General features: G+C 69.8%; 100 protein-coding genes, 3 tRNA genes and 1 pseudogene (1 of these 104 running past the window's edge). 43 read left to right on the forward strand and 61 right to left on the reverse strand.

The annotated features are described in order from the left end of the window. Positions 1–439 precede the first annotated feature (439 nt). The gene (locus ACFQSB_RS18075) at positions 440–1933 is read left to right on the forward strand and encodes an MFS transporter (protein WP_380827776.1); all 1494 of its coding nucleotides are present in this window, start codon (positions 440–442) and stop codon (positions 1931–1933) included. 14 nt (positions 1934–1947) lie between these two features. On the opposite strand, the gene ACFQSB_RS18080 is transcribed toward ACFQSB_RS18075, so the two are convergent. Beyond that, the gene (locus ACFQSB_RS18080) at positions 1948–2355 is read right to left on the reverse strand and encodes a DUF5997 family protein (RefSeq protein ID WP_380827779.1); all 408 of its coding nucleotides are present in this window, start codon (positions 2353–2355) and stop codon (positions 1948–1950) included. A gap of 55 nt (positions 2356–2410) precedes the next feature. Between ACFQSB_RS18080 and ACFQSB_RS18085 the strand changes: the two genes are divergently transcribed. Both ACFQSB_RS18085 and ACFQSB_RS18090 read left to right on the forward strand, forming a co-directional pair. Further along, entirely contained in the window at positions 2411–3226 is an 816-nt protein-coding gene (locus ACFQSB_RS18085) for a LysR family substrate-binding domain-containing protein (protein WP_380827781.1), read from the forward strand. A 135-nt stretch (positions 3227–3361) separates the two neighbouring features. After that, complete coding sequence (locus ACFQSB_RS18090; RefSeq protein WP_380827784.1) at positions 3362–4108, forward strand: VOC family protein; 747 nt, start codon at positions 3362–3364, stop codon at positions 4106–4108. Here ACFQSB_RS18090 and ACFQSB_RS18095 read toward each other — a convergent pair whose 3' ends face one another. Together ACFQSB_RS18095 and ACFQSB_RS18100 are read right to left on the reverse strand one after the other, a co-directional pair. Continuing rightward, positions 4109–4885 carry an SDR family oxidoreductase gene (locus ACFQSB_RS18095; RefSeq protein ID WP_380827786.1) on the reverse strand — a complete coding sequence of 259 codons (777 nt, stop codon included), beginning with the start codon at positions 4883–4885 and terminating at the stop codon, positions 4109–4111. It abuts the gene before it with no gap. Positions 4886–5161: 276 nt separating this feature from the next. After that, complete coding sequence (locus tag ACFQSB_RS18100) at positions 5162–5674, reverse strand: hypothetical protein (RefSeq protein ID WP_380827788.1); 513 nt, start codon at positions 5672–5674, stop codon at positions 5162–5164. Positions 5675–5966: 292 nt separating this feature from the next. Here ACFQSB_RS18100 and ACFQSB_RS18105 point away from each other — a divergent pair, with 292 nt between their 5' ends. Beyond that, positions 5967–6410 (forward strand): VOC family protein, encoded by a 444-nt coding sequence (locus tag ACFQSB_RS18105; protein WP_380827790.1) that lies wholly within the window; start codon positions 5967–5969, stop codon positions 6408–6410. Positions 6411–6419: 9 nt separating this feature from the next. Beyond that, the gene (locus tag ACFQSB_RS18110; protein WP_380827792.1) at positions 6420–6758 is read left to right on the forward strand and encodes a YciI family protein; all 339 of its coding nucleotides are present in this window, start codon (positions 6420–6422) and stop codon (positions 6756–6758) included. Between the two features lie 127 nt (positions 6759–6885). Here the strand turns inward: ACFQSB_RS18110 and ACFQSB_RS18115 are convergent, their stop codons facing one another. Then, the gene (locus tag ACFQSB_RS18115; RefSeq protein WP_380827794.1) at positions 6886–7434 is read right to left on the reverse strand and encodes a MerR family transcriptional regulator; all 549 of its coding nucleotides are present in this window, start codon (positions 7432–7434) and stop codon (positions 6886–6888) included. Positions 7435–7444: 10 nt separating this feature from the next. Then, positions 7445–8305: an SDR family NAD(P)-dependent oxidoreductase gene (locus ACFQSB_RS18120; protein ID WP_380827797.1), complete on the reverse strand. Its 861-nt coding sequence runs from the start codon at positions 8303–8305 to the stop codon at positions 7445–7447. 461 nt (positions 8306–8766) lie between these two features. Between ACFQSB_RS18120 and ACFQSB_RS18125 the strand changes: the two genes are divergently transcribed. Beyond that, positions 8767–9285, forward strand: coding sequence for a transglutaminase domain-containing protein (locus ACFQSB_RS18125; RefSeq protein WP_380828088.1), 519 nt, complete (start codon positions 8767–8769; stop codon positions 9283–9285). Positions 9286–9375: 90 nt separating this feature from the next. Next, positions 9376–9981: a DUF3885 domain-containing protein gene (locus ACFQSB_RS18130; protein ID WP_380827800.1), complete on the forward strand. Its 606-nt coding sequence runs from the start codon at positions 9376–9378 to the stop codon at positions 9979–9981. Between the two features lie 82 nt (positions 9982–10063). Here the strand turns inward: ACFQSB_RS18130 and ACFQSB_RS18135 are convergent. The 7 genes from ACFQSB_RS18135 to galU all read right to left on the reverse strand — a co-directional run bounded on the left by ACFQSB_RS18135 (position 10064) and on the right by galU (position 15536). Next, positions 10064–10137, reverse strand: a tRNA-Ala gene (locus ACFQSB_RS18135). A gap of 67 nt (positions 10138–10204) precedes the next feature. Then, positions 10205–11296 (reverse strand): divisome protein SepX/GlpR, encoded by a 1092-nt coding sequence (gene sepX / locus ACFQSB_RS18140; RefSeq protein WP_380827803.1) that lies wholly within the window; start codon positions 11294–11296, stop codon positions 10205–10207. A 200-nt stretch (positions 11297–11496) separates the two neighbouring features. After that, positions 11497–12129, reverse strand: a complete 633-nt coding sequence (locus ACFQSB_RS18145; protein WP_354845876.1) for a GNAT family N-acetyltransferase — start codon at positions 12127–12129, stop codon at positions 11497–11499. Between the two features lie 189 nt (positions 12130–12318). Next, positions 12319–12801, reverse strand: coding sequence for a MogA/MoaB family molybdenum cofactor biosynthesis protein (locus tag ACFQSB_RS18150; protein WP_380827805.1), 483 nt, complete (start codon positions 12799–12801; stop codon positions 12319–12321). After that, the gene (moaC, locus tag ACFQSB_RS18155) at positions 12798–13268 is read right to left on the reverse strand and encodes a cyclic pyranopterin monophosphate synthase MoaC (RefSeq protein ID WP_354845870.1); all 471 of its coding nucleotides are present in this window, start codon (positions 13266–13268) and stop codon (positions 12798–12800) included. The genes ACFQSB_RS18150 and moaC overlap by 4 nt, the downstream gene beginning before the upstream one ends. A gap of 110 nt (positions 13269–13378) precedes the next feature. After that, entirely contained in the window at positions 13379–14587 is a 1209-nt protein-coding gene (gene glp, locus ACFQSB_RS18160) for a molybdotransferase-like divisome protein Glp (protein ID WP_380827808.1), read from the reverse strand. Positions 14588–14609: 22 nt separating this feature from the next. Further along, positions 14610–15536, reverse strand: coding sequence for a UTP--glucose-1-phosphate uridylyltransferase GalU (gene galU / locus ACFQSB_RS18165; protein ID WP_354845864.1), 927 nt, complete (start codon positions 15534–15536; stop codon positions 14610–14612). A gap of 24 nt (positions 15537–15560) precedes the next feature. Here galU and ACFQSB_RS18170 point away from each other — a divergent pair, with 24 nt between their 5' ends. Further along, positions 15561–16121, forward strand: a complete 561-nt coding sequence (locus ACFQSB_RS18170) for a 5-formyltetrahydrofolate cyclo-ligase (protein ID WP_380827811.1) — start codon at positions 15561–15563, stop codon at positions 16119–16121. 28 nt (positions 16122–16149) lie between these two features. On the opposite strand, the gene ACFQSB_RS18175 is transcribed toward ACFQSB_RS18170, so the two are convergent. Further along, positions 16150–17280, reverse strand: a complete 1131-nt coding sequence (locus tag ACFQSB_RS18175; RefSeq protein ID WP_380827813.1) for an LCP family protein — start codon at positions 17278–17280, stop codon at positions 16150–16152. A gap of 127 nt (positions 17281–17407) precedes the next feature. Between ACFQSB_RS18175 and ACFQSB_RS18180 the strand changes: the two genes are divergently transcribed. From ACFQSB_RS18180 to ACFQSB_RS18195, 4 genes are all read left to right on the forward strand, one after another. Continuing rightward, positions 17408–18910, forward strand: coding sequence for a potassium/proton antiporter (locus ACFQSB_RS18180; RefSeq protein ID WP_380827815.1), 1503 nt, complete (start codon positions 17408–17410; stop codon positions 18908–18910). Positions 18911–19218: 308 nt separating this feature from the next. Continuing rightward, a complete protein-coding gene (locus tag ACFQSB_RS18185) occupies positions 19219–19563 on the forward strand; it encodes an FmdB family zinc ribbon protein (protein WP_380827818.1) in 345 nt (114 codons plus the stop codon). A gap of 200 nt (positions 19564–19763) precedes the next feature. Then, entirely contained in the window at positions 19764–20570 is an 807-nt protein-coding gene (locus ACFQSB_RS18190; RefSeq protein WP_380827820.1) for an S-methyl-5'-thioadenosine phosphorylase, read from the forward strand. Positions 20571–20858: 288 nt separating this feature from the next. Beyond that, on the forward strand, positions 20859–21545 hold the full coding sequence (locus ACFQSB_RS18195; RefSeq protein WP_380827822.1) for an RcpC/CpaB family pilus assembly protein: 687 nt from the start codon (positions 20859–20861) through the stop codon (positions 21543–21545). A gap of 255 nt (positions 21546–21800) precedes the next feature. Here ACFQSB_RS18195 and ACFQSB_RS18200 read toward each other — a convergent pair whose 3' ends face one another. After that, positions 21801–22841 (reverse strand): D-alanyl-D-alanine carboxypeptidase family protein, encoded by a 1041-nt coding sequence (locus ACFQSB_RS18200; RefSeq protein WP_354921489.1) that lies wholly within the window; start codon positions 22839–22841, stop codon positions 21801–21803. Positions 22842–24538: 1697 nt separating this feature from the next. Between ACFQSB_RS18200 and ACFQSB_RS18205 the strand changes: the two genes are divergently transcribed. Next, a tRNA-Arg gene (locus ACFQSB_RS18205) sits at positions 24539–24611 on the forward strand. Between the two features lie 207 nt (positions 24612–24818). Here ACFQSB_RS18205 and ACFQSB_RS18210 read toward each other — a convergent pair. The 8 genes from ACFQSB_RS18210 to ACFQSB_RS18245 all read right to left on the reverse strand — a co-directional run bounded on the left by ACFQSB_RS18210 (position 24819) and on the right by ACFQSB_RS18245 (position 30758). Then, a complete protein-coding gene (locus ACFQSB_RS18210; RefSeq protein ID WP_380827824.1) occupies positions 24819–26183 on the reverse strand; it encodes a tyrosine-type recombinase/integrase in 1365 nt (454 codons plus the stop codon). Continuing rightward, complete coding sequence (locus ACFQSB_RS18215; protein ID WP_380827826.1) at positions 26180–26371, reverse strand: helix-turn-helix transcriptional regulator; 192 nt, start codon at positions 26369–26371, stop codon at positions 26180–26182. Before ACFQSB_RS18215 ends, ACFQSB_RS18210 begins: the two co-directional genes overlap by 4 nt. Then, positions 26368–27750 (reverse strand): replication initiator, encoded by a 1383-nt coding sequence (locus tag ACFQSB_RS18220; protein ID WP_380827827.1) that lies wholly within the window; start codon positions 27748–27750, stop codon positions 26368–26370. The genes ACFQSB_RS18215 and ACFQSB_RS18220 overlap by 4 nt, the downstream gene beginning before the upstream one ends. Before the next feature lie 96 nt (positions 27751–27846). Next, complete coding sequence (locus ACFQSB_RS18225; RefSeq protein WP_380827829.1) at positions 27847–27984, reverse strand: hypothetical protein; 138 nt, start codon at positions 27982–27984, stop codon at positions 27847–27849. After that, the gene (locus ACFQSB_RS18230) at positions 27977–28324 is read right to left on the reverse strand and encodes a hypothetical protein (protein ID WP_380827831.1); all 348 of its coding nucleotides are present in this window, start codon (positions 28322–28324) and stop codon (positions 27977–27979) included. The genes ACFQSB_RS18225 and ACFQSB_RS18230 overlap by 8 nt, the downstream gene beginning before the upstream one ends. Positions 28325–28341: 17 nt before the next feature. After that, a complete protein-coding gene (locus tag ACFQSB_RS18235) occupies positions 28342–29037 on the reverse strand; it encodes a DUF2637 domain-containing protein (protein WP_380827832.1) in 696 nt (231 codons plus the stop codon). Between the two features lie 37 nt (positions 29038–29074). Then, a complete protein-coding gene (locus ACFQSB_RS18240; protein WP_417774568.1) occupies positions 29075–30436 on the reverse strand; it encodes an FtsK/SpoIIIE domain-containing protein in 1362 nt (453 codons plus the stop codon). Next, the gene (locus ACFQSB_RS18245) at positions 30429–30758 is read right to left on the reverse strand and encodes an SCO3933 family regulatory protein (protein ID WP_380827836.1); all 330 of its coding nucleotides are present in this window, start codon (positions 30756–30758) and stop codon (positions 30429–30431) included. Before ACFQSB_RS18245 ends, ACFQSB_RS18240 begins: the two co-directional genes overlap by 8 nt. A gap of 112 nt (positions 30759–30870) precedes the next feature. On the opposite strand from ACFQSB_RS18245, the gene ACFQSB_RS18250 reads away from it, so the two are divergent. Then, positions 30871–31245 carry a GntR family transcriptional regulator gene (locus ACFQSB_RS18250; protein ID WP_380827838.1) on the forward strand — a complete coding sequence of 125 codons (375 nt, stop codon included), beginning with the start codon at positions 30871–30873 and terminating at the stop codon, positions 31243–31245. A 213-nt stretch (positions 31246–31458) separates the two neighbouring features. Here ACFQSB_RS18250 and ACFQSB_RS18255 read toward each other — a convergent pair whose 3' ends face one another. Then, a complete protein-coding gene (locus ACFQSB_RS18255) occupies positions 31459–31737 on the reverse strand; it encodes a hypothetical protein (RefSeq protein WP_380827840.1) in 279 nt (92 codons plus the stop codon). Between the two features lie 151 nt (positions 31738–31888). Between ACFQSB_RS18255 and ACFQSB_RS18260 the strand changes: the two genes are divergently transcribed. Then, positions 31889–32629, forward strand: a complete 741-nt coding sequence (locus ACFQSB_RS18260) for a helix-turn-helix domain-containing protein (RefSeq protein ID WP_380827841.1) — start codon at positions 31889–31891, stop codon at positions 32627–32629. A 2-nt stretch (positions 32630–32631) separates the two neighbouring features. Continuing rightward, positions 32632–33108: an NUDIX hydrolase gene (locus tag ACFQSB_RS18265; RefSeq protein WP_380827842.1), complete on the forward strand. Its 477-nt coding sequence runs from the start codon at positions 32632–32634 to the stop codon at positions 33106–33108. Here ACFQSB_RS18265 and ACFQSB_RS18270 read toward each other — a convergent pair. Genes ACFQSB_RS18270 through ACFQSB_RS18280 form a run of 3 tightly spaced genes read right to left on the reverse strand, consistent with a single transcriptional unit; the run spans position 32992 to position 34554 of the window. Then, the gene (locus ACFQSB_RS18270) at positions 32992–33654 is read right to left on the reverse strand and encodes an HD domain-containing protein (RefSeq protein WP_380827843.1); all 663 of its coding nucleotides are present in this window, start codon (positions 33652–33654) and stop codon (positions 32992–32994) included. The genes ACFQSB_RS18265 and ACFQSB_RS18270 overlap by 117 nt on opposite strands. Before the next feature lie 34 nt (positions 33655–33688). Then, positions 33689–34225, reverse strand: coding sequence for a GntR family transcriptional regulator (locus ACFQSB_RS18275; RefSeq protein ID WP_380827845.1), 537 nt, complete (start codon positions 34223–34225; stop codon positions 33689–33691). Further along, entirely contained in the window at positions 34222–34554 is a 333-nt protein-coding gene (locus ACFQSB_RS18280; protein WP_380827846.1) for a hypothetical protein, read from the reverse strand. The genes ACFQSB_RS18275 and ACFQSB_RS18280 overlap by 4 nt, the downstream gene beginning before the upstream one ends. Before the next feature lie 161 nt (positions 34555–34715). On the opposite strand from ACFQSB_RS18280, the gene ACFQSB_RS18285 reads away from it, so the two are divergent. From ACFQSB_RS18285 to ACFQSB_RS18305, 5 genes are all read left to right on the forward strand, one after another. Beyond that, positions 34716–35480 carry an XRE family transcriptional regulator gene (locus tag ACFQSB_RS18285; RefSeq protein ID WP_380827848.1) on the forward strand — a complete coding sequence of 255 codons (765 nt, stop codon included), beginning with the start codon at positions 34716–34718 and terminating at the stop codon, positions 35478–35480. Positions 35481–35854: 374 nt separating this feature from the next. After that, entirely contained in the window at positions 35855–36241 is a 387-nt protein-coding gene (locus tag ACFQSB_RS18290; protein WP_380828089.1) for a hypothetical protein, read from the forward strand. Between the two features lie 981 nt (positions 36242–37222). Next, a complete protein-coding gene (locus tag ACFQSB_RS18295; protein ID WP_380827849.1) occupies positions 37223–38824 on the forward strand; it encodes a DUF262 domain-containing protein in 1602 nt (533 codons plus the stop codon). Further along, complete coding sequence (locus tag ACFQSB_RS18300) at positions 38824–40062, forward strand: type II toxin-antitoxin system HipA family toxin (RefSeq protein WP_380827851.1); 1239 nt, start codon at positions 38824–38826, stop codon at positions 40060–40062. The genes ACFQSB_RS18295 and ACFQSB_RS18300 overlap by 1 nt, the downstream gene beginning before the upstream one ends. 617 nt (positions 40063–40679) lie before the next feature. Continuing rightward, positions 40680–40742 (forward strand) — tRNA-Ser (locus ACFQSB_RS18305). A gap of 207 nt (positions 40743–40949) precedes the next feature. Here the strand turns inward: ACFQSB_RS18305 and ACFQSB_RS18310 are convergent. Continuing rightward, positions 40950–41741 carry a tyrosine-type recombinase/integrase gene (locus tag ACFQSB_RS18310; RefSeq protein ID WP_380827853.1) on the reverse strand — a complete coding sequence of 264 codons (792 nt, stop codon included), beginning with the start codon at positions 41739–41741 and terminating at the stop codon, positions 40950–40952. Between the two features lie 58 nt (positions 41742–41799). Continuing rightward, entirely contained in the window at positions 41800–42630 is an 831-nt protein-coding gene (locus tag ACFQSB_RS18315) for an alpha/beta fold hydrolase (RefSeq protein WP_354845840.1), read from the reverse strand. A gap of 238 nt (positions 42631–42868) precedes the next feature. Between ACFQSB_RS18315 and ACFQSB_RS18320 the strand changes: the two genes are divergently transcribed. Continuing rightward, a complete protein-coding gene (locus ACFQSB_RS18320) occupies positions 42869–43843 on the forward strand; it encodes a sigma-70 family RNA polymerase sigma factor (protein WP_380827855.1) in 975 nt (324 codons plus the stop codon). On the opposite strand, the gene ACFQSB_RS18325 is transcribed toward ACFQSB_RS18320, so the two are convergent. Then, positions 43757–44230, reverse strand: a complete 474-nt coding sequence (locus ACFQSB_RS18325; protein WP_380827857.1) for an STAS domain-containing protein — start codon at positions 44228–44230, stop codon at positions 43757–43759. The two genes, ACFQSB_RS18320 and ACFQSB_RS18325, sit on opposite strands and share 87 nt — an antisense overlap. Before the next feature lie 1074 nt (positions 44231–45304). Between ACFQSB_RS18325 and ACFQSB_RS18330 the strand changes: the two genes are divergently transcribed. Next, positions 45305–47386 (forward strand): PQQ-dependent sugar dehydrogenase, encoded by a 2082-nt coding sequence (locus ACFQSB_RS18330; protein WP_380827859.1) that lies wholly within the window; start codon positions 45305–45307, stop codon positions 47384–47386. Positions 47387–47448: 62 nt separating this feature from the next. Here ACFQSB_RS18330 and ACFQSB_RS18335 read toward each other — a convergent pair. Further along, positions 47449–47965: pseudogene (locus tag ACFQSB_RS18335) on the reverse strand (IS5 family transposase); the annotation flags it as partial. A gap of 330 nt (positions 47966–48295) precedes the next feature. Here ACFQSB_RS18335 and ACFQSB_RS18340 point away from each other — a divergent pair. After that, entirely contained in the window at positions 48296–48814 is a 519-nt protein-coding gene (locus ACFQSB_RS18340; RefSeq protein WP_380827860.1) for a hypothetical protein, read from the forward strand. Between the two features lie 496 nt (positions 48815–49310). On the opposite strand, the gene ACFQSB_RS18345 is transcribed toward ACFQSB_RS18340, so the two are convergent. After that, positions 49311–49892 carry a dihydrofolate reductase family protein gene (locus ACFQSB_RS18345; RefSeq protein ID WP_380827862.1) on the reverse strand — a complete coding sequence of 194 codons (582 nt, stop codon included), beginning with the start codon at positions 49890–49892 and terminating at the stop codon, positions 49311–49313. A gap of 65 nt (positions 49893–49957) precedes the next feature. Further along, a complete protein-coding gene (locus ACFQSB_RS18350) occupies positions 49958–50797 on the reverse strand; it encodes a helix-turn-helix domain-containing protein (RefSeq protein ID WP_380827863.1) in 840 nt (279 codons plus the stop codon). A 649-nt stretch (positions 50798–51446) separates the two neighbouring features. On the opposite strand from ACFQSB_RS18350, the gene ACFQSB_RS18355 reads away from it, so the two are divergent. After that, positions 51447–53201: a glycoside hydrolase family 6 protein gene (locus ACFQSB_RS18355; protein WP_380827865.1), complete on the forward strand. Its 1755-nt coding sequence runs from the start codon at positions 51447–51449 to the stop codon at positions 53199–53201. Between the two features lie 164 nt (positions 53202–53365). Further along, entirely contained in the window at positions 53366–53956 is a 591-nt protein-coding gene (locus ACFQSB_RS18360) for a helix-turn-helix transcriptional regulator (RefSeq protein WP_380827867.1), read from the forward strand. Positions 53957–54223: 267 nt separating this feature from the next. On the opposite strand, the gene ACFQSB_RS18365 is transcribed toward ACFQSB_RS18360, so the two are convergent. The 4 genes from ACFQSB_RS18365 to ACFQSB_RS18380 all read right to left on the reverse strand — a co-directional run bounded on the left by ACFQSB_RS18365 (position 54224) and on the right by ACFQSB_RS18380 (position 60467). Next, positions 54224–55051 (reverse strand): alpha/beta fold hydrolase, encoded by an 828-nt coding sequence (locus ACFQSB_RS18365; protein ID WP_380827868.1) that lies wholly within the window; start codon positions 55049–55051, stop codon positions 54224–54226. A gap of 198 nt (positions 55052–55249) precedes the next feature. Then, positions 55250–57946, reverse strand: a complete 2697-nt coding sequence (locus ACFQSB_RS18370) for an RICIN domain-containing protein (RefSeq protein ID WP_380827870.1) — start codon at positions 57944–57946, stop codon at positions 55250–55252. 736 nt (positions 57947–58682) lie between these two features. Beyond that, complete coding sequence (locus ACFQSB_RS18375; protein WP_380827872.1) at positions 58683–59780, reverse strand: aldo/keto reductase; 1098 nt, start codon at positions 59778–59780, stop codon at positions 58683–58685. Positions 59781–59816: 36 nt separating this feature from the next. Continuing rightward, positions 59817–60467, reverse strand: a complete 651-nt coding sequence (locus ACFQSB_RS18380; protein WP_354921563.1) for a ScbR family autoregulator-binding transcription factor — start codon at positions 60465–60467, stop codon at positions 59817–59819. A gap of 205 nt (positions 60468–60672) precedes the next feature. Here ACFQSB_RS18380 and ACFQSB_RS18385 point away from each other — a divergent pair, with 205 nt between their 5' ends. Both ACFQSB_RS18385 and ACFQSB_RS18390 read left to right on the forward strand, forming a co-directional pair. Continuing rightward, on the forward strand, positions 60673–61773 hold the full coding sequence (locus ACFQSB_RS18385; protein WP_380827874.1) for a ScbA/BarX family gamma-butyrolactone biosynthesis protein: 1101 nt from the start codon (positions 60673–60675) through the stop codon (positions 61771–61773). Next, positions 61770–62870, forward strand: a complete 1101-nt coding sequence (locus tag ACFQSB_RS18390; RefSeq protein ID WP_380827876.1) for an acyl-CoA dehydrogenase family protein — start codon at positions 61770–61772, stop codon at positions 62868–62870. The genes ACFQSB_RS18385 and ACFQSB_RS18390 overlap by 4 nt, the downstream gene beginning before the upstream one ends. Here ACFQSB_RS18390 and ACFQSB_RS18395 read toward each other — a convergent pair whose 3' ends face one another. After that, the gene (locus tag ACFQSB_RS18395; protein WP_380827877.1) at positions 62871–63458 is read right to left on the reverse strand and encodes a TetR family transcriptional regulator; all 588 of its coding nucleotides are present in this window, start codon (positions 63456–63458) and stop codon (positions 62871–62873) included. It lies immediately after the preceding gene. 76 nt (positions 63459–63534) lie between these two features. Here ACFQSB_RS18395 and ACFQSB_RS18400 point away from each other — a divergent pair, with 76 nt between their 5' ends. Further along, positions 63535–64188, forward strand: coding sequence for an HAD family hydrolase (locus ACFQSB_RS18400; RefSeq protein WP_380827878.1), 654 nt, complete (start codon positions 63535–63537; stop codon positions 64186–64188). Here ACFQSB_RS18400 and car read toward each other — a convergent pair. Next, positions 64185–67655: a carboxylic acid reductase gene (car, locus tag ACFQSB_RS18405; RefSeq protein ID WP_380827880.1), complete on the reverse strand. Its 3471-nt coding sequence runs from the start codon at positions 67653–67655 to the stop codon at positions 64185–64187. The two genes, ACFQSB_RS18400 and car, sit on opposite strands and share 4 nt — an antisense overlap. Positions 67656–67893: 238 nt before the next feature. Here car and ACFQSB_RS18410 point away from each other — a divergent pair, with 238 nt between their 5' ends. The 9 genes from ACFQSB_RS18410 (at position 67894) to ACFQSB_RS18450 (ending at position 79331) form a co-directional block, all read left to right on the forward strand. Next, the gene (locus ACFQSB_RS18410; protein WP_354845785.1) at positions 67894–68910 is read left to right on the forward strand and encodes a ParB N-terminal domain-containing protein; all 1017 of its coding nucleotides are present in this window, start codon (positions 67894–67896) and stop codon (positions 68908–68910) included. Between the two features lie 29 nt (positions 68911–68939). Next, entirely contained in the window at positions 68940–69776 is an 837-nt protein-coding gene (locus ACFQSB_RS18415) for a 2-amino-3,7-dideoxy-D-threo-hept-6-ulosonate synthase (protein ID WP_354845782.1), read from the forward strand. Between the two features lie 31 nt (positions 69777–69807). Continuing rightward, positions 69808–70920 (forward strand): 3-dehydroquinate synthase II family protein, encoded by a 1113-nt coding sequence (locus tag ACFQSB_RS18420; protein ID WP_354921580.1) that lies wholly within the window; start codon positions 69808–69810, stop codon positions 70918–70920. 39 nt (positions 70921–70959) lie between these two features. After that, positions 70960–72309, forward strand: coding sequence for an aspartate kinase (locus ACFQSB_RS18425; RefSeq protein ID WP_380827882.1), 1350 nt, complete (start codon positions 70960–70962; stop codon positions 72307–72309). A gap of 85 nt (positions 72310–72394) precedes the next feature. Beyond that, positions 72395–73633: a cytochrome P450 gene (locus ACFQSB_RS18430; protein WP_380827883.1), complete on the forward strand. Its 1239-nt coding sequence runs from the start codon at positions 72395–72397 to the stop codon at positions 73631–73633. Then, positions 73630–74838: an MFS transporter gene (locus ACFQSB_RS18435; RefSeq protein WP_380827884.1), complete on the forward strand. Its 1209-nt coding sequence runs from the start codon at positions 73630–73632 to the stop codon at positions 74836–74838. Before ACFQSB_RS18430 ends, ACFQSB_RS18435 begins: the two co-directional genes overlap by 4 nt. 24 nt (positions 74839–74862) lie before the next feature. Further along, entirely contained in the window at positions 74863–76395 is a 1533-nt protein-coding gene (locus tag ACFQSB_RS18440; RefSeq protein ID WP_380827886.1) for a GMC family oxidoreductase, read from the forward strand. Next, positions 76392–77900, forward strand: coding sequence for an aldehyde dehydrogenase family protein (locus ACFQSB_RS18445; RefSeq protein ID WP_380827889.1), 1509 nt, complete (start codon positions 76392–76394; stop codon positions 77898–77900). Before ACFQSB_RS18440 ends, ACFQSB_RS18445 begins: the two co-directional genes overlap by 4 nt. 126 nt (positions 77901–78026) lie before the next feature. Then, a complete protein-coding gene (locus ACFQSB_RS18450) occupies positions 78027–79331 on the forward strand; it encodes a flavin-containing monooxygenase (protein ID WP_380827890.1) in 1305 nt (434 codons plus the stop codon). 476 nt (positions 79332–79807) lie between these two features. Here ACFQSB_RS18450 and ACFQSB_RS18455 read toward each other — a convergent pair whose 3' ends face one another. From ACFQSB_RS18455 to ACFQSB_RS18515, 13 genes are all read right to left on the reverse strand, one after another. After that, positions 79808–81040, reverse strand: coding sequence for a cytochrome P450 family protein (locus tag ACFQSB_RS18455; protein WP_380827891.1), 1233 nt, complete (start codon positions 81038–81040; stop codon positions 79808–79810). Positions 81041–81104: 64 nt separating this feature from the next. After that, the gene (locus tag ACFQSB_RS18460; protein ID WP_380827892.1) at positions 81105–82478 is read right to left on the reverse strand and encodes an MFS transporter; all 1374 of its coding nucleotides are present in this window, start codon (positions 82476–82478) and stop codon (positions 81105–81107) included. A gap of 133 nt (positions 82479–82611) precedes the next feature. Next, positions 82612–84315, reverse strand: a complete 1704-nt coding sequence (locus ACFQSB_RS18465; RefSeq protein WP_380827894.1) for an AMP-binding protein — start codon at positions 84313–84315, stop codon at positions 82612–82614. A 5-nt stretch (positions 84316–84320) separates the two neighbouring features. Beyond that, complete coding sequence (locus ACFQSB_RS18470; protein WP_380827896.1) at positions 84321–85121, reverse strand: enoyl-CoA hydratase/isomerase family protein; 801 nt, start codon at positions 85119–85121, stop codon at positions 84321–84323. Next, positions 85118–85858 (reverse strand): SDR family NAD(P)-dependent oxidoreductase, encoded by a 741-nt coding sequence (locus ACFQSB_RS18475; protein ID WP_380827898.1) that lies wholly within the window; start codon positions 85856–85858, stop codon positions 85118–85120. The genes ACFQSB_RS18470 and ACFQSB_RS18475 overlap by 4 nt, the downstream gene beginning before the upstream one ends. Next, on the reverse strand, positions 85855–86478 hold the full coding sequence (locus ACFQSB_RS18480) for an iron-sulfur cluster assembly protein (protein ID WP_380827899.1): 624 nt from the start codon (positions 86476–86478) through the stop codon (positions 85855–85857). The genes ACFQSB_RS18475 and ACFQSB_RS18480 overlap by 4 nt, the downstream gene beginning before the upstream one ends. Continuing rightward, the gene (locus ACFQSB_RS18485) at positions 86475–87677 is read right to left on the reverse strand and encodes a Phenylacetic acid catabolic protein (RefSeq protein ID WP_380827900.1); all 1203 of its coding nucleotides are present in this window, start codon (positions 87675–87677) and stop codon (positions 86475–86477) included. The genes ACFQSB_RS18480 and ACFQSB_RS18485 overlap by 4 nt, the downstream gene beginning before the upstream one ends. Continuing rightward, on the reverse strand, positions 87677–88564 hold the full coding sequence (locus ACFQSB_RS18490) for a Phenylacetic acid catabolic protein (protein ID WP_380827902.1): 888 nt from the start codon (positions 88562–88564) through the stop codon (positions 87677–87679). Before ACFQSB_RS18490 ends, ACFQSB_RS18485 begins: the two co-directional genes overlap by 1 nt. A 94-nt stretch (positions 88565–88658) precedes the next feature. Next, a complete protein-coding gene (locus ACFQSB_RS18495) occupies positions 88659–89651 on the reverse strand; it encodes a 3-oxoacyl-ACP synthase III family protein (RefSeq protein WP_380827903.1) in 993 nt (330 codons plus the stop codon). After that, positions 89651–90709 (reverse strand): beta-ketoacyl-[acyl-carrier-protein] synthase family protein, encoded by a 1059-nt coding sequence (locus ACFQSB_RS18500; protein WP_380827905.1) that lies wholly within the window; start codon positions 90707–90709, stop codon positions 89651–89653. The genes ACFQSB_RS18495 and ACFQSB_RS18500 overlap by 1 nt, the downstream gene beginning before the upstream one ends. Positions 90710–91435: 726 nt before the next feature. Continuing rightward, entirely contained in the window at positions 91436–92956 is a 1521-nt protein-coding gene (locus tag ACFQSB_RS18505) for an MFS transporter (protein ID WP_380827906.1), read from the reverse strand. Positions 92957–93034: 78 nt separating this feature from the next. Then, complete coding sequence (locus ACFQSB_RS18510) at positions 93035–93712, reverse strand: TetR/AcrR family transcriptional regulator (RefSeq protein WP_380827908.1); 678 nt, start codon at positions 93710–93712, stop codon at positions 93035–93037. Between the two features lie 214 nt (positions 93713–93926). After that, positions 93927–94367, reverse strand: coding sequence for a hypothetical protein (locus ACFQSB_RS18515; RefSeq protein WP_380827909.1), 441 nt, complete (start codon positions 94365–94367; stop codon positions 93927–93929). 444 nt (positions 94368–94811) lie between these two features. On the opposite strand from ACFQSB_RS18515, the gene ACFQSB_RS18520 reads away from it, so the two are divergent. Continuing rightward, positions 94812–95855: a cupin domain-containing protein gene (locus ACFQSB_RS18520; protein WP_380827910.1), complete on the forward strand. Its 1044-nt coding sequence runs from the start codon at positions 94812–94814 to the stop codon at positions 95853–95855. A 19-nt stretch (positions 95856–95874) separates the two neighbouring features. Here ACFQSB_RS18520 and ACFQSB_RS18525 read toward each other — a convergent pair whose 3' ends face one another. From ACFQSB_RS18525 to ACFQSB_RS18535, 3 genes are all read right to left on the reverse strand, one after another. Beyond that, positions 95875–97215, reverse strand: coding sequence for an Nramp family divalent metal transporter (locus ACFQSB_RS18525; protein WP_380827911.1), 1341 nt, complete (start codon positions 97213–97215; stop codon positions 95875–95877). 200 nt (positions 97216–97415) lie between these two features. Continuing rightward, positions 97416–98780: a sensor histidine kinase gene (locus ACFQSB_RS18530; RefSeq protein ID WP_380827912.1), complete on the reverse strand. Its 1365-nt coding sequence runs from the start codon at positions 98778–98780 to the stop codon at positions 97416–97418. Next, positions 98777–100006 (reverse strand): sensor histidine kinase, encoded by a 1230-nt coding sequence (locus ACFQSB_RS18535; protein ID WP_380827914.1) that lies wholly within the window; start codon positions 100004–100006, stop codon positions 98777–98779. The genes ACFQSB_RS18530 and ACFQSB_RS18535 overlap by 4 nt, the downstream gene beginning before the upstream one ends. Before the next feature lie 552 nt (positions 100007–100558). Here ACFQSB_RS18535 and ACFQSB_RS18540 point away from each other — a divergent pair. After that, positions 100559–103438, forward strand: a complete 2880-nt coding sequence (locus ACFQSB_RS18540; RefSeq protein WP_380827915.1) for a helix-turn-helix transcriptional regulator — start codon at positions 100559–100561, stop codon at positions 103436–103438. A 44-nt stretch (positions 103439–103482) separates the two neighbouring features. On the opposite strand, the gene ACFQSB_RS18545 is transcribed toward ACFQSB_RS18540, so the two are convergent. The 3 genes from ACFQSB_RS18545 to ACFQSB_RS18555 form a co-directional block, all read right to left on the reverse strand. Beyond that, positions 103483–104937 carry a pectate lyase family protein gene (locus ACFQSB_RS18545; protein WP_380827917.1) on the reverse strand — a complete coding sequence of 485 codons (1455 nt, stop codon included), beginning with the start codon at positions 104935–104937 and terminating at the stop codon, positions 103483–103485. A gap of 378 nt (positions 104938–105315) precedes the next feature. Beyond that, positions 105316–106917: a glycosyltransferase family 39 protein gene (locus ACFQSB_RS18550; RefSeq protein ID WP_380827919.1), complete on the reverse strand. Its 1602-nt coding sequence runs from the start codon at positions 106915–106917 to the stop codon at positions 105316–105318. Between the two features lie 380 nt (positions 106918–107297). Beyond that, positions 107298–108851 (reverse strand): class I adenylate-forming enzyme family protein, encoded by a 1554-nt coding sequence (locus ACFQSB_RS18555; RefSeq protein ID WP_380827920.1) that lies wholly within the window; start codon positions 108849–108851, stop codon positions 107298–107300. Positions 108852–109344: 493 nt separating this feature from the next. On the opposite strand from ACFQSB_RS18555, the gene ACFQSB_RS18560 reads away from it, so the two are divergent. Next, positions 109345–110490: a sensor histidine kinase gene (locus ACFQSB_RS18560; RefSeq protein WP_380827921.1), complete on the forward strand. Its 1146-nt coding sequence runs from the start codon at positions 109345–109347 to the stop codon at positions 110488–110490. After that, positions 110487–111161 (forward strand): response regulator transcription factor, encoded by a 675-nt coding sequence (locus tag ACFQSB_RS18565; RefSeq protein ID WP_354921658.1) that lies wholly within the window; start codon positions 110487–110489, stop codon positions 111159–111161. The genes ACFQSB_RS18560 and ACFQSB_RS18565 overlap by 4 nt, the downstream gene beginning before the upstream one ends. A gap of 160 nt (positions 111162–111321) precedes the next feature. On the opposite strand, the gene ACFQSB_RS18570 is transcribed toward ACFQSB_RS18565, so the two are convergent. The 4 genes from ACFQSB_RS18570 to ACFQSB_RS18585 form a co-directional block, all read right to left on the reverse strand. Next, entirely contained in the window at positions 111322–112497 is a 1176-nt protein-coding gene (locus ACFQSB_RS18570) for an RNA polymerase sigma factor (protein ID WP_380827922.1), read from the reverse strand. A 61-nt stretch (positions 112498–112558) separates the two neighbouring features. After that, entirely contained in the window at positions 112559–112897 is a 339-nt protein-coding gene (locus ACFQSB_RS18575; protein ID WP_380827923.1) for a YciI family protein, read from the reverse strand. A gap of 66 nt (positions 112898–112963) precedes the next feature. After that, positions 112964–113533: a dihydrofolate reductase family protein gene (locus ACFQSB_RS18580; RefSeq protein WP_380827925.1), complete on the reverse strand. Its 570-nt coding sequence runs from the start codon at positions 113531–113533 to the stop codon at positions 112964–112966. Positions 113534–113742: 209 nt separating this feature from the next. Further along, entirely contained in the window at positions 113743–114141 is a 399-nt protein-coding gene (locus ACFQSB_RS18585; protein WP_354845709.1) for a hypothetical protein, read from the reverse strand. Positions 114142–114308: 167 nt separating this feature from the next. Between ACFQSB_RS18585 and ACFQSB_RS18590 the strand changes: the two genes are divergently transcribed. Continuing rightward, positions 114309–115343: the 5' portion of a medium chain dehydrogenase/reductase family protein gene (locus ACFQSB_RS18590; protein WP_380827926.1), read on the forward strand. It continues 9 nt past the right edge of the window; 1035 of the gene's 1044 nt are visible here — the first part of the coding sequence; it begins with the start codon at positions 114309–114311; its stop codon lies off the right edge, out of view.

Consider the following 115343-nt stretch of genomic DNA (forward strand, 5'->3'; position numbering starts at 1 on the left):
CGCTGTGCCTCAACGTCGAGGTGCTCTCCAGCGACGGCATGTCCATCGAGATGCGCGACACCGACGAGGACGTCTTCCGCGCGGCGGAGGAGCTCGGCATCGACCTGTCCCGGCGCGAGCCGAGCAGCGTGGAAGAGGTCTGAGCTTCTCGCCTGCCGCTTCCGCACCACGTCGCCGTCCGGGGCGGCGCCGTCCAGGGCGCCGTCCGGGGCTGCGTCCCTGGGCGGCGTCCCTGGGCTGCGTCCCTGGGCGGCGTCCCTGGGCGGCGTCCCCGAGGCGCCGCCTCCCGCTGCCGCCGTCCCGCCGGTTCGCCACCGGCCGGGACGGCCCGGCGGCCCCGCCCGATCTTTTTCACGATGATTTTTTCCGTCCCGATGTCAAGAAGCTCTCGTCTGCTCCGACCACCCGGTGAATCGTCGAGAGAACAGAGAGCTTGGACATGCGAACAACCCGGGCGTGGCTGGGAGCGGCCCTCCTCATGCTGCCGACACTGATCGTCGCGATGGACACGACGGCACTGCTCCTCGCGCTCCCACGGCTGAGCGCCGACCTGGGCGCCGGCAGTGTGCAACAGTTGTGGATCAGCGACGGCTACGGATTCATGGTGGCCGGCATGGTCATCACGATGGGCACGCTCGGCGACCGCATCGGCCGCCGACGGCTGCTGATCACGGGCGCCGCGGCGTTCGCGGTGCTGTCGGTCGTGGCCGCCTTCGCGGCCGACCCGCTGACGCTGATCGTCGTGCGCGCGCTGCTCGGCGTCGCCGGCGCGACCCTGGCGCCGTCCACCCTTGCCCTGCTCACCGCCATGTTCCCCGATGCGCGGCGGCGCGGTAAGGCCATCGCGGTCTGGGCGACCTGCCAGTTCACCGGCGGCGCGCTCGGGCCCGTGCTCGCCGGGGTGCTGCTCCAGCACTTCTGGTGGGGATCGGTGTTCCTGGCCGCCGTGCCGGCCATGGTGCTGCTGGTGCTCGCCGGGCCGGTCCTGCTGCCGGAGTTCCGCAGCGACCACGCCGGCCGGCTGGACCCGGCCAGTGTCGGACTGTCGCTCGCGGCGGTGCTGCTGATCGTCTACGGCATCAAGCGACTGACCGTCGAGGGCCTGTCGGTCGTGCCGGCGGTGGTCCTGATCGTCGGCGCGGCCCTCGGGTGGCTGTTCGTCCGCCGCCAACTGCGGCTGGACACGCCGCTGCTGGACCTGCGGCTGTTCCGCAACCGTCCCTTCGCGGCGGTGATCATCGCCCTGGTCCTCGCCGGGATCGCCATGGCCGGCACGGGGCTGCAGGTGACGCAGTACCTGCAGAGCGTGCTGGGCTTCTCCCCGTTCGCCTCGGCGGTGCTGTTCGCACCCATGGGCCTGGGCGTGGCGGTGGGCACCATGGCCGCGCCGGCGCTGGCCCGGCGGATGAAGCAGACGACCGCGATCGCCGGCGGACTGGTGGGGTCGGCACTGGGCGGCCTGCTGCTCGTCGGCGTCGACGGTCCGGGCACCCTGCCCCTGGCGATGATCGGCATCGCCGTCCTGGCGCTGGGGACCGGCCCGCTGTTCGCGCTGGGCACCGGGCTGGTCGTCGGGTCCGTACCGCCGGAGCGCGCCGGCTCGGCGGCGTCGATGTCGGAGACCGGCAACTACTTGGGCGGCTCGCTCGGCTTCGCACTGCTCGGTGTGGCCGCCGCGGTGGTCTACCGCGACCGGATGGGCGGAACCTCGGACTCGCTGGCCGGCGCGATCGCCGCCGGCCGGCACCTTCCCTCAGGTCAGGCCACGGAACTGCTGCACAGCGCGCGAGAGGCGTTCCTCGCCGGCCTGCACGTCACCGGCGTCGTCGCCGCGGTCATCTTCGTCGGAACGGCCATACTGATCCAAACCATGCGCCCGGCGACCCGCACCACCCCGCCCGCGCTCCCCGACTACGAGGCGGCGCGCTCATGACATGGTCCCCGGTCTCATCGGCCGGGGGCGCCGGAGGCGTGCGGGGGCTCGGCCGCCCGGCGCTCCTTGAGGCGGAGTGCCTCTTTGCGGGCCTCGGCGTAGACGGTGCGCTCGCGCTCCAGCCACTCCGGGTTCTCCGCCTTGAGCGCGTCGATCTCAGCGGTGGTGAGCGGTCCGGTGATCCCGCCTCTGGCCAGGCCGGAGGTGGAGACCTTGAGCTTCGCGGCGATGACCTGCTTGGGGTGCGGGCCGTTGCGGCGCAGCTCGACCAGCCAGGCGGGGGGCGTCGACTGCAACTCGTTCAGCTCGTCCCTGGAGACGACACCCTCCTGGAACTCGGCGGGCGTGGCCGAGAGGAGGACACCCAGCTTCTTGGCCGCGGTCGCGGGCTTCATCGTCTGGGTGGTCTTCGATTTGGGCATGGCGCCAAGAGTAGCCAGTGGGAACGGGTTCCCCTGACATCGCTACGCTGAGGAAGTGACCGAGGAAGAGACCGGCGAGGTGTTCCGGCTGGCGTACGTGCCCGGAGTGACCCCCGCGAAATGGGTCAACGTCTGGACCGAGAGGCTGCCCGACGTGCCGATCACCCTGGTCGCGGTTCCCGCCGCCGAGGCGGTGAGCCTGCTGCGGAGCGGCGGCGCCGACGCCGCGTTCGTCAGACTGCCGGTCGACCGGGACGGGCTCAGCGTGATCCCTCTCTACGTGGAGACCACGGTGGTCGTGGTGCCCAAGGACCACGCGGTGGCCGCCGCCGACGAGGTGGCCACCGCCGAACTCGCCGACGACGAGGTGCTCCATCCTGTGGACGACACCATCGAGTGGACGGTCCGGCCCGGGCAGCCCGCGTTCACCCGACCGGCCACGACGGCGGAGGCGGTGGAACTGGTGGCGGCCGGCGCCGGGATCCTCCTGGTCCCGCAGTCGCTGGCCCGCCTCCACCACCGCAGAGATCTCACCTACCGGCCGGTGCCGGACGCGCCGCAGTCTCAGGTCGCGCTGACCTGGCCCACGGACGCGACCACCGACCTGGTGGAGGACTTCATCGGCATCGTCCGAGGGCGGACGGCGAACAGCTCACGGGGCCGTGCCCCGGCCCCGTCCGCGCAGAAACCGGCGCAGGGGAAGACCCGGAAACCCGCACAGGGCTCCGGTCGCCGCGCCGTGCCGACCGGCGGCACAGAGACCGGCCGTAAAGAAGCGGGCCGTAAAGAGGCCGGCCGCAAAGAGACGGGCCGTAAAGAGACGGGCCGTAAAGAGGCCGGCCGTAAAGGGAAGGGCAAGCGGCCTCGGTGATCCGCGGCTCCGCCGAGCCGTGACCCCACCCGCTTGGATCCTGGGCGTTCGCCCCTCTTCTTCGTCGCCGCAGACCGCCTTCGGCCCGCGAATGCCGGCGCGGTCCCTAGCCCGCTCGGGCCTATGATCGGCGGCATGGCGCTGCGACTCGTTCAGGTGAACTTCAAGGCTCGAGACGACTCGGCCCTCGGCCGGTTCTGGGCGGAGGCGCTCGGCTGGGGTCTTTCCAGCGAGGGCCCCGGCGTGACCAACCTCGAGCCCGAGGGCGTTGTCTGGCCGGACCCCGCCGGCTTCTACATCGACTTCGTCATCGTGCCGGACCCCGAGACGGTGAAGTACCGCGTGCACCTCGAACTCGCCACCACCTCCGCGGCCCATCACACGGAGTTCGTCGCGCGCCTGAAGGAACTCGGCGCGACGCCCGCCGACGCGGGCCAGGGCGAGGTCCCGTGGACGGCTCTGGCCGACCCGGAGGGCAACGTGTTCCGCGTCCTGGAGCCTCGGGAGACCTACCGGGACACCGGACCGATCGCCGCGGTGGTGGTCGCCTGCGCCGACCCGCAGGCCATGGCCCGGTTCTGGGACCAGGCGCTGGAATGGACGCTGCACGAGGTGACCGACGATCACGCGGTCATGCGTTCGGCCAAGGGTGTCGGGCCGTACCTGGAGTTCCGCCGGGAGTCCGGCGGCACGACCGGGTGGAGCCGCGTCCATCTCGACCTGCTGCCGTACCCCTTCGACGACAAGGAGTCGGAGGTGGCCCGGCTGCGCGCCCTCGGCGCCACCGACGTCGACCTCGGCCAGGGCCAGGTGCCATGGACGGTCCTGGCCGACCCGGAGGGCAACGAGTTCTGCGTCCTCGGCCGGGCCGACGGCGCCTGATCAGGTGGCCTGGCCGGTGGGCATGATCGTGACCTGCTGAAGGTTGACGCGTGCCGGCTGGGAGGCGAGGAAGCCGATGGTGTGGGCGATGTCCTCCGCCGTCAGCCACTCCATCGTCTCCTTGGACCCGGCCAGCCACTCCAGCGCCCCGGGGTCGGTGACGTGGTCCTGCAGCTCCGTACCGACGATGCCCGGCTCGATCGCGGAGACTCGTACCTTCTTCGGCCCCAGCTCCGTCCGCAGGTGCCGGGACAGGTGCGTGACGTAGGCCTTGGTCGCCGAGTACACCGCGAAGTTCGGGAAGATGTTCTGCGCGGCGATCGACGACATGTTGATCAGGTCGCCCACGCCACGCTCGGCGGCGGCCTGGACCATCTGCGGAACGAACGCGCCGATGACGTTCATCAGGCCGGTGACGTTCAGGTCGATCTGGCGCTGCCACTGGTCGACGGCCAGTTCCTCGATCGGGGCCGGGAGCATCACGCCCGCGTTGTTGAACAGCAGGTCCGCGCCGCCGAGGTCGTTCTCGACCCGGTCGGCGGCAGCGCGCACGGCCGGCACGTCGGTCACGTCCGCGGCGATCGCCAGTGCGGTGCCGCCGTTCTTCTGGATACGCGAGACCAGCTCGGCGAGCCGGTCCTCACGCCGGGCCAGCACGGCGACCTTCGCTCCCAGCGCTGCCAGGTGTTCGGCGGTCGCTTCACCGATACCGCTGGAGGCGCCGGTGACGACGGCGACCCGCCCGGCCAGTGGGGTGGTAGAAGACTGCGAGGTCATTGGAAGGGACCTTTCCTGGATTCTGCTCAAGGGCGGTCCGCGCATCCGGGCCGCTGATCCAGCGCACCATGGCCGGACCGCCCGTAAAGGACGCTCTTCGCACCCTGCCAGGGCTAGCACCAACAGGGCTACCCAAACCGGACATATCACGCACAAGAGACGTCACACTGAAGGTATGGACAGCCGAAGGGAGCTCGCCGACCTCCTGCGCACCCGGCGTAGCCGCCTGACGCCTGACCCCGCGGGACTCCCCGGGACCGGAACAAGCTTGTGGGGTCACGAGGGAAGCCATGACGGCCACCACGGGAGCACACAGTCGCCCGGGGTGCCCTCCGTGGCCACGTCGTACAGGGTCATCGCCACCGGCCCGGCGACGGAACCGGCGACGGTGAGAGCCAGCAGGACGAGGCCCGGCCATGTGCGACGGGCCAGCCAGGGCAGCCTGGCCAGCAGATGGAATGACATAGCGACAAGCGCTGACAAGACCGACACGATCGGAAAGATCACGAAGCGGCTCAGGGACCACAAGGTGCCGGCGAGGTTCTCTCCCGCATTCAGGTGCCCCAGGCAGTAGACCTGTGCATGAGCCACCAGGTAGACATCGAACAGGGTTCCGAACGTGGCGCACGCCACGGTGATGATCGCAGAGAGTCCGCATCCGAAGGTCCAGTAGACCTCGCGCCCTTCCGGAACTCCCCACTTGATCACGGCGCCATCAAAGCAGACACGTATGCGGGCGATGCGCAGCACGTGTGAGGATCTGGTGCAGAGCTCGTCCATCGAACCCATCACCGCCGCTCATCAAGGAACGGCCGGCAGACTCCCGCGCCGACTGCGATCATGTCGGCGTTCCGCCGACGACGTCCTCCCAGGCCGGGTTCGGCCTGATGACCAAAGGTCGTGACGCCGGCTTCCCCATCGTGATCTTCCATCGGGGCCCGTTCACGCACGGAGAGAAGCAGGTCGACGGCGCACCGAGCACGGTCACCCATCTGGCAGCGACCTGGCGAGTGGGGTTCCCTTACGGAATCCAGAGTGCTACCTTTCTCGGCATCTCTTAAGGAGACCCAGAAAGGATCCGATGACATTCATAAGGCGCTTCGACCACGTCGGCATCACCGTCGCCGACCTCGATGCCGTGACGGCGTTCTTCGTCGGCCTCGGACTGGAGGCCGATCCGAAGATGGCCGTCGAAGGCGAGTTCCTGGACACGGTGATCGGCATGACCGGCGCCCGCACCGAGATCGTCATGCTGCGAGCGCCCGGCGGAGGTACGACGCTGGAGCTGTCGAGCTTCACGCGGCCGGACCACCTCCCGGGTTCGCCCGCCGCTCCGGCCAACGAGCTGGGCCTGCGCAACGTCGCCTTCGAGGTGCACGACCTCCAAGCCGCGGTCGATTACGCCGCAGCCGACGGCTACGGCCTGGTCGGAGGCATCGGCGAATACGAAGGCGTGTGGCGGATGGCCTACGTCCGCGGGCCCGAAGGAATCATCGTCTCGTTGGCCGAGCGCGTCGAGAAGTAAGGAGACATCATGAGCACGACCGTGACCGACGAACAGATTCGGGCCCTGGCCGCGACCGCGAAGCCCTACAGCCTGGCGCTTCTTCAGTGGGGGCCGGAGCGGACCATGGACGGCGCGGACGCGATCGAACTCGAACACCAGCGACGCATGGTATCGCTGCGCGCCGAGGGGGTGATCGCGATCCTGTGCCCGGTCGTCTCCGACACCGTGGCCGGCGTCGTGATCATGACCGTGCCGGCCGAAGAAGCCGCGGAGATCATGGCCGGAGACCCCTGCGTTCGAGCCGGCATGATCCGCTGCGAGATCCACCCCTGCCACGGCTTCCCCGGAGACACCCTCCCCGCATAAGCGACCCCGGCCACGGCGATCAGCGTCTATCCGACCCCGGCGTACATGTCGCGGCAGTCGACCCTTCGAGTGCCAGGACGCCAAGGTGCCGGTCTCTGTACGGAGGCCCGGCGAGCGTCGGCGTCCCTCACTCTGCCGGGAGTGCCCGTCGCAGCGGCTCGTCCGGGAGCGCCGTGGGGTCGGTACCGGTGGTGGTGTCGAGGGCCTGAACGTCCGGCCCGGCCGAGCCCCCGTACGTGGCGATCTTGTATTCGACCGCCGTGAGGGAAAGGGTCAGCTCACGGATCCGGCGGCGGATGGTGTCGCGATGTTCGACCAGCACATCGAGCCGCTCCGGCACTGTGTGCCCTCCGGCATCGACGAGCGAGATGTAGTGCTGCAGGTCACGCATCGGCATACCGGACAGCCGCATCCGGGTGAGGAACACCAGGCGCCGAACCGCTTCGGCGTCGTAGACGCGATGACCATTACCGTCGCGGGCCACCTCGACCAGCCCGGCCCGCTCGTAATAGCGCAGCGTGTGGGGCGAGATGTCGAGGAGCTCGGCAACCTCGGCGATCGTCATCGTCTCGGGCAGATCGGCCAGGTCGGCGAGGCGGTGGATCGCCTCGACCGACAGCGGACCGTCGTCCCCGAGCACTTCGAGCGCCCTGGTCATCAGATCGTCGGTGGCCATGACCACGAGCCTAGATTGGCCGTACCGATGCGGAGACACCCTCGAAATCGGCGCTGCGGGCGGTCTCGGCCCACTTCTCGAGCTCGTCCAGGCCGCGCCGGTAGGCACGCGAGATACGCTCGACCGCCTCGCGCCCGAGCGGCAGCCGCAGCGGCACCTCGTCGCCGTGCGCGAGGGACACGATGATCTCGGCCGCCCGCGCCGGGTCACCTTCCTGGCGGCCGTCGGTCCCGGCCATGTCCGCACGGACGTTGGCGAGCAAGTCACGGTAGGTCGCGGACGGGTCGGCGAACTCGAGCACATCGCCCCCGTTGAAGCCAGTCCTGAACCGGCTGGGCTCGACGAGCATCACCCGGATCCCGAACGGCGCGACTTCCCCGGCCAGGGCCTCGGACCAGCCTTCGAGGGCGAACTTCGACGCGGAGTACGCCGACACGCCAGGGAACGACGTCCGCCCGCCCTGGCTGCTCATCTGCACGATCGTCCCGGTGCCCCGCTCACGCATCGTGGGCAGCGCCGCCCGGACGAGCGCGGCGGGGCCGAACAGGTGCAGATCCATCAACTCGCGCAACTGCGCGTCGCTGACCTCCTCGACCGCTCCGACCACGGCCCGGCCCGCGTTGTTGACCAGCACATCGAGCTGACCGAAGCGGTCGAGGGTGTCGCGCACGAGGTCCGCGGCCGCGGCGATGTCCCGGGCATCGAACTTCGCGATCAGGCAGTTGTCCGGGTACTTGGCCTCCAGATCGGCCACACTCTCGGGCCGGCGCACCGCCGCCACCACGTGGTCGCCCGCCGCGAGCGCCGACTCCGCCAGTGCGCGCCCGAACCCGCGGGACGCGCCAGTGATGATCCAGGTCTGTGTCGTCATGGCGGGGACGCTATGCCTTCGAGCGCGCTCGAACGCAAGACCGACGTGAGGCCATGGACCGGATCTTCAAGGGACGGCCGGAGGCTTGGTCACTCAGTTGGTCACCCGGAAGACCAAAAGGCCGTTTCCGATCTACGGAAACGGCCTTAGACCTGGGTGGGGTGTTCACGAGTGTGATTGAGCTGGGATGAGGCCGGGGTGGCGAAAATCGCTTCCCAGGTTCTCTCTGATCGTTTCCCGGACGAAGATATGATGATTCAGTGAAGCTGGCGTGCTTACGATCACGGGAAGGTGGTGCGGCCGTTTCTCCACGGACAGCAGTCGCTGGAAGTTCGGCAGCCACACCGATCCTCGACTGGCGGCATCCTCGGGTGCTGGCGTTGTTGACCGAAGCCCGGGACGTTCGTCCTGAGGCAGAGCGAGCATTCCTGATCACGGCCCACCAACTAATCGCAGCCCGCGTGCGCCCGGTATACGCCATGAACGAAAGGCAGCCCGTCTCTACCACCTTGGGTCTGGGACGCGGTTCGTGCAGCCAGAGATTGGCGCTGCTTGAGGCCGTGGCACGCAGCTGCGGGATCGTCACTCGAGTCAGAGGCTTGCTGCTCGATGGGCGTTTTTGGTATCCGCGGTTCCCGCGGCTGCGTGCGTTGATCCCCCGGCACGTGGTGCTGGCCTGGCCGGAGTTCCTCCTCGATGGTCAGTGGGTGGCCGTGTCCGAACTCTATGGTGATCTGGGCACGCTGCGGGCGGGCGGCCGATTCGCTAACACAGGTGGCGTGACACTTTTCGACGCGATTGCGCACACTGCCGTGGACTGGGACGGCAGCACCTGCTCCTCATGTGACCTGTCAGGACACGTCCTGGCCGATCTGGGCTATTTCGACTCCCGGGACGACCTGTTCAAACAGCACGGTCAAACGTTGTGCCTGCCGGTTCGCATTCCTGCAGACCTCATCATGAGTCGTCGGGCGGCTTGAGCTCGTGAGGCTGCCTGGCCGGTGGCCCGCGAAATGCTTTCGCGTCCAGATTGGCCGTCTCTCTACGCCGACCTCATGACGTGGCGTTGCGTGCTGGATGAGCGGCCTGAACTGAGTGAGCGGTGGCAGGCGAACTGGCTGGATTGTCCGCCTGTCGGCCATGAGCTGAAGCGGTTCCACGGCTCACGCTGGGTTCGCTTCCACAGCCTTCCCGAGTCCAAGCGGTATGCGGATACGCCGGCCGAGTACGAGATCCTGCCGCGTCGGCACAACACCGTGTTGTCTGAGCTGTTCGAGGGCCAAGAGGTGTTCCGCTATGGATGGGGTGTGACCCTCGGCGCGGAAACCTCGGCAACGATCACCGGCTACCGGCCGCATCAGGTCCCGCCGGAATGGAAACAAATTGCCGGGCACGTGCGGATGCTGGTCGCCGCCAGCGCCGACCGCTCCCCCTACCGCGTGGAACGGCTGCTCACACAGCCCGCCACCAGCCGACCGCCGGCCTGCCCGCCCTGTCGGTGCGCCGACTGCGCTCCTCCTGGATCCTCGAACTGCAGCACCCAGCCCGGCGTCGGCTTCGCCATGCCCAGCGACGCGAACGTGAACCTCGACCAGCGGCCTGTCACCACCCGGGCCTCCCCAGGGACCTGCTCTGCGGCTCCCAAACCAGCACGAACCCGATTCGGAAACCCCTGAAACAACAAGATCCCTCCTGATCGCGATGATCAGACGGGATCTCGTCAACCGCTCCCGAGCTAACTCAAGAACGGCCCTTAGGTGGAGCTGAGGGGATTCGAACCCCTGACCCCTTCGATGCGAACGAAGTGCGCTACCGGACTGCGCTACAGCCCCAAGGACTGGACCAGATTAGCAAACTTTGGGGACCGCCCGCGCCACCCGGGTGCGCGCGAGCCGGAACTCAGTCACCGACGGCGCGGCGGGAGCGGTCGGCGTACTGGTCGAAGGGCTCGGCGGGCTTGCGGAACTCGATGACCTCGGCCTCGGCCTGCTCGGCCGCCAGTTCGAGCGCGCGGCGCCGCTCTTGCGCCTTGCGAAGTTGCTCGGCGTGAGCCTTCGCCGCGGCGGCGCGGCGCTCGGCGTCCACGGCGACGGCCACCCGCAGGACGGCCAGGTAGGCGAGCAGCACGACCGCGGAGGGCGCGACGCTCCACCACGGGGCCACGCCGACGCCCGCCGTCACCACCGAGGCGATGTGGAGCAGCACGCTGAACAGCAGCCATCGGCGGCGACGGGCCACGACACCGGCCCGGCGACGGCGTTCGGCGAGGATGTCGTCACGCCCGGGGGCGTACTCGCCCGCCGTGTCCTCGTCGGAGGTCTCGTCCGGGCCGGCGGAGAGGGCGGGGGTGGCCGGAGAGTCGGCCGCGCGGGTGACCGGGGCGCCGACCGGGGTCCTGGTGTCCGGGACGGCGGATCCGAAGGCGTGCCCGGCTCCGGAGAGCGTGGAGGAGCCCGTGCCGGAGACCGCCCTGGGAGCCGGGGACGAGGGCGCTTCGTTGGCGCCGTCGCGGCGGGAGGCGTCGCCGTCGCGGGAGGTGTCGTCACGGCGGGAGGCACGGGGGTCGCCGGGCGCATTGTCGTGGCGGGAGGCGCCGGGGTGGTGTGAGGCGCCGGGGTGGTGGGACGGGTTGTCGCGGCGGGGGCCGGAGGGGTCGAGTTCCATGGTGATCTCGTCGTCGGCCGGGTCGGCGGCGTGGGCCCTGACGCCGGAAACCCGCGAGACCCGGGAGACGCCGGAGACGCCGGAGGTGTCCGAGATCCCGGAGACGCGGGATACCGGGTGGTCGGCGAGGGTGTCGCCCTCCGGCTCCTCGCACTCCTCGGAGTCGTCGGACTCCTCGCACTCCGCGGACTCGCGGGAGTCGTCGTCCTCGCCGTCGGCGTACAACTCGGCGATGTCCACGGTGTGACGGTCGCGGCGCAGCCACATCGGGACCAGGACGCACAGCCACATGACCACGATGCCGAGGTAGAGGAAGGCACTGCTCACGCGCCCACCCCCAGCGCGATGAATGGAAGGGCCACCGCGCGGGCAGCATGAACACAGCACGGGGTGTGGGCCGTCGCAAATGTGTTCACGTCACGCACCGTAGGACCGCGTGTCACTGATTGACGAGCATTCGGTGCGGTGTGTCGCGAGATCGTCAACCTGTTTATCCCCAGGCCTACGTCAAGGATTTTTGCCGTCGCTCACGACGAACCGTCATGGGCGGTTTTCTGCCTCGTCTGGCGCCACTGCGCGAGAAGCCCGCGCGGGACGTCCTCCAGGGTGAGGGCGTAGCAGATGTGGTCGCGCCAGGCGCCGTCGATGTGGAGCTGCCTGCGGCGCACGCCCTCCTCGCGGAAGCCGAGCTTCTCGACGACGCGGCGGCTGGCGTGGTTCTCGGGCCGGATGTTGGCCTCCAGGCGGTGCAGGCCCACGGTGAAGAAGCAGTGGTCGACGGCCATCGCGAGCGCTGTGGGGATGATGCCGCGTCCGGCGAGGGTGCCGCTGACCCAGTACCCGACCTGCGCCGACCGGGCCGAGCCCCACACAATGGCGCCGACGGTGAGCTGCCCGGCGAACGCCCCCCGGTAGGTCACCACCCAGGGAAGCGCCAGCCCCTGCCGCGCCTCGCGCCGCAGGGTGCCGACCATGGAGATGTAGGGACCGAGGCCGGTGCGGAACAGAGGGGTCTCGGGGTTGCTGGGCTCCCATGGGCGCAGCCAGTCGGCGTTGCGCAACCGCGTCTCACGCCAGGCGTTGACATCACGCAGCCGCAGCGGCCGGAGTCCCACCGGTCCCTCTGTCAGGGTCACCGGCCAGCCGCGAAGTCGATCCACGGCACAATCATCCCCTGTCCGACCCTGAATCCGCCATGGCGGCCGCCCGCCCCTCTCTTGACACCGCATGTCGATCAGGCAATCCGCGCATCCACCGTCCCGGGCTGCGGGCAAGACCGGCCGCCGTCCCGAGTCGCGGGCGGGACCGGCCGCCGCCCCGTGCCCGTTCACACATGCGCGGCCCCGGGGTTACGACGGGCGGGGGTGGTCGCCGCCTCGGATCTGGTCGACGGCGTGCCGGAGGATGGGGGCGAGGATCGCCATGCCGTCGCGTACGCCGCCGGACGACCCCGGGAGGTTGACGATCAGGGTGTTGCCCGCCTGTCCGGCCAGCCCGCGCGACAGGATGGAGGTGGGCACCTTCTCCCGGTTGACCTGGCGCACCGCCTCGGCGATGCCGGATACCTCCCGTTCGATGACCCGCCGCGTCATCTCGGGGGTGAGATCCTGCGGGGTGAGGCCGGTCCCCCCGGTGGTGACGATCACGTCGTACCCGGCGCGTACCCCCTCGCGCAGCGCCGCCTCGACGGGCTCGCCGTCGGGGACGACCCGCGGGCCGTCCACCTGATCGCATCCGGCCTCGGCGAGCAGCTCGGCCAGCAATCGTCCCGACTTGTCGGGATACACGCCCGCGGCGGCCCGGTTGGAGGCCGTCACGACGAGCGCTCTCACGGCCGGGTCCAGACACCGGTCTTGCCGCCGGTCTTCTCCTCCACCCGCACATCGGTGATCACCGCCGCGGGGTCCACCGCCTTGATCATGTCGATCATCGCCAGGCCGGCCACCGAGACGGCGGTGAGCGCCTCCATCTCGACTCCGGTGCGGTCGGCGGTCTTCACCCTCGCGGTGATCTCGACGCCGGAGTCGACCACCACGATCTCCACCTTGACGCCGTGCAGGGCGATCGGATGGCACAACGGGATCAGGTCCGGGGTGCGCTTGGCGCCCTGGATGCCCGCGATGCGCGCCACGCCGATGGCGTCTCCCTTGGGCACCTCTCCCGATCGCAGGATGCGCACGGCCTCCGGCGACAGCAGCACCCGGCCGGTGGCGCACGCCGTCCGGACACCGACCTCCTTCGCGGACACGTCCACCATGCGCGCCGCGCCCGACTCGTCGATGTGCGTCAGTTCACTCATAGCGCGATCACCTCGCTCGCGGCGGTCAGGTCGTTCACAGCGCGATCACCTCGCTCGCGGCGGTCGGCTCGTTCACAGCGGGATCACCTCGCCCGCGGCGGTCAGGTCGTTCACAGCGGGATCACCTCCACATCGGCTCCCTCCGGCAGTTCGGTGACGTCCTCGGGGACGACGATCAGTGCGTTCGCCCCGGCGAGCGCGGCGAGCTGGTGGGAACCCTGCCCGTGGACCGGCGTCACCGACGCGGCGCCGTCCCGACTGGTCAGGACGCCGCGCAGGAACGAGCGCCGGCCGGCCGGTGAGCGCAGCGCCGCGGTGGTCGTCGCGGTGATGGTGACCGGAGGGCCGGCGGGCAGGCCGCGCATCCGGGCCAGCGCCGGCTTCACGTAAAGCATGAACGACACGTAGGACGACACCGGATTGCCGGGCAGCGTGAAGATCGGCACCTGCCGGTCGCCCAGCAGCCCGAAGCCCTGCGGCATCCCCGGCTGCATGGCGACCTTCTCGAACCGGACGGTGCCCAGCGGCGACAGCGCCTCCTTGACCGGCTCGTAGGCGCCCATGGAGATGCCGCCGCTGGTGATCACGGCGTCGGCCTCGCCGAGCAGGGCGTCGAGGGTCGCCGAGAACGCCGCGGGATCGTCGCCGACCGCGCCGCGCCGGGACGCCTCGCCGCCCGCCTGCCGGACGGCCGCGACGAGGGTGAAGCTGTTGGACTCCCAGATCTGCCCGTGCCCGAGCGGCGTCCCCGGCTCGACCAGCTCGGCGCCGGTGGACAGCACCACCACGCGGGGACGCGGATGGGCGAGCACTGTGCGCCGTCCCACTCCGGCGAGGATGCCGAGCTGGGCCGGCCCGATGACCGTGCCCGCGGGCAGCACGACGTCGCCCGCCCGCACGTCCTCGCCGGACCTGCGGATCGCGTTGCCCGGCGGCGGCGTGCGGCGGATCGCGACCTTCACCGTGCCGCCGTCGGTCCACTCGACCGGCACCACCGCGTCGGCGCCCTCGGGCACCGGCGCGCCGGTCATGATGCGCGTGACGAACCCGCGCTCGACCGCGCGCCGCGCGGTGTCCCCCGCGGCCACGTCCAGCGTCACGGGCAGCACCACGGGCGCGTCCTCGCCGGCCCCCGCGACGTCCTCGGCCCGGACGGCGTACCCGTCCATGGCCGAGTTGTCGAACGGCGGCAGCGCGACGGGCGAGGCGACGTCCTCGGCCAGGGTGGCGCCGAGCGCCGAGTCCAGATCGACCTGAACGGGGTCGAGCGGGCGCACGGCGCCGAGGATCTCGGCCAGATGGGCGTCAACCGTCTTCATCGCATCCACCCGGAGTGAAGCCTCACTCGGAGGCGTCGGTCAGGGACTCGGGGGCGTCGTTGAGGAACTCGCGCAGCCAGGACATGAACTCGGGCGCGAGGTCGGGGCGCTCGGCGGCGAACTGCACGACGGTGCGCAGGTAGTCGAGCTTGTTGCCCGTGTCGTAGCGGCGCCCGCGGAACAGCACGCCGTGGACGGGGCCGCCCTCCTCGGTGGAACGGCCGGCGAGCTCCAGCAGGGCGTCGGTGAGCTGGATCTCCCCGCCGCGTCCCGGCGCGGTGTTCTCCAGCACTTCGAAGACGGCGGGGTCGATCACGTAGCGTCCGATGACGGCCCAGTTGGACGGCGCCTCGTCCGCCGGCGGCTTCTCCACCAGCCCGGTGACGCGGACGACGTCGTCCTCCGAGGTGGGGGCGATCTCGGCGCAGCCGTACAGGGAGACCTGCTCGCGCGGCACCTCCATCAGTGCCACCACGCTGCCGCCGTAGGTGTTGCGCACCTCGATCATGCGCTTGAGCAGGTGGTCACGGTGGTCGATCAGGTCGTCGCCGAGGAGACAGGCGAACGGGTGGCCCCCGACGTGCTGCTTGGCGCACAGCACCGCGTGGCCGAGCCCCTTCGGCTCGCCCTGGCGCACGTAGTGGAACGTCGCGATCTCGACGGGCTCGAGGACCTGGTTGAGCCGCTCGGAGTCGCCCTTGGCGGCGAGCACCTCCTCGAGCTCGTACGCTCGGTCGAAGTGGTCCTCGATGGAGCGCTTGTTCCGGCCTGTCACCATGAGGAGGTCGAGGAGCCCGGCGGACACCGCCTCTTCGACGACATACTGGATGGCCGGCTTGTCGACGATCGGCAGCATCTCTTTCGGGGTCGCCTTGGTCGCCGGGAGGAATCGCGTGCCCAGACCGGCGGCGGGGATGACAACTTTCGTCACTGGATCGAAGTCAGCCATGAATGCACCTTAATGGAGGGCCGTGTGGACAAAGCGGAGCTGCGCCGGAGGATCGTCGCCGCACGTGCAGGGCTGTCCGATCCGCGCGGCCCGGCCACCGCGATCAGGGAAACGCTACTCGACCGACCCTGGGTTCAGATGGCCGGGCTGGTCGCCTGTTATTGGTCCGCGGGCACGGAACCGGCCACGCACGGCCTCATCTTCGCCCTGTGGAAACACGGCACGACGATCATCCTGCCCGTCCTCCTGCCCGACAACGACCTCGACTGGGCGGTCTACGACGGCCCCGACTCACTGGCGCCCGGGCCGCGCGGCCTGATGGAACCGGTGGACACCCGGCGCGGCGTGGACGCCATCCGCACGGCCGGGCTGGTGATCGTGCCCGCACTGGCGGTCGACGCCACCACCGGCGTCCGGCTCGGGCGCGGCGGCGGTTCCTACGACCGCGCGCTGGCGCGGGTCGGCCCGAACGTGCCGACGGTCGCGCTTCTGCACGAGGGGGAGCTGATCGACGGCGTGCCGGCCGAGCCGCACGACCTTCCCGTCTCGATGGCCGCCCTCCCGTCCGGCATCGTCACCTTCTGAGCCCTCTGCCCCTCTGCGTTTGGGGGGCTCAGGGAAGGATCTGCAGGTCGTTGAGGCCGCCGTTCTCGCCGAAGTACTCCTCCAGGTCGTCGTTCCTGACCGCGTCGAAGAACCGCCGTCCCGCCTTCCTGTCCAGGCGGACGATGCTGGCGCCCTTGACCATGGCGGTGCCGAGCGTCGGCACGGTGGCGGAGTCGACGGTATCCGGCCGGATGTCGCGCAGTTCCAGCGCCAGGTCGCGCAGCGTGCCGAGCGTCACGGCGGAGTCGACGCTGACCGCGCGCGTGAGCGCCTCCAGGAAGTCGTTCAGCTTGAGCGGGTCGGTCAGCATGTCCCGGCTTGTGATCTTGTGTCCGAGGGCTCCGACGAACGCCTGCTGGCGCTTGATCCGGTCGAAGTCGCCGCCCGGCAGGTTGTACCGCTGACGGACGAACAGCAGTGCCTTCTCACCCTCCAGGTGCACCAGGCCCTGCGGCCAGGTGACCTTGTTCGCCGGGTCGTACACCTTGCGCGCGACGTAGACGTCGACACCGCCGATGACCTGCGTCATCGCGACGAACCCCTTGAAGTCCAGGGCCGCGAAATGGTCGATGCGGACCTTGGTCAGGTCCTCGACGGTCTTGATCAGCAGCTTCGGGCCCCCGAAGGCGTACGCGGCGTTGATCTTGTTGTTTCCCCGGCCGGGGATACGGACATAAGAGTCGCGGGGGATACCGATGAGAGTGAGCCGCTTCCGGTCCGCGGGCACGTGAACGATCATGATGGTGTCGGCCCGCTGGCTGCCCGACTCCCCCGGCCGCTTGTCCGACCCGATGAGCAACCAGTTCTGCGCGTCCCCCACGGCCTTGGCCGGTCGGCCCGCGTCCTCGGGGAACGCTCCAGGGATACGCTGGATGTTGCCGTTGAGCGTGATCTGACGTTCCATCACCAACGCGAACGCCGCCGCGACCACCATGGCCAGAACCAGCCCGGTCGCGATCGTCAGCCGGCGTAACAACCGCCGCTTCCTGCGCGGCTTGACGGTCCCGGGTGGCTGCGGCGGCTCGGACGTTCGGGACGCATCGGATATATCGGGTTCCCTCAGGGGGACGACCTCGTCGCCGTCGACGAAATGGTCCTTCCTCGCGCTCTCCAGGACCGGGGAAGTGTCGTCGGCCAATTTCGTCCCCTGCAAACCCGTTGTTCCTCTTCGTCTGTGTCGCGAGTGACGGTAGCCCATAGCAGTTGCTCGTGGTAGTGGCCTATACGAATACGACACAATGGACGCAAACGCGGGAGGGGGGCCGGTGAATCTTGATCTCTGGCTGCTCCTCGCGTCCATCGTCGTGATCGCCGCCATCGCCTCCGTGCGCGTCGCCCACCGCACCGGGCTGCCCAGCCTCCTGATCTACCTCGCCATCGGACTCCTCCTCGGCGAAGCCGGCCTGGGACTGCAGTTCGAGAACGCGAAGGTCGCCCAGCAGATCGGCCTGGCGGCGCTGGCGGTGATCCTCGCCGAAGGCGGCTTGACCACAAGCTGGGAGCACGTACGCCGGGCCGTCCCTCCCGCGGTGGTCCTCGCCACGGTCGGCGTCGCGGTGAGCATCGTCGCGCTGGCCGCGGCGGTGCACTGGCTGCTCGGCATGGACTGGCGCACCGCCCTGCTCCTTGGAGCGGTCCTCGCCTCGACCGACGCGGCCGCCGTGTTCTCCGTCCTGCGCCGCCTGCCCCTTCCCGAACGCCTCTCGGGCATCCTGGAGGCCGAGTCGGGTTTCAACGACGCGCCGACCGTCATCGTCGTCGTCATGCTGAGCCAGATCAGCACACCGATGCCGAGCGTGGGGCACGTCGTGCTGGACGCGGTGTTCGAGCTGGCCATCGGAAGCGCCGTCGGCCTCGCGGTCGGCCCGCTCGGCGGCTACGCCCTGCGGCGGGTCGCCCTGCCCGCCTCCGGCCTGTACCCCATCGCCGTGCTCGCCCTCGCCTTCGTCGCCTACAGCGGCGCGACGCTGCTGCACGGCAGCGGTTTCCTCGCCGTCTACCTGGCCACGCTGGTACTGGGCAACATGCGCCTGCCCCACCGTGTGCCGACCCGGGGCTTCGCCGAAGGAGCCGCGTGGCTCGCCCAGATCGGCCTTTTCGTCATGCTCGGCGTCCTCGCCAGCCCGTTCGAACTCCCGCAGATGGTCGTGCCCGGACTGATCATCGGGCTGGTGCTGCTGCTGTTCGCGCGCCCGCTGTCGGTGGTCGTCTCCGCCCTGGCCGTACGCGTGACCCGCACCGACCGGCTGTCCTGGCGGGAGCAGGCGTTCCTGTCATGGGCCGGACTGCGCGGCGCGGTGCCCATCGTGCTCGCCACCATCCCCTGGGCCGCCGGCATCACCGGGGCCAAGGGGGTGTTCAACGAGGTCTTCGTCATCGTCATCGTGTTCACCATGGTGCAGGGACCGACACTGCCGTTCCTCGCCCGCGTCCTGCAGGTCAGCGCCCCGGCCGAGGCACGCGACCTCGGGGTCGAGGCGGCGCCGCTGGAGGAGCTCAACGCCGACCTGCTGCAGGTCAGCATCCCTCCGGGGTCCGGGCTGCACGGCGTCGAGATCTTCGAGCTCCGCCTGCCGTCGGACGCCGCCGTCACCATGGTCGTACGCGAGGGCCGCTCGTTCGTCCCCGAGGGCACCACGCGGCTGCGAGCCGAGGACCAGTTGCTCGTCGTCACCACGGCCGCCTGCCGCAAGGTCGTCGAACGCCGGCTGCGCGCCGTCAGCCGCCGCGGCAAACTCGCCGGCTGGTACGGCGAACGCGGCGAATGACCCCCTTCACCCCGCGCCAACCCCGCACGACAGTCCCGCCGGCTTCGGCAACCGGCCTCCCAAGAGAACTCCGTACCCCGACCCCCGACGCGGTCCGCGACTCATCCGGGCTGTGGGGCTCATCGGTCCTCAGAACGGCCGGGGACCCCCGCGACGTCCACCCCACCCGACCCCCGCGGTGAGCCTCACGACAGGGATTAGAACCCGTCCGGGTGGCGTTTAGCCTAATCGGCTGCGTACCATTAGCAGTCGCAGCGGTAGAGTGCCAATCTGCGTTGAGCCACACTGAGCCATATGAGGAGGAGCGCGTGCCCACCTACCAGTACGCCTGTACCGCTTGCGGTGAAGGGCTCGAGGTCGTCCAGCGTTTCACCGATGACCCGCTGACCACCTGCCCGAACTGCCAGGGTCAGCTGCGCAAGGTGTTCTCGGCCGTCGGCATCGTGTTCAAGGGTTCGGGCTTCTACCGGACGGACAACCGCTCCTCCGGTTCCTCGACCTCCTCCACGACGTCCACCGGCTCCGGCTCCGGCGGTTCCTCGACCTCCAACGGTTCGTCGGACTCCGGTGGCTCGTCGGACTCCGGCTCCAGCACGCCGGCGAAGAAGGAGCCCGCCTCCGCCAGCGCCACCCCGAGCAGCTCCGCCGCCTGACGCCTCCTCGGGTTGTACGGCCGTCCGCCGTACAACCCGATTCGCATCCTTGGCGCCCCGGCGTCGGCCGGGTGTGATGACCAGCGCCGGCCTCGTGTGCGTTGACGGTCGTCCACAGGCTGAGTGGCGGCACCGACGGTTGTCCACAGCCTTGCCCTCCACCCTCACCGCCCCACGTCCGTGCCGCTAATCTCGAGCCCATGGTCATGACAGCTGACATCGGGGTCATCGGCGGTTCCGGGTTCTACTCCCTCCTCGACGACGCCGAGGAGATCGAGATCACCACGCCCTACGGGGCTCCCAGCGACATCATCACGGTCGGCCGCATCGGCGGGCGCACGGTGGCGTTCGTGCCCCGTCACGGCCGAGATCACCGGTTCCCGCCCCACCGCATCCCCTACCAGGCGAACCTCTGGGCGCTGCGTTCTCTCGGCGTGCGCCAGGTCATCGCCCCGAGCGCGGTCGGCTCCCTGCGCGCCGAGTACGGGCCGGGCACGCTGGTGATCCCCGACCAACTGGTCGACCGCACCTCCGGCCGGGCGCAGACCTACTATGACGCCGGTGGCGCGGTGCACGTCCCGTTCGCCGATCCTTACTGCCCGGTCGGCAGGGCCCTCGCCTACTCCCGGGCCGAGGCCGAGGGGTGGAACGCCGTGGACGGCGGCACCCTGGTCATCATCGAGGGTCCCCGCTTCTCCACCCGAGCCGAGTCACGCTGGTTCACCTCCAACGGCTGGTCGATCGTCGGCATGACCGGCCACCCCGAGGCGGTCCTCGCCCGCGAGCTGGCCCTCTGCTACACCTCGCTGTCGCTCGTCACCGACCACGACGCCGGCGTGGACACCGGCGAGGGCGTGACGCAGGAGGAGGTCTTCGCCTTCTTCGCCGCCAACAGCGAGCGCATGCGCACCCTCGTCGGCTCGGTCGTCGCCGAACTCCCCCTTGACCGCGCCTGCCCCTGCGGCGAAGCCCTGAACGGCATCAAGCTCCCCTTCGAACTCCCCTGACCACCGTCCTCCAGCACTCTCCGCCCCACCTCCCCCTGGTCCATCAGCTCACCCAGCATCCGCGAGCCGTACCGTGTTGCGACCGACCTCATGGCCGACGGTCGCGACGCGGGCGCGCGTGCGCATAGCTGACGGTCGTGGCAAGAGCCGCGCGTGCGCGGCCATCCCGGGCCGCGACTCCTTCCCGGGGCCGCGACCCACGAGCCGACAGCTTGTGGCCGGGCACTCTCACCCCTTCGACAGGAGCCAGGCATCATGCAGGCCGCCGCACCTATGCGCGTCATCCGGATGCTCAGCCGACGTCGGCGGCTCGTGGCCGTCGCACTCGCCGCGCTGGGGACCGCGTGCGTCGGCCTGGCCGTCCGCCCGGCTCCTTCCGTCGCGGTCCTGGCCGCCGCGCACGACCTCGGGGGCGGAGCGCTGGCCGTGTCCGACGTGACCGTCGTTCACCTGCCCGAGGAGGCCGTCCCCGACGGCGCCCTCCGCCCGGGATCCCGGGTGGCCGGACGCGTTCTCACCGCCCCCGCCCGGCGCGGCGAGCCGATCACCGACCTGCGCCTGCTCGGTCCGGCCCTCATCGACGCCTACGGCCCTGGCCTGCTCGCCACCCCGGTGCGGGTCACGGACGCCGCTTCGGCCCGGTTGCTCCGGCCCGGTGACGTCATCGACGTCATCGCCTCATCATCCGCCTGGGACGACCTCGCCCCGCCTCCTGCGGCCGACCCGGCCACAAGCGCACCGCCGGACCACGGCGACGCGCCCAGTGCCACACCTGCCCGCACCTCTACGGCGGCGCAGGCCGTCACCGTCATCGCCGTACCCAGCGGGCCTCGCTGGAGCGGCGCTTCCACCGGCGACATGGCCGAGACCGGCGCCCTGGTCGTCCTGGCCACCACACCGGGCCAGGCCGCGCGCCTCGCCCAGGCCGGCACGGGCTCCCGCCTCTCGATCACCATCCACGGCCACACTCATTAACGGCCCACCGCACCCACACCCCCACGTCCACCGGTCAGCGAGCACGCCACACTGAGCCCACGAACCTGGCATCGCGAGACCCCGAGCTGAGCCACAGGCGGTTGACCGAACGGGCACGACTTCGACGAGAGACGAGAAGGGGTCCGCACTGGCTCTGAAGGTGGACGTCGAGGCACCCACGGGCGTCGTCCGCCGCCGGTCCAAGGGAAGCCGAGCCCCAGTCCCGGCCAGGACGTCCATCAGACCGAGCCAGTCCTACAACAACGACCCCAGCTTCGGGTCGTACTCCCAGTGCCAAGGCTCGAACGGACTGTGATAGGCCCAGTCGGGATGGATCCAGCCGAACCGCTTGCCGTTCGACTCGAGCCAGTTGAACTGCACCGAGCGGAAGGTCTGGACGCCGCCGCACAGGTCCACCGCCAGGCCGAGCCCGTGGTTGCTGCGCCCCGGCACCGCGGCGAACCCCGGCCGCCGATAGAAGATCGACTGCTGTTGCGCCAGGTTGCGGTAGCTGTCGGTCACGCAGATCGGCGTACCGAACTGCTTGCGGTAAGCCTCGCTGAGCGCGACGAACGCGATCGCCGCGTCGGCCCGCAACTCACGCCCCCGCTGCTGGAGTGGGCACAGCACGTCCGCCGGCAACAGCCCGTTCGGATACTGGGCCGCCGAACTCACCCGGGTCGGGTCACAGGCCGCGCCCGAGCGGCCGCCCTGGTTGACGCGCACGCCGAGCTTCACCAGCGTCTGCGACAGCGACTTCACAACGGTCGCGGACCGCTTCCTCAACGTGTCGATCTCCACGCTGAGCTGGGCCTCCACCAGCAGCTTGGTCGCCCGCAGATCCTGCGCCTCGCCGGCCAGTCTCTGCTGTTGCTGGTACAGCCGCCCGGCGTCCGCGAGTATCTCGTCCCGCCCGGACACCAGGTAGGTCATGTCGCTCAGCGCCCGCAGGCTCGCGTCGTCGCTGCCGTTGAGAAACGGGGCCATGTCACCGCCCGAAGGCTCCTGGTACAGCGACTGAACCAGGTCCGACAGCGGCTGTCGCATCTTGCCCAGTTGGAGGTTCGCCGTGCGCAACTGCTCCAACTTGCCCTTGAGCTCTTTGTCGGCCTTCGCCAGCGTCGTCTGGCGCTGCTCCAGCGCCTTGGTGGCGTCCGCGAGCGCTTGGGACGACTTCTCGGCCTCACGCCGCAGCTCTGTCAGGTTGGTCGGATCGGGTTTCCGGTCAGCCGTCTCGTGCGTGGCCGATCGCGCGTGCGCCGTACCGGGCGACGTCATACTGATGATGGAAATCATCGCCATAAGGACCGCGACCAGGCCCGCCGATCGAGGAGATGGCACGTTAAGACCCCTCCATTTGCGAACTTGTGACCTGCGCCCGCACGCACGTTACTACAGCGGACTGAGTGTCCGGGCCGGAGTCGCAAGAGCCGTTATGTACGGATCACGCCTTTTATGCCATCACCGCCCCACCACCCCACACACCGAACACCGTCACTTCAGCCCTCCCGTCACCCCCTGCACCCTCCCGTCACCACATCACTCGTAGTCCCCCGCCCTCGAGGCGTCGACCCGGCCCTTGTCCACGGCGACGTCACCTCCCCATCACCGACCAGCCAGCACCACTCCCCGACCGCCCCCCACCAGCGATTCCACCGACCTCGCGGATCTCGTCACCCACGTCCTCCCGTCACCTCACCTCCTCCCATCACCCTCGAATCGTCGGACCCAAGGTCCTCCGATCACCATCAGCGCCCCTGCGGCCTCCAGCCACGCCCGCCCCATCACCACATAGGCTGCGCCATCCCGGCCTCGCCGCCTCACCGCACAAGTCACCACGGCCTCCGGCCCCGCCGTCCTTCCCCATCACCCCACGGCGGCGCCCGTCACACCCCGGCCTCCGCCTCCCGCTGATCCCGGACCTCATCCGTTCTCCCGAAGACGGTCCTCCCAGAGATCGTCCTCCCGGGGACCGTCCGCCGTGGCGCTTCACAGGGTTCTTCACCCTTCGCATGCGCCTTCACGGCGTCGCCCGCTCCACTCCCACCCTCCGAATGGCGCTTGCCCCTCCATACCTCCAGCGCCCGCGCACTCCTCCCTGCCTGCGCACTCTGCTCTGCCTCCGGCCCGCGCGCTACCATCCGCGCATCCACGCCGCTTTCACCGCTCCCGCCGCTCCCGCCGCTTTCGCCGCTCCGCACGTCCGAGGAGCGCACCCCCGTGGGTTGCCTCGGCACCTGCGGGCCATCTAACGCCTGACGCGCCCGCCCTTCTGACAGATGCCGCAGCCGTCCGCCCTCCCACACCCGAGAAGAGCGCCCACCGTCCCCAGGCTGCCGACCACCGGCCGCAGCCCTCACATTCATCTCCGGCCGCGTCCCCAGCAGGACCGCCCGGCCATCCCTCTCCCCTGTACGCCGCAGCTCGTCCCCTCCTGGTTGACGGCCCCCGCGCCCAGCGTCACCACACCAACCCGCGCGCCCGCTCACCACCTGCCACACCACAGGACGCTGCCGGCCACCCCTCGTACACGCAGACTCTCGGCCTTGACTCTTCCCGCGCCTGACCGGCGGCGGTACGGCGCCCTCGTATACGAACTCAGCGTGCGGTGGCGCCGGCACCGGCGTGACGAAGTACGTGCCGGGAGCCTCCCGCAACCGCTCTACAGCCCTGACCTTCACCGAATGCCGGGTCCCGCCCCGCGCCTGCTGCTCGTACCCCGTCAACTCCGCCACGAGAAGTCCCACCGCGAGCATCGCCGGCGCCAACATGGCGAACACGAGCACCCCAGGCCGAACCCCGTGGCCCCTCTTCAGACTCTTACGTCGTCGCCCAGTCACGTTCCGTGACCATAGTCACAGACAGCTACGTCCCGTTGGCGGCATGTCAGCCCTTTACCCCCGCACATCGCATACATGAGAGACCACCCGCAAAGCCGAGCCCCGCCACGGCCCACACGGTGCTCGCCTTTCGGTACGCTTACACCACATCCCGCCTCCGTAGCTCAGGGGATAGAGCACCGCTCTCCTAAAGCGGGTGCCGCAGGTTCGAATCCTGCCGGGGGCACCGAGCTGACCTTGCATTTCATGACCTGACCTGCGGATTCTCACTCTCGGCGACATGTGCCCTCGTGCAGCCGTAGGCCATGGACAGCAGCCCTGAATCACCGTTCGCGGAATATGCACGGGATGATCTTGCATGCGTTAGGCCAGGTCAGCCCCGGGAATGCAGAAGGCCCCGGACGTTGCCGGGGCCTCGCGGGAGTGACGCCGATCATGTCTCCAGTGCCTTGCTGATCTGACCGTTGACCTGAGCACGCTGCCCGTCGATGCACTTTGCGTAGACGCGTAGGAGTACGTCAACGCCGTGACCGGCGCGCTGAGCTACCTCAGTCGGCGGTACACCGGCGTTCAGCCACAGGGAGACCGCGGCGTGCCGCAGGTCATACGGACGGGCCGCCAGTGGGGAGGCGACCTGTTCGGCGGTGAACGTCAGCCTCCTGGCCTCGCGCCAGACGGCGGAGTACGCCGAGGAGGAGAACGGCCGGCCCTTGCTCGTCCGGAAGAGCCTGCCGTCTTTCGCCGTGTCGTGGCTATCGATGTGCTGACGCAGAACGGCGACCAGCACCGGAGGGATCGGGATCTCCCGCGTGTCGTCCTTGGCTCGGTGCTTGAGACCACGTTCGTCGTGTGTCTCCCCTGAGTCCGTCCACCGCTTGTTCGCCTGTGGGCGCGCCCTCTCAAGGGTGATCAGGCCCCACCCATCGGCCGGTAGGTCGCAGTTCTGCCGACGCAGCCCCGCGGCTTCCTCCGGCCGCAGCGCCGCGTAGTACATACAGGCGAACATGGCCGTCATCCGCGCGCCGCGCGTCCGGCCCACCAGCTTCACAGCATCGAGCAAGGCCCGCGCCTGAGCCGGGCTGATCACCGTACGAGGATCGACGGCACCGACAGCCTTCGGAGGCTTCCACTTCACCGCGTGCAGTGGATTGGCGGACAGCTTCTTGAGCTCCACCGCGGATTCCATCATGTGATGGAGCACCGCCCGCTTACGCCGCACGGTGTTGGCCGCCGCAGGTTCGCCATCGAAGCGTAGAGCGATCGCATCGAGGGCCATCCGGATAACGGCAGGTTCCGCCAGGTCACCGAGAGGCAATGAGGCCGCTTCAAGCCAGCCGGACGCCACCTTGTGTTCCGGCCGCAATTCCCCGCGCCGTTTGCCGGGGAGAAAGGCGTACTCGCGCAGGACCGCGCGAAGATCCTCGTCGTCAGGCCTGCCCGGGACGTCCCTGACGAGCGCCGGCACCAGGGACAGCAGTGCGTAGGTCATCGTCTCGCGCGTCCGCGCCGCCGTGTGGACCCAGCGGGAAGCCATGTAGGACTGGGCGAACTCGAAGAAGGTCGGCCCCGTATCGGCAGCCATGGCCATCGACTCGGGAAGACCCGTCCCCAGGTCGAATGCCTCACCCCGCTTGGCCGCTTGCCGCAGGTCCGAAACGAAGTTCTCGGCGAGGGCTTTCGTGCGGAAGGTCTTGGACTTTTCCTTAGGACCGACCTTCCAGCGGGTCACATACGAAGGGGTCTTGCTTGAGGCGTTGCGGCGGATGTCCCAGAACTTCACGTCGTAGGAGGTATTCACGCAGCCTCCCGGAGGGATTCGAGCCAGACGACGAGGTCGCTTCGCCACACGCGGAGTTCACCGTTCGGGAGCTTGACGCACTTGGGCGCGTGACGCAGCTCCCGCCAGCGGTAAAAGGTCCGGCGAGAGACCCCGCCCAGTTCTTCGAGGACCTGGGGAAGGGTCAGCAGCTCGTCTCGGCGATTCATCGGGCACCTGCCGAACCGCCGCCGGACGCAGGGGACGTTAGAGCAGCGGCGAGAAGCTGTTCGTCGGCGGCAAGGCCGCGGCCGGCATAGGTCCAACGAGCGATGATGACCGGCTTATCCTCCGCGAGGATCGGCAGGCGCCCGGTGCTGATCTCCTCCTGCCGCGCATGGTGGGCCCGTAGTGAGCGGAGGTCACCGATGGTGAGGGAGTAGCGGCGGCTTCTGGTGGAGAAGTGGCCGCGGTAGCCCAGCATGTGAGCCCAATGGTCAAGGCGGTGCTCGGCCAGGTGGGACAAGGCCCCGAGGCGGAAGCATTCGGCGATCAGCCGCCGGGGGTGGTCACGAAGCCCGAGGGTGGACAGGTCTTCCAGCGAATAGATGCGCCGGTCAAGGGTGCCGACGCATTCGGCCGCCTTGGTGGCGTACTTGGCGACGTAGGCGGCAACGGCCTGTTCGGTCAGGTCCCCGCCGGAAGTGATCGGCCGGATGTCGAGTTGCCGGCCCCAGCGCAGGACCCGTACCGGCTCGTCCGAGGTGGTGGAGATCCTGGCGGAGACGGCCGGAGTGGCACCCTGAACGGCGGCCGTCAGTACGTCGGTGGTGGCCCAGGCCGGAGGCGGAGACGTCGGCCCGTCGGGTCCGTCGAGGCGGATGACAGCGTGCAGGTGGACGACGCCGCGGCGCTGGTATTCGGCGACCTTAGCGAAGGACAGGACCAGGTGCCCTCGTAGTTCGCGAAGGCTGAGCCCGCCGGCCGTCGCGAGCCTGCGGCGCAGGGCGTCGGCGAATCGCACCCACAGCAGGGGAGCCACGGCGTTGAACAGCACTGAGCCGGTGTAGTCGTAACAGTCCGGGCACAGCGGTTCGCCGAGGACCTCATCGGTGGCGCGATGCCGTGCCGTGCAGGAGATCATTCGCCCGTGTGGACAGGGGGTGGCGTCCCGTCGGGGGTGGCAGGGCAGGACCTTGCCGTTGTTCTCTCGCCGGGTGTGTACCTGTCCGAACGAGGGTGCGGTGAGGGTGACGAACAGGCACGGGTGATCGCTGACCGAGGCCGGGACGCCCTTGCCGCCGATCAGGCCGGCGCGGATGAGCTGGTAGGTGTCGCCGCGGTAGGTTTTGGCGCACGCGGGGCAACGGGTTGCGCGCCGGGTCTTGCAGGGCAGGCGGAGCACGCCGCCGGGTTCGTTGTGGGTGGTGTAGGTGTGCAGGCGCCGGCCGGTGGCGGGGTCGACGTGCAGGACGGTGCCACGCATGTTGATGGGCTGTCGGCAGCCGCCGGTCCGGCGGATCTGGGCGGCCCACCGGTCGTAGTCGGAACTGTCGAGACGGGCGACCATGCCGGCGATCGCGTGCGGATCAATGGTCGATGCGGGCAAGATGGAGTCCTCCTTTCGCTCGTACGGGTGGAGGGATGGCCCCCGACCTGGCAGGCGTCTTGGCGGATGTACGGCCAGGCCGGGGGCAGCCTGGGGCTATGCCCCGAGGTTGTCGATGCCGCTGCCGAAGCAGTCGGCGCAGGTGGCGCCGAGGCTGTCGATCCCGGTGCCGTTGCAGGTGCAGCAGCGGTAACGGATGACCATCACCTCGTCTGCTGTGTCGGTCTCAGACATGCTCGTAAAGAGGGTCGTCGTCGGGGATGACGCAGCCCACGTAGCTGGATTCGGCCTTGTATCGGGCGCTACGTTCAGCCAGCACCGCCACCGCCCGGTACGCGACCGGGCCGAACATGATCGAAGTACCGTAGTGACCGCTGTGGAGGTGATCGGCCTCGATCTCGCTGCCGAGGTAGGCGGCGACTTTGTCGATGTCGGCGCACATCTGGGAGTCGGCGGTGCGGCGGGGGAAGTAGTAGGCGGTCACCTCGTAGGACGGGGTGGGGATGTCGGGGTTGGTGTCGAGGAAGTCGGCCAGGTCTCGAAGGCCGGAGATCAACACGGTCCGGTCGATCATGATGAGTTCTCCCTTCCCTAGGTGGGTTCCGATGCGGTGCGCAGGTGGCGCAGTAGGTCGGAGGCGAGTTGGTTGGACACGCCCAGGCGGGCGCGGAGCGTGTCGCGGTTGATCGGTTTGTGGTGTTGGGCGTGGTAGTCGGTGGCGAGCTTGCGGGCGTAGTCGAGGAGTTCCGGGGACGGTCCTGACCGGTCGTCCTTGTCGTCCTGGTGACCGGGGACGAGTTCGGGGACCGTCGAGGACGACGGGACGGGTTCCGGTGAGGACGGGGACGAGGGGCATATGGCCGAGGACGGGAGCAGGGACGACTCTGGGGACGGCGCCGGGCGCGGCCCGGTGGAGCGGCGTTCGAGCATGGAGACCGCGACGAGGAACGCGCCGGCCGGGGTGGCCGCGACCAGCCAGCCCCATGCGGATGGTTGGGCTTGGTGGAGGTTGGCGGCCAGGGACAGGACGACGCCGCCGGTCAGGACGAGGGTCGGCCAGGAGACCCAGCCCGTATGGGCGCGTCCGGTCTTCTTGTCGCGTTGGCGTTCGCGGGCGGCCATGACGCAGGTGAAGTCGACGCAGACGGCGATGGCCCAGGCCATCCAGCCGTGTTGGCCGTGGGCGATGGCGGTGTCGCGGATGTGGGTGAACGATCCGGCGCCGGCGATGGCCGCCAGGATGATGACCGGTCCGGAGTCGGCCAGCCAACCGGCGAAGCGTCGCATCGTCTCCCCCTTTCTGATCAGCAGCAGCGGGTACGGGTCAGTGGTCCAGCAGGACGGGGATGTCGGTCTCGGTCACCTCCCCGCGGTACTCAGGCGCGGCGAGGTCGTCCCACGAGGGGGTCAGGTGCGCGTAGGTGCGGGCGGTGTGTTCGGCGATGTGCTCGGCCACGTAGAACGAGCGAGCCCGGTACCACTGGCCGTCTTGGGAGGCGACGATGGCGACGCCGGGTGTCTCGGCCGGGATGGCGCGGGCGGAGACCAGCGCGGCGGGGTCGAGGTCTCCGAGGGTCATGGTCGCGGTTTCGGGGTCGTTGACCCGATGGCAGATCCGCCCTGAGCACTGCGCCCGGAGAGCGGTGACGCCGGGGCCGAGGTCGGAGCCGATCCGCTGTCCGCACAGGAACAGGTAGATGCCGAAGGCCCGTCCGAGCTGGGCGATGCGCAGCAGTGCCGTCGAGGTCTTGGCGATCTCGTCTTTCTCGGACTTGTCGGCCATCAGGTACAGCTCGGCCAGTTCATCGACCAGGACGACGACCGGCACCGGCCGTAGCGCCGCCGGGAGCTGCCAGATGTTGCGGGCGCCGCCAGCGCGGCACAGGCCCATCCGATCGAGCATCAGGGCGGCCAGGTCACCGAGAAGCGCGACCGACTCCGGGCGGTTGGTGGCCAGCGCCGACAGGCGAGGAGCGTACGGGGCGAACTCGACGCCGCCCTTGAGGTCGAAGCCGACCAGGGCGACCGGTTGCGGGGCCAGCCCGACGATCAGCGCGTTGGCGAGGTTCGACTTACCGGACTGGGTGGCGCCCGCGTTCAGCCAGTGCGGGACGGTGCGGAAGTCGAGCGTCCATGGCCCGCCGGTCTCCAGTTTGCCGACGATGACCGTCAGCAGTTCCCCGGAGGCCGGCAGGGTGTCGAGGCGGACCAGCGGGTCACGGATCGTCACGGCGAGCACGATCCGTCCGGGGCGTGGGGAGGAGACTCGGACGGCGTGCACGCCCCAGGAGTGCGCGAGCCGTTCGGCGGCTTGGCTGTAATCGGCCGGGATCTGCCCTTCCAGGAGGCGGACGGTGACGCGCCAGCCGTGCCGCGTGGGTAACGGCAGCCACATCCACGGCTTGACGTCGACGGCCACCCGCTGGAAGCGCCGGCGAACCTTGACGATGCCGGTCGAGGCGACTGCGCGAGGAACGACGGTGAACCACCAGCGCTGTTGTTTCTTGGTCAAGCCGCAGCCGAGGGCGACCTTGCGCCAGGTGGCGCGCACGCTGATCGCGGTGAGGGTGTAGCCGACGAGCAGCCAGTACGACCGGTAATGCCAGCGCCGCCAGGTCCACAGCGCGGTGAGCAGCGCGGCCAGGTAGGCGAGCGTCCCGAAGAGCAGGTGCGGCAGGTCAGGCACGGGCACCCACTCCGGCGGGGGTGAAGGAAGTGGCGCGGTAGGAGATGCCCCACCGCTGGCCCATCTCCCAGACGTAGCCGACCAGGCCGACCGGGATCACCTCGTCCCCTGGGGAGACCGAGGAGTCGCCGGACAAGCCGACCTTGACCAGCTCGATCCGGCCGGTCTCGTCCTCCACCAGTAGGACGACCTCGTGAACGATCTGGCCGTCCTTGTCCTTCTTGATCTCGCCAGTGTCCTGGTTGACCAGGCGGGGCCGGGGCGCCTTCACGCAGGTGAAGCTCAGCCTGTTGGTGTCGACGGGGATCGGGATGTTGCGCATGGGATGGACCTCCTTCTCTCGGTTACCTAGGCCAACATAGTTAACCTAGTTGGCTCGGTTGTCAATGACATCGTGGTTGGCTTGGTCGCCGGTGGTGTGCTGAACTTGGGGAATGGTCAAGAAGACCGGCCGCCCCGGGTACCTGCAGATCGCCGATGAACTGCGCGAGCAGATCCGCCGCGGGACGTTGGCGCCGGGCGATCCGCTGCCCTCGACGGCCCGGCTTTCCGAGGACTACGACGCGTCGCTGTCGGTGGTGAAGATGGCGGTCGGCATCCTGCGCAACGAAGGGCTGGTCATCGGCCAGCAGGGCAAAGGCGTGTACGTCCGCGAGATCGACACCACCGTCGGCCACACCCCTGCCGCCACCGCCGACGAGCTGACCGAGATCCGCGCGTCCATCAAAGAGCTGACCGAGCGGCTGGAACGGGTGGAATCGGCGCTGTCGCAGCAGTCCGGCAAGCCCCGCCGCTCATCGCGAAGCTGACCTTCGCCCCACCCGCCTCGTCGCCGCCGCATTCCGGCCGGTTGTCGCGGACGTGGACGCCCATGACTCGCCGGGCGAACGCCGAGGAGTGCGACGCCGGCTTGACCGGCAGGTGCATCCGCCGCTCCTCCTGGCGGACGCCGACCAGCACGACCAGGAAGGCGACCATTCCGGCGACGCCCAGCCCAATCACGGCCAGCGGGAACAGCGTGTTCATGACCAGATCACCCCAGCGCCGTGCGAGGCCACGGCCAGGCCGATGATGGTCGCCATCAGCACGACGGCCGCCGCGGCGCCGGGGCCGGTGGTGCCGGGACGGCGGGGGCGACCGGCCGGGCGGGTGCTGCCGCCGCGGCCCTTGCGCCGCTTGGCCTGACGGCGCTGCCACCGGAGAACGGCCGTGCACTTACGGCAGGCGCCGGCCCCCTCGGGCATCCGGGCGCCGCACGCGCACGGTGGGGTCTCGTCCAGGGGAGGGATTTCGTCGGTCATCTGCGTTTTCTCCTCTCGTCTCACGGTCGGTTTCGTGGTGCGAGATGAGGATGCGACGCAACGTAGGGACGAGATCACTACACGACTGGACGTGTGCAAGACGTCCCGACTAGGGTTTTGGCGTCCCTGGACGTCCTTACGGGCAGGTGAGATGGCCAACGAGCGGTTGCGCGCGGCGCTTTTAGAACGTGGCGTCACGATCGGCGACCTGGCCACGGTGACCGAGGTTGACCCCAAAACCGTCGAACGGTGGGTCACCCAGGCACGTCGCCCCTATCGCAAACACCGCTACGCGATCGCCACGTTTCTCCAGGTAGACGAGTCCTACCTATGGCCAGACGCGCTCACCCCCGAGCAGGTCACCGCGGCCGGCGAAAGCGAGATCATCCACGTCTACCCGCACCGCTGGGCCGTCCCCCGAGACATCTGGGGACGTCTGTTCACCGAGGCCAAGCGAGAGATCGGCGTCCTGGTCTACAGCGGCATGTTCCTGGCTGACGACGCGGGCATGATCAAGCTTCTCGGCGACAAGGCCGCCGGTGGCGTGCAGGTGCGAATTCTGCTGGGCGATCCCGACTCCCCCGAGGTCGCGAGGCGTGGTGCTGATGAGGGCATCGACGACGCCATGGCGGCCAAGGTGCGCAACGCCCTGGTGCTCTACCGGCCGATCCGCGACATCGAAGGCGTGGAGATCCGACTGCACGGCACGACCCTCTACAACTCGATCTACCGCACTGACGACCAGTTCCTCGTCAACCCGCACGTGTACGGCCAGCCCGCCGCCAACGCCCCAGTCCTGCACCTGAAGAAGGTGATCGGCGGGGACATGGTCGCCACCTACGCGGCCAGCTTCGAACAGGTGTGGGAGCAGGCCCGCCCGGTAGAGTCCTGATCATGGCCCGCCGCATCGACTTCTACGACGCCCCTGACGCTCCCAAGGCCAACAGCCTGGTCCCCTCGGTCAACGTCGTGGTTACCAACGAGGCCGGCGACATCTTGATGATCCGCCGCTCCGACAACGACAACTGGGCCGTCCCCGGCGGAGCCATCGACCTCGGCGAGTCCATCCCGCAGGCCGCGGTACGCGAAACCCGCGAGGAAACCGGCATCGAATGCGAGATCACCGGCATCGTCGGCACCTACAGCGACCCCAAGCACGTGATCCTCTATACCAGCAACGGCGAGGCCCGGCAGGAGTTCTCCATCGTGCTCACCGCGCGCGCCGTCAGTGGCGAGCCGACGGCGAGTGATGAGTCACGCGAGGTGCGCTGGGTAAGCCGTGATCAGATAGAACGGCTTGGCATGGATCGCTCGATGCGGCTGCGTATCGGCCACTATCTCAGCGGTGCCGGCGGACCGTACATCGGCTGACGCCATCCGGTCCTCGATCGCGCGCACGGCCGACATGATGCACGGGGTCGCCTTGGCGATGGTGGCGGTGACCAGGTCTTCCGGGCCGTAGCGCTCACGGATCTCGGCCAGCCGGTCAACAGCCTTGATCGGCACCCCATCGGGGCTGGTGGTCATGTCGCAGTAGGTGATCGCCTCGACCAGATCCGGCCGCTGTTTGGGGAACTCCCCCTGCAGGATGTCCAGCAGGCCGCGGTCACCGGCCTCGATCTCCGCACACGTATGGTGCGCGACCAGCTTGCACAGCAGCTCATCGGCGCCGTGGACATCCCGCAGATAGCGCGCCCCATCGATGGGATGAAAGCCGACATCCACCAAGTCCGGGGCGTAACCGATGTCGTGCAGATAGGCCGCCATCGCCAGCAGTTCGGCGTCCTTGCCCAGGATCGGGGCGAGCTGTTCAGCCCGCCGGCCGACCCCGAGCGAGTGCTCCCACCGACGCGGGAGCACGTCTTGCAGCGTCTTTCGTGCCAGCTCACGAGCCCAGGCGATGTTGATGTCCCTCATGTGGCTTACCATCGCAGGCACCTTCCGCCCCGAGCTAGGGATCTGACTTAGACGTCTTGAGACGTCCTTCCCAGTCGGGACGGACGAAACGGCCCTTGCCGTGAACCGCGACGATCAGCCCCTCGCTCTCCAGTACCCCGAGCGCCTGACGGACCGTAGTACGCGAGGCCGCGTAGTGCCGGCGCAGGTCCCGTTCACTGGACACTTTGCCCGCCAACGGCAACCGACCACACTCGATCTGCGCGCGCAGCTCTGCCGCGATCGCCTGATATAGGTACTCCCGATCCAGGTGGCGGATCTCCTCGCGCAGCACCAGGTAGCCCTTGGAGCGGATGGTGACCAGGAGGTTCTCCTCCACCAGGACGCCCAGCGCACGCCGGACCGTGTTGCGGGCAACCCCGTACTCCTTGCTCAGTGCCGTTTCCGACGGCAGGTAGGTGCCGACCGGATACGCGCCGGAGGTGATCCGTTCGCGTAGCCGATCGGCGAGCTGCGAGTACACCCGCCACCCGGTCAGCCACCGACCGACCGCACCGCCGCCCACCGGTTGGCCGGCCTCTAAGTCGGTCACGACTGGTAGGCGTCGAGGATCTTGTGCAGGTCCGTCTGTTCCCCCTCATGCCACCCCGCCTGTGTGGCAGCGGCGATGACCTCGGCCGCGCCGTCCAGGTCGTGGCAGGACGTCCGCTCGTCGTTGCGCGACCCCCAGAAGAACCACAGGAAGGCCAGGTGCGCATACACCCGGCGCGGACGAAGGTGAATGTCGAACACCTCCAGACACGGCCGGTCGTCCTGATCGGACAGGTGATGGACCTCCACACCACGCCATACGAGCCTGTCCCTGAGTCCCAGCAGGTGCCGGTCCATGACCGGCCGTTCCCGCTCGTCGAACTTGCCCATCGGCATCCCTTCCGCTCTCGCGCCCCGCTCTTGTCGCGGTCACGCTGGGTGCCAATGAGCCTGCTCTCGACCAGGGAACTTCTACACCGCTCTTAGGGACGTCTAGGGACGTCTTGTGTTAGCTTCGCGATGCCGGTGCATCCGTTAAGGAGGGGACCCGCATGAACGACAACCTCCGTCACGCCCTCGCCCAAGCCCGCATGCGCACCATCGACGTCGCCGCGAGCCTCGCCGTGGACCCCAAGACCGTCGACCGATGGTTGAAGGGACGCATCCCCCACCCCCGCCACCGCTGGGCCGTCGCCGACCTCCTCAACTTGGACGAGTCCGACCTGTGGCCCGAGGCCGCCAACCCGCACCGCCCCATCGCCCCCGACGTCAAAGCCGTCTACCCCCACCGCTGGGCCGTCCCCCAAGCCCTCTGGCGCCAACTCTTCGCCACCGCCCGCCAGCAGATCGACATCCTCGTCTACAGCGGCCTGTTCCTCGCCGAAAACGCCGGCATCCTCCACCTCATCGCCGAACGAGCCCAAGCCGGCGCCCGCGTCCGCATCATGCTCGGAGACCCCACCAGCCCCCACGTCGCCGCCCGCGGCACCGACGAAGGCATCGGCCCCGACGTCATGATCGCCCGCATCAAGAACGCCGCCAAGCTCTACGGACCACTACAAGCCATCGACGGAGCAGAAATCCGCCTCCACCGCACGGTGCTCTACAACTCCATCTACCGCGCAGACGACGACCTACTCGTCAACCTCCACACCTACGGCACCCCCGCCGCCCAAGCCCCCGTCATGCACATCCACGCCCAAGACGACACCAGCACGGCAACCACGTATCTGACCAGCATCGAACGCACATGGAGCGAGGCCACCGCACCCGGCCACCTGCTCACAGCAGCCAGCACCACCAAGATCGAAAAGTAACTTATCTGTACGTCTATTAAAGGCGGCCCGCTACGCGGCCCGCCGGGCGCGTGGGTCGGTCTGCGTGCCCGGCTGCGGCTCTTCGGCCGGTCCGGGCACGCACCGCCCACGCGCCCGTAAGGCGGGCAAGAGAGTAGCCACCCAAGGCCGTGACGATCGCTCACTTTGGATCTCATCGCACTGGCTAGGGTGATCGCTGCCGCACGGCTTCCGGTGCTAATGACGATAGGCTGGCAAGCACTGGCGCTCCTGGCCGTTCTCGACGCCGCCTGCCAAGCCGCAGCCGACCTTTACCAGGCCACCATCGCGACCACGACATCGTCACCAGCTTCCCCGGCCTGGGGGAGCTCACCGCGGCCCGACTGTTCGCCGAGATCGGCGACGATCGCACCCGTTTCGCCGCCGCCCGCGCGCTCAAAACCGACGCTGGAGCCGCCCCGATCACCCGCGCCAGCGGACGTAGCCGAGCCGTCGTCCACAGTCAGGTCAAGAATCACCGTCTGGATGCCGTCGGCTACATCTGGGCCTGCGCCAGCCTGACCGCCTCACCCGGCGCCCCGCACCCGCTACGACCGGCGCAAAGAGCACGGCGACCGGCCCTCCGCCGCACCGCGCAACCTCTACAACCGCTTCCTCGGCTTCCGTTCCACTGCCTGGCCACCCGCCAGACCTACAGCGAACACCTCGCCTTTCCCGTCACCGCTCCTGGGGGCTCCACCGCCCCCAGACCCCCGCGAACCGCGGCAGCCGTCGACGCCTGATCTCATTGATCGCAGCCCGCCGCAGCGTCGCCGGCCACCACGGACCGAGCACGCTTGACACCGCCGCCGATCGGATGTGTCGGGCTTGGCGGCCCTGCGCTCCGGTTCCGCTTGCCATCGGGACTACCCGGGTGCATTCCTGAAATCAGAATCGTCAGCGTCACCGACGTGCTGATATTGCCGGCCTTGCTTCCACGTGCACGCATCGGCCTTATCCTGTACGACCTATAATGCTAGTACTTTAGCGTGTCGAGAGGGCTTAGTATGGTCAGAGAGCCGACGAATTCAATGAATATGTGATATCGATGCCGCTATCTTCGAGCCAGGCCGCTTTTCCCTATGGACAGGGACGCCAGCCAGGAGCAGTGTGGTGGTGTGGATGTGGCGAAGGTCGTGGAGCCGGGCGTGCGGGAGCGGTTCCGTGGGCTTGGGTCCGCTGGCCGGGTTGTTGTAGCGGCAGATCATGGTGGCGATGAGCGAGCTGACCGTGTCCGGATACACCGGTTCACCCCAGCCGGTCGTAGACACGTGATCCTTTGCCCCATTCCACTCGGCCCCGATCACCAGCTTGTCTGCGGCCTGCTTGGCGTGCTGGGCCTTGAGGACCTTGCCCGTCCCGTCATCGAGGCTGACGATGCGCTTCCAGCCGCTCTTGATGGTCCCTCGATCCTCTCCCCATCGATGAAGGAGTATCTGTACGAGAGCAAGGGCGCCCCGCAAGCGTGGCGCCGGCCGGCCGTGCCCGGCTCTGCGAGTCGGACATGTGGCCTGTTCCGTCCGGCCCTGTATCGCAGCCCGGTCAGCACGTCCGGCAGTGCGGGCGCTGAGAAAGCTGAGCGCTTGCACTCGAGACGCCACGGCCGTCGATCGGCAGCTGGGGCTGGCACACGGCTGGTCCGTGTATGCCCAAATCGGAGCGCCTGGATGAGGACCTGTATAAGGTGGGGTTACCACCACTCTTAAGATACGGGAGGATCACAAGTGACAATTACTCCGCTTGAGAAGTCGGGATCGTCCAGCTTTTCCATTCCCGATATTGTAGCGGCTGCCGAAATAGGGCGAATTCGAGTTCCAACCTTCCAGCGGCAATTCATATGGAACGCTGGGGATGTTCGCGACTTGTTTGACAGCTTGTACAGAGGTTTTCCTGTTGGGACGATGCTCCTATGGAGTCGCATCTCACCTGCAGGTCGAGTTCAGCTGGGGCCTATCCAATTCGATGCAGAGGAAAGAAGTGACGCCCTCTGGGTAGTGGATGGCCAGCAAAGAATAATTAGCCTGTTCGCATCCCTAACCAAAAAGTTTGAGATAGATGATGCGCGCTTCCAGGTAAGTTTCGATCTCAAGACGCAAAAGTTCGTTACGCCTCGAAAAGGAGTCGTAATTCCCCACCAGATCCCCGTCAGAGAAGCTATAGAAACCCGCACGCTTCAAGCCTGGCTGCGAAACAATTGGGATGAGCTGACCCCTGACGATTACGATACTGCAGATCAACTTGTTGGTCAGCTCCGAGATTATCGGATCCCAGCGTACATCGTCAGCGAAAATGATCAGGACCTCCTCCGCGAAGTATTCGATCGAGTGAATTCGGCCGGAAAGCCAATTAGCAGAGCGCAAGTTTTTCATGCCCTGTTCGGCGGCGAAGAAGATCTGGCAAGTCCCGCGTCCGTTGTTTCAGAACTCGAGCGGCTCAATTTCGGGAAGCTTGAAGAGAACCGAATCGTCCAGAGTGTTCTCGCTCTGCGAGGCGGTGACGTGGCTCGTGATATTCATGACGAGTTCAGAGGTGGAGAAGACCCGGCTGATTGGTTCGACAAGACTGAGGAAGCCCTGCGTCTAACCATCGCATTCCTTCGTTCAGAGGGTGTGCCGCATATTCGCGCAATGCCAAACACATTCCCATTGCCAGTCCTGGCTGTATTTTTCCATCTCCATCCAAATCCCGAACCGTGGATTGTCCGTCTCCTGAGCCGATGGCTTTGGCGCGGATGGGTACATGGGTTCGGCCAAGAAAGCGGGCAAACACCGACTCTTCGACGCGCGATTCGCTCAGTCAATCCCGATTATCGGGAACCAGAGAACGCTCCGAGTGCCTTCGATGCCGTAAAATCTCTGCTTGAAGTCACACCTGATCGTGAAGTGCCAAATCTCGACATGAGATCCTTCAACACAAAGTCGGCGAATAGTCGTCTAATCGCTCTTGCTCTCGCTTCTCTAAAGCCCCTCGATGACCTAGGTCGCGAGATCAACCTCGCAAGCGAGTTGGAGAGCAAAGGGCTCGACGCAGTTACTGAATTTACGCGCAATAATCGATCGCGTGCTGGTGCTCGCGGTTTCTGGCTGAGTTCATCACCATCAATCACAACAGTCACCGACGAGTCAATTCTCGCCTCTCACGCTGTTACCCCGACCGCGCTGGAGTTGCTGCGTACTGGTAATAGGGAAGGATTTGTGAGCTCAAGGGAGGAGGATATAAAAAACCTAGTTATTGGCTTCATCGGCAACCTCATTGAACCAAGTTCTCCTATCCGCCCCCCGCTAACGGAACTAATATCATTGGCGACAGCGGAGGATGAGTCCTAATGTCATCGGATGCAGCTTTGGCAATTCAGCTTCAGCGTCCGGATGGTAGTTGGGTCGATGTTGGCTGGCTTGAGAGACGCGACCAAACGAATTGGTTCTCTTTCTCAGAGCAATATTGGCGAGTTAGAGATCGGCCAGTTCTGGGCCAAGCATTTGAGGAGTCTGGCTTCCGTTGGAAAAGCCAGTCTACAGTGGCTCTTCCCAGGTGGTTCTCCCATCTGTTGCCGGAAGGGCGCTTGCGTGAAGCTGTAGCGAAAGCAGCGCAGGTAAACGTGGCGCGAGAGTTCGAATTGATTTCAAGACTGGGTTTGAGTGATCTTCCTGGTGGCATCCGTGCCTTTGCTGTCCAGGATAGGGAAGTAACGATCGTACCTTCGAAGGATGAGGGCGACGAAGGTGCCAGCAACCCTCTCCTGAAATTCAGCTTGGACGGTGCACAACTTAAATTCTCCTTGTACGGAAACAAGAAGGGGCTTACTGTCCCCGTTAAGGGGCAGGCCGGAAACTTTATTGTTAAGTTTCCCGACAATCGGCCCGGATTCGACGGCGTTCCTGAGACGGAGGCGGCGAGCCTTTGTCTTGCCAAAGCGATCGGGATTTCAACTCCGGAATTCTTTCTGATTGATCCCAGCACCATTGATGGGCTGGAGGAGTGGGCTCCAAAGGGGGGCGCAGGGCAGGCGCTAGCCGTTAGAAGGTTCGATCGGCTGACGGAACAGCGAAGAGTTCACATGGAAGAACTTGCGCAAGTTCTAGATATTCCTACTGCCAATCATAACGCAAAGTACGATAAAGCAAACTTCGAAGTCGTCGCAGTTGTCATTGGAGGAATCGTCGAAGTTAGTGCAGTCGGCGAAGTTGTCGACAGGATCGTGTTGAACGTTCTACTCGGGAACGGAGATGCACATCTAAAGAATTGGGCTTTTATTTATCCGGACGGCAGGAACCCAAAGCTTAGCCCCGTCTATGACATTTTGCCAACCGTTCTATTCTTTCCTGCAGACGATTTGGGTATGAATCTAGGAAAGACTAAGAAGTTTTCGCTTATCACTCCTTCTCACTTTGAAGAATTGGGTCGACGGTCCGGATTTGGCGCGTCCGAGGCATCCGACAGGGCGAGATTGGCCGTCGAGAAGATCATGGCCCACTGGTCAATCATGAAAGAGTATCTCCCCAAGGATCGCTTTTATGCGCTCGATAAACGTTTGAAACAACTTTCGCTGGTCAGATTTAAATAGGTCAAATCCGAACTGCGCAGCCTTAGTGTTGGACATTCGCCAGCTTTCCCACGCTCTGTCGCGCATCGGCACTGTGAACCCTGCCCGGTGATCTGCCCGGTTGGGTGCCGCTCAGCGGTCATCACCTCGACGCCGTGGACGTATCCCGGGTAGGGCCGCAATGTGATGTCCAGCCGCGCTTGGCGAATCGCCTCATCCCTGCTCCTGGCAGGGCACGCAGCGCGTCGAGCAGTCGCTCCCGGGCAACGGTGAGCATGTTGGTGACGCCGTATGCCCCGCGAGTACCGTCACCGCTGTCGACGCGCCGGTGCGACACGTCCACAGCGGCTCCTCTGTATCGAACTGGGTGTGGCTGGTCATGACTGCCGGCACCTGCGGGGACGGGCCTGTTCCAAGTTCCATGAGTGCCAGGATGGGAAACCGAATGGGACGGAGGAACTTCGTCAAGGACGGATAGAGGACGTCCTACGTGACAGACAAGCGTCCCGCGACAGAACGCGCGTCCGTTCAACAGGCCAGGCCGAGATCATCCAATCTGCTGTCTGCGAAGCATATGCGAAATGATCAAGAACGTCTTAAGCTTGGTATCAGCCATAACCGCAGATCAGCAGACCTATGCGTCCGTGATCACAACCGCTCTCCTAAAGCGGGTGCCGCAGGTTCGAATCCTGCCGGGGGCACTCACCTGACCAGTCACTATGTCCCCCACCAGGGCATCCCTTGATCGATACCGGTTAACCCAAAAGCAGCCGTAGGCCGCCATATGCAGCCGTAGGTCAATGATCGCGAACCATGTGCGAACCACTCCCGGCAATGTTCGCCCAGGTCGCGCCGGGAACGCGAAAGGCCCCGGAATGGTCCGGGGCCATGGTACGCAGAGTTGTGGGTCATTCGTTGAGCGCATCAGAGATCTTGCCGTTGGCCCGCGCCTGCTGCCCCTCGATGCACTTGGCGTAGACGCGTAGCAGCACGTCAACGCTGTGGCCAGCCCGCTCGGCTACCTCGGTAGCTGGTACCCCGGCGTTCAGCCACAGCGAGACGGCGGCATGCCGCAGGTCGTACGGCCGAGCCGCCAGCGGTGAGGCCGCCTGCTCCGCCGTGAAGGCCACTCGGCGTGCCTGCTGCCAGACGCCCGAGTACGCAGATGAGGAGAACGGGCGCCCCTTGGCGGTGCGGAACAGACGACCGTCGGGAGCGACACCGTAGCGATCAATGTGCTCCCGCAGAATCGTGACCAGGACGGGAGGGACGGAAACCAGGCGGGTTTCATCCTTGGCCCGGTGCTTAAGGCCCCGGGAGTCGTGGGTCTCCCCCGAGTTGGTCCATCTCTTGTTGGCCTGCGGCCGGGCCTTCTCGACCGTCAGCAGCCCCCAGCCCTGTTCGGGAAGGTCGCAGTTCTGGCGGCGCAAGCCCGCGGCTTCCTCAGGACGAAGCGCCGCGTAGTACATGCAGGCGAACATGCCGTGCAGCCGCCGACCCCGGGTCCGACCGATACCAGGGACCGCCGCCAGCAGCGCACGGGCCTGTTCGGGATTGACGACGGTACGGGGGTCGACGGCGCCAGCGGTCTTGGGGGGAGTCCACTTGATCGCGTGCAGCGGGTGCCTTGCGGTACGGGTCGGCTTGCCACCGAATGACATGGCGACCTGGTCGGGGCCCTCTCTGACCAGGCTGTCCACGGCTACCCAATACGGCCCGACGGCCGATCCGAAAGGCCGCCGAGCAGGGCGAATTGGCTCAGCTCTCCTGGTCGAGGAAGGCGAGGGTGACTGCTGCGAAGAGCGGGGACAGGAAGATGTCGTAGTGCGTGAGACCGGGCAGGATCGCCAGTGCGTGTCCGCCCTTGGGCCGGGACTCGCCCTGCCAGCCACCGTCGCGCAGGCCGCCGTCGAGGAGTTTGAAGACCTCGGCGTAGTGGCTCGGCGGTGCCATGTCGGCATCGGCGGCGACTACGAGCGTCGGCATCTGCAGGCCGCGCACTTCTTCGGTGAAGTCGAAGTCCTTCGCCAGAGCCTCGCCGATCTTGTCGAGCAGCTTCGGGAAGTCCTCGGGACGGGGTGCCACCCGCTGGTAGAGCTCGTACATCGGGGTGTCCTTCATGAATTCGGCGGCCGCCCCGCTCACCTGGACCTGCTGCTGGAGGATCTCCGGATAGATTGCGTCGCGGCTGATGTTCGCCGACGCCGTCACCAGGCGGCCCACCTTCTCCGGGTACTTGATCGCGACCTGGAGCGCCACCCCGCCGCCGAGGGAGTAGCCGACCACGTCCGGCTTCTGCAGGCCGAGGTGGTCGATGAGCGCGGCGATGTCATCGGCCATCAGCCGGATGTCGAGCGGTCGGTCGATGTCGGCGGTCCGGCCGTGCCCCTGTAGGTCGACAGCGACGACCTGGTGGTGGTCGGCCAGGGTGGGAAGGATCGGCTCGAACATCTCCCCCGAGCCGAGGCCTCCGTGCAGCAGGATCATCGGGCGTCCCGCCCCGTGCGTCTCGTAGTACAGGTTGATTCCGTTTACCTCGGCGTACTGACCCGAGCCGGCGCTTTCAGCGGTCCATTCCGTGGCGGTCATGATTGCTCCTCGCGTGCTTCCCGTCGACTTGACGCCGATGTAGACCGGGCGGGCGCCGGAAATTCATCGCTGATGGCGGGGCGATTTTTCCGGCATGCTCGTAAGCATCCACGTCGTGAGCACCCGCCGCGGTGCGGCCGCCGGCGGAGTGAGCGCCCTGACAGGCGTGATCGCCCCCGACCCAGTGCCGGGGTAGGGCACCCCCGAAAAGTCGTAGTCGCCCGCTAGGTTCGTCAGGGTGAGCGATGTGACGACCAGTGCACCGATCGAGTCACAGCTGGAGGCGTACCGGCCTGAGCTGACCGGCTACTGCTACCGGATGTTGGGGTCCGTCTTCGAGGCTGAAGACGCCGTGCAGGACACCTTGGTTCGCGCCTGGCGCGGTTTCGACCGGTTCGAAGGGCGCTCGGCGCTGCGGTCCTGGCTGTACCGGATCGCCACGAACGTCTGCCTGAATATGCTCGCCAGCGCTCAACTGCGGGCCCGTCCTATGGATCTCGGCCCGGCCGGGTCCGGCCGCGCTACCGACCCGGGCGAGCCGCGTCCCGACCAGATCTGGGTGGGCCCGGTACCGGACAGCCGGGTGCTGCCCGAGGCTGCTGATCCGGCGAACGTGGTCGCCCAACGCGAGTCGATCCGGCTGGCGTTCGTCGCCGCGCTGCAGCACCTGCCGCCGCGGCAGCGGGCCGTGCTGATCCTGCGGGAGGTACTGGCCTGGTCAGCCCAGGAGGTGGCCGACCTGCTCGACACCTCGGCACCCAGCGTCAACAGCGCCCTCCAACGGGCCCGGGCCGCCATCACCACTGCCGACACCGCCGACGTCCAAGCGCCGTTGGACGCCGAGCAGAAGGCGCTGCTGACGCGTTATGTGAAAGCGTTTGAAGACTACGACCTTGAGGCGCTGACGACGCTGCTGCACGACGATGCGACGCTGTCGATGCCGCCGTTTCCGCTGTGGCTGCGCGGTCACGACGACATCGTCGCCTGGATGGCCGGTACGGGCAGCGGCTGCCGCGGCTCGCGCCTGGTGCCTGTGGTGGCCAACGGCATGCCGGCGTTCGGGCAGTACCGGCCCAGCCTCAGTGGCTCCGGCCACGACCCGTGGGCGCTGATCGTGCTGGAGATCTCAGCGGGGCGAATCGCGGCGGTCAACAACTTCCTCGACACCATCCGCCTCTTCCCGCTGTTCGGACTGCCGGCCCGCCTCGAGTAACGCGTCGGTCAATCCAAGCAGGCGCACAAGCTCGACCAGGTTCGGACCGGCGCCGGTGACCATCAGACTCCAGCCATGCCGCCGTGCGGTCAAGCGCAACCGGGCCAGCGCCTCGACCGTTACCACGTCGGGATGGGCCACGTCGACCACGTCACAGACCACGACACCGCCACCTCGGCCGCGCACCAGCTCGGCGAGGTCGGCGCACAGGACAGGGATGTCCGCACGCGTGACCGTCGCACCGATGGCGAAGGAGGTCGTGGAGGCCGCCATGTGGATAGGACCGCCGGCAGTGTGGAAACTCATCGCCTCAGCGCCGAAAACTTCGGCACCGTCGGCCGGTTCCACCGGCGTGACCTTCCAAGTAGACACCGCGTATGTCAGCACCCGCTGCGACTACGTGCTAACTGGCAGCACGACCTCATCCGCCGTCGGATCCCCGAGCCCATTACCGTCTGGGAGGCGAAATAGAGCATCCGGTGGGATGAAGACGCCGCGCCGCTTCCGCCCTTCGGGTCTTGTGGCCTGTAGTACGGGTCGGCTTGCCATCGAATGACCCCGGTGAGATTCGGCGTGAGTGGGACATGCACGGGATGATCTTGCATGTGGCGTGAGCTGCGCATGGCGTTCGCGCAGCTCACAGCATAAATGTCACCCATACGGCCACCGCACTTTTAAAGCGGGTGCCGCAGGTTCGAATCCTGCCGGGGGCACTCTCCTGACCTTGCCATCCACCACCTGACCTGAAGATCCTCCCCGGGGCGACATGCACTCTTGTGCAGCCCCATGCCACTGAACGCAGTCCTGTTTCACTGGCCACGGCCTATCCACGGGATGATCTTGTCCGCATACCGAGTTAGAGGCTGCGCTCAGTAGCCGGTCCGGTGTGACTGCGTGTTCCCGCCCTCGTGCACCCGCTCCCTTCGCCGACCGCAGCGCGTGGATCATGTCCCTCGCGGTCTGGTCTGGTCTGGTTCGGGCAAAGGGGTTCGGGGAGCGGGCGGGCGGTGAATGTTTCATCTCGGGATCGATGATCTTCAGGTGGCGTCCCATGTGACGCAGAGGCACCACCCGCGGCCAAGCCCCACGTCAAGGCGCGGTCACCCGCGCGAGGCGCCCTCGTCGCCGGACCTGGCGTGCCGCCCGCCATCGGACGGCTTCGGTGAGCGGGCAATCCGATATGCCACATTCGTCGGGAGTCGTGACAATATTTCTGACAGCATTGTCAGAGAGATGCTGTTCATTCTTGATGGACTCTGTCGCATTTTGCTGGATCTGGCAGCGAACGGACCTCACGGGGTGCGGTCGGCGGCGCCGTACCCCGAGCCCGGGCCGCGCCGTCGCCGCAATGCGCCGGCCGGCTTCTCGGTGGTGACCGCGCACCGCGGTCCCGCCGGCGCCGCGCGAGACCCCTCCCCTGGCAACCCCACCCTCGAACGACCCCGGTAAGGACTGATACGAATGTTCGCCTTAACCACCCGCGGACGGCCGTGGCCGCGCGCTCTGGCCGCCTTCGTGGCCGCGCTCGCCTCGGTGGCCGCCATGATCGTGGCGAGCTCGACGCCCGCGTCGGCGGCCACCTCGACCGTGGTCGGCGTGGCGTCCGGCCGCTGCCTGACCGTGGCCGGCAACTCCACAACGCCAGGCGCCCGCGTCACCATCTACGACTGCAACGGGCAGGCGAGCCAGACGTGGACCTCCACCACGGCGGGAGAGCTCCGGGTGTACAGCTCCCCGAGGTGCCTGGACGTGGTCGGCCAGGACACCACGCCCCCGGCCACGCTGCAGATCTCCACCTGCACCGGGGCGGCCAGCCAGAAGTGGCGGATCAACTCCGACGGCAGCATCGTCGGCGTGCAGTCCGGCATGTGCCTGGACGTGAGCGGAGGCCGGACCACCAACAACACCCCGGTGCAGTTGTGGACGTGTAACGGGCAGAGCAGCCAGAAGTGGACGACGTCCACCGGAAGCGCCGACACCCAGCCTCCGACGGTGCCGGGCAACCCGCGGGTGAGCGGCCTGGTGTGCGACTCGGTCACGTTCGCGTGGAGCGCCTCCACCGACAACGTCGGAGTGGCGTTCTACGACGTCTACCACGACGGCCAGCTGATGAAGTCGGTGAGCGGAACCACCCTGTCCACCACCCTCACCGTGGTCCCCGGTTCGACGTGGGGTCTGTACGTCAACGCGCGCGACGCGGCGGGCAACGTCTCCCAGGCGAGCGCGACGGTCACGATCACGCCACCGCAGTGCCAGTCCGACACCCAGGCGCCCACCGCCCCGAGCCAGCTCACCGGCTCCGCGTCCGGCACCACGGTGACGTTGCAGTGGACCGCGGCCACCGACAACGTCGGGGTCCGCGCCTACCTCGTCTACCGCGGCGGTGCGCTGGTGGGCACGGTCACCGGCAACCCGCCGGCCACCACCTTCATCGACAGCGGGCTGTCGGCGAACACGAGCTACCAGTACTACGTGGTGGCCCGCGACGCGCAGTCCAACGTCTCGTCGCGCAGCAACACCGCGACCGTGACCACCGGCGGGGGGTGCGCCGACTCGGTGTGCGGGGTGACGCAGATCGCGACCGAGACCGACCTCCCGTGGGGTCTGCTCACGCTGCCCGACGGCACGATCCTCTACAGCCGCAGGGACGTCCACGACATCATCCACCTCGACCCGGCCACCGGGGCGAAGACCAACATCGGCACGGTGCCGAACGTCGACGACACCGACGGCGAGGGCGGCCTCATGGGGCTGGCCATCGCCCCCACCTTCGCCAGCGACCACTGGCTGTACATGATGCACACGACGTCGACCGACAACCGGATCGTCCGCATCAAGCTGGAGAACGACCAGCTCACCCTCAGTTCTGAGCAGATCCTGCTCACCGGGATCCTGCGCAACAAGTACCACAACGGCGGCCGCCTGCGGTTCGGCCCGGACGGCAAGCTGTACGCCAGCACCGGCGACGCCCAGAACGGCGACAACGCGCAGAACCTGAACGGCCTCAACGGCAAGGTCCTGCGGCTCAACCCGGACGGCACCGTGCCGTCGGACAACCCGTTCGGCACCTACGTGTGGAGCTACGGGCACCGCAACCCGCAGGGGCTGGCGTTCGACTCGCAGGGTCGGCTGTGGGAGCAGGAGTTCGGCAACTCCATCATGGACGAGACCAACCTGATCACCAAGGGCGGCAACTACGGCTGGCCGGCGTGTGAGGGGACGACGGGCACCTGCGGCACCGCCGGGTACATCGCGCCCAAGCGCACCTACCCCGTGGCGGAGGGCTCCTGCTCCGGCATCGCCATCGTGAGCGACGTGATCTACATCGCCTGCGAGCGCGCCACCCGGCTGTACCGCGTGCCGATCAGCGGGAGCAGCCTGCCCAGCGCGCAGGTGTTCTTCAACGGCACCTACGGCCGGCTGCGCACTGTGGAGCCCGCTCCCGACGGCGGCCTGTGGCTGACCACCAGCACCCAGGGCGACAAGGACGGCATCCCGAACAACGGAAACGAGAAGATCTTCCACGTCACGCTCGGCTCCTAGCCGGCACGACGGCGCGGCCGGTGGTCTTCGCGGACACGCGGACCACCGGCCGTCCGGCAGGCGCGGTCGGCATACAGCGTCTTGGGACGTCGGCGGGGCTTGCCGACCTTGCCGCGGACCGGCGGAATCGCCTCAATGAGAGGTATGAGCTGCAGAATGTCGTTGCGGTTGCCGCCGCCGAGGCTGACCGCCAGCGGGATGCCGTTCCCATCGGTGATCACATGGTGTTTCGAGCCGGTTTTGCCTCGATCGACCGGACTCGGGCCGGTTTTGGGCCCCCCTTGAGTGCTCGTACATGGGAGCCGTCGACCACCGCCTTGGACCAATCTAGGCGGTCAGCGGCATGCAACTCGGCCAGCAGTAGCTCATGGAGCTGGTTCCAGACGCCGGCCTGGTGCCAGTCGCGCAGCCGTCTCCAGCAGGTCATGCCCGAGCCGAAGTCCAGTTCCTGGGGCAAAACTCCCACGGGATCGCGGTGTAGAGCACGAAGAGAATCCCGCACAACGCCTTGCGGTCATCGATCCGCTTGCGCCCGGGATTGCGGTAGCGGCGTTCGATCGTCGGTAGCAACGGCTCGATGCGTTGCCAGACTCGTTCAAAGCGTCAGCGATCTTCCCGTTCGCCTGGAACCCTGACCTTCGACGTGGCGTAGACGTGCTGGAGTACTTCCACGCTATGGCCGGCGCGCTGAGCAATCTCGGTTGCCGGAACGCCTGCGTTGAGCCACGGCGAGACGGCCGCGTGCCGCAGGTCGTACGGCCGGAGCTGCCAACCGGGACGCCACCTGTTCCGGCGTGAACGCCAACTCCCTAGCCTGCTGCCACACGCGGGAGATCGCCGAAGCCGCGAACGGGCCGCCCTTGCTCGTGGGGAACAGCGGCCATCAGCAGCAACGCCGTACCGGTCTTCATGGAGGTCCACGGCTGGAGCGGCGCCAAGGCCAAGGTCACCCAGTCGTACGGCGTGGATCACCAACTGGGCATCGGCTTCAAGAACACCGTGGGACAGTGGTCGGGAGGCGGGTCGCGCAAGGTGGACCTCAACGCCGGCGCGGAGCGCGGCAACCTCATCAGCGTCTGGGCGTACAACAGGATCAACTACCGCGACTTCACCCGGGTGTGCGACAACGTGACCGGGCCGACCGAACGTCGACCGTACAGCGTGCACAGCCTGCTCACGAAGTTCACGAAGGCGAAAGCGGTGACCGAGCAGGACGGCCCGCTCACGGAACTCGGCCTCCAGTACGGGAAAAGCGGTGACGCCTCCGCACACGCCGAAGGCATCCGCCTCACCTACACCTCGGCGGGTCGGCAACGCACCGTCGACTTCGCCTTGGACGTCCGCCTGTGCGCGCCCGGTGACATGAGCACAAAGCAGTGTGCGGACATGTACGACGAAGTCGAGAAGCAACGCAAGTTGAAGGAATAGCCCACCGGGCGGCACGCGGCCGGATTCTCCCTGGGACGCCTGCCACGCTGACTTTCCCGCTCCAGTTCCGGTCGGCCGCTCCCTGACCTGAGCCGGCTCCCGAATGGCCGAATCACTGCGGCTGTTGAGCAGAGGGCAGGTCGCAACGGGTTACCGACAAATCGTCATCACGCCGGGTCCGTAACCATCACCGATGTCGCCGGATGCACTCAGCAGGCGCCGCGCGGAAAGCTCCACCGCAACTGACCTCGCATGTTGATCTGCCCGGTGGCGTGCCGCTCAACGGTCATCACTCAGGCCAAGTCCGTTCGGGGGTCGACCAAGATATGACGGAAACCGGCAACCAGTGATCTTGAGTTGAACTTGCCGCAGGTGAGGTGCTGGGGCGGATCAGCGTCGGCTGCGTGACCAGGGACAGCTATGCGCGAACGCAGCCGGAGGCCCGGTCTTGTGTCACCGGTCGCAGTGGACTTCTTCGCGTACCCGCTCAAATTGGTCAACGGTGCACCCGATAGCGCAGGTGAAGCACCCGGTTGCCCTGAATCGCCACGTCAGGATCCTCCAGCAGGTGCTGCGCGTGGACCGACCCGAAGTAGCGCTTGCCGGACCCGAACACGACGGGTACGACGTCCATGCGCACCTCGTCGATCAGGCCCGCGGCAAGCACCTGGCCACCGACGTCGCCGGCGGCGACCTCGACCATGCGGTCACCCGCGAGCTCCTGCGCCTTGGCCACGGCCGCCTCGACGCCGTCGACGAAGTGAAACGGCGCCTCGGGGTCCCAGCCCTCGGGCATCAGCCGGTGCGACACGACGACCACGTGGTCGATGCCGCTCGGCGGCTTGCCGCCCCAGCCGTCCGTGAGGTCGAAGACGTGGCGGCCGACGATCGTGACTGCGATCTGGTCCCAGTACGCCCGGGTGTAGTCGTAGGACGTCTGCGACACCTTCAGCTCGCCGCTCTCGTCCAACGGGACGTCACCGCTGGACAACCAGTCGAACAGCGGTCCGGGCTGGTCATTCTCGTCCGCGACGAAGCCGTCCACCGACACCGAGCTGTACATGACCACCTTGCCCACGGGGCTCTCCTCTGCTTCGGGGTGCCCCAAATTAGCGTGTCGTGAGCTGTCGCTCTTGTAAGAAATCAATCGGCCGGCAGCGGCCAGCCGTCCAACGCGTGGCCGGGATGTTCGCGCAGGAACCGCCGCCGGACTTCGACGTACCGGGTCGGCGTGAGCCCGGTGAACGCCCGGAACTCGTGGCCGAAGTGGGCCTGGTCGAAGTAGCCTGCGCCACCGGCGAGGTCGCCCCAGTCGATCGGTCCGGCGGGGTTGATCGCGAATACGGTGGCGGTGAAGCGGTAGGTGCGGGCCAGCCGTTTCGGCGTGACGCCGATGAGCTCCTTGAACCGCTGCGCCAGATGAGTGCTGCTGACACCGGCTGCCACGCTCAGGTCACCGATCGCCACCGCCCCGCTGGTCGCCGCGATGACGCTGCTCGTATGGCGGACCAGCCCCAGGCCGGTGGTCTCGCACAGCCGTCGCATCAGCTCCTCCTCGAGCAGCGTCAGCATCTCGTGCGGTCCGTCCGCCGTGGCCAGCCGGTCTCGCAGCTCAGCGATGGCGGGCCGGCCCCAAACCTGCTCTACCGTCACCGGCCGGTCACACAGCTCGGCCGCGGGCATCGGCAGGAACGGCGCCAGCCCCCACGGCTTGAAGTGCACGCCGACTGACCGGGTATGGAGTGGGTAGCCGAACTCGAACGCGCGGGTGGGCATGGTGACCACGCAGCCGTCGGCGTATTCGGCCGTCTCGATGTCCATGCCGGCGCGGATGCGGAACGGCGCCCCGAGGTTGACGATGAGCAACGCCGCCGGCATCGGCGGCAGCGTCAGCCGGGCGTACGGCGGCGCACCCTCCAGGTAGTAAAGGTCGTCGATCAGCCCGTCCAGCGGCGGACGCGGCACTCTGGACACGTACTCCACGCCCACACTATCGCCGACGCCCCGCCGGCATCGAGCGCCGGGATGGCCGCAGCCGGGGTCCGGCTGGAGATGCGGGAGGTCGGGGGCTGTTCGGCCTGCCGTAGCGCCGTCCCGCTGATTCGCCGGATCCGGTCCCGGGCCGGTGGCTCGATCCGCTCTTCCCGCAGATGCGCCGGCAGCTCGGCGCGAACCCCGGTCGACCTGCCGCTCCTTCTCGCACACCTCCGCGGCAAGCCACGCCGCGGCCTTGTCGGAATCTGGCCGCGCGTGGGGAGTGCCCGAGGAACCTGATGCGGTTCCTGGAAGACGCGCACCGGGTGGGGCTGCTCCGCGTGGTCGGCCCGGTCTGCGAGTTCCGCCATGCCGACCTGCGGGATCACCTCGCCGGTCGGTCGAAGGGGTGAAGCTTTCAGGAGGGCAGGTGGGTGGCGGAGCCGGTAACGGTGTCCTTACCGAGCTAGGAGGGCTGATCGCGGCCGGGTGACTGGTCGCGGGGGCTTAGCGGGCGGGTGTGCGGTGTACAGGCGTGCGGGATGGGCGAATCGTGGTGGTCGCCCCCCTCTCTGCCTTGGGGGTTTTCCGTGGCCCGGCCTTGAGGAGGCACAACGTGGTGGTGCGGTGGAGGACGCGGTACCGAGGGACCTTGGCGATGGTCGCGGGAATGGTGGCGTGCGCGGTGGTGGCGGTGGCCATGCCCGCGCTGGCGGCGATGCCGCCGGCCACGTGCCGGGTGACGTATGCGAAGACCTGGGACAGCAGCGGACGGTTCGGGGCGAGCGTCACCATCGAGAACATGGCTTCGCGGATCACTTCGTGGCGGCTGACGTTCACCTGGCCGGGGGAACAGCGGGTGGACAACGGGTGGTACGCGACGTGGAGCCAGTCGGGCAGGAACGTGACGGCGGTGAATCTGCCGTACAACGGGACGCTGGACCAGGGGCAGCGGATCACGCTGGGCTTCAACGGGTCGTACACCGGCACGAACCCGCCGCCCGCGCTGTTCCTGCTGAACGGCGTCGGCTGCCTCGGCCCCAACCCGCCGGTGACCCCGACGCCCACCCCGACCCCGACGCCCACACCCACACCGACGCCCACGCCCAGTCCCACCCCGACGCCCACGCCCACGCCCACACCGGATCCCGCGCGGGTCGACAACCCGTACGCCGGGGCCGACGGGTACGTCGACCCCACGTGGTCCGCCGCGGCGGCGGGTGAGCCCGGCGGGGCGGCGGTGGCGCGGACCTCGACCGGTGTGTGGCTGGACCGGGTGTCCCGCATCGCGGGCACCTCCTCGGCACCTGGACTACGGGCGCACCTCGACGAGGCGGTGCGGCAGGACGCCGCGAACGGCGCGACGCCGCTCACCATCCAGATCGTGCTGAACGACCTGCCGGACCGCAACTGCCTGCGGTACGCCAGCACCGGCGACTTCACCATCGCGGCGGACGGCCTCAACCTGTACCGCGCCAGGTACGTCGACCCGATCGCCTCGATCCTCGCCGATCCGGCCTACCGGCGGTTGCGCATCGTCGCGGTGGTCGAGCCGGACTTCCTGCCGGGCCTGGTGCTGCCCACCGGCACCATGTACACCATCAACTGCGAACCGGTCCGCGCCAGCGGCGTCTATCCGACAGCCGTGCGGTACGCCTTGAACCGCCTGTACGGCATCCCCAACGTGTACACCTACCTCGACGCGTCCACCCACGGGAGGATCGGCTGGGCGGACGACTTCGGCGCGGCCGCCGAACTGCTGGCGAGCATCGGCAATGCCACCGGCGACGGCCTGCCGCTCGTGCACGGCTTCACGGTGAACACCGCCGACTGGGCCGCGCTCACCGAGCCGTTCTTCACCCCCTCCACGGTGATCTTCGGGACGCCGGTGAAGTGGACGCGCTGGGTGGACTGGAACGACTACGTGGACGAGCTGTCGTTCGCCCAGGCGTTCCGGAACCGGCTGATCGCCGCCGGATTCCCGCCCACCATCGGCATGGTGATCGACACCTCCCGCAACGGCTGGGGCGGCCCGGCCCGCCCGACGGCGCCGAGCACCTCCACCGACGTGAACACGTTCGTCGATCAGTCCCGGATGGACCGCCGTGTCTCCCCCGCCAACTGGTGCAATCAGACCGGCACCGGGCTCGGCGAGCGGCCGCGGGCCGATCCCGCGCCCGGCATCGACGCCTATGCCTGGATCAAGCCGCCCGGTGTCTCCGACGGGGCCAGCGCGGCGAACGTCGTGCCCAACCCGGAGAACATCCCGTTCGACCAGCGGTGCAACCCGCTGTTCTCGGAGCCGCGCGGCGCGTACGTGCCGGGCCAGGCGCTGCCGAACGCCCCGGTGGAGGGGCAGTGGTTCCCCGCGTTGTTCCGGCAGCTCCTGGTCAACGCCTACCCGCCGCTGTAGCGGTCAGACCGGCGCGGTCGTCCTCGCCCTCTGGCGGGAGAGCAGCCACCAGAGGGCGAGCTGCACCACGGCGAGCGTGAGGGCGAACGGCATCGGCGTCCACACGCCGACGCCCCTAGGCGATCGCGCCGGCCACCCACGGGAACGGCAACCGCATTGCACGCGTGGTCGGCTTCCACCACAAACGTCATCATGAGGAGATGGAGGAGTGGGCGAAGCTGATCGAGGCGATCGCGCAGTTGCTAGGTGCGGTCGTCTGGCCGGTGGCGATCGTGCTTGGTGTACGCATGATCATGCGTCGTCATCGGGACGCCTTCGAGCGCCTTATTGACCGCGTGCGCAGCTTGAGCTATCCCGGGGGCCAAGTCGACCTCGCGGACCTGACCGTCGAACAAGAGCGGCAGGTCGAGCACCTTGTCGAGCGGGCCGGCGTGGAGTCACTCAGCCACGAGGAACGTGAGGGGATCGTACGGCAGCTCATGCTGGAGGCCGAGCGGCTTGGTGGCCTGCGCCTGCTGTCCGAGGCCGATCTCACCCCGTTGGAGCGCGAGGTGCTGGACCTGCGGACGAGCGGCCTGAGCCGCGACGAGATAGCGGCGCGGCTCCGCCTGAGCAAGGCCCGGGTATCGGAGGTGCTGCGCACGAGTCGGGTGCAATTCGGCATGAGCAGCGAGCTTGATCTACTGCACTACTTGCGCCGCAGGAACGTCCCCTCAACGTCTGCCACGGATCTGGAAACCCCGTCTCGGGAGTAGCCCGCTTGGTTGATCACGGCAAGGGCCAGGCCAGTGCGGGCGGGCGGCATCGCGCGAGCAAGTGATGCAGTGGCCGACGGTCCGGCGCAGCACTCCCATGGGGGGTTCTGCGCCCCGTCGGATCGGACCCGGTACCGGCGGCGTCGGACGGCTCAGCAATGCCGCGCGGGCCAAGGGGAACGCCCATAGGGCGACACGGTTGCCGATCGTCGTGGATGTCGCGTCGTGCCGCCCGGCTACGTCACATGCGGATGCGCGGTCGGTCGGTTAGCCGGCGAGGAAAGCCTCGATCGTCTGGGTGAAGGTATTCGGGGCGGTGACCCAGGGGTAGTGGGCGCCGGGGAGGACGGTGCTGGTTCCTTGGGGGAAGATCGCGGCTAGTTCGGCCGCGTGTGTGGGGGTTGGTCCTGGGTCGTGCTCGCCGGCGATCACCAGGACCGGTGTGGTGAGCTTCGCCAGGTTCGCTCGGGTCCGCTCGGCGGAGGGCATGTCGGTGTGGAAGCGCTTCGCCGCCTCGGCCGAGCGGTCGGCGAACCGTGTGGCGTGCGCTTCGGCGGCCTCGTTCCAGGGACTGTAGAAGAACGGCTGCGCCCTCAGGCGCCGGCTCTCGTCGCCGGCGTCCCACGCTTTGAGGTCCGGCAGTCTGCTCTCGTACCAGCTCTCGTCGGCTCGGGCCTCGATCTGGGCGGACCACTGCTCATCGGTGATCTCGATCCCCACCGGGTGCACGGTCGGTGTGACCAGCACCAGGTGTCCTATGCGTTCGGGATGCCGGGCCGCGTACAGCAGCGCCAGCCCTCCGGCCGCCGAATGCCCGAGCAGGTCCATCCGCTCGAGTCCCAGACGCACACGCAGCGCCTCGACGTCCGCGACCATGCGGTCCATCGCGTAGGTGTCCGGGTCGCGTGGCGCCGCCGATTCGCCGGTTCCCCGGTTGTCCAGCAGGAACAGCCGACGCCGCGCCGACAGGCCGCCGAGGTCTCCCAGGTATCGCGAGGACCGCCCCGGTCCGCCCGGCAGGCAGACCAGCGCCGGTCCTTCTCCCCGTTCATGACAGACGAGCACGGTCCCGTCGTATGACGCGAATCTGATCATCCCGCCATCCTCGCATCGCAGCCTGTTCGTCGCGGTCGGCGAAAGGGGGCCCGGTGGCACGGGGCGCCCGCCCCTCGCCCCCGGACGGCCGCTGTCGGGTGACCTCGGGAACGCTGAAGGCCCCGGGCGTTGCCGGGGCCTTCAGGAGGGGCCTTCAGGAGGGGCCTTCAGGAGGGGCCTTCAGGAGGGGCCTTCAGGTCAGCTGCGCAGGGTCCACTGCTGGTTCGTGCCGCTGTTGCAGGCCCACAGGATGAGCTTGGTGCCGTTGGCGGTGGCGCCGCCGTTGGCGTCAAGGCACAGGCCGGACTGGACGCCGGTGATGGTGCCGTTGGAGTTGACGTTCCACTGCTGGTTGGTCTGGTTGTTGCAGTCCCAGATGATCACCTGGGTGCCGTTCGAGGTGCCCTGGTTGTTGGCGTCCAGGCACTTGCTGCCGAACACCTGCAACTGCTTGCCCGAGGTGTAGGTCCACTTCTGGTTGGTGGCGCCGTTGCAGTCGTACAGCTGGGCCTGGGCGCCGTTGGTCGCCGAGGCGCCGGTGACGTCCACGCATCGGCCCGACTGGGTACCCACGATCGAGCCGCTCTGCTGGCCGGTCCCGCCGCCGTTTCCCTGCCTGACGAGCGACTTGGACTCGGCCGATCGGTTCCCCTGGGCGTCCACGACGTAGAGCCGGTACTCACCGTTCGTGGTCGGGACGGCGATGGAGGTCGCGGTCCCGCCCGCCCTGGTCATCGTGGCGCCCGCGGTGAAGGTCGTCGTGCCCGAGGGGGCCAGCCACACCGACTTGCTCGCGTCGCCGGCGCTGCGGATCGGGATCGAGGTCACCCCGGCGGCGACGAACGTGCTGGCGGGCAGGACGTAGTCCGACTGGGAGACGCTGCTCTGCGGGATGACGTTCTTGTACGCCTCCTCCGGTCCGGAGTTCACGGCGATGCCGTAGGCCTGCGACGGCCAGACGTAGTCGGAGGACACCAGGATGTCCTGGACCGTGCTGTTCGGCAGGTTCTTGTTGGAGACCTTGTTCACCGGGCCGTAGGTCTGCGTGATGCTCAGGTCGTGCTTACGGCCGAAGTCGTCGGAGTTGATGAGCCAGGTGACGTTCTTGTCCACGCTGAGGACGTTGTCGCGGAAGGTGATGTACGCCGAGCCCTCGTCCGGGTGGAGTCCGTACTTGTGGCCGGACGGGACGCCCTGCAGGTAGTTGTTGGTGATCGTGGTTCCCGGCTGGCCGCCCAGCGTGTAGATGGGGGCCGTGTCGCCGAGGCGCTGCACCGTGTCGATGATGTGGTTGTAGCTGATGTTGTTGTTCTTCGCCGTGCTGGTCGGCCGGTTCGGCGCGATGGAGCCTGACGATCCGTCGAAGTTCCACCACCCCCAGCCGAGCGTGATGCCGGACCACGAGGTCTTCTCGATGCGGTTGTGCTGGATGGTCAGGCCGTCGGCGAAGTACGCCGAGATGGGGCTGTGCCCGTTGAACAGCACGGCGCTGTCGTAGATGTAGTTGTTCTTGATCGCGATGTTCTTGGGCGCGCCTTCGGCCTGCGCGGTGTACTTCTCGTGGTTGGTCGAGGTGTAGTCCCCGATGTAGACGTGCTGGGGGTGTCCCACGGTGATCGCCGATCCGGCGATGTCGTTGGTGTAGTTGCCGATCAACTGCGTGTTCACCACGTCGTTGACCATGTTGATCCCGTCGACGCCGGTGTGCTGGACCCGGTTGTTCTGCAGGATGAGCCCGTCGGTGTTCTCGACCTGGATGGCGCCGGGCGCCACATCGACGTTGCGGTAGTAGTAGGCGTGGAAGTTCTGCTTGGCGTAGACCTGCGCACCGAGGTTGCCCTGCTGGGCCTGCTTGAACACCGAGCCGGCCACGTTGAACAGGTTCCAGTCGGAGTGCTGCACCGTCAGGCCGGAGATGGTGATGTTACGGGCGCGACTGCTCGTGGAGGTGCCGGCGACCTTGATCAGGGTGGACACGTTGTTCGGCGCCCAGACCGACGCGGTGGTCATGTCCTCCGAGCTCGCCTTGTAGTAGTACAGCGTCCGGCTGGTCTTGTCGAAGTAGAACTCGCCGGGCGAGTCGAGGAACTCGTAGGCGTTCATGACCTTGTGGGTGCCGCCGACCTGGGCGTTGCCGTTGAAGGCGCCCTGGGCGATGGCCGCTCCCGGCTGCTGGAACAGGGCCACGCGGTTCGAGCCGTCGGTGGTGACCTGCCGGACTCCCACGATGGCCGTGGTCCAGGTCGTCGCGGTCTCTATTTCGATGTCGTCCTGGTTGGCGGCGATGGCGGGAAAGTCGCTCTGGCTGTACTTCGAGCCGGCGCACTGCGAACCCGATTCCCACGCCCAGGACGCCTGGCCCGCCGTGACGTTGTAGGTTCCGTAGCACCCGGCCGAGTTGATCGTCTTGGAGGCCATGTACGCCCGCTTGTCGTTGACATAGAGCGCGCGGAGCTTGTTGCCGCGGTTCAGCGGGGCTTTCCAGATGTTGCCGCTGTGCTGGCTCCAACCGGTCACCTGGACGCCTCCGGTGAGGACCGGCGTCTCGTTCTGGTAGGCGGCGTAGATGACCCGGTAGCCGTTGGTGCCGGAGTCGGCCGCCGTGAGGTCGATCGTGCTGCTGACCGAATACGTGCCCCCGCGGACATATACGTAGATGTCGCCCGTCATGTTGGCGTTCACCGTACGGACGACGTCCCTCGCGTGCTGCAGGGTCCTGAACGGCTGCGTGATCGTTCCAGGGTCGCCGTCGTTGCCGTCCGTGGCGACGTAGTAGGTCGCCTGGGTCGCCGCGGAGGCCGCGGTACTACCTGCGAAGGTCGGCAGCAACACGGCGGCGACGAACACCGCGAGCGCTGCTAACGCCTTCCCCGTGGTGGACAGGGCTGACTTCACGCTCTGTTCCTTTCGCTGGTTCCGAGCAGATGTGTTCGCCGCGCGAGCACCCCGCCGTAGCAGAATTCATCTGGATGTGCGGTTCTCTCCGGTCGTGCGCACCGGGCGTTCGCCTCAGGCGGCTCATGGGCCTCACGTACGCGAAGGACGGGCTCGCCGGTGCCGCAGGAGCCCTGGTCGTCCGCCCCGACGCCCCGCTGACGAGGGTCACCGCCGCCCGGGGGCGAAAGGTCTCCTCATAACACGCCCCAAGAATCCGCGACGGACGTGGATTACCATCGTGTGACCCCGTAACGTATAACGTATGCCGAGTGACGTCTGGGAGTAATGTCGCATTAACCCGGGTGTCTGGCAACAGGTGTGGGAGTGGACAAAGCGCACCTTCGTCCACCCGAATGCCACGACGCCGGGTGCTCTTCCGCGCCACGGTGGATTCCCCGTGAGTCGCGGTGGCACCCCGCCCGACACGCCTACGGCGCGACCTGACGGCTCGGGATCCTGATCTGCCAGGTCATGGCCGGTGTCTTCATCGCGGCGCCGGTCGCCGGCGGCCCGGCGCGAGCCTCCACGCGGTGCCCGCGCCGCACCGGATCCCTGCCGGACCGGCCCGCGTTCCGGGCGGAACGAGGGAGAAAATCGCTGACGTCAGCGGTGGTGAACCACGTACGCTGATGTAACTTTCAGCAACGCGAGTGATCACGTTCGACGGGGACATGCGGCAGGTGTGCGCCCGGTGTCATTCGCGGGCGGTCGCCGTGGAGGTCATGTCCGCGTACCGGGCGCCGGCGACCTTGGCCGCCAGAGGTTCGAGTGCGGTGAGCTCGCCGTCGGACAGGGTCAGGGTGGCGGCTTCGACGTTCTGGCGGAGGCGGCCGGGGGAGCGCGTGCCGGGGATGGGGATGACGGTCAGACCGTGGACGCGGGAGCGCTGGTGCACCCAGGCGAGGGCGACCTGTGCGGGGGTGACGTCGCGGCGCGCGGCGATGTCGCGGACGGGTTCGAGGAGCGCGGCGTTCGCGTCGGCGTGCTCGCCGGTGAACCGTGGCATCGTCAGCCGGACGTCGCCCGCGCTCAGCCGCTGAGCCCCGGCGCTCAGCCCTTGAGCACCAGCGCTCAGCCCTTGCACGCCGGCGCTCAGCCCTTGAGCCCCGGCACTCAGCCCTTGGGCGCCGGTGAACGATCCGGTGAGAAAGCCCCGGCCGAGGGGTGAGTAGGCGACGAGAGCCACGCCGAGCTCCGCCGCCGCCGGGACCACGGAGGTTTCGATGTCGCGGGTGAACAGCGACCATTCGGACTGCAGGGCGGCGATCGGGTGCACGCCGTGTGCCGCGCGCAGTTCGGGCCCGGTCATCTCGGACAGGCCGAGGTACCGCACCTTGCCCTCCTGCACCAGCTCGGCCATGGCGCCGACCGTCTCCTCGATGGGGACGGACGTGTCGCGGCGATGTGCGTAGTAGAGGTCGATCTGGTCGATGCCGAGGCGCTTCAGGCTCGCCTCGGCGCTCTGGCGTACGTACGCGCGGTCGCCGCGGACCCGGCTCCAGGACTTCTCGCCCGCTCGCCGGACGATGCCGAACTTGGTGGCGAGGAAGACCCGGTCGCGGTGGGCGCGGACGAACGGGCCGAGGAAACCCTCGTTGTCGCCGTCGCCGTAGAGGTCGGCGGTGTCGAACATGGTGACGCCCAGGTCAAGGGCGATCTGCAGGGTTCTCCGCGCCTCGTCGGGCGCCGTCGGTCCGTAGAACTCGCTGAAGCCCATGCAGCCGAGCCCCTGGGCCCCGACCAGCGGGCCGCCGGTGCCGAGGGGAACTGCCGGGAGGATCGAAGCAGACATTGCGGAGGTCTCCTTGAGTGGCTCCCGGCGGATGTCCTACTGCGGGGAGGCGGCGATGGAGGGGTAGAGCAGGCGGCTCATCTCCGCCCAGCGGCGGGGCAGGTCGGCGCGCCGGTTGAGGACGTCGCACAGGTGCTGCAGACCGAAGAACGCCGACACCAGGATGTAGGCGGCGGATTCGGGGTCCATGCCCTCGCGGAGCTGGCCGGCGCCGCTCGCCTTCGCCAGCAGCGTCGAGAGCGTGGAGATCCACTCGACGTACGGCTCGGGCAGGGTCGTGTCGGACAGCGAGCGCTCGGCCTGGATCCTGGCTCCGGCCTTGACGATGTCGTCCTCGAAGAACTTGTCGGCGGCATTGGCCAGTAACGCCTGAACGGTCTCCATCGGGGGCAGTCCCATGGCATGCGCCTCGTCGATGCGTATGCGCCAACGGTTGTACAGCTCGCGAACGATCTCGGCGGCGATGTCCTGCTTGTCGCGGAAGTGGAAGTACACCGCGCCCTTGGTCATGCCGACCTGTCTGGCGATGTGGTCGATAGAGGTGTGCGGGTATCCACGGTCGGCGAACAACTCGGCCGCCGCGGCGAGGATCTGGGCCCTGGTCTGAGCGGCCCGCGCCTGCTGAGGCGCGTTGCGGGGCGGCGCCTGGTGGGCGATGGTGGCTCTGGTAGTGCCATTCCTACTCACGGGCGTGATCCGTTCTGTGCGACTCCCGTCCAGCATACCGCCTTCCCGGTATGTTCTGCCTCTACCCCTAGTGTACATCGCCAGTTCATGGGCATACTCGCCCAGGCATTACAAAATATACCTTCACGGATGTATATTTCACTTGTTGGCCTTCGACCACTCTCCACCCGCGACTGCGCAAGATCCTGATCAAAGGGGGTAGGAAATGAATGCTCAACTGACGGCGGAACAGGTCCGGCCGCCGACCTCCCAGCAGTCGTCGTCCCCGAACACCCGGGGCCGGGACGACATGCCTGAACCCGACCGCGACGTGCACTTACCCGGCCCGCAGTTACCCGGTCCCCACTTACCCGACGCGCACTTACCCGGCCAGCGCTTCGTCTCACGCGAACTGGTCCACAAGGCCGCGGCCGAGCACGTGCTGCTCACCGACGGCGTCCGGCATGCGCCGGACACTTTCCTCATCGCCGCCACGCTACCGCGCGACCACTGCCTCTACGAGCAGGACGACTGCGGCCGGATCGATCCGATGCTGCCGATTGAGGCGTTCCGGCAGGCCGCCTACTACGTCCAGCACCGCTTCTACGAGGTGCCCGAGACGCACAAGTTCATCCTCGGCGGGGTCACCCTCGACATCGGCGAAGCGACGCTGCCCACCGGTACCTCGCGGCTCCCGCTCGGCCTGCGGGTCACCTGCACCCCCACCGCCAAGTCGACCCGCCGCCGGCTGTGCATGCGGCTGGACGTCGAGCTCAGCGTGGCCGGAGAGGTCTGCGGGCGCGGCAGCCTTCTCTCCCAGGCGGTGGATCCGCGCATGTACCAGGCGATTCGCGGCCGCAAGCCGGCGCCGGCGCCGGCGCCGACCACATCCCACCCCTTCATCGGGTACCCGCTCTTCCCCGGCGAGGTCGGCCGCCGCCGCAAGGAGGACGTGCTGCTGGCCGACGACGGCGACCCCGGCGGCCGGCTGCTGCAGCTCGACCAGAGCAACACCGAGATGGTCGACCACGCGGTGGACCACGTGCAGGGCATGGTGGTGCTGGAGGCGTTCCGGCAGGCCGCGCTCGCCGCGACCCGGCCGCTCACCGGTCGCCGGGCCTCGCTCACCGGTCTGCGCGCCGAGTTCGCACGGTTCTGCGAACTCGACGCCCCGGTCCGGATCGCCGCCACGCCGCAGGCCGGCCGTCCCGGTGCGGACCGGATGGCGGTCCGCGTCCTGGCCGAGCAGGACGGCGAGGAGGTCGCCGCCGGCACGATGGAGCTCCGGCTGGGCCCTGACACCACCAGTGGACAGGACCGCCGATGACGCTGACCCCGACCTCTCCGGACCACCGTCTGGACGTGACCGAACTCGTGGACCGCGCGGCCCGGCACGCTGCCGAGGTGGACGGTTCCCGCCGGCTTCGCCGCGAGTCGGTGGCCGCGCTGGTGGAAGCGGGATTCCCCCGGCACTTCGTCCCCAGCCGGTGGGGCGGGACGGCCGGAGGCTTCGCGCCGCTGGTGGAGGCGGCGATCGCGGTGGGCGAGAGCTGCCCGGCGACCGCGTGGTGCGCGACCCTGTTCGCCGCCCACGGACGAATCGCCGCCTATCTGCCCGAGCAGGCCCGGGAGGAGATATGGGGCCGGGGCCCGGACACCCTGATCGCCGCCTCCGTCATGCCGCCGTCGGGTCAGGCCACGCCCGTGCCGGGCGGCTGGCTGCTGCGGGGCGAGTGGGGCCGGGCCAGCGGGGTGGACTTCGCCGACTGGGTGCTGCTCGCCGGCACGGTGCGGGACGGCGGCGGGGAGACGGTACGGATCTTCGCCGTCCCGGCCGGGGACTGCCTGGTCAAGGACACCTGGCGGGCCGACGGCCTGCGGGGGACGGGGACCAACACGGTGGTCCTGACCGGCACGTTCGTCCCCGGGCACCGCTCGGTCGCGTTGCCGGAACTGCTCGGTACCGGGCGCGCCGGGCAGGCGCCCTGCCACAACGTCCCCTACACGCTGGTCGCGTCGGTGATGTTCGCCGGCCCGCTGGTCGGAGCCGCCCTGGGTGCGGTGGCGGACTGCGTCTCCACCGCGGGCGCGCGCCTGCCGTCGGATCCGGACGCCCGGCAGGCGCTCGCGCGGTCCTCGCCGGAGGCGTCCGCCGCCCGCCTGCTGCTCCATGAGGCCGCCGGCCGCGCCGACCGGGGCATGGTCGACGCGCGGACCGTCGCGCAGAACCGGTGCGACGCGGCGGTCGCCGCGGAGCTCTGCGTCAGCGCCGTCGACCGGCTGTTCGCCGCGCGCGGCGGCCACGAGCTGTCCGAGGATGATCCGGTGCAGCGCCGGTGGCGGGACGTCCACACCGGCGCCGGTCACGGCGCGCTGCGCCTCGCCCCGGCCGCCGACGCGTACGCGAAGGCCGTCCTCGGCTGACTAGGCCGTGTCCGGGCCGCCGCCCCGCGGCCCGGACGCCGCCTCCCACAGGTCGTCGAACCGGCGGGCGGCATCGGCGTCGTTGCGCGGAGCGGGATGGGGGATCTCGAAGAACACCGTCATCAGCAGCCGGGCGACGGCTTCGGGGGGGAACCTGCTCGTCACCCGGTTCTCCGCGTGCGCCCGCGCCACGGCGCGGGTCAGCGACAAGGAGATCCGTTCGACCAGCCCGAGGGCGCGCCGGTCCAGCTGCGGAGCCTCCACCGCGAGCCGCAGGGCGGACCTGGCCAGCGGGTCCCGGCGCAGGTGCCGGGTGAGATCGAGCATCGTCTCCCGCAGTGACAGCAGCGCCGCCGTGCCCTCCAGGCGCCGTTCCGCACGCGCGATCAGCTCGTCCCCGGCCTCCTCGATGAGGGCGGCCGCCAGCTCTTCCTTGGAGGAGAAATGACCGTACAGTGCACCTTTGGTCATACTGGTGCGTTCGACCACGTTGAGCAGCGTTGTGCCGTTGTAGCCGTGTGCGGCGAACTCCTCCGCCGCCGCGGCGAGCACAAGCGCCCGGGTCCGGACTGCGCGCTTCTGAGTCACTGCGTCCTCTCTTGGGGCAGATGAGGAGAAAAAAACCTTTGCGAAGGTATGTTTTGGGGAGCCAAAAATGAACCGGGTGCGGATTCCTCTTCGGGTGGCCTTCTTCGATGTGGACGAGACGCTGCTGACCGCCAAGAGCATGGTCGAGTTCCTGCGGTACTGGCTGGGCCGTGACGACGCGAGGTTCCGTGCCGTCGTGGCCGAGCTGGGAGCGGTGGCCGAGCGGGAGGGCAGGGCCGCCGCGAATCGCGCATACTACCGGCTTTTCGCCGGCGTATCGAGTGCGGCGTTGACGCAGGCGGGCCGTCGCTGGTACGCGCGGCACCGTCGCGAGCCGGACGCCTTCGTGGGCTCCACCGCGGCGGCGCTCGCCGGGCACCGCGCGGCCGGAGACCGGGTGGTGCTGGTCTCCGGCTCGTGCCGGGCGGTGCTCGATCCTCTGCTGACGGATGTGGGCGGCGACGATGTGCTGTGCACGGAGCTCGTCGTCGGCGGCGACGGGCGGCTGACCGGCGAGGTGGCCAGGTCGATGATCGGCCCGGCCAAGTCCGATGCCGCCACGGAGCTGCTCCTGCGTCTTGGAGCGAGCCCCGCCGACTGCTTCGCGTACGGCGACCATGCCAGCGACCTGGACCTGTTGACGGCGGTCGGCAGCCCGAGGGTCGTCGGCGGCGACCCGGTGCTGGCCTCGTGGGCGGAGAAGCACGGCTGGCCCGTGCTGCCCGCCTAGAGCAGGCCCAGGTGCCGTAGGTCCGACACGTACTTCTCGATCAGCGTCCGGGACAGATGTGGAATGTCCCCCACGGCCTCCTGGAACCGTCCGGCGGGGAACGCCGAGCCGGCCCGGGGCGTCACGGGCTCCCGCCAGGCGCGCATCAGAGGGAGGAGCGAATGCCTCCGCTGGTTGTCCGGCAGGTCCCGCAGCGCGGCCTCGAACCGTTCGCACCACTCCTGGTGGTCATCGACGCGGCGCAGGACGACTCCGGAGCCGGCCAGCCAGTCGACGACGGTGTCCAGCGAGATGCCGTCGTCGTGCGGGTTGACCACGTTGAACGTGCGGTGTCCGGCCGGGCCGGCGCCAAGGGCGGCGACCGAGGCGGCGACGAAGTCCCCGGGCAGGCCGTCGTAGTGCGCCCGCCCCGCCTCGCCGCGATAGAACGACCCGGGCGCGATTCCGGTGGCGATCAGGCTCAGCACCAGGCGGGTGAAGGTGTCGGGGACGTTGAGCTGCCCGGTGTAGCGGCGATCCGCCAGGATCATGCCCGAGCGGAACACGGTCACCGGCAGCCCGCACAGCTCGTGCGCCTCCCGGAGCAGCACCTCGCCCGCCCACTTGCTGGTGGCGTAGCCGCCGGCGTGGCCGTCGTCGATCGGGCGCACGGGAGCCGCCTCGCGGATGTCCCGGTCCTCGCGCAGGACGCCGGTCGCGTGCGACGCGACGGCCACCGACGACAGGAAGCTCACCGGCGTGCGCCGGGTGGTGAGGGCCAGCCGGATGACCTCGGCCGTGCCGGCGACGTTGGGGCCGAACAGCTGACGGTACGGCAGGACGTGGTTCACCAGCGCGGCCGCGTGCACGATGAGGTCCACCGTTCCGGCCAGCCGCCGCCAGGTCCGCTCGGACAGGCCCAGGTTGGGCGCGCCGATGTCCCCGGCCACCACCTGCAACGCGCCGTGGCCGATCGACTCGGCGAACCGCCGCTTGAGCTCGACGTCCCCGCTGTCCAGCGACTCCTCCAGCCGCTCGCGAGCGGCCGCGTCGTCGGCGCCGCGCACCAGGCAGATCAGGGTGCCGCCGCTCGGTGCCAGCCGCCGCAGCCACTCCAGGCACAGCAGGCGGCCGAGATAGCCGTTGGCCCCGGTGAGCAGCACCGTGGCGGGGGCGCCGGCCGGCAGGGGCAGCGCCGGGGCCGCGGTCAGCGTCTCCTCGTCGATGAACGCGCCGAGCGCGAGGTCGTCGGCACGCACCGCGGTGGCCTCATCACCGTGCACGCCGGCGAAGGTGGCGCGTCGCGCGGACGGCTCACGCAGCCGCTCGATCTGGCCGGCGATCTGGTCGAGGCCGTTGGCCGGGCCGAGCAGCGTCCCGACCGGGACCTCGACGCCGAAGATCTCCTTGAGCAGGTTGGACAGCGACAGCGCCGTCAGCGAGTCTCCGCCCATGTCGGTGAAGCGCGTCGCCGGGCCGGCCTCGCCGGCGGAGGCTCCGAGCAGCGCCCGCACGGCGCGGCGGACGGTCTCCACGACCGGCCGGTCCTCGTCGTGCCGCAGACCGCGCAGGCCGTCGATCTGCTCCTCGGCCAGCTCGGCGTACCGCCGCTCGAGCCGTTCGCCGTAGTGCTCCTTCAACCGCGGGCGCAGTTGCTTGGTGGAGTCGGACAGCAGTCCGTTCTCCTGGCTGAACGGCACGGTCTCGATGAGCAGATCGCGCGGGATCTCGTACGGCTTGAGGTCGGCGCGCTTGGCGATGTGCTGCAGCGACTGGTGGATCGCCGCCTTCAGCGCCGCCTCGTCGGACGCCTGCTCCAGCGCCTCGGGAGTGGGCACCACCACGGCGAGCAGGTACGGGCGGGAGCTGTTGCCGTACAGGAAGACCTGCCGCAGCAGCGGACTGGCCACATAGACGGCCTCCAGCTTAGACAGCGCCACGAACTCGCCCTGGGAGAGCTTGAGCACGTTCTTGCGCCGGTCGACGTAGTACAGCCGGTCGGGCTCGACCTCGGCCATGATGTCGCCGGTGCGGTAGTAGCCGTCGTCGTCGAAGACCTCGGCGGTGACCTCTGGGCGCCGGTAGTAGCCGGGGGTGATCAGCTTGGTCCTCACCAGCAGCTCACCCCGCGGATGCGGCGTGTCGGTGGTGAAGTACCCGAGTTCCGGCACGTCGACGAGCTTGTAGTCGAGCACGAACGCCCGCTGCACGCGGTGGTCCAGCATGACGAGTCCGGTCTCGGTGGTGCCGTAGCTGTCGAAGAACGGAACATCCAGGCAGGACTCCACGAAAGCGGCCAGCTCAGGCGCGAGCGGGGCCGAACCGCAGGGCGTGTGGATGACGCGGCCGCCGAGGACCACGTCACGGAAATGGCGCTGCAGCTCCTCGGCGGGCCCGGCGCCCGGCTGGTCGAGCCGGCTCAGGTAACTCTGGTAGAGCAGTTCGCAGACGCGCGGCACCATGGCGAACTCCGTCGGCCGGATCAGCGCGAGGTCCTCCAGCAGCGTGGACAGATTGCTGTCGGCCACGAAGTACGCGGTGCCGCCCAGCGCCAGCGTCTTGACCACCAGCCGCCTGGCGACGAGGTGGCTCTGCGGCAGGAAGTTCGCGCTGATCATCGGGTGGGGCTGCTCGGGCGGCCGCCACATCAGGGACACGGTGGACTCGGGGAAGATGACGCCCTTCGGAGTGCCCGTGCTGCCAGAGGTGTAGATCAGTGCGGACAGCACCTCCCTGGTGTCGTCGACCGGCGGGGGTTCCGGCGCGGGCGGCGAGGCGCTCCCGCGCTCGATGACCTCCGACAGCGGCTCCAGCGAGACCGGCGAGCCGGTCTCGGCCAGCGACCGGCGCGCCCGCGCCACGCTCTCCCTGTGCTCGGCGAGCTCAGGGCAGTGGTCGAACACGATGAGCCGGACGACGGAGGTGTCCCCGGCCAGCGCTTCGAGCACCGTGCCCAGCCGCTCGGCGCTGGTGGCGAAGACGCGCGGAGCGGTCTCTTCGACCAGGTGGCGGATGTGGGCGACGGTGGCGGTGTTGTGCAGCGGCACGGCGATCGCGCCGACCTGGCCACAGGCCAGGTCCACGGTGGTGTAGTCGGTGCCGGCGAAGCCCAGGATCGCGACGAAGTCGCCGGCGCGCAGCGGGTGCTCGGCGTGGTGGTACCAGTCGGCGGCGACGGCGCTCAGCCGGGACCACAGCTCGCCGTAGGAGACGGTGTCGAACCGGGGCGGCCGCCGCAGCTCGGTGCGTCCGGCCACGGAGACGAACTCCTTGGCGCGCTCGGCGAGCGCGGGCCGGTCGGCGTACGCCGTCAAGGTCCGCTTCACGATCTCCGGCAGCCGCAGGCCGGGCTCGGCGGTGCTGTCGAAGACCTCCTTCAGCGGCATCCGGCCCGCGAGCTCCGGATCGGCCGCCAGCATCTCGACGCGCCGGGTGCGATTGGCCTCGAGCCGGGCGCGGGTGGTGTCGGCTCGCGAGTCGTTCCCCATGGTTACCCCCTCAGGCGACCGGGACCTTCTGGATGCGCGCGCGGCCGGCGTGGCAGCGGGCGTCGTGTGCAACCGGGGAGGCTCCTCGCTTGCACAGGCTGAAACATACCGTACCAAAGGTATGATCATGAGCCGGTTTCGTCCATTGTCGCAGGTAGAAAGCTTTCATCGAAAAATACCTTGTGTAAGGTATGGTTTTAGGTAAGAGTGCTCTCGAAGGGCACGACAGGCTTCGCCGATGACGAGGAGCGCCAACGTGGTGAGCGGGGATGTGATCACAAGCGAACGAGAGACGGGCGTCGGCCCCGAGGTCGGCTGGATCTCGATCACCGAGCTCGTCCTTTCCGACTCACCCCGATCCGCGGGTGAGGACGCCGAGCACGCGCGGGCTCTCGCCGAGGTGGACTCACAGGCGGAGCTGCCGCCGATCGTCGTCCAGCGCGGCACCAACCGGGTCGTCGACGGGATGCACCGGGTGCGCGCCGCGCAGATGCGTGGAGAGCGGGAGATCCAGGCCCGCTTCTTCGACGGCGACGACGCCGGCGCCTTCGTGCTGGCGGTGCGGCTGAACGTTCAGCACGGGCTGCCGCTCTCGCTCGCCGACCGCAAGTCGGCGGCCCGGCGCATCCTGCGCGAGCACCCGGGCTGGTCCAACCGGGCGGTGGCCTCGGTCGCGGGGCTCTCCCCCAAGACCGTCGGCGCGTTGCGCGAGCAGTGCGGAGCGCCGGTGGCCGAGGTCAGGATCGGCCGGGACGGCCGGGTGCGCCCGGTCAGCGCGGCCTCCGGACGCGAGCGCGCCAGGCAGATCCTGCTGCGCGACCCCACCTCCTCGCTGCGCACGGTGAGCGCCGCCGCCGGAGTGTCCCCCGGCACCGTGCGGGCCGTCCGGATGCAGATGACCGGGCAGGCCACCGCGGTGCTCCCCGAGCAGCGGGCCGCCTCGCCCAGGCACAACCCCGATCCACGGCGCGTCAGGGGCGCGGCTCCGCAGGGCGCCGGGCTGGACCGGACGGGCGCGATGCTGCGCGCGCTCCGCTCCGACCCGTCGCTGCGGTTCACCGAGTCCGGCCGGCTGCTGCTGAGCGTTCTGGCGGTGGCCGCCATGGACGGGCACACGCGGGAACGTCTCGTCGACGACCTGCCGGACCACTGCGTGGAATTCGTCGCCGCGCTCGCCGAGGCGAGCGGCCAGGCCTGGCGGGAACTCGCCGAACGCCTGGCGGAGCGACGGTGCGCGGCCGCCGATTCCGAATAGTTCCCGATCTGGAAATGGGGTGTTGACAGATGGCAGAAGCGTACGGCTGGTCCGGGAAGAATCTGCGTACCCAGCGGATTCTGCACTCGGCGTCCGGGACGACGTTCCTGGTCCCGCTCGATCATTCGCTGGCGGACGGCCCGGTGTCGAGCGCCGCCGATTTCGCCGGGCTGGTGGCGGCGATGGCCGCGAACGACGTGGACGGGATCATCGTCCACAAGGGGCGGGTCCGTTTCCTTCCCACCCGGCGGCTCGGCCGGCTGGCGCTGGTCGTGCACCTCAGCGGCAGCACCAGGCACGCGCCGGACGCCGACGCCAAGACCCTGGTCGGCGCCGTGGCCGAGGCCGTGGCGCTCGGCGCGGACGGGGTCAGCGTGCACATCAACCTCGGGTCGAGCAACGAGGCAGAGCAACTGGCCGACTTCGGCGGGGTCTCCGACCAGTGCGCCCGCTGGGGCGTCCCGCTGCTCGCGATGATCTACCCGCGTGGCCCGCGCATCGCCGACCCGGCCGATCCGGCGCTGCTGGCGCACGCGGCGAACATCGCCGCCGACCTCGGCGCCGACATCGTGAAACTCCCGTTCACCGGCTCGCCCGACACGATGCGCGACGTCGTGCGGGCCAGCCCGATCCCGGTGGTGACCGCCGGCGGCGGCGTCATCGGGGACACCGGCAAGTTCCTCGACCAGATCGACTCCACGATGGAGTCCGGCGTGCTCGGAGTCGCGGTCGGGCGCAACATCTTCCGCGCCGCCGACCCCGGCCGGCTGGCCCGGTCGGTCGCCCAGCGCGTCCACGCCCGGCTCGGCTCACGCAACCCCCTGACCGCCCTGGACCTGGCCCTGGCCGGCACGACAGTTGCCTGACGAAACTCAACTCACGACCGAAGGTGCGAACATGAAATCCGCATGGATCGATCTGCGCGGCCTGACCGCCGAACTCGCCACCGCCGTCATCGAAGAGAGCACCCACCTCGGCATCGGCGCCGTCGTGCTGGACGACCCCGAGCTCGCCGCGAAGGTCCCGCCGACCCTGGAGAAGGCCGCCGTCGTCACCGGCGAAACCCCCACCACCCTGATCGACCAGCTCGTCGACGTGGTCGACATCCTGATCGCCGACCACGGCATCGCCGAGAAGTTCGAGGGCGTCCGGCCCGGCCTGCGCAACGGCGTCCTGGTCAAGGTGCTGGGTGAGGAGACGCTGCAGCTCGCCTGCAAGATAGCGAACGAGTCGGAGCTGACCCTGGTCGAGTTCCGCCAGGACCCGAGCAAGATCCCGCTGGAGATCCTGCTGGCCGCCGCCGACAAGGCCAAGGGCCAGATCGTCACCGTCGTCGAGGACGTCGAGGACGCGATGGTCACCATCGGCGTCCTGGAGCGCGGCTCCGACGCGGTGCTGCTCGCCCCCCGGCGGGTCGGCGACGCCTCCGAGCTGGTGCGCGTGTGCCAGGGCGAGGCCGAGACGCTGCAGCTCGAGCCGCTGGAGATCGTCAAGCTCACGCACCTGGGCCTCGGCGACCGGGTGTGCGTGGACACCTGCTCCCACATGCAGCCCAACGAGGGCATCCTGGTCGGCTCGTACTCGACCGGCCTGATGCTGGTCAGCAGCGAGACCCACCCGCTGCCGTACATGCCGACCCGCCCGTTCCGGGTGAACGCCGCCGCCCTCAGCTCCTACACCCTGACGCCCGGCAACCGCACCCGCTACCTGTCCGAGCTGCGCTGCGGCTCGGAGATCCTGGCCGTCAACACCGACGGCGGCGTGCGCCGGGTGATCGTGTGCCGGATCAAGATGGAGACCCGGCCGATGCTGCAGATCGAGGCGCGCACCGCCGGTGGCGACGTGGTGAACATGGTCGGCCAGGACGACTGGCACGTGCGCGCGCTCGGCGCCGGAGGCAGCGTCCACAACTTCACCGAGCTGCGCCCCGGCGACCACATTCTCGGGCACACCATGACCGACCAGCGGCACGTCGGATACGCGATCCGTGAGTTCCTGCACGAGCAGTGAAGGCTCGAGCCGGCTCCGCTCTGAAGGAGAGTGCGCGAGATGGCGCTGATTGTGCAAAAGTACGGCGGAACCTCGGTCGCCACGCCCGAGAAGGTCATCGAGGCGGCGCGGCAGATCCTGGCGGCGCAGGCGGACGGACACCAGGTCGTCGCCGTCGTGTCCGCCATGGGCGGAACCACCGACAGGCTGCTCCACCTGGCATCCTCGGTGTCCGACCAGCCGGATCCCGCCCAGCTCGACGCCCTGCTCAGCACGGGCGAGGCCGTGTCCGCCGCGCTGCTGTCGATGGCGCTGAACCGCCACGGCGCCGCGAGCAGGTCGTTCAGCGGCGCCGAGGCGGGCATCCTCACCGATGACCGCCACGGCCGGGCGACGATCCAGCAGGTGGATCCGCGCCGGCTCATGGAGGACCTCCGCAGGGGGGCGATCCCGGTCGTCGCGGGCTTCCAGGGCGAGGCGGGCGTCGCGGGACCCTGCACGACTCTGGGGCGCGGCGGCTCCGACACCACCGGCGTCGCCCTGGCCGCGGCGCTCGGCGCCGACCACTGCGAGATCGTCACCGACGTCGCGGGGGTCTACACCGCCGACCCGAGGAAGGTCACCGGCGCCCGGCGCCACACCACCCTGCTGTACGAGGAGATGGCCGAGCTCGCGGTGAGCGGGGCCAAGGTGCTTGCCGCGGACTCCGTGGACTACGCGCGGACCCACGGCGTCGACCTGAAGGTGCGCTCCAACCTCACCGCCTGCGGCCCGGAGACCTGGGTCGGATACCGCCGCCGCTGCGCGGCGATGGCGGCCGGCGGCGGCTCCTGGAGGCCCGCCGGGCTCGGCGAGGTCCCCGCGATCGCCGGGGTGGCCACCAGGACCGGTCTCGTGCGCTGCGTGCTGCGCCGGATCGCCGCCGATCACGCGGTGCGGATCCTGCGCGGACTCGCCGAACGCGAGCTGGAGGTCGAACTACGCCGCTACGGCAACCTCGGGACCGAGGACGCAAGCGACCTCGCGATCACCCTGCCCGCGGAGAGCGTCGAGGAGGCGCGCGCGCTGCTGGCCGAGGCCGACCGGGGAGCCCGCCTGGACGAGGTGCACTGGACCTCGAACCTGGCGCGGCTGTCGGTCGTCGGCCTCGGGATAGGCCAGCTTCCCGGCTCGCCGCTGCGACTGCTCGAAGCACTGCGGTCGGTCGGCGCCGCGCGCACCGATCTGCTCGTCACCTCCAACAAGCTCAGCGTGCTGACCGGAGAGAGCGGCCTGGCCGAGGCGACCCAGAGCGTGCACGACACCTTCGTCCACGAACCCGCGGTGCACCGGTTGCCCACCCCTGACCTGTGGGCGACCGATCACAAGGAGCTGGGCGCCAGCGTGCCCGCGCTGGCGGCGGCCGACTGAACCGCGACCCATCACCGTGCCGGCCGGCCCGAGGCCGGTCGGCGCGGTGCCCGCCGGATGAGAAGCCACAAGCGGAGCGACCCCGATGACCAAGCCGACGTTCGATCCCACATCTGACAGCCAACTAGCCGACCCGTACCCGACGTACGCGCGCATGCGCGACCAGTGCCCGGTGTTCCACGACGAGAAGACCGGTCTCTTCGTCGTCACGCGGCACGAGGACGTCGTCCGCGTGGCCCACGATCCGCGGACCTACTCCTCGGAGAGCGCGGTGAAGGCGACCACGGGACCGGAGGCCGACGAGGTCAAGCAGGTCATGGCCGAAGGCTGGTCGCTCACGCCCAACCTCACCGAGAGCGACGGCGAGGAGCACACCCGGCTGCGCGCGGCGGTCAACCGGGTCTTCACGCCGCGGCGGGTGGCCGAGCTCGAACCCTTCATCACGGCGACCGGCGAAGAGCTGATCGACCGGTTCGCCGCCGCCGGTTCGACCGACATCATCGAGAACTACGCCTGGCCGCTGCCGCTGTCGGTCATGGCGCGCATCCTCGGCGTACCGGCCGGCGACGTGCCGCTGCTGCGGCAGTGGAGCCACAGCTGGCTGAAGCTGTCGGTCGGCGGCGGCGAGGTGGCGGAACGGGCGGAATGCGCCCGCGACGTCATCGCCATGCAGAACCACGTGATGGGAATGCTGCGGGACCCGGAAGCGGGCGGCGACGGGCTCATCGCGTCGCTCGCGGCCGACCACGACGAGAACGACCTGGACGACGTCGAGCTCATGCGCATCGTGATGAACCTGATCATCGCGGGGCACGTCACGGTCACCCGGTCCATCGGCAACGGCCTGGTGAGCCTGCTGGAGAATCCGGACCAGCTCGCGGCGCTGCGCGAGGGCGAGGTGCCGCCCGAGGCGATGGTCGAGGAGATCCTGCGGTTCGAGTCCCCGGTCCAGGGGCTGTTCCGCACCGTCACCGCCGAGACCGAGCTCGCCGGCACCCGGCTGCGGCCCGGCGACCGCGTGATGGTGCACTTCGGCGCCGCCAACCGGGACGAGCGCGCGCTCGCCGACCCCGCCGCCTTCGACATCAGGCCGAGGACCGGCCGCAAGATGCTGGCCTTCGGCCGCGGCATCCACACCTGCCTGGGAGCCGGGCTGGCCCGCCTCCAGTTGCGCATCGCCATTCCGCTGCTGTTCGACCGCCTGCCCGGACTGCGTCTGGGTCCCGCGGACGCGCGCGGCCGCGAGCGGCTGCTGATCGCGCGCGGGTTCGACGAGCTCCACCTGCAATGGGACGTTTCACGAGTACAGGAGGCAAGACAGTGACTACGCAGGAACAGCAAGTCGCGCCTGTGGCGGTCGAGAGGAACGCCGCGCTGGTCGGGACCCCGCTTCTGCTGGTGGGCGTCGCCCTGGCGGCGGCGAACCTGCGTCCCGCCATCACCAGCATCGGCCCGCTGCTGGAGGAGGTGCGCAGGTCGCTCGGCGCCTCCCTGCTCTGGGCGAGCGTGCTGACCGCCCTGCCCACCCTCTGCTTCGGCATCGCCGCCGCGGCGGCGCCGCTGGCGGCCCGCAAGCTCGGCCTGGCCCGTGCGGTCGGCGCCGGTCTGGTCGTGCTCACCGCCGGGCTGCTGCTGCGGGTCGTGGGCGGCCCGTGGGTGATGCTGGCCGGCACGTTCGTGGCGGCGGCCGGCATCGCCCTCGGCAACGTGCTCATCCCGGTCGTCGTCAAGCAGGCCTTCCCGCAGCGGATCCCGCTGCTGACCACGGTCTACACCGTGGCCCTGATGGTCGGCGGCGGCGCGGGCGCCGCGGCGACCCCGTGGATGCAGGACCAGCTCGGCGGCTGGCGGGTCACCCTGGCCGCCTGGTCGCTGCTGTCCATCGGCGCGCTGCTGGTCTGGGTCGCCGGGACGCGCCGCACCGAGCAGGGCGGCGCGACCGCGGCCCTGCCGCAGGAGCGCAAGCTGCTGCTGCGCAGCCCGCTCGCCTGGCTGATCACCGGGTTCTTCGGACTGCAGGCGGCGGGCTCCTACGTCCTGATGGGCTGGGCCGCGGCCGTGTTCACCGGCGCGGGCATCAGCAAGAACGAGTCCGGTCTGCTGCTCGGCCTGCTGGTCGCGGCCGCCCTGCCCGTCACGATGGTCGTCGTGCCGTCCGCGATGCGCAGCCGCAGCCAGTCCTGGTGGATCGCCGGGCTCGTGGGCCTGGAGATCGCCGGCACCATCGGCATGCTCGTCGCGCCGACGACGATGCCGTGGCTGTGGTCGCTGCTGTGGGGAGCGGGCATGGGCGTGTTCCCGATCGCGCTCGGCCTGTTCGCGCTGCGCACCCGCACCGCGGCCGACACCGCCGGGATCTCGGCCATGGCGCAGGGCTTCGGCTACCTCATCGCCATCGGAGGGCCGTTCCTGTTCGGCGTGCTGCACGGCAGCACGGGCGGCTGGGCCGTGCCGATGGTCATGCTCGCCGTGGTCTTCGCCGTGGACCTGGTGCTGGGGTTCATCGTCGGCCGGCCCCGGTACGTGTAGGACCGCGACGAGGGAGGAGCGATCATGACCTACGACGTCATCGTGATCGGCGGCGGTTCCGCCGGCTGCGTCCTGGCCAACCGGCTGAGCGCGAACCCGCGGCTGTCGGTCCTGCTCCTTGAGGCCGGGCCCGACTTCGCGACCACCGAGGAGCTGCCGGCGGACGTCGCCGACGCGACGTACGCGCCGTACTCCTACGACTGGGGTTACCGATCGGTTCCGGACGAGTTCGGCAACCGGGTGCCGGTCCCCCGGGGCCGGATCATCGGCGGCTCCTCCTCCGTCAACGTCTGTGTGGCGATGCGCGCCCGGCCGTCCGACCATGACGCGTGGGCGTCCCTGGCCGGGCCCGCGTGGGGCTACCCGGAGATGCTCCCCTTCTACAAGGAGATGGAGCACTACCCCTACGGCGAGGAGAAGTTCCACGGCCTCGACGGGCCGTACCGCATCACCCAGAGCACGGCGGCCGACCTCGGTCCGCACGTCGCGGCGATGAGCGAGGCGTGCGGACGGCTCGGGTACCCGATGGTCGACGACTTCAACGCGCCGGGCGCGCCGGGCTTCGCGCACACCCCGCTCAGCGCGGCCGACGGCGTGCGGCTGAGCACGGCCATCGGCTACCTCAACCCGGTCCGCCACCGGCCGAACCTCACGGTGCGCGGTGACGTGCTGGTCGACCGGGTGCTGTTCCGTGGCGACCGGGCCCGCGGGGTCCGGCTCGCCTCGGGCGAGGAGATCGGCGCCGGGCACGTCGTGCTCAGCGCCGGCGCCTACAACACCCCGGTCATCGCCATGCGTTCCGGCATCGGAGACCGCGCCGAGCTCGCCTCGCACGGGATCGACGTGGTGTCCGAGCTCCCGGGCGTGGGGCGCGGCCTCACCGAACACCCCGCCTTCTGGAACATCCACGTCGCCAGGCCGCCGAAGGAGGGGGCGCGGCAGATGTTCGGCAGCGTGCTCAGCGTCGCCACGGGACCGGGAGAGCCGGACTACGACGTGCAGATCCTGCCCTCCGCGGCGGTGCCGACCGAGAGCCTGCCCGCCATGATCGTTCCGCCGGTCGAGAACCACCCGACCGGCTGGGACATGGTCTTCTTCGTCTCCTGCGTCCAGCCCCGTTCGCGGGGCACCGTGCGGCTCGCCTCACGCGACCCGCAGGACGCGCCGGTCATCGACCTCGGGCTCTACACGGTCGCCGACGACGCCGAACGGGTCGCCGACGCGGTGCGCCTCGCCCGCACGATCGCCCGCACCCGGCCGCTCGCCGACCTGCTGGTGGAGGAGCGGGTGCCCGGACCGGGCGTGAGCGACCAGGAGCTCGCGGAGGCGATACGCCGCGCACCGGCGCACTACAACCACGGCAGTTCCACGATGCGGATGGGCTCGCACCGTGCTCCCGGCTCCGTCGTCGATTCCAACGGCGCCGTGTACGGCGTCCAGGGACTCACCGTCGCGGACGCCTCGGTGTTCCCGGCGATGCCGCGCGTGGCCACCAACGTACCGACCATCGTGATCGCCGAGCGGATCGCCTCGGTGCTGAAAGAGATGATGACATGACCACGACGTTCGACACCGCTCAGTTCGACACCGCCCGGCTCCTGCGCACGCGCTGGTCCTCGCAGGACGAGGCCGACCGGTTCACCGTGCACGACCCGGCGACCGGCAGGCCGCTCGCGGTCGTCCAGGGCGCCGGCGCCGAGCAGGTGGACCAGGCCGTCCGCGCCGCGTACGAGGCGCACTTCGCGTGGAAGGCCCGCACGCCGCGCGAACGCGGCAAGTGGCTGTGGAAGGTCGCCCAGGCCATCCGCGAGAACGCCGACGAGATCGCGGCGCTGGAGTCCAGCGACAACGGCAAGCCCTTCACCCAGGCGCGCAACTTCGACCTCGAAGGCGCGCCCACCATCTTCGAGATGTTCGCCGGCCTCTGCGAGGCGATCCCGAGCCAGGCGCGCGACTCGGGCAGCATGCTCGACATCACGCTGCGCGAGCCCTTCGGCGTCATCGGCGCGATCATCCCGTTCAACTGGCCCCCGCTTCACACCGCCGGCAAGCTCGCCCCCGCGCTGGCGGCCGGCAACGCCGTGGTCATCAAGCCGCCGGAGCAGGCTCCGCTGTCGGTGATGCGGGTCGCCGAGATCGCCCAGTCCATCCTCCCCGACGACGTCGTGCACATCGTGCCCGGCACCGGCGCGGTCGGGGCGCGGCTCGCCGGGCACAAGCTCGTGGGCAAGGTCTCCTTCACCGGCGCGCCCGCCACCGGGCAGGCGGTGATCCGGACGGCCGCGGAGAACCTGACGCCGACCCTGCTGGAGCTCGGCGGCAAGAACGCCCTGGTGATCTTCGAGGACGCCGACCTCGACTCGGCCGTGCCGTGGGCGGTGGAGGGCGGCTACTTCAACCAGGGCGAGGCCTGCACCGCCGCCTCGCGCGTGCTGGTCCACGTCGACCGCTACGAGGAGGTCGTCCGCCGGCTCGCGGCCGCCGTCAAGCGGCTGAAGGTCGGCAACGGCGCGGACGCGGACACCCACGTCGGGCCGCTGGTCACCCCCGAGCAGCGGCAGCGCGTGCAGGACTACCTCGAACTCGGCGTCCGCGAGGGCGCCACGATCGCGGCCCAGGCGGCGACGCCCACCGACCCCGAGCTGGCGGAGGGCTACTTCGTCCCGCCCACGCTGTTCACCGGCGTCACCCCGGACATGCGCATCGCCACGGAGGAGATCTTCGGCCCGGTCGTGTGCGTGATCCCCTTCCGTGACGAGGCCGAGGCGGTCCGCATCGCCAACGGCACCGAGTTCGGCCTGGTCGCCGGGGTGTTCACCCGCGACACCGAGCGCGCCATGCGCTTCAGCCGCGACCTGCGCGTCGGCATCGTCTTCGTCAACCACTACAACCGCTCGTTCACCGGCACCCCCTTCGGCGGCGTGGGCGCCAGCGGATACGGCCGCGAGCACGCCATCGAGACGCTGCAGGAATACAGCTACGCCCGCAGCCTGCGCCTGCCCTCCGGCCGCGGCGAGATCCCGCGCTGGGCGCCGTCGGTCGAGGTCGTCACCGGAGGCTGAACCGAGATGAGCACCACGATGCGCGCGGCGGTCTCGGCGACATCGTCGAGGCGCACCGGCACATGGAGAACGACCAGGCCACCGGGAAGGTCGTCGTGCTGCCCCGGACGAGGAAGGGATGAACGGATGGGAACGCGGTTCGTCGAGACGGTGGTCATAGGCGGCGGCCAGCAGGGATGCTCGGTCGCGGGCGCGCTCGCCCGGCTCGGCTACCGGGCGCTGGTTATCGAGCGCGGCGAGATCGGCCAGGCGTGGGCCAACGAGCGCTGGGACAGCCTGCGCGTCAACACCCCGAACAGGACGGTCGCCTTCCCGGACTGGGCCTACGACGGGGACGATCCGGAAGGGTACATGCCGGCCCGTGAGGTGGCCGAACGGCTGCGTTGCTACGTGGCCGCGATGGGCATCGCGGTCCGCGAGCAAACCAGCGTCCAGATGGTCGAGTCCCCGATCCATGACGCGGTCCACGAGGGCGCGCGCTTCCGCGTCCACCTGGACGACGGCGAGACCGTCGAGGCCCGCAACGTCGTCGCGGCGCTGGGCGGGTACTCCTCGCCGCGCATACCGGAGGTGGCCGCGGGCGTGGACCCTTCGGTCACCCAGATGCACACGCGCTACTACCGCAATCCGGAGTCGCTGCCGAGCGGAGCGGTCCTCGTCGTGGGCGCGGGGAACAGCGGCCAGCAGATCGCCGACGACCTCCGCGACGCCGGCCGGGAGGTGTTCCTCGCGGTCGGCGGGCACAAGACCGCGCCCCGGCGCTACCGCGGCGCGCAGATCCTCGACTGGCTGCAGTTGCTGCTGCCGGAGGGCAACCTGGAGACCGCCTCGGGCGGGCGCGGCGACTCCCCCGTGCTGCCGGGCGTGTCGGTGCTCAGCGGGAAGGACGGCGGCCAGGACCTGAGCCTGCCGATCCTGGCCGCCAAGGGTGTCACGCTGGTCGGCTCGGTCCGCGGCGCGTCGGGCGGCGTGCTGAGGCTGGAGGACAACGTCCGCGCCGTGGCGCGGGCGGCCGCACACAAGGAGAGCGAGCTGCTGAAGGCGATCGACGCGGCGATCGAGCAGCGCGGGCTGGTCGTCCCCGAGGCCGACCCCGCCCCCGTGTACGACCCCTCGCTCATCGCGGACTACGGCGCCACGCTGGATCTGGTCGCCAACGACATCACGACGATCATCTGGGCCACGGGTTTCGTACCCGAGTACGGCATCCTGCCCGCCGGGGCGCTCGACCCGGACGGCATGCCGGTGCACCGCAGGGGAATGGGCGCGCTGCCGGGCCTGTACTACGCCGGCCTGCCCGAGGCCGGGTCGGTGATGCCGCTGCTCATCGCCGCCACGCGCAACCAGGCCGAGCGCGTCGCCCGGCACGTCCAGATGGACAACACCCTGCGCCACCGCTCCCCCATGGCGATCGGCGGTCTGTGGACCTGAACCGACGGCACAGCGTGGCGGAAGGACGAGGCGGCGATCACCCAGATCGCCGCCTCGTCCGCGTTCCTGCCCCAGGCCCCCCACCGGACGGCCCGCGCTCCCACCGGCAATTGCTACCACGTGGACGCCGCACCCCGTGTGCTGTGACAGGAAACGATCATCGGCTTGGCGCCGACGCAGGCGCCGGCATCGCCGTACCACGACCCGCCGACCCGGCGCCGATCACCTCCAGCACATGGCCGGGGGCGAAGAGCCGCGCCCGGTGAACGTACGTGGTCACCCCATTGCCGACCCACCCCGACCGGGCCCGCGGTGAACGTACGTGGTCACCCCACTGCCGACCCACCCTGACCGGGCCCGGGAACTCACCGCACGCCGGTCCCTTCCGCGTGTCTTCGGGGCGACCTGCGTTCCCCACGGACATGACGAGGCCGCCGGAGGCGCGGTGCGCCTCCGGCGGCCGGAGTTCGTTCCGGTCATGCCGGGTGGGGGATGACCTCCAGGCCCACGGGGCCGTTGATGAGGAAGGAGGTCAGGCGGGCGGGCTGGTGTCCGGGGCGGGCGAGGGCGAGATCGGGCAGTTCCGCGAACAGCGTGGTCAGGGCGATCTCCGCCTCCAGGCGGGCGAGGTGCGCGCCCAGGCAGAAGTGGGGACCGTGGCCGAAGGCGAGGTGTTCCTTGCTGGCCCGGGTGGGGTCGAAGCTCTCCGGGCACCGCGGGTGCACCTGCGGGTCGCGTCCGGCGGCGGCGAAACCGATGGTGATCGCGTCGCCCTTGCGGATGACGACGCCCTCACCGAGGTCGATGTCCTCCAGGGCGCACCGCATGGGCATGTGCATGACCGGGCCCTCGAAACGCAGCGTCTCCTCGATGACGTCCTGCCAGGCGATGGCGCCCTCGTTGATCCGGGTGAGGTGCTCGGGGTGGGTGAGCAGGGCCTGGACGGCGCTGGTGATGAGGTTGACGGTGGTCTCGTACCCCGCTCCGATCATGAGGAAGAGCGTGCCGAGCAGCTCGGCCTCCGACATCGGCTCGTCACCGGGCTCGGCCGGCAGCAGCAGGTCGCTGGTCAGGTCGGCGGCCGGGTTCTCCCTCTTGTACCGCAGCAGCTCGCCGAGCCGCTCGTACAGCGTGTCGCTGGCGGCCATCGCCTCCTCTGGGCCGAGCGAGGAGTCCAGGACCCGGTCGATCCCGGTGCCGACCTTCCTGCGCAGGTGCTCGGGGACGCCGAACAGGTCGCAGATGACGGTGATGGTCAGCGGCAGCGCCAGGTCCCGGCGCACGTCGGCGACGGCGCCGGGCGGCAGGGCGGCCAGCTCCTTGACCAGGCGGTCCGCGGTCGCCTTGACCTGCGGGCGCATCCGTTCGACCTGCTTCGGCGAGAACGAGGGGGCGACACGGCGCCGGGACCTGCGGTGCTCCTCGCCGTAGAAGTTGAAGAAGCTGTTCTGCAGGGCCAGGGGGGCGAGCGGCCAGCCCTCGGGCATGTCGGCCAGGCCGGGCCAGTGCCGGCGCGAGTCGCGCGAGACGCGCGGGTCGTTGGTCAGCTTCTGGATGACGCTGTGCCGGGTGACCGCCCAGGCGCGGACGGGCCCGGGAAGCTCCACCAGCACCGCCGGCCCCTCGGCGCGTAACGCGGCGGCCTCGGCGTGGACCGAGGCGCCCGTGGGATCGAGAACGGGACACTTGGGAACGGACAAGGACGTCATGCGGTACTCCCTCACTGGAGATTGCACGGAGACTTCCACCGGTTCGCCTGAGGCTCCGCGCCGGCTAGCTTCCGGCGGTGGTGATGACGGGGGACGTGGCGGTCGCCGGCGGAGCGGCGGCGCGCAGTGCGGCCGTGCCGTCGGCGTGCTGTACGCGGGGCATGCCGTCGACGTGCTGTACGGGCATGCCGCCGGCGTGCTTCGCGGGCGTGCCGTCGTCGGAGCGTTCGCGCAGGAACGCCGAGGCGCCCAGAGCGATCACGCCGGCGGCCGCCATGTAGACGGCGATCGGCGTCCAGCTGTGGAACCTGTCGAGCAGCGACGTGGCGACGATCGGGCCGACGGCGCCGCCGAGCAGGCCGCCCACGTTGTAACTGATGGACATCCCGGAGTACCGCACGGCCGTGGGGAACAGCCGCGGGCAGAACGCCCCCTGCACGCCGTAGTTCGCCGCGAACCCGGCGAACAGCAGCAGGAAACCCAGAGCCATCAGAGGGAACGACCCGGTGCCCAGCAACGAGAACCAGGCGAACGGCGCCACCGTCATGGCGGCGATGCCGCCGACGAAGACCGCCTTGCGGCTGTACCGATCGCCCAGCCAGCCGAAGAACGGCATGGCGACGATCAGGAAGACGCAGGATCCGACGAGCAGCAGCAGCATGACGGACCGGCCGACGCCGATGGTCGCACCGTATTTGAGGGAGAACACCGACCCGAGGTAGAACACCAGGAACGTGGGAAGCGCCGACAGCGACGCGCCCAGGGTCGTCAGGCCGTACCGCGACAGAACCTCCAGCGCCGGCCTCTTCCTGACCGCGCCCTCGGCCTTCGACCGCTGGAACTCGGGAGTCTCCCCCAGCCGCAGCAGGACGTGGAGGGCGACGCCCACCAGCACGGCGCTGAAGACGAACGGCAGCCGCCACCCCCACGCCAGAATCTGCCGCTCCGGCAGCGCGGTGACCAGGAGCAGGACGCCGTTGGCCAGCAGCAGCCCCCAGGCGTTGCCGGTGCCGACGACGGCGGTGAGGAAGCCCCGCCTGTTCGGCTTGGCGCTCTCCAGCGCCATCAGGAACCCGCCGCTCGACTCGCCGCCGAGCGAGCATCCCTGGATGAACCGCAGGATCGTCAGCAATATCGGGGCGGCGACGCCGATCGTGCCGTAGGTGGGAAGCAGGCCGATCGTCACCGTCGCGCCGCCCATCACGGCGAGAGTGGTGATCAGCGTCGCCTTGCGGCCGGCCCGGTCGCCGAAGTGCCCGAACAGGAAGGCGCCGAGCGGTCTTCCCGCGAAGGCGACCGCGAACGTCGACAGCGACAACAGGGTGCCGGTGGTGGGGTCGAACGAGGGGAAGAAGAGCTTGTTGAAGTACAGGGAGGAGAACGAACCGTAGATGAGGAACTCGTAGAACTCGATGCTGTTCCCGATGAGGCTGCTCACTACGGCTCGTCTGCGCTGACCCCTGCTCATGGTGACGGCAGTCATTTCGTCTCCGAGGAGTGGTAGGCCCGGGCGGGCGGGCCGCGCGGGGGGATGTCCGCCGGTCGCGCGACCCGCTCATGTCGCCAGGGGGCTAGTTCTGGAAGTCTTCCTCCCACCATTCCTGCGCCGACCGCGAGAGCCGCTGCTCCTCCCGCTTGCGCAGTTCGGTGCGCTGGGTCTTGCCGGAGATGGTCTTGGGCAGTTCGGCGAACTCGACGCGGCGGACGCGCTTGTAGGAGGCCAGGTGCTCGCGGGAGTGCGCGAGGATGAGCTGTGCGGTCTCGGCCTCCGGCAGGTAGCCGGAGGCGAGCGCCACGTAGGCCTTGGGCACGGCCAGCCGCAGCGGCTCGGGCGAGGGCACCACGGCGGCCTCGGCGACGGCCGGATGCTGCAGCAGCACGCTCTCCAGCTCGAAGGGGGAGATCCGGTAGTCGGAGGCCTTGAAGACGTCGTCGCCCCGCCCCACGTAGCGGAACAGGCCGTCGGCGTCACGGGTGGCGATGTCGCCCGTCCGGTAGTGGCCGCCGCGCATGCAGCGCGCGGTCGCCTCGGGGTCGCCCACGTACCCGCCCATCAGGCCGAGCGGCCGGTCGGCCAGCGGCAGGCAGATCTCGCCCTCCGCGGAGACGTCCCGGACGGGGGCGCCGGTGTGCGGGTCCAGCAGCGCCACCTCGTAGCCGGGCAGCGCCCAGCCCAGTGCCCCCTCGACGCTCGGCATCCCCGGCGGGGTGCCGATCTGGGCGGTGGTCTCGGTCTGCCCGTACCCGTCGCGGACCCTGACCCCCCACGCTTCGCGGACCCGGCGCACCACCTCCGGGTTCAGCGGCTCCCCGGCGGCCAGCGCCTCGCGGAGCACCATCGGCCACCGCGTGAGGTCCTCCTGGATCAGGCTCCGCCAGGCGGTGGGCGGCGCGCAGAAGGTGGTCACCGCGTAGCGCGACATCATCTCCAGCAGCGGACGCGCGGCGAACCGCGGCTGGTTGACGGCCATGACCGTCGCCTGCGCGTTCCAGGGGGCGAACAGGCTGCTCCAGGCGTGCTTTCCCCAGCCGGGCGAGGAGATGTTGAGGTGCACGTCGCCGGGTCGCAGGCCGATCCAGTACATGGTCGACAGGTGGCCGACGGGGTAGCTCACGCTCGTGTGCCCGACCATCTTGGGCCGGGAGGTCGTGCCCGAGGTGAAGTAGATCAGCGACAGCTCCTCGGGCCGTGTCCGCACCGCCTCGCGCAGCGGCTCGGCGGCATAGGCCCCCTGGTAGTCCTGCCAGCCGGGAACCGGGCCTCCGACGGCGATGCGCGTCCACCGGCCGCCCAGGCCGTCCAGCCTGGGGGTGAGGCCGGCCTCGGCGATGACGTGCGCCACCTCGCCGCGTTCCAGCCGGTCGGCCAGGTCGGCGGGGGCGAGCTGGACGGCCGCGGGGATCACCGCGCAGCCCAGCCGGAACGCGGCCAGCAGGCACTCCCACAGTTCGACCCGGTTGCCGAGCATCAGCAGGATGCGGTCCCCGCGCCGCACACCGGCCGACCGCAGCCATCGGGCGACCCGCTGGGAGCGCTCGGCCAGTTCGGCGAAACTCACCGCGGTGTCGGCGAGCAGCGTCCCCTGGCGGTCCAGGTCGAGCACGCGCAGGGCGGTGGCGTGGTTGCCGTCGGCGATGACGTCGAACCAGTCCGCGACCCAGCTGAAACTCTGCCCGACCTCGGGCCTGGGGAAGGCCCGGGCACGCGGCAGGTCACCGTAGGAGGACAGCAGGTGGTCGCGGGCCCGCTGGAACTCGCCGGTCGCTGTGCGCATGGTGACTACCTCCCGCTGAATCGCGCGCGGCCGGGGCCGTCGGTGACGAACCCCCGCATGCCGGTCGAACGGTCCTGGGTGCCGAACAGCCCGGCGAACACCGACCGTTCGATCGCGAGCCCGGCGGCCAGGTCCGTCGCCAGGCCCCCGTCGATCGCGGTCTTCGCGGCGTGCAGGGCCAGCGCCGGGCCCGTCTCGAAGCGCTGCGCCCACTGCACCGCGCTGTCCAGCACCAGGTCGGTCGGCACGACGTAGTCCACCAGGCCCATCTCCAGCGCCTCGGCCGCGCCGACCTGGCGTCCACTGAAGATCAGCTCCTTGGCCTTGGCCGGGCCGATCAGCCGGGGCAGCCGCTGGGTGCCGCCCGCGCCGGGGATGACGCCGAGCAGGACCTCGGGGAGCCCGAGCCGCGCCTCGGTGCCGCAGATGCGCGCGTCGGCGGTCAGCGCCAGCTCGCAGCCGCCGCCGAGAGCGGGCCCGTTGATCGCGGCCACCACCGGCTTGGGGATGGCGGCGACCGCGTCGAAGGCGCCTTGGAGCACGGCCGCGTGCCCGACCATCTCGGCGTGCGACATCGCGGCCATCTCCTTGATGTCGCCCCCCGCCGAGAAGGCCGTGGGCCCGCCGTACACGACGACCGCACGGACCCGCTCGTCGGTCGCGGCCCGCTCGGCGGCCGCGCGCAACGCGCTCTGCGCGGCGCGGTCGAGCACGTTGAGCGGCGGCCGGTCGAGGCGGAGGATGCCCACCGCCCCGTCGATGTCCAGCCATACGGTGGGGTGCCCCACCTCGGGAGCGGTCGTCATGCCCATAACAGACCTCCGTTCACTTCCAGCACGTGGCCGTTGACGTAGCTGGCCTCGGGACCGGCCAGGAAGACCGCGGCGTCGGCGGCCTCGTCGGCGTGGCCGGGCCGGCCGAGCGACAGCCGGGTCTTGTAGCGCGACCAGATCCGGTCGTTGCCGGTGACCTGCTGCCCCATCCCCTCGTCGAGGATTCCGGGGGCCAGGGAGTTGACCAGGATGCCGCGGGGGGCGAGCTCGATCGCGCTGACCTTGGTGAACATCTCCACCGCGGCCTTGGTGGCGCAGTATCCTGCGGCGCCGATCGCGACCCGGGTCGCCATGCTGGAGGAGACGTTGACGATCCGGCCGGCGTCGCTGCGTTCCAAGTAGGGAACCGCGGCCCGGGTGCACAGGAAGACCCCGGTCAGGTTGGTGGTCACCATGTCCTGCCAGTCGGCGACCGGCAGCCGGTCCACCCGCCCGTCCCGGCTCACGCCGGCGTTGGCCACCAGGATGTCGATGCCCCCGAAGCGTCCGGCGGCCTCGGCCATCAGCTCATCGACCGAATCGTCACTGGTGACGTCGACCGGGACGTAGGCGCAGCGACCGGGCGCGAAGTCGATGACCTCCTTGATGTCGTACGGGTTGCGGGCGGCGCAGACGACCTGCGCCCCTTCCTGCAGGTAGCGTTCCGCGATCGCCCGGCCGAGGCCCCGGGAGCCTCCGGTGATGACGGCGGTCTTTCCGATGAGTCTCATGACGATCCTCCTCGCACGGGACCGGGGGTCGGGAGCATGGCGGTGCAGCCGGCCGTGCCGATCACGTCGAAGGTCGAGCCGCAGCCGCGGCAGTCGTAGGGGACCTTGCACACCGCCCCGCCGAAGCGGCCGGCGCGCGCGACGTCGTCGCAGCCGCAGTACGGACATCTGGGGGCGGCGCCCGCCACGCGGTATCCGCCCCTGCGCAGCGCGTCCCGGCCGGCGGCGGTGACCGCCGCCGGTTGCCAGGCGCCGCGATCCCACACGATCTCGACCTCGCGTCCCGGTGCCGCGTCGGCGAGCGTGGACCGCACCCGCCGGGCGATCTCCCCGACGGCGGGGCAGCTGAGCCGGGTGGGGGCCAGGCGGACCCGGACGCGGCCGCCGGTCAGCGACACCGAGCGCAGCACGCCGAGGTCGCGCAGGCCGACGTCGATCTCCGGATCGCGCACACCGGCGACCACGTCGGCGAGCCGGCCGGTGAGCTCGTCCGTGGGCTGGGTCGTGAGCTCGTCCGTGGGCTGAGCTGTGAACTCGTCCGTGGGCTGAGCTGTGAACTCGTCCGTGGGCTGAGCTGTGGGCCGGCCTGGGGGCCGGTCGTGGAGTCGGTCGGCGTTCACCGGAACACCCCCGGGGCGTAGTCGTCCCGCACCATGCGGCCACGGGACAGGCAGTAGGCCAGTGCGCTCCCGCCCATCCCCGCGGTCCGCGTCAGCGGGCGGCCGGGCAGGCGCGATTCGGGGCCGCCGCTGTCGCCGACCAGCGCAGCGAGACGCTCGTGCAGGTTCGCGGCCGGTACCGGAGCGCTGGGCAGTACGCCCGCCGTGACTCCCTGCGGCCCGGCGCCGAACAGGTCGCCGGCGCGCTCGGTCACCTCGGCGTAGGCGCGCGCGAACTCCTCACTGGTCTCGGGCCATGCGGTCAGCGCCCGCGCCCACCGCCGCCAGTGGTCCAGATGGACCCGCTGCTCGTCGCGGATGGCGATGATCGCGGGCGGCCACGCCCCGCCGGGCCCCGCCTCCGCGGCCTGCCCGGTGCGGCCGGGCCCGGCCTCCGCGGTCCGTTCGGCGAGCGCGACGACGGCAGCGGCGATCACCAGACCGCAGGCCACGGTGGACGGCCAGTCGGTGAGCCGTTCGATGGCGCGCGACACCCGCCACCGCGCCTGCGGCCGGTCGAAGAACCACGCGTCGGCGGCGGCCTCGTCGAAACCGCACAGCGACAGGATCGTCCCGGCGTGCGCCAGCGCTTCCTGTCCGATCGAGCCGACCGCCAGCGACTCCTCCAGGTCGATGTAGTCGACGATGCGTTCGCCCAGCCGGTTGCCGAGCACGAACAGGTCGTCGGCGAGCGCGAGCCACAGGTCGCGGAGCTCGGGGTCGGCGGCCCGGGACGCGTCGTCGCGAAGCTCGGAGAGGGCGCCGTCCCTCGGCTCGGCCGGAGAGTCGACGGCCGGCGAGCCGGGAGCGGCCGGCGAATCGGCGACGGCCGGCGAATCGGCAACCAGCGGCGAATCGGCGGCGGGCGGGGAGTCGGAGCGGTCGCGGCGGCGGGCGGTGGGGAAGCCGGGCTGGCGGTGCGGCATCCGGGTCTTGGCTGCGAGCAGGTCGCGGTCGTCCCCGGTGGAGACGATCATGTCGGAGCGGCGGACCACCCAGAGGGTGGCCAGGTCGTCGCGGCGCCCGTAGGTCTCCTTGGCCAGGTGCCAGGCGCCGTCCGGGCGCGGCGAGACGATGGAGCCGACATGGCTGAGCGTCTTGCCGACGCCATTCTGCGTGAAGACCTCATAGACGTCGGGGTCGTTCGGGATGTGCGGCATCACGACACCTCCCGCAGCGCGCGCCGGTACCGCGTGTTGCGGTCCAGGGCGTGGCGCACCCAGTCCAGCCGGCGCTGCGACGCCGGCCCGCCGCCCGCGATCACCTTCTTCACCTCGGCCCAGTCGGGCATCGCGAACTCCCACTCCCCCGAGGGCGCCTGACGGACCAGCGCGGGATCCACGTGCACACCGAGCTTCCGGAAGACCGGGATGATCTTGTTGAGCCATGCCTGGCGCAGCGCGTCGTTGCCGTCCGGCTTCAGGCCGATCTGCCACATGCGGTTGGCGTGCAGGGTGTCGGTGTCGGGCGGACCGAGGTAGGCCAGCACGCGCGGCATCCACAGCTCGAACCCCTCCTGCACCCGCCGGCGCTGCTCGGCGTCACCGTGGGTCAGCACCTCGTGGGTGAGGTCCAGGGCGTGCTGGTAGTGGAAGGACTCCTCGCGCTCGATCTTGCGCAGCGCCCGGGCGTACGGCAGGTACACGCCCTTCATCAGGGACTGGAACTGGACGATCGCCGCCGAGTTCATCAGCAGCAGCCCCGGGCCCAGCTCCTCCCAGGTCCCGAAGGAGTAGTGGAAGATGTTGTGCACCTTCGCGCGGCCCTCGAGGTAGTCGAGCAGGATCCGCTCGCGCGGCATGCCCAGGTCTTCGGCGACGCGCGCGGCCACGTGCCCGTGACCGACCTCGTCCTGGATCTTGGCCATGAGCATCTGCCGCCTGGTGTGGCTGGGCGCGCGGTCCAGCCACTCGGCGAACGGCAGCACGCCCACCAGCTCGTTGAGCGCCTGTACGGTGGCGAACCGCTTGGCGCCCTCCCGTACCTCGTCGGGCATCGGATCCCACAGCTCGTAGCAACGGTGCCCCGCCGCGGTGGCCATCGGCATTTCTGTCTCCTTTTGCAGCGCTTGCCCGGTTTCCAGCGGTCGTCCGGCGTGGTCGGACGTGGTCCGGCGGTGGTCCGGCGTTGGTCCGGCGGGCTCAGTACCAGCGGACGACGACGGCGCCCGCGGTCATGCCGCCGCCCACTCCGGCCAGCACCAGGCGCTCACCCCGCTGGAAGGGCCGGCGTTCGTGCTCCACGCGGAGGGTGAGCGGGATGGAGGCCGCGGCGGTGTTGCCGAAGTGCGGTGCGGTGAGCGGCACCCGGGCGGGGTCGACGCGCAGTTCGCGGACGCACTCCTCGACCATGCGGGTGTTGGCCTGGTGCAGGATGAGGCGGTCCACCTCCTCCAGCCGGAGCCCGGCCGAGGCGAGCGCCTCGTCGATCACCTTGGGGAGGGTGCGCATCGCGTACTCGCGTACGGGGCGGCCCTTCATCCGGAACAGGTGCTCTCCGGCCTCCCACGCCCGGGCGTCCAGCGGCCGGCGGGTGCCGCCGGCGGCCACCTCGACCAGGTCGCGGTACTCGCCGTTGGCCACCAGCCGCCAGCCCAGTACGCCGTACCCCTCGGGCACCGGACCGAGCAGCACCGCCCCGGCCCCGTCGCCGAACAGGCTGACGGTGCGCCGGTCGGTGGAGTCCATCAGCGAGGAGTACACGTCCGCGCCGACCACCAGGGCGTACTCGCCGCCCTGCCCGGACAGCCGCCCCGACATCATCGAGTCGGCGACCGCCAGTGCGTAGAGGAAGCCGGAGCACACGGCGTTGACGTCGAACGCCGGGACACCGGACAGCCCGAGCTTGTCCTGCAGGATGGCTCCGGTGGAGGGCTGCGGCTGGTCGGGCGTCGAGGTGCCCACGATGATCAGCCCGAGCCGGTCGGCCGCCTCGGGCCGCACGGCCAGCGCCTCACGGGCGGCGTGCAGCGCGAGGTCGGAGGTGGCGGTGCCGGGCTCGCGGTACCTGCGTTCCAGGATGCCGGTCCGCTCGACGATCCAGTTCTCCTCCACGCCGGTCCACTCGGCGATCCGCGCGTTGTCGATGACCACCGGCGGCACGTGGCCGCCCAGGCCGAGGAATCCCACGCCCATCAGTCGCTCCTCTCCGCCGCCTGCTCCTGCGGCACCTGGACGACGGCGCAGGTCCAGGTCCAGGCCGCCCCGCCGCCGATCACCAGGGCGATGTCGCCCGGCTCCAGCGGCGCGCGATCGCGCAGGTCGGCCAGGTTCGCCAGGAAGTCCCCGCACCCCAGGTGGCCGGTGTCCGCGCCGAATTGCAGCGCCTCGGCCTTCAGCACGTCGTTCATCACCGGCACGTAGTTGGCGTCCAGCAGGTACGCTCCGAGCCGCGGCAGCGCGATGTACTTGATCCGGGGATCGTCGAGCCGCAGCCCCGCGTCGCGCACGGCGTCCACGATCACCTTGCGGATCGACCGGCCGGCGATGGAGGTGAACTTGTCCTTGCCGTACGCCTCCACATAGGACTTCTTGGGACGGCGCAGGTCGATGGAGCTGCTGTGCGACATGGGCGCCGCGCTGAAGTCGTTGCCGTGTCGCATCATCAGTTCGAGCGCGGCCTCGGTCTCGCTGGCCAGGGACAGCAGCGCCCAGTCGTCGGGCCCCGAGTCGCCGTGGTGCAGCAGCGCCGCGGTTCCCGCGTCGCCGAAGCCCAGGCCGTAGTCGGAGGTCCAGCGGTCCATGCCGGGCGGGGCGAAGCGGTCGCCCGTGGTGATGAGCGCGGCGCCGAGCCCCGGTTCGGCGTCAAGATGCAGCGCCGCGAGCTGGAGGGCGAGCGCGGCCGCGTTGCAGCCCTGCTGCACGCCGTACACCAGGGCATTGGGAGCGCCGACCTCGTTGGCCACGAAGTGCGGCGGCGACCACATGTCGTGGCCCTGGTGGTAGATCCAGGTGTGCATCACCACGCCCACATTCGAGGGGCTCCAGCCCGCCCGGCTGATCGCGTCACGACCGGCCGCCGCCGCCATCTCGGGAGCGGACCACCGCGTCGAGACCGGAAGACCGGTGAGGCCGAGCCGGTCCACGTCCTCGGTGTCCAGCTTGCCCGCCGCGACGGCGTCCTCGACGTTCTCGCGATCCGGCGGAAACCATGTGGTCACGGTCTTGATCCGCAGGTCGTTTCCGAATTTCATCGGGCTCCTCTCAGATTCCTTGGAAGCTCGGGATCCGTGGGGTGATCGGGAGTGCGATATTCCGGCAGGCGGACGTCGGGCCGGCGGTGCGTCTGGCCGGGGATATGGGGGCTCCGTACCTGGCGGAGCGCGGTGCGCGGTCGTCCACCACCTGGGAGCTGACGTTGGTGCACGGGGTCATCGGTGGCTTCGCCCACTATCGCATACCTTCATGAAGGTATGTAACTTTGTGTAAGGCACCCAGGGAGCGGCAGGCGGCCCCCGCCGATGCCGACCGGGCACCTCCGGCCTCCAGCACCACGACACGACCGCCGGTCGGCCCTCTTCGCGGCGCACGCGGACGATGCGCCTGCCAGGCATGACGCTCCGCCTCCGGTCCACCTCACGGCGGTGGCACCGAATGTCCGTGCCAGGAGTGACAGGGTGGCGCGGTCAGTGTGCGACCGGGTGAATCCTCACTTGCACAGCGAGAGGTCATGTCCCGTCGAGAGAAAATACCTGTCCGATGGTATGTTTTTCTGTCGCCGGGGGTGGGAGGGACATCCTGTCCGCCGCAAGGACCTGGCCGTACTGATCGTCGTGGCGCTGTCGGCGGTCTGGCTCGCCGTCTCCTCCTTCACCGGGCCCTGGAAATGCCTCGCCCCCTGCCCGGACCACCGAGAAGGAGGTGGCCGGACAGGGGGCGGCGTTCATGGGCCGCGGGGATCGGCGTCCCGCGCGGCCTGGTCAGTGGGCGAGCACGGGCACCGAGGGCGCGTCCTCGTGGCCGTCGCGGCCGGACGAGGCGCCGGGGCGCCGTCCCTGGTGGCCGCTGTCGACCAGGACGAGCACGATGGCCGCGGCCAGCACCAGGATGCCCACCGCCCACCAGATCGCGGTCGCGTAGCCGTGCACCGCCGCCTCGTTGGCGAAGGCGGCCTTGCCGAGGGTCCGCGCCTGGGCGGCGTGCGAGGTGACCCAGTCGGTGACGGCGCCGGCGGCGATGGTATTGAGCAGGGCGGTGCCGATGGCGCCGCCGACCTGCTGGGAGGTGTTGACCATCGCGGAGGCCACACCCGCGTCGCGCGGCTGGACCCCGAAGGTGGCCAGGCTCATCGCCGGCATGAAGGCCGTGCCCATGCCGAGACCGAGCAGGATCTGCGCGGGCAGCACCAGGCCGGCGTAGGAGCTGTCGACCTTCATCTGGGTGAGGATGAGCATGCCGACCGCGGCGAGCAGGAAGCCGGGCACCATCAGCAGCCGCGGCGGGACGCGGGTCATCAGACGGGCGCCGATCTGCGTCGAGCCGGTGACCATGCCCGCGACCATCGGCAGGAAGGCGAAGCCGGTGCGCACCGGCGAGTACCCCTTGACGACCTGCAGGTAGTAGGTCAGGAAGAGGAACAGGCCGAACATCGCGATGATCGCCAGTCCCAGTGACAGGTACACGCCGCCGCGGTTGCGGTCGGTGACCACGCGCAGCGGCAGCAACGGCGCTCTGACCTTGCTCTCGACCAGCACGAAGGCGACGAGCAGCACGGCCGCCGCGACGAACAGGCCGATGGTCACGTTCGACGTCCAGCCGTCGGACTCGGCGCGGGTGAAGGCGTAGACCAAGGAGACCAGGCCGAGGGTGGCCAGCACGACGCCGGGGATGTCGAGGCCGCTGCCGTTGTGGGTCCCGGCGGGCTCACGGATGACCAGGAAGGCGCCGATGACGGCGAGAACGGCGAAGGGGATGTTGACGTAGAACGTCCAGCGCCAATCGAGGTACTCGGTGAGGAAGCCGCCGAGGATCAGGCCGACGGCGCTGCCGCCGCCCGCGATGGCGCCGTAGATGCCGAACGCCTTGGCCCGCTCGTGGGCCTCGGTGAACATCACCGCCAGCAGTGACAGGGCGGCGGGCGCCAGCAGCGCGCCGAACACGCCCTGGAGCGCGCGGGCTCCGAGGAGCATCGCCTCGTTGCCGGCGGCGCCACCGATCGCGGAGGCCAGGGCGAAGCCGATCAGGCCGGCGATGAAGGCGCGCCTGCGGCCCCACAGGTCGGCGATGCGGCCGCCGAACAGGAGCAGTCCCCCGAACGCCAGGGCGTACGCCGTGATGACCCACTGGCGGTCGCCGTCGGAGATATGGAGGTCAACCTGCGCGGAAGGCAGGGCGATGTTCACGATCGTCGCGTCGAGCACGACCATCAGCTGGGCGATGGCGATGAATCCGAGGGCTTTCCAGCGCCGGGGGTCCGGCTGGACCTGGGCTGTTTCAGGCATGCGTTAACTCACTTACGGTACAGAGATGCCGAATCGGCAGGTGAAAGGTAATAACGATCCGTCGCCGGAGCGGGGAGCTCAGGCGGTCGGCGTCGTCGTGGTCGGTGGTCGCCGCTTGAGGTCGTCGAAGGTGGCGCCGGCTCCGGGCAGGGGGGATCGCGCCGGGGTGCGGAGCCCGTCCAGGAAGAGCTCCAGATGACGACCGACGAACCTGTCGAGGTTCAGACGCCTGGAACCCGGCAGGGGCCGGGTGAGCTGGGAGAGTGCGATCAGGATGTCGGCGGGGGTCACATCAGGGCGCAGGAGGCCCGCGTCGCGCCCCCGCTCCACGATGGCCTCCACCGCCCGTTCGAGGCGGGCGCGCTCCACGGTGAGCGCCGAGGCGATCCTCTCACAATCGGCGGAGAGAATCGGACACAGGGCCCCAATTCGCTCCTCGGTCGCGCCGTGCACGAAGCGCCGCAGCGCCGCGAACGCGTCCGGCTCCTCGGCGAGCGCCGTCTCGGCCAGCTTCACGATTCGGTTCATGACCTCCAGGGTCACCTGGCGGATGAGTTCGGGACGGTCGGCGAAGTGCCGGTAGATCGTGGCGTTGCCCACGCCGGCCCGCCGCGCGATCTGGTCGAGAGTCACCTCGGCCCCGTACTCCACGAACGCCTCACGCGCGGCGGCCACGATGCGTTCCCGGTTGCGTGACGCGTCCGCCCGCAGCCGCTGAACGTGGCTCCGCGCGGCGGTCGTGCTCACGGCCCCCACAGCGGTGCTCCCTTCCGTCCTCCGGCGCGCAACCGGGGACGGTCTCCCCGGTTGCGACCTCCGTGCAAACGGGGAGACCGTCCCCGGATATTTCGGACATCCTTGTGAACTGCATCACATGGCCGAAAACACCGCACCGCCGCGAACATGCCGCCGGCCCTGCTCCCGGCCGAAGCCGGGAGCAGGGCCGGCCTGCTCTCCCCCACGCGAGGGGTCAGTCGATTCGCTGGCAGATCGTCACCGGCAGGCGGGGCGACCACCGCTTGGTGACCTCGTCGTACCCGCGGGCGTACCCGTTGGTCCCGGGGGCGCAGGGAGCGGCGATCGTCGTGTCCACGTAGACGGCGCCGCCGGGGGTGATGGGGTGCGTGCGGGCGGTCTGCCACCGGGAGAAGGCCACCCGGCCGGTGGTGAACTTGACGACCACGTAGACGCGGCCTCCGACGGTGAAGTTCCCGCCGGCGACCTTGAGGTGGCCGTCGAAGGTGTAGGTGAACAGGAACGGCTGCGCCAGCCGGAGAGAGCGGGCGGAGCTCGTGGTGACCGTGCCGGCGGCGGCCGAGGCGTTCGCGGCGGCGCCGAGCGCGGGAACGCCCAGGGCGAGGACGCCGGCGGCGGCGGTGACGCCGAGCAGGGCGCGGATGGTGTGAGTCATGTCGATCTCCTCCGAGACGGTGCCGACCCTGTGGTCCGGGACGCTACGTCGGCCGGGCTGCTCCACCATTGACGGGCATGCCGCCTGCAACCCGCTGTCAACGGCCTGACGCCGGCTTGCATCCGCCGTCGGAGTTCAGGTCGCACGCGATGGCGCCGTCGGAGGCGAGGGGGAAGGCGGAGGCGAACGGGAGGCGGAGGCGACGGGAGGCGGAGGCGAACGCGAGGCGGCCCGCCGAAAACCGTCGAAGGCCGAGATCGTGCGACACGCCGCCGCACAAACCGCTACGGCCGACGCCTACTGCTTAACCTGATGAAACGGAAGAACGCCCAGGTCAGACCGTAGGGCATCGGCGTGCGCGTCTCCGTGCGGCCCGGTACGCGGTTCGGCGAGCGGGACACATCCAGCCGTGAACCGCGCGGTCGCGGTGACGAAGGGAAAGCCATGACCGGTACCTCGCCCCACATCACGTCCCTGGCGGCCGCGCGGCCCGCGTTCGAGAGCGAACTCGGCTCGGTCACGCTGGTCGACGCCACCGTCCTGCCGATACTCAACGGGCTCTCCATCAAGCACGTCGTCCTCGAACCGGGCGCGATCCGCGAGCCGCGGTGGAACGTCAACGCCAACCAGCTCGGTTACTGCCTTTCCGGAACCGCCCTTGTGTCGATACTCGGAAACGCCGACGTCTTCTCCTCGTTCGTCATCGGCGCCGGGCAGATGTACCACGTCGAATCCGGTTCGATCTACCACATCGAGAACATCGGCGACGGGCGTGCCGAATTCCTGCTCGCCCTGCGCAGCGAACGCCCGCGGCATTTCTCGATGCGCGACAGCTTCAGCGCCATGACCGACGCGGTGCTCGGCAACACCTACGACCTTCCCGGGTCGGCGTTCGCCGCCTTCGACCGGTCTCCGGCGCAGCAGATCGTCCGCCGCGCCGGCGCCGCCGATGTCCCCTCCACCGCCGGACTGCCCAACGCCCAGTTGTTCGACGTCGAAGGACAGCACCCGCCCCTGTCGTACGCCTACGGTGAGGCCCGCCTGGCCCGTAAGCAGTACTGGGCCGCGCTGGAGGACATCTCGATGTACTCGCTGCGCATCAAGGAGAGCGGGATGCGCGAACCGCACTGGCACCCGGTCACCGGCGAGATGGGATACGTCGAGAAGGGCCATGCCCGCATGCGGGTGCTGGACCCCGACAACACCCTGGACGAATATCTGCTCAGCCCCGGCGACGTGTACTTCGTGCCGCGGGCCTTCCCGCACCACATCGAGGTCCTCGGCGACGGGGACATGCACTTCCTCATCTTCTTCGACCAGCCCATGCCCGCCGACATCGGTTACCGGGCCACCGCGTCCGCGTTCTCCCGCGAGGTCCTGGCCGCGAGTTTCGGCATTCCCGAGCGGGAGCTTCCGCGGTTCCCCTACACGCCGGTCGACCCGCTCATCGTCGGCCGGCTCAACGCGCTCGACCCGGTCGGCTCCTGAGGCCGAGCCGGCGGGAGCCTCACCACAGCAGCAGGATCGGCAGGGAGCAGCCGAGGAGGGCGACCACCACCGCGGCGGCGCCGGCGATCCAGGTCGTGTACGGGGCGTTGACGAGCGGCCCCATCAGCGACTTGTCGCGGCAGAAGTGGACGAGCAGGAACAGCGCCACGGGCACTCCCAGCGAGATGACCACCTGACTGAGGACCAGCAGGCCGGTCAGGGACACCCCGGAGAACAACGCGAGGACGGCCGGCGTCATCGTCAGGACGCGGCGCACGTGCACGGGCACCCGCCGGCCCAGGAAACCCCGCATCACGACGTCGCCCGCGAGCGTGCCGATGCCGGACGAGGAGATGCCCGAGGCCATCAGCGCGACGGCGAAGGCGAGGGCGGCGGCTCCGCCGGCGCGGGCCGCCAGTTCCGCGTGGGCGGCCGGCAGGTCGCCGGTCCAGGCGCCGCCGGTCGCCGCGCCGAGTCCGGCGCCGAGGGCGATCATCGACACGTTGACGACCGTGGCGACGCCCAGGGCGAGTGAACAGTCCACCCGCAGGATCCGGCGGACGAGGTCGGGCTGCCGGCGAGCCGCCGCGGTCGTCATGCCGCGCCCCTGTACCAGGGCCGAGTGCAGGTAGACCGCGTGGGGCATGACCGTGGCGCCGACTATTCCCATGGCCAGCAGCGGCGCCCCCTCGGCTCCGAGGCCCGGGACGAGCCCGGCGGCGAGCGCGCTCCGGGACTGGTGCCCCGTGACGATGATGTCGTAGCCGATGCCCGCGCCGACGAGCAGCAGAGCGGCGGCGCTCATGAGCTCGAACGGGCGCGTGCGCCCCTTGCGCCGCAGTTCCAGCAGCGCGAGCGACACCACCGCCGTCGCGACCGCCGAGGCCGCCACCGGCATCCGGAACAGCAGGTGCATGCCGATCGCCGCGCCCACGAACTCCGCGAGGTCGGTGGCGAGCACGACCATCTCGGCCTGCGACCAGAGCATGAGGCTCGCGAGCCGGGTGAACCGCCCGCGGCACAGCCGGGGCAGGCTCTCACCGGTCGCCATGCCGAGTTTCGCCGCCTGGAACTGCACGAGGATCGCCACCAGACTGGCCGCCACGACGACCCAGACCAGTGTGCAGCCGAGGGTGGCGCCCGCGGTGAGGTTGGTGGCCACGTTCCCGGGATCGACGTACGCGATCGCCGCCACGAAGGCCGGACCGAGCATCCGGGCGACCCGGGCGCCCCTCTTCCGCGCGGGCGCGGGGCTCGTGGTGGCGTCGCGGAGGTCCAGGACCCCGTCAGGGCCGTCCCGTGGCGAGGTGCGCTCGTCCGGCCGCCCGCTCGAATCCGCCGATTTACCGCGAACGATCACCGAAATTCCTTAGTGGCCATTTAGTGACATTCTTCTGCGTAGCCGGAATGGGCGTACGGGAGCGGGAATACCCGCACGAGAAGAGGCGCGAAACCTGGTCACCACACGAGAACAATGGGCTTCACTGGGACGTGATTCGCGATATCCACGCACGTGGTTCGGAATATCCGGGCACGCCGCGCCGGCTGCGCCGCCGGCGGTCAGGAATGCGACGGGAGGCGGACGACGAAGCGCGCGCCCCGGTCGCTGTCCTGGATGGTCAGCGCGCCGCCGTGGCTCTCGGCGATCTGCCGGGCGATGGGGAGGCCGAGGCCGATCCCTCCGGCGTCTCTGCTGCGCGCGGTGTCCAGCCGGGTGAACCGCTGGAACACCGTCTCCCGCTGCTCGGCGGCGATTCCGGCGCCGTCGTCGAGGACCTCGAGTTCCACGACGCCCCCGGGGGCTTCCGGGTCGCGGTCCACGCGTCGAAGGGTGACCGTGACGGTGGAGGAGGCGTATCGCTGAGCGTTCTGGACCAGATTGCAGATCAACTGGCGCAGCCGTGACCTGTCGCCTCTGACCATCACCCCCGGCGCCAGACGGTGGACCACCATGCCGTTCAGGTGGTGACTCTTCAGCTCCATGGTGATGAGTTCGGTGAGGTCGACCGGCTTGCGCACGCCCGGTACGCCCGCGTCGAGCTGGGTGAGCGTCAGCAGGTCGGAGGTGATCGACTGCAGACGCTCCACGCTCGGGAGCACGTCGTCGCACAGCCGGTGCAGGCCGGCGTCCTCGGACGCCAGGAGGGCGTCCTCCATCTGGGCGCGGATGGCGGTGATCGGGGTGCGCAACTCGTGGGAGGCGTCCGAGCAGAACCGCCGCTGCTGTTCGAGCGTGCGCTCCAGCGCGTCCAGCGTGTCGTTGACGCTCCGCGCCAGCCGGTGGATCTCGTCCTTGGCCACGGGGACCGGGACCCGGTGGCTCAGGTTGTTGCTGCGGATGTGGTCGAGCTGGGCCCGGATGGCGTCCACGGGTCTGAGCGACCTGGTGACGGTGTGCCGGGCCCCGTACGCGATCGCGCCCGTGAAGACGACGGTCCCCGCGACCAGGATGGAGGCGACACCCGGATAGACGAAGAACGGCAGCGTCGGCGCGGCGCTGTAGATGGTCCAGTCGCCGTCGCGGTACACCCGCTGGGCGACCACGATGTGGCAGCCGCCGGCCGGGAAGACGGAGTCGCACACGACCGCGCTGGCCACCCGCCCGGGGCTCTTCGGCGTGAAATGGGCCATGGGGGGCCGCTTCTGCAGGTCTTTGGTCGCGGCGACCACCCGTCCGTCCGGGGCGACGACCTGGACCGGGCGGATGAGGTCCTGCGGGATGGGCGGGAGCGGATTGACCAGTTGGCCGCGGTCGACGTAATAGGCGGTCAGTTCGCCGACCGCGGTCACCTCTTTGGTGAGGTTCTGGGTCGCCATCTTGTTAATGGCGAACAGCAGGACGATGGAGAACACCATGCACAGCGCGCCCACCGCCGCGCTGGTGAACAGCGCCAGGCGGGCGCGGATCGAGCTTTCCGGTTTCATGACGACCTCCTTTCGCCGGACCCGGCTCCGGGCAGGCGCAGGACGAAACGCGCACCTTGGAAAGCGCTTTCTTCGACGCCGAGAGAACCTCGGTGCGCCTGGGCGATCTCGCGGGCGATGGCCAGGCCGAGTCCGGTGCCGTTGCCGTCCAGCCGGCGGGCGTCCTCCAGCCGGGTGAAACGGTGGAAGACCCGCTCCCGGTCGGCCTTCGCGATCCCCGGCCCGTCGTCGCCGACCGCGAGCTCGACCGCGGTCTCGGTGGCGTGCACCTCGACGGTCACCAGATGCCTCGCATGCCTCTGGGCGTTGTCCAGCAGGTTGGCCAGCAGCCGGCCGATCTGGGACGGCACGACCTCCACGATGGCCCCGCGCGCGAGCTGGAGCCGGACGGGGACGCGATCGGTCCGCTGGGCCATCTCCATCCGGACCAGGGCGGCGAGATCGAGGCGCTGCGGTTCGGCGGGCGGGCAGCCGCGCACGCGAGCGAGGCGCAGCACGTCATCGGTGATCATCTGGAGCCGTTCCACCTGGTCGAGGGTCGTGCCCAGCAGTTCGGGCAGCCGGGCACGGCCGGGGTCCTGTTGCGCCTCTTCCAGCCGCACCCGCAGTCCCGCGATGGGGGTGCGCAGTTCGTGGGAGACGTCAGATGCGAACTGCCGCTGGCGGTAGGCGATCTCCTCGCGTTCCTCCTTGGCCCGGTTCAGGCGCCCCAGGAACCTGTTGATCGCCCGGGCCAGACAGGTGACCTCCTGTGCTCTTCCCGGTTCCGAGACGCGTACGGTCAGGTCGTCGAAGTCGATCACGGACAGTTCGGCGCCGACCGTCTCCATCGGGCGTAGCAGCCGGCCGGTCACCTTCCAGGCGGCCCACGCGTTCAGGGCGACCAGCTCGGCGGCCTCCAGCGCCACGATCAACCGGACGGAGCCGAGCCAGGCGACATCCGGGAGCGGGCCGTGAGACGCGGAGGCCCCCGAACGGCGGACCGGCGCCACGACCGTGACCTGCATGACGTGGGCGGGCGGGCGCGACCGGCCGTGCGGCGGCCTCAGCCGGGTCTCGGCGCCCGTCAGTGAGGGCCCGGGCAGATCACCTCGCCATCGGTCGGGCCCGGTCGCGGCCAGGAAGTACATCCCTGCTCCGGTGGTGAGAAGGGTGAGGACGGTCATCGTGACGGCGAGCAGGGTGACCTGCCCCCGGACCGAGCGCGGCCGGCACCGCTCTCGCATCGGTGGTCTCTCGGCGGCCCTCCGCCACCGCCGGCCCGGACCCGGCACGGGATGCCGGTGGCCGTTCTCCCGCCCCGTGGAGCCCGCCGGCGACGCTTCGCACCGTGCCGGTGCGGCTCGGGCCTGGTCGTCGCGGCCGGCGGTCAAAGACAGGCCGGGCAGCAGGCGTGCGAGGCCTTTGGCGGCGACCATCCAGGTGAGCAGGGTGCACACAGGCCACAGGAGGATCGGCCATGCGCTGGACAGGTCCACATCGCCCTCCGTTTCGAATGAGTTCGAGGGATGTCAGGCTTCGAGTGGGCCGGGAGGCGCCGCAGACGGTGCACCGCTGACGTTTCTCAGTCGCGCTCGGCCAAAAGGAGTCCCAAGGGAGCCCTTTCGTGTCGTCTCACCCGCGGAGATGAGTCAACGGATACGAGCTTGGACCGCAAAGAAGAACCCCGTATCGCGCATCTGTGTAACGTTGCGGCTCCGGGCCCGGCACGGGCGATCCGCGGGCCGACCTGGCAGGGTGGTGTTGCGGGGCCGATGCGCCTGCTGTCTCATGGACCTATGGGGGAGGTGTCCCACGATGTCCTGACGGCAGGTGGGCCCGGCTCCGATGCGTCGTCGTGGCCCGGCTGGCGTGGCCGGGGGCGAGAGTGGGAGCTCATCGCCAGGCTGCTCCGGGCGGCCCGGGCGAGCAGGGGCGGGGTCCTGCTCGTCGAGGGCCCACCGGGGGTCGGGAAGAGCCGCATGCTCGACGTGGCCGCCTGCACCGCGCTGCGGCGGGGGTTCCGGACGGCCCGCGGCTTCGCGGACGTGCTGACCCAGATGATGCCGCTGGCGCCGCTTCTGTCGGCGCTCGGAGAACCCGGCCGCTCGCCTCCCCCGGGCATGGACACGGGTCTGCCCGGTGCGACCGATCAACGGTTGTCGTTGCTGGCGGACCTGCACGAGCCGCTGGAGACGATGGTGGCGCACGGGCCCGTACTCGTGACCCTGGACGACCTGCACTGGGCCGACCCGATGACCCTGCTGGCCCTGCGGTCGCTGACGCGGGATTTCTCCTCCTCCCCGCTCGTCTGGATGCTGGCGCGTACGAGCGGCGGCGGCGACGTCGCCCGCGTCGACCGCCTGTTCCAGGTGCTCGAAGGTGACGGCGCGACGCGGGTCGCGCTGACGGCCCTGGACGAGCGAGCGGTGACCGAGGTGGTCACCGACGTCCTCGGGGCGGTGCCCGAGCCGGACGTGCTGGCCCTGGCCGAGATAACGGACGCCACCCCCTTCCCGCTCGTCGACCTCCTCACGAAGATCAAGAGCGAGGGCGGGTTCCGGATCGCCGATGGTCGCGCGCGGATGGTCTCGACGCTGCCGCCGGCTCAGGAGGTGACGCGAAGGCGCCTGGAGGAGCTGTCCGCCCCGACCAGGCGTCTGCTCCAGGTCGCCGCGGTCCTGGGCCGTTCGCTGCCGGTGAAGGACCTGGCCGAGATGCTCGGCGAGGCGACGGGCGAGCTGCTGCCCATGCTGGAGGAGGCGACGGCGGCGGGCATCATCGACTGCACCGGGCGCGAGCTGGCGTTCCGGCACGACCTGCTGTGGGAGGCCGTGACGGCGACCCTGCCGCCCGCCGTGGGGCGCGCCCTGCACCAGGAGGCAGGGGAGATGCTGCTCAGGCGAGGCGGGTCGGCCGTTCCCGCCGCCGCGCACCTCATGCGCAGTGCCGGTCGCGGTGACGCGCGCGCACTGCTCGGGCTGGACCGGGCGGCGCGGGAGGTGCTGCGGTCCTCGCCGCACACCGCCGCCTATCTCGCCAGGCGGGCGCTCGACCTGACCGAGCCCACCGACCCCGGCTGGCTCGGTCGTGCGGCCACGGCGGTCGACGCCCTGACGACCACGGGGCGGCTGCCCGAGGCGGCCGGGCTCGCCCGCTCCGCGCTGGCAAGGGCGCCCTCGGCGCAGGAGCCCCGGCTGCGCTGCGCCCTGGCGTACATCATGCTGCTCAGCGGACGGCCGGCGGACGCGCTGGCGGAGGCCGAGAACGTGCTGGCACAGGAGGACATACCCGACGACCTCGGCGGCATCGCCGAGTGGACGGTGTTCTGGGCGCTCATCTCGCTCAACGACCTGCGCAAGGGACGGCCGCGGGCGGAGGCCGTCCTCGCCGACCGCGACCGGCACTCCGACGCCGCCGTCGTCGGGGCTCTGCTGCTGCGCGCCCGGTGCGCCATGGTCGACGGCCGGGTCGCGGACTCCTTCGAGCACCTGCACGAGGCGCTGCGCATCGCGGGCGGCGGCGCCGTCGAAGCCATCCAGCGCCCGTACGCCCGCCTGTTGCTGAGCCTCAACCACAGGTGCGTGTACCAGTTCGAGGCGGCCGACATGGCCATCCAGACGGCCCAGGAGGAGATCGAGACCCTCGGGGTGAGCGTGCTCGCCGCGCAACCCGCGTTGTTCCGCGCGCGGGTGCGGCTGGCCACCGGCCGCTTCGACGACGCCGAGGCCGAGGCTCAGGCCGCGATGGCGATCGCGGACGACATGGGCACCCAGGGGTTCATCCGCCTCGGGCTGTCGATACTGGCCTACGTCGCCGTGCGGCGCGGCGACGTCGACGCCGCGACCCAGCACATCAGGAGATACCGGTGCCAACCCGGCACGGCTGGAATGCTGTTCGGATCGGCGTGGGAAGGGTGGGTCGAGGCCGTGGTCGCCGAGGCCCAGGGTGACCTCGGACGGGCGGTGGAGATCCTCGAACCCACCTACACCGACGCGGAAGGACAACGCTGGACGCTGCTCACCGCTCCCCTCTCAGCGGCCTGTATGACCAGGCTGGCGCTGGCCACGGGGAACCGCCCGTACGCGCAGAGCATCGTCGACACGGCGGACCACCTTGAACGGACCAACCCCTCCTACCCCGTCCTGGCCACCGTGGCCGCGCACGCCCGGGGGCTGCTCCACGGAGACCCCGCGGACCTGGCCTTCGCCGCCGTGAACCATCCCCAGACGTGGGCGCGCGCCTCGGCCGCCGAGGACCTCGGGGCCCTGCTGATCACCACGCCCGACGCCCCCCGCGCCCGTGAGCGGGCCATCGAAGGTCTCGACCAGGCGCTCGACGGCTACCTGCGCATCGGCGCGCTGCGGGACGCGGCGCGGGTGCGGGCGAGGCTGCGCGCGATGGGCGTGCGGCGCCGGCACTGGGCCCAGCCGCAGCGGCAGGCCTTCGGGTGGGACAGCCTCTCGGAGACCGAACGCGCGGTGGCGGAGCTGATCGCCCGAGGTCTGACCAACCGCCAGGCCGCCGCGCGGATGTTCCTGTCCCCGCACACCGTCTCCACCCACCTTCGCCGGATCTTCGCCAAGCTCGACATCGCATCGCGCGCCGAACTGGCCCGCATCTGCGCCGAGAAGAAGCAGTGGCGCCCCGGTGGAGACGCCGAAGGCCCCGGAACCTGAGGAACAGGTCCGAGGCCCTCGGTCGCCGGTTCTGCCGGCGGCGGTCAGATCTTGCCGGTGCCCGCGTTCGCGAGGACGGTCGTCTTCACGCCGCTGGGCGTGTCGACGGTGTAGGAGTAGGGGATGGAGTTGACGCTGCCGGCGGTCTGCGGCGCGCCCGAGTTCACCAGGTAGTTGTTGCGCGCGACGATCGAGCCGCCCGGCGAGGAGCCCTCACTGGTGTGGGTGGGCTCGGCGACGTTCTCGAAGTAGTTGCCCTCGACCAGGACGCCGGCGCCACAGGTGGAGGCGACGCCGTAGCTGTAGTCGGTGTAGGAGGAGCTCTTGTAGTAGTAGTTGTTGAACACGTGGATCGGGTTGCCGAAGCGGACGCGCGGGTTGCGCTGGGCGCAGGTCTGGAACGCGTTGTGGTGGTAGGTCACCCGCAGGTGGCCGGTGTCCTCCGACGCGTTGCTGTCACTGTGGCCCACCAGCGAGCACTTGACGTGGTCGTGCAGCTTGTTCCACGAGACGGTGACGTAGTCGGCGCCGTGGGTGATGTCCAGCAGCCCGTCGTAGTAGTCGGTGCCGTGGCTGGTGTCGCTGGACAGGTCGTTGTGGTCGAACCACAGCCGGGTGGAGTGGTCGACGTGGATCGCGTCGCCGTTGCCGTTGTCGGCCAGGACCTTTGAGATCTTCATGTTGCGGACGATGACGTTACTGACGTCCCTGATGTTGAGGCCGCAGCCGGTCAGTCCGGAGTTCGAGCCGACACCGAGGACGGTGGTGTTGGAACCCACCCGCACGTCGGCGGAGCAGCTGAAGTTGCCGTTGACCTGGACGGTCTTGGCGCCGTTGCCCGAGACCGCGCTCGTGAGCGCGCTCAGGGAGGTGACGGTGGTCGTGGCGCCGCCGGCGCCGCCGGTGGTGCCCCCGCCCTGTGTCGCCCAGCCGACCAGTCCGGTGGGGGGCGGCGCCGTCGGGGTGGGCGTGGGCGTCGGCGTGGGGGTCGGCGAGGGCGGCGGGGTGGGAGTGGGGGTCGGCGTGGGGAAGCGCGTCGGGGTCGAGCTCGGCGTGGGGGTGCCGCCGACGCCTCCCGTGCAGGTGACGCCATTGAGGGTGAACGACCCGGGCACGGGGTTGGAGGAGGTCCAGGTGCCCTGGAAGCCGATCGCGACGGCGCCGCCGGTGGCCAGCGAGCCGTTGTAGGAGACGTTCGTCGCGGTGACCTGGCTCCCGCTCTGGGAGAAGGTGGCGCTCCAGCCGGTGGTGACCTGCTGGCCGGCGCCGAAGGACCAGCCCAGGGACCAGCTCGTCAGCGGATCGCCGAGGTTGGTCACCTCGACGTTGGCGGTGAATCCGCCGGGCCATTGCGAGGCGACGGCGTAGGTGACCTTGCAGCCGGTCGCGGCGTCGGCCTGGGAGGTCAAGGTCGCGAGTCCGGCCGCGGCGACGACCATCGCCGTGACCGCGTTGAAGATGGCGAGGCGACGCCGTCGCATGGGGGGCCGAGAGAGCAAGGACCGCTCCTTTGCGTGATGAGAGACGATGGGACCTGCGCACCGCCCGGCGCGTGGATGCCGGCGGCGGGACAGCCCGTGACCGGGCTACGTCCCGGGCCGCTGTTGTTAGCGCTCACATTCGAGCGCGCACCTCCGTGGCCGAGGCGGCGCGGGGCCGGCCTCGATCCCGTTACGCGGGTGCCGTTCACACCTCTGTACGGCATTCACGAAAGAGAACATGGGCGTAGTTACGGCCGCCGGGAGTCGCCGGTCAACCTCCGCGCCGTCCGCTGCGGGAGCGGGCACTGATCCGTGCTGGTGAGAACCCGGGGACGGGGCCCCCGGCCGGTGAAACATTCAGCGACGCGGCGGCCGCGTCCCGCGGGCGGTCGGCGGTCACCCCGGGCAGTGGGCGCCGGCGATGGACCTGCCGGCGTCCGCGTTGCCGAGAGAGGCCGCCGTCCTCCAGTCGGCGCAGGCGGCGCCGGTGTCGCCGAGGCCGGCTTCGGCGAGCCCCCGGAGGTGGTAGTCCTCCACCAGGCCGGGGTCATGGCCGATGGCGGTGGACAGGTCCGCCCGCGCGCCCGCGTAATCCTTCAGCGCGAGTCTGGTCCTGCCGCGCTCGCTGTAGCCGGGGGCGAAGGTCGGCAGCCGTGACACCACGTAGTCGAGCTTGGACAGCGCCGCCGCGTAGTCGCCGTTCTGGTACCTGATCAGGCCCAGGTAGTAATAGGCGAGCATGAAATCGCGGTCGAGGGCGATGGTGGCCTCGAAATCCGGTGCCGCGCCGGTGTAGTCGCCGGCGGTGTACCTGGCGATGCCCCGGCTGTTGTGCGCGAACGCCACTCCGGGCTCTTTGGCGATGGCGTCGCTCATGATGGTCTCGGTGTCCTTCCAGGCCATGTTCCTGGTGATCGTCAGCGTGGCGAACAGCACGGCGAACACCGCCATCGCCCCGGTCACCGCGATGCGCGGAACCCGGTCGCGGTGCTGGAACGCCTTCTCCGCGAAGTGAGCCGCGATGAGGAACAGGCCGAGATAGGGCAGATACGCGTACCTGTTGGCGTGGTAGTTGTCGATGAGCAGCACGGCCTGCGTGAGCGCGATGCCGACCGCGAAGAACGCCAGCCCGAACACCACGACCTTGCGCGACGACCTGGGCACGAGCAGGGCCGCCACCACCGCCGCCAGCACGAGCGGGGAGAGCAGGACGAACCACGGCAGGGGTTTTCCGGGGTATTCGTAGGCGAGCGACAGATGGAAGGGGCCGACGAGCTGCACCAGATAATCGACCACCGCCGAACAGGCGACGAAGAAACGATCGACGACGGTGTAGTCGCGGGGCGGCACCACATCCTGCCGCGCGGTGAGCGCGACCAGCCCCATGGCGGCGGCGATGACCAGGAACGGGACCTTCTCCAGAAACGAACGCCGGCTCGGCCGGCGGCCCTTGAGGAAATCGACGAGGAACAGCACCAGGGGAAGCACGACAGCGGTCGACTTCGACAACGTGGCCAGCCCGAAAAGCGCCGCCGACCACGCCAGCGGTCCCCAGCGCCTCGAGTCGAGGTGACGCAGGTAGGCCAGCAGCGCGGCCAGGGAGAACAGCGTCGCCAGCAGATTGCTGCGGGCGGAGATCCAGGCGACGGTGTCCACGTTCACGGGATGGACCGCGAAGGCCGCCGCCACGAAAGCGGCCGGGAACACCCGCTCGGTCAGCCCGCGGACCAGCAGGAACACCAGCACCACGTTGGCGAGGTGCAGCAGCACGTTGGTGAAGTGGTAGACGCCCATCGCGCCCTGGCCGACCAGATGGTCGATCGCGTACGACGCGTACACCAGTGGTGTGTACATCGACTGCAGCGGGGTGGTGAACCAGTGGCCGATGGCGGCCCCGTCGACTTCGCGGATGGACACGTTGTCCACCACGCTCTCGGGATCGTCGAAATAGATGAAGCCGTTGCCGATGCCGTTGGCGTGCACGACGAAGGCGGCCACGACGATCGCGGACAGAATCCAGTGCCACGGGAGGCGATCGCGCCGCGCGGCGGCGGACGTACGGCCGCCGGCGCCGCGAGCGTCACGACCACCGCGAGCGTTCGGGGCATCGCGACCATTGCGAGCGTTCCGAGTGTTGCGACCATTGCGGCGGACGGCCGGGCGAGCGGGCGTCATCACATCTCCTGTGAGCGTCGTCGCTGTCGCGCGTCACAGTACGGTATTCCGCGTCGCGCCGGAACACGCGCGGAGTCGATTCCGCCGAACCGCCATTCCGTCGATAGGTGAATCAACTCCCCTGGCCCCGGAATGGCGGGAAGCGAAAGGCCCCGGACATCTCCGGGGCCTCGCGGCGGCGGTGCCTTCGCGCGCCGTTCGGGTCAGCTCTCCGCCGGGCCGTACTGCTCCAACAGGGCGCGCTTGTCCGGTTTTCCACTGGCCGCGACCGGCACGGTGGACACCGTCGTGATCGTCCGCGGGACGCTGTCCGCGCCGAGGTCGGCCCGCACCAGCTCGGTCAGCGCGCCGGGGTCGGGGGCGCGGCCGGCGGCCGGCACGACGAACGCGTGGACGGCCTCCCCCGTCCGCTCGTCCGGCGCGCCGGTCACGTACGCCTCGGCCACGTCGGGGTGGGCGGCCAGGACGCGCTCGATGGGCCCGGCGTACACCACCATCGCGTTGACCATGATGACGTCCCTGATCCGGCCGACCAGGTGCAGCAGGCCGTTCTCGTCCAGGTGGCCGAGGTCGCGCGTGCGCAGCAGGCCGTCACGCAGCACCTCGGCGGTCTCCTCCGGACGTCCCCAGTAGCCCGCCATCAGGTACGGGGTGCGGACGTGGATCTCGCCGGTCCGCCCCGTGGGGACCGGACGGCCCTCCTCGTCGCGCACGCTGATCTCGACACCGGGGTGCGGCGGGCCCACCGAGGCAGGCGCGCGGTCCGGGAAGCGGGCGAGGTCGTCGGGGGTCAGGATGGAGATCAGGCCGGACTCGGTCATCCCGTACCCGTGGTAGACCACCGGGCCCAGCCGCTCCACCGCCTCGGTCAGCCGGTGCGCGCTGATCGAGGACCCGCCGACCATCACCGCGCGCAGGCTGCCGACGTCGACCCGCTCATCGCGGAGCACGTCGAGCATGGCGCACAGCCGGGGCGCGGCCATGACCGAGCCGGTGATGCGATGACGCTCGATCGCGTACGGGAACAGCGGCCCGCCGTCCTCCTCGGGGATCACCGCGGTGCCGCCGCCGAGCAGGCACAGCATCACGTAGTCCAGGATGACCGTGGCGGACAGCGTGCCGAACAGCAGGAAGCGCTGGAAGGACCCGGCCAGCGCGGTCGCGATCGGCGACCAGTTCCGCGGGTGCCATGACCAGTGCGCGCCGAGCGCGCGGTAGGTCACCCCGCAGCCCTTGGGCTCGCCCGTGCTGCCGCTGGTGAAGATCAGCAGCGCCACGTCCTCCGGCCGGGCCGTGACCTGGAGCGGGCCGCCGTCGCCGGGGTGTTCGAGGAGGTCCGCCGCGCCCGCGACGGGTCCGAGCGAGAGCATCGTGGCCGGTCCGGCGGCCTGGAACAGCTCCGGCGTCGCCGTCGAGGCGTCGATGATCACCGCGTCGATGTCCATGCCGAACACGTGGGCGAGCAGGCGGGGGGTGTAGCCGGGACGTACGCACAGGACGCGGCAGCCCAGCGCGTGCGCGGCCATGTGCGCGGCGAACGCCTCCGGCGAGACGCCCGCGCGGATGGCGACCCCCCGGCCGGGACCGAGGCCCGCGTCGCGCAGCGCGGCGGCCAGCCGCCCGATGAGATCCAGCAGCTCCCCCCGCGAGACGCGCCTGTCCCCCTGTTCGAAGGCCGTGCCGCCGGGCGAGGTCCGCAGCGCCTCCAGCAGCGGGTACGGGAACGGCGGCTCGGCCGACTCGGCGGAATCGTGCATGCCCGGCTCCTCTTGTCCCAGACCGTCGAAACGTCGGTAACGACCCGATCGGCGGAAGTATCGGTATATGACCGGCTTATCGTTCAGCAATGGTAGGCGTCAGAGATCGAAAAGGGGCCGGAACGCTCACGTCACCGCGACGGAGTCCGCGGGTGTTATATCGGTGTTAGGTCCCGCGGACCATCCTGGTGCTCTCGACGTGCCCGCGGATGGACCAGTGCGCACACCGCGACGCCGGGAGGCACGGGACCGGGCGACGAGACCGCGTGGCGTTGCCGGTCACCGGCGCGGGCGGATCGACGCCGCGAGGGCCGGCGAGGATGCCATGCGGGGACGAGCGGGACCGGATGGTGAGGATGCTATGCCGCGAGAGGCGGGGCCGGTGGTGAGGTCGGAGCGCCGTGAGGAGCCGGGACGGCGCGAGAGGTCCGGACGGTCAGAGGGGTCGCCGCGCCATGAGGGGTCCCGGCGGCGCGAGGGGCCGGGGCGGACGGTGCGGTTGCGCATCACGATCTTGTATGCCGGCCTGTTCCTGATGTCGGGGATCGGCCTGCTGCTCCTTACGTACCTGCTGTCCAGCGGCAGCGCGACCTCCCACGCGCCCGGCATGGACGCCCCGGGGTCCGGTCTCGCCGTCGCCCAGGAGAGGATCCGCCGACTGGAGTCGGAGCTGGTCGGCGTCCACGCGCTCCAGTCGCGCCAGCTCCTGGTGGGCTCGCTCATCGCGCTGGTGGTGATGGCGGCGGTGTCGGTCGTGCTGGGCAACGCCGTCGCCGGCCGGGTGCTGCGCCCGGTGCGCACGATCACGGCGGCCACGCGGCGGATCTCCGCCGAGAACCTGCACGAGCGGCTGGCGGTGCCCGGCCCGGCCGATGAGGTCAAGGAGCTCGCCGACACCATCGACGGGCTGCTGGAACGCCTGGAGGCGTCCTTCGCCGCCCAGCGCCGCTTCGTCGCCAACGCCTCCCACGAGCTGCGGACGCCGCTGACGACGATGCGGGCCGCGCTGGACGTGGCCATGGCCAAGCCGCGGCCGGCGCCCCCGCAGACGGTCGCGCTCGCCGACCGGCTGCGCACCGAACTCGACCTGGTGGACCGCCTTCTGGAGGGCTTCCTCGTCCTGGCCCGCGCGGAACACGGAGCGCTCCCCGACCGGGCGGCGGTGTCGCTCGGCGACCTGGTCTCCGGCGCACTGGCCGCCCACGCCGCCGGCATCGCCGAGAAGAACCTGACCGTGGACGACGACGGCCTACGGGACACCCTGCCGATCCAGGGCAGCCCGACGCTGCTGACGCGCATGGCGGACAACCTGGTCGACAACGCCGTCGTCCACAACCAGGACGGCGGCTGGATCCGGGTCGCCACCCGTACCGAGGACGGCTCGGCGCGGCTGGCCGTGGAGACCGGCGGCCCGGTTCTGGACCCGCGGCACATCGCGCGGCTCGGCGAGCCGTTCCGGCGGCTCACCGCCGACCGGACCGGTTCCGAGACCGGCTCGGGCCTCGGCCTGTCGATCGTCGCCGCCGTCGCCGCCGCGCACGGCGGCCGCCTCGAACTGCACGCCCGCCCCGAGGGCGGCCTGCGCGTCACCGTCTCGCTGCCACTGCCGGCCGCCGTACCACGGGGCGCCGCCGCGTGAGGCTGCTGGTGGTCGAAGACGCTCTGTCGCTGGCCGAGGTCCTGGCCGAGGGGCTGCGCGACCAGGGCATGGCCGTCGACCTCGCGCACGACGGCCTGTCGGCCGCCACCAAGCTCGATCTCAACGCCTACGACGTCGTCGTCCTGGACCGCGACCTGCCCGGGATCCACGGCGACACGCTCTGCCAGATGATCACCGACCACGACGACCGGCCGATGGTCCTGATGCTCACCGCCGCCGGCTCCCCCGCCGACCGGGTCAGCGGCCTCACACAGGGGGCCGACGACTACCTGGCCAAGCCCTTCCACTTCCCCGAACTGGTGCTGCGCGTCCGCGCCCTGGCCCGCCGGCGCCCCGCCGCCCGGCCGCGGACGCTGCGCGCGGCCGGCATCGAACTCGATCCGCTGCGCCGCACGGCCACCCGCGACGGCCGGCGACTCGACCTGTCGGTCAAGGAGTTCGCGGTACTCGAGGCCCTCCTGCGGGCCGGCCCCGCGTTCCTGAGCGCGGAGGCCCTGCTCCAGCAGGTCTGGGACGAACACGCCGACCCGTTCACCAACACCGTCGCCGTCACCATCGGCCGGCTGCGCCGCAAACTCGGCGGCCCGCCGATCATCACCACGACCCCCGGCGTCGGCTACCGCGTCACCGATCCGGACGACGCGCCGTAGACGCGGCCCCGGAGCCCCCCCCGAAGCGACGGGCGGCATATCAGCGTTCGCCCAGGCGACAGGAGGCATGTCGGCGTTCACCTGAGCGACAAGCGGCATGTCGACGTTCACCCAAGCGGCAAGCGGCATGTCGGCGTTCGCCCGACGTGGCGGGCGGGTGTCAGAGTTCGCCGAGACGGCGGGTGAGGAAGCGGCGTTCGGGGTCGGTGGTGGCCAGCGCGAGCGCCCTGCGGTACGCCGCCCGCGCGGCCGGGACGTCGTGCAGGCGGCGCAGGAGCTCGGCCCGGGTGGAGTGGAAGTACCGGTAGTCCTCCAGGGGAAGCGCGTCGACGATGGAGAGCGCCGCGCGCGGCCCCTCCACCTCGGCGACGGCCACGGCGCGGTTGAGTTCCACCACCGCCGAACCCGTCAGCTCCCGCAGGCGGGCATAGAGCGCCGCGACGGCCGGCCAGTCGATCGGCGCCTCGGTCTGCAGCACCGCGATGGCCGCCTGCACCGTGTACGCGCCGGCGCCGCCGAGCGCCACGGCGCGATCGAGCGACACCCGGCCCTCCTCGGCCTGGGCGGTGTTCCACAGCCCGCGGTCCTGTTCGTGGAGCAGGACGATCTCGCCGTCGCGCACGCGGGCCGCGCGGCGCGAGTCGTGCAGCAGCATCAGCGCCAGCAGCGCGAGTACCTCCGGTTCGCCGGGCATGAGCTCCACGAGCGTCCGGCACAGCCGCATCGCCTCGGCCGACAGGTCCGTCCGGCCGTCGCCGTACCCCTGGTTGAAGATCAGGTACAGCACCGCGAGCACCGTGGCCAGGCGGGAGGGCAGAAGACGCTCCTGGGGGATCGCGAACGGGATCCCGGCCGCCTTGATCTTGACGCGCGCGCGGGTGAGCCGGCGCTTCATCGTCTCCTCGCCGACCAGGAACGCCCGGGCGATCTCGGAGGCGGACAGCCCGCCAAGAGCGCGCAGGGTGAGCGCGACCTGGGCCTCGGACGCCAGCGCCGGGTGGCAGCACATGAAGAACAGTTCGAGCCGTTCGTCGGGGATCGCCGTGTGGTCCATCGCCGCCTCCTCCGTCGTGGCCTCCGCGGCGTCCGGGCGGCCGAGCAACCGGATCTTCTCCGCGTGGGCACGGTCGCGGCGCAGGCGGTCGATCGCGCGGTTGCGCCCGGTCACGACGAGCCAGGCGCCCGGGTCGTCCGGCGGCCCGTCGCGGGTCCAGCGCTCGCCGGCGACGATGAACGCCTCCTGCGCGGCCTCCTCCGCCACGTCGATGTCGCCGGTGAAGCGCACCAGCGCGGCGACCACCCGTGCCCACTGGTCGCGGAAGACCTCCTCGATCACCGGCCGCCGCCCCGCCGGCGAAGGCTCCACCGGCGGTCGGGTTCGCCGTGCCGGCCGGCGGTCATCGCTCCGCCAGCGGCCGCACCTCGACCGAGCCGCCGAGGCGGGCCGCGGGGATGCGGGCGGCGAGTTCCAGCGCCTCGTCCAGGTCGGCCGCCTCGACGAGGTAGAACCCGCCGAAGATCTCCTTGGTGTCGGCGAACGGCCCGTCGGTCAGCAGCGGCTCACCACCCTCGACGCGGACGGTGGTCGCGGTGCCGGCCGGCTGGAGCCGCTCGCCCGCGATCACGCGCACGTCCTGGCGCAACGCCGTGTACTCCGCGCCGATGGCGGCGCGCTCGTCGCCGCTGAGGCCGTCGTAGGCCCCGGGACGTTCGTTGATCAGCAGCGCGTATCTCACCGATGTTCTCCCTGTGGGCCGTCGTCTCGCCGTGTCGTCATTTTGGCGTGCATGCGCGGGCGGCCGTCACGCCGTGGCGTCGCGGTCGTAGACGAGAAGGGCGGCCTGGCCCACGCGTTCGGCGGAGGCCAGGGTCAGGCCGCGGGGCCGCCCGGCCGCTCCGAACAGGCGCCGGCCCTCGCCGATCACGTCCGGGAACACCAGCAGCCGGTACTGGTCGACCAGGTCGTGCTCGGTCAGCGTGTCGACCACGCCGGGGCTGCCCGCGACCACGATGTCCTGCTTTTGGCGACGCTCAGCCACTTCCTCGACCCAGTCGCCCCGAAGGAGGGCGGAATTTCCCCACTCCTGCACCTGGTCTCGTGATTGCGAGACGACGAGCTTGGGCACCGCGTTCATCCTGCGGGAGAACTCGTCGTCCCGCGATGGCCAGATGCGGGAGAACAGCTCCCAGGTGCCGCGTCCCAGCAGCATGGCTCCGGTGTCCAGCACCTCTCCCAGCCTGAACTTGTCCCCCGCCACCGACTCGGGGCCGTGGCGGAACGCCCATCCTCCCCACGGCGTGCCGCCCGCGCCGTCCGGGTCCTCGACCACCCCGTCGAGCGAGACGAACTCGATGACGATCACCTGACTCATGTCCTCGAACCTCCTGTGCTCGGTCGCCGGCCACAGGACGAGCCGGAACGGCGGAAGGGGACAGGCGACCGATGTGATCCCGGTCACACCGGCCGCGAGTCGCCACAGGGGGCCAAGGCGCCGTTCGAGCCCGGGCGAATGGTTCCCGGCCCGGGCTCGGCGTTCGGTGCGCGCGGGCCGCCGCAGGCGACGTCCGTGCGCGTCGAGGATCAGCAGAGGAAGGCGCCACAGACGGCCGGGAGCACCGCGGTGACCGAGAGGGTGCCGGATCCGGGCACCCCCACCGACGTGACGAACTCGCGGTCACGGGCGGCGGCGCGCACGGACAGGTCGCAGAACGGGGTGGTGGAGTTGCAGCCGCCGACGACCTTGGTGCCCGAGGGCACGTGCCAGTCGTAGCCGCTCGCCGGACCACCCTGTACCGCGTTGTCGATCACGTAGCTCGACGCGGCCCGGAACGTGCCGCAGACGTTCGTGCTCGACCCGCTGGTGGACGGGATGACCTGGCACGACAGCGAGGCGGACGCGGCGGACGCGGGGGTCGCCAGGACCGCCGCCGCGAACAGGGCTACGAGTCCGAACAGCGACAGGGAGATGGTTCTTGGCACGGGAGGTTTCTCCTTAGAGGGGGAACTGGTCTCACCCTCGAGGCGTTCCATGCCGTTCCATCGCCCCTGGCGGCGCGGCCGCGCGCAGGCCCTCCTCTTGCCATGTACCGATTTTCAGGTACTCTAACTTTAGTTAGAGGCTATAACTACGACTGAGGAGACGGGCCATGGAGACGACCGAGATCGTGCTCGCCGGGGTCGGGGAGCCGGAGGCGATGCTGGTGCGCAGCAGGGAGCTGCCCGCGCCGGGGGCCGGACAGGCGGTGGTGCGGGTGGAGGCGAGCGGGGTGTCGTTCGCCGAGCAGCAGATGCGCCGGGGCAAGTACTACGACCAGCCGGCCTTCCCCTTCGTCCCCGGGTACGACCTGGTCGGCGTCGTGGAGGCCCTCGGCGGCCGGGCTGCCCCGGGCGCTGACGGCTCGCCCGTGGAGGTGGGGCAGCGGGTCGCGGCGCTGACCAAGATCGGCGGGTGGGCCGATCGCGTCGTGCTCGACGTGGCCGACCTGGTCCCGGTGCCGGACGGGGTGAGCGCGGCCGAGGCCGAGACCATCGTGGTCAACGGCGTCACCGCCTGGCGCATGCTGCACCGCACGGCCCGGGTGCGGGCCGGTCGGACGATCGTCGTGCTCGGCGCGAACGGCGGGGTGGGCTCGACGCTGGTCCAGCTCGCCCGGCACGCCGGCGTCCGGGTCATCGGCACGGCCTCGCCGCGCGGTCACGACCGGCTGCGGGAGCTCGGCGCGATCCCCGTCGACTACCACGACGACGTGCCCGCCCGCGTGCGTGAGCTGGCCCCCGAGGGCGTGGCGGCGGTGTTCGACCACGTCGGCGGCCCGGGCATCGCCGGCTCCTGGCGGATGCTGGCGCGCGGCGGCACGCTGGTGTCCTACGGCAGCGCGTCCACCCGCGACAAGCCGGGCAGCGGCACACTGGCCGTGCTCAAGCTGGTGGCCCGGCTGGCGGCCTGGAATCATCTGCCGAACGGACGCGGCGCGCACTTCTTCAACCTGTGGGCCGGCAAGGCCCGCCACCTGGACCGCTACCGCGCCGAGCTGCGCGCCGACCTCGGCCGGCTGTTCGCCATGCTGGCCGCCGGGAGCATCACGGCGCAGGTGGCCCGCACCTTCCCGCTGACCGAGGCGGCGGCGGCGCTGCGCTTCGCGGAGGCCGGCGGGTTCACCGGCAAGGTCGTCCTGGTGCCG

The organism is Sphaerisporangium rhizosphaerae, assembly GCF_042665155.1.
In the GTDB taxonomy this organism is placed as follows: Bacteria; Actinomycetota; Actinomycetes; order Streptosporangiales; family Streptosporangiaceae; genus Sphaerisporangium; species Sphaerisporangium rhizosphaerae.

Bases quoted from the DNA above. Each gene is read 5' to 3' on its own strand.
- ACFQSB_RS18455 (WP_380827891.1), bottom strand. From the start codon at position 81,040: ATGACGTCCTTGTCCGTTCCCAAGTGTCCCGTTCTCGATCCCACGGGC.
- ACFQSB_RS18530 (WP_380827912.1), bottom strand. From the start codon at position 98,780: ATGAAACCGGAAAGCTCGATCCGCGCCCGCCTGGCGCTGTTCACCAGC.
- ACFQSB_RS18450 (WP_380827890.1), top strand. From the start codon at position 78,027: ATGGGAACGCGGTTCGTCGAGACGGTGGTCATAGGCGGCGGCCAGCAG.
- ACFQSB_RS18250 (WP_380827838.1), top strand. From the start codon at position 30,871: ATGGTCAAGAAGACCGGCCGCCCCGGGTACCTGCAGATCGCCGATGAA.
- ACFQSB_RS18300 (WP_380827851.1), top strand. From the start codon at position 38,824: ATGTCATCGGATGCAGCTTTGGCAATTCAGCTTCAGCGTCCGGATGGT.
- ACFQSB_RS18495 (WP_380827903.1), bottom strand. From the start codon at position 89,651: ATGGGCGTGGGATTCCTCGGCCTGGGCGGCCACGTGCCGCCGGTGGTC.
- ACFQSB_RS18425 (WP_380827882.1), top strand. From the start codon at position 70,960: ATGGCGCTGATTGTGCAAAAGTACGGCGGAACCTCGGTCGCCACGCCC.
- ACFQSB_RS18505 (WP_380827906.1), bottom strand. From the start codon at position 92,956: ATGCCTGAAACAGCCCAGGTCCAGCCGGACCCCCGGCGCTGGAAAGCC.
- ACFQSB_RS18500 (WP_380827905.1), bottom strand. From the start codon at position 90,709: ATGAAATTCGGAAACGACCTGCGGATCAAGACCGTGACCACATGGTTT.
- ACFQSB_RS18515 (WP_380827909.1), bottom strand. From the start codon at position 94,367: ATGACTCACACCATCCGCGCCCTGCTCGGCGTCACCGCCGCCGCCGGC.
- galU (WP_354845864.1), bottom strand. From the start codon at position 15,536: ATGGCTGACTTCGATCCAGTGACGAAAGTTGTCATCCCCGCCGCCGGT.
- ACFQSB_RS18340 (WP_380827860.1), top strand. From the start codon at position 48,296: ATGGAGGTCCACGGCTGGAGCGGCGCCAAGGCCAAGGTCACCCAGTCG.
- car (WP_380827880.1), bottom strand. From the start codon at position 67,655: ATGGGGAACGACTCGCGAGCCGACACCACCCGCGCCCGGCTCGAGGCC.
- ACFQSB_RS18120 (WP_380827797.1), bottom strand. From the start codon at position 8,305: ATGACGACACAGACCTGGATCATCACTGGCGCGTCCCGCGGGTTCGGG.
- ACFQSB_RS18580 (WP_380827925.1), bottom strand. From the start codon at position 113,533: ATGAGTCAGGTGATCGTCATCGAGTTCGTCTCGCTCGACGGGGTGGTC.
- ACFQSB_RS18475 (WP_380827898.1), bottom strand. From the start codon at position 85,858: ATGAGACTCATCGGAAAGACCGCCGTCATCACCGGAGGCTCCCGGGGC.
- ACFQSB_RS18105 (WP_380827790.1), top strand. From the start codon at position 5,967: ATGACATTCATAAGGCGCTTCGACCACGTCGGCATCACCGTCGCCGAC.
- ACFQSB_RS18470 (WP_380827896.1), bottom strand. From the start codon at position 85,121: ATGACGACCGCTCCCGAGGTGGGGCACCCCACCGTATGGCTGGACATC.
- ACFQSB_RS18090 (WP_380827784.1), top strand. From the start codon at position 3,362: ATGGCGCTGCGACTCGTTCAGGTGAACTTCAAGGCTCGAGACGACTCG.
- ACFQSB_RS18285 (WP_380827848.1), top strand. From the start codon at position 34,716: ATGAACGACAACCTCCGTCACGCCCTCGCCCAAGCCCGCATGCGCACC.
- ACFQSB_RS18485 (WP_380827900.1), bottom strand. From the start codon at position 87,677: ATGCCGCACATCCCGAACGACCCCGACGTCTATGAGGTCTTCACGCAG.
- ACFQSB_RS18225 (WP_380827829.1), bottom strand. From the start codon at position 27,984: ATGTCTGAGACCGACACAGCAGACGAGGTGATGGTCATCCGTTACCGC.
- ACFQSB_RS18215 (WP_380827826.1), bottom strand. From the start codon at position 26,371: ATGAATCGCCGAGACGAGCTGCTGACCCTTCCCCAGGTCCTCGAAGAA.
- moaC (WP_354845870.1), bottom strand. From the start codon at position 13,268: ATGAGTGAACTGACGCACATCGACGAGTCGGGCGCGGCGCGCATGGTG.
- ACFQSB_RS18265 (WP_380827842.1), top strand. From the start codon at position 32,632: ATGGCCCGCCGCATCGACTTCTACGACGCCCCTGACGCTCCCAAGGCC.
- ACFQSB_RS18110 (WP_380827792.1), top strand. From the start codon at position 6,420: ATGAGCACGACCGTGACCGACGAACAGATTCGGGCCCTGGCCGCGACC.
- ACFQSB_RS18420 (WP_354921580.1), top strand. From the start codon at position 69,808: ATGAAATCCGCATGGATCGATCTGCGCGGCCTGACCGCCGAACTCGCC.
- ACFQSB_RS18255 (WP_380827840.1), bottom strand. From the start codon at position 31,737: ATGACCGACGAAATCCCTCCCCTGGACGAGACCCCACCGTGCGCGTGC.
- ACFQSB_RS18330 (WP_380827859.1), top strand. From the start codon at position 45,305: ATGTTCGCCTTAACCACCCGCGGACGGCCGTGGCCGCGCGCTCTGGCC.
- ACFQSB_RS18270 (WP_380827843.1), bottom strand. From the start codon at position 33,654: ATGAGGGACATCAACATCGCCTGGGCTCGTGAGCTGGCACGAAAGACG.
- ACFQSB_RS18280 (WP_380827846.1), bottom strand. From the start codon at position 34,554: ATGGGCAAGTTCGACGAGCGGGAACGGCCGGTCATGGACCGGCACCTG.
- ACFQSB_RS18095 (WP_380827786.1), bottom strand. From the start codon at position 4,885: ATGACCTCGCAGTCTTCTACCACCCCACTGGCCGGGCGGGTCGCCGTC.
- ACFQSB_RS18315 (WP_354845840.1), bottom strand. From the start codon at position 42,630: ATGACCGCCACGGAATGGACCGCTGAAAGCGCCGGCTCGGGTCAGTAC.
- glp (WP_380827808.1), bottom strand. From the start codon at position 14,587: ATGAAGACGGTTGACGCCCATCTGGCCGAGATCCTCGGCGCCGTGCGC.
- ACFQSB_RS18190 (WP_380827820.1), top strand. From the start codon at position 19,764: ATGGTCATGACAGCTGACATCGGGGTCATCGGCGGTTCCGGGTTCTAC.
- ACFQSB_RS18100 (WP_380827788.1), bottom strand. From the start codon at position 5,674: ATGGGTTCGATGGACGAGCTCTGCACCAGATCCTCACACGTGCTGCGC.
- ACFQSB_RS18430 (WP_380827883.1), top strand. From the start codon at position 72,395: ATGACCAAGCCGACGTTCGATCCCACATCTGACAGCCAACTAGCCGAC.
- ACFQSB_RS18235 (WP_380827832.1), bottom strand. From the start codon at position 29,037: ATGCGACGCTTCGCCGGTTGGCTGGCCGACTCCGGACCGGTCATCATC.
- ACFQSB_RS18410 (WP_354845785.1), top strand. From the start codon at position 67,894: ATGACGAGGAGCGCCAACGTGGTGAGCGGGGATGTGATCACAAGCGAA.
- ACFQSB_RS18115 (WP_380827794.1), bottom strand. From the start codon at position 7,434: ATGGCCACCGACGATCTGATGACCAGGGCGCTCGAAGTGCTCGGGGAC.
- ACFQSB_RS18445 (WP_380827889.1), top strand. From the start codon at position 76,392: ATGACCACGACGTTCGACACCGCTCAGTTCGACACCGCCCGGCTCCTG.
- ACFQSB_RS18260 (WP_380827841.1), top strand. From the start codon at position 31,889: ATGGCCAACGAGCGGTTGCGCGCGGCGCTTTTAGAACGTGGCGTCACG.
- ACFQSB_RS18245 (WP_380827836.1), bottom strand. From the start codon at position 30,758: ATGCGCAACATCCCGATCCCCGTCGACACCAACAGGCTGAGCTTCACC.
- ACFQSB_RS18075 (WP_380827776.1), top strand. From the start codon at position 440: ATGCGAACAACCCGGGCGTGGCTGGGAGCGGCCCTCCTCATGCTGCCG.
- ACFQSB_RS18555 (WP_380827920.1), bottom strand. From the start codon at position 108,851: ATGCACGATTCCGCCGAGTCGGCCGAGCCGCCGTTCCCGTACCCGCTG.
- ACFQSB_RS18490 (WP_380827902.1), bottom strand. From the start codon at position 88,564: ATGCCGATGGCCACCGCGGCGGGGCACCGTTGCTACGAGCTGTGGGAT.
- ACFQSB_RS18355 (WP_380827865.1), top strand. From the start codon at position 51,447: ATGGTCGCGGGAATGGTGGCGTGCGCGGTGGTGGCGGTGGCCATGCCC.
- ACFQSB_RS18080 (WP_380827779.1), bottom strand. From the start codon at position 2,355: ATGCCCAAATCGAAGACCACCCAGACGATGAAGCCCGCGACCGCGGCC.
- ACFQSB_RS18375 (WP_380827872.1), bottom strand. From the start codon at position 59,780: ATGTCTGCTTCGATCCTCCCGGCAGTTCCCCTCGGCACCGGCGGCCCG.
- ACFQSB_RS18365 (WP_380827868.1), bottom strand. From the start codon at position 55,051: ATGATCAGATTCGCGTCATACGACGGGACCGTGCTCGTCTGTCATGAA.
- ACFQSB_RS18465 (WP_380827894.1), bottom strand. From the start codon at position 84,315: ATGCGCACAGCGACCGGCGAGTTCCAGCGGGCCCGCGACCACCTGCTG.
- ACFQSB_RS18415 (WP_354845782.1), top strand. From the start codon at position 68,940: ATGGCAGAAGCGTACGGCTGGTCCGGGAAGAATCTGCGTACCCAGCGG.
- ACFQSB_RS18520 (WP_380827910.1), top strand. From the start codon at position 94,812: ATGACCGGTACCTCGCCCCACATCACGTCCCTGGCGGCCGCGCGGCCC.
- ACFQSB_RS18535 (WP_380827914.1), bottom strand. From the start codon at position 100,006: ATGCGAGAGCGGTGCCGGCCGCGCTCGGTCCGGGGGCAGGTCACCCTG.
- ACFQSB_RS18390 (WP_380827876.1), top strand. From the start codon at position 61,770: ATGACGCTGACCCCGACCTCTCCGGACCACCGTCTGGACGTGACCGAA.
- ACFQSB_RS18440 (WP_380827886.1), top strand. From the start codon at position 74,863: ATGACCTACGACGTCATCGTGATCGGCGGCGGTTCCGCCGGCTGCGTC.
- ACFQSB_RS18195 (WP_380827822.1), top strand. From the start codon at position 20,859: ATGCTCAGCCGACGTCGGCGGCTCGTGGCCGTCGCACTCGCCGCGCTG.
- ACFQSB_RS18200 (WP_354921489.1), bottom strand. From the start codon at position 22,841: ATGATTTCCATCATCAGTATGACGTCGCCCGGTACGGCGCACGCGCGA.
- ACFQSB_RS18540 (WP_380827915.1), top strand. From the start codon at position 100,559: ATGGGGGAGGTGTCCCACGATGTCCTGACGGCAGGTGGGCCCGGCTCC.
- ACFQSB_RS18385 (WP_380827874.1), top strand. From the start codon at position 60,673: ATGAATGCTCAACTGACGGCGGAACAGGTCCGGCCGCCGACCTCCCAG.
- ACFQSB_RS18230 (WP_380827831.1), bottom strand. From the start codon at position 28,324: ATGATCGACCGGACCGTGTTGATCTCCGGCCTTCGAGACCTGGCCGAC.